Annotated in this window: 102 protein-coding genes, 1 tRNA gene and 1 pseudogene (2 of these 104 cut by a window edge); 62 read left to right on the top strand and 42 right to left on the bottom strand. The window is 71.4% G+C overall.

Annotation, left to right across the window (positions count from 1 at the left end; all coding sequences use genetic code 11):
• A protein-coding gene (locus OEIGOIKO_RS27540) for a mechanosensitive ion channel family protein (protein WP_125056249.1) crosses the window boundary here: on the top strand, window positions 1-947 show its 3' portion. It extends 121 nt beyond the left edge of the window; only the last 947 of its 1,068 coding nucleotides appear in the window; its start codon lies off the left edge, out of view; its stop codon occupies window positions 945-947.
• 70 nt (window positions 948-1,017) lie between these two features.
• Here OEIGOIKO_RS27540 and OEIGOIKO_RS27535 read toward each other — a convergent pair whose 3' ends face one another.
• Genes OEIGOIKO_RS27535 through OEIGOIKO_RS27520 form a run of 4 tightly spaced genes read right to left on the bottom strand, consistent with a single transcriptional unit; the run spans window position 1,018 to window position 4,316 of the window.
• Entirely contained in the window at window positions 1,018-1,632 is a 615-nt protein-coding gene (locus OEIGOIKO_RS27535; RefSeq protein ID WP_125056248.1) for an SUKH-3 domain-containing protein, read from the bottom strand.
• Window positions 1,633-1,636: 4 nt separating this feature from the next.
• Window positions 1,637-2,026: a YwqJ-related putative deaminase gene (locus OEIGOIKO_RS27530; protein WP_125056247.1), complete on the bottom strand. Its 390-nt coding sequence runs from the start codon at window positions 2,024-2,026 to the stop codon at window positions 1,637-1,639.
• The gene (locus OEIGOIKO_RS27525) at window positions 2,019-2,495 is read right to left on the bottom strand and encodes an SUKH-3 domain-containing protein (RefSeq protein ID WP_125056246.1); all 477 of its coding nucleotides are present in this window, start codon (window positions 2,493-2,495) and stop codon (window positions 2,019-2,021) included. Before OEIGOIKO_RS27525 ends, OEIGOIKO_RS27530 begins: the two co-directional genes overlap by 8 nt.
• Before the next feature lie 33 nt (window positions 2,496-2,528).
• Complete coding sequence (locus tag OEIGOIKO_RS27520) at window positions 2,529-4,316, bottom strand: YwqJ-related putative deaminase (RefSeq protein ID WP_125056245.1); 1,788 nt, start codon at window positions 4,314-4,316, stop codon at window positions 2,529-2,531.
• 222 nt (window positions 4,317-4,538) lie between these two features.
• Here OEIGOIKO_RS27520 and OEIGOIKO_RS27515 point away from each other — a divergent pair, with 222 nt between their 5' ends.
• Genes OEIGOIKO_RS27515 through OEIGOIKO_RS27505 form a run of 3 tightly spaced genes read left to right on the top strand, consistent with a single transcriptional unit; the run spans window position 4,539 to window position 8,259 of the window.
• Complete coding sequence (locus OEIGOIKO_RS27515) at window positions 4,539-5,078, top strand: (2Fe-2S)-binding protein (RefSeq protein WP_125056244.1); 540 nt, start codon at window positions 4,539-4,541, stop codon at window positions 5,076-5,078.
• Window positions 5,075-6,103: an FAD binding domain-containing protein gene (locus OEIGOIKO_RS27510; RefSeq protein WP_125056243.1), complete on the top strand. Its 1,029-nt coding sequence runs from the start codon at window positions 5,075-5,077 to the stop codon at window positions 6,101-6,103. Before OEIGOIKO_RS27515 ends, OEIGOIKO_RS27510 begins: the two co-directional genes overlap by 4 nt.
• Window positions 6,100-8,259, top strand: coding sequence for a xanthine dehydrogenase family protein molybdopterin-binding subunit (locus OEIGOIKO_RS27505; RefSeq protein WP_125056242.1), 2,160 nt, complete (start codon window positions 6,100-6,102; stop codon window positions 8,257-8,259). Before OEIGOIKO_RS27510 ends, OEIGOIKO_RS27505 begins: the two co-directional genes overlap by 4 nt.
• On the opposite strand, the gene OEIGOIKO_RS27500 is transcribed toward OEIGOIKO_RS27505, so the two are convergent.
• Both OEIGOIKO_RS27500 and OEIGOIKO_RS27495 read right to left on the bottom strand, forming a co-directional pair.
• Complete coding sequence (locus OEIGOIKO_RS27500) at window positions 8,231-8,428, bottom strand: DUF397 domain-containing protein (protein WP_125056241.1); 198 nt, start codon at window positions 8,426-8,428, stop codon at window positions 8,231-8,233. The two genes, OEIGOIKO_RS27505 and OEIGOIKO_RS27500, sit on opposite strands and share 29 nt — an antisense overlap.
• Window positions 8,425-9,309 carry a helix-turn-helix domain-containing protein gene (locus OEIGOIKO_RS27495; RefSeq protein ID WP_125056240.1) on the bottom strand — a complete coding sequence of 295 codons (885 nt, stop codon included), beginning with the start codon at window positions 9,307-9,309 and terminating at the stop codon, window positions 8,425-8,427. Before OEIGOIKO_RS27495 ends, OEIGOIKO_RS27500 begins: the two co-directional genes overlap by 4 nt.
• A 189-nt stretch (window positions 9,310-9,498) precedes the next feature.
• Between OEIGOIKO_RS27495 and OEIGOIKO_RS27490 the strand changes: the two genes are divergently transcribed.
• The 14 genes from OEIGOIKO_RS27490 (at window position 9,499) to OEIGOIKO_RS27425 (ending at window position 30,505) form a co-directional block, all read left to right on the top strand.
• Window positions 9,499-9,900 carry an ATP-binding protein gene (locus OEIGOIKO_RS27490; protein WP_170251875.1) on the top strand — a complete coding sequence of 134 codons (402 nt, stop codon included), beginning with the start codon at window positions 9,499-9,501 and terminating at the stop codon, window positions 9,898-9,900.
• Window positions 9,901-10,032: 132 nt separating this feature from the next.
• Entirely contained in the window at window positions 10,033-11,169 is a 1,137-nt protein-coding gene (locus OEIGOIKO_RS27485; protein WP_125059024.1) for an ROK family transcriptional regulator, read from the top strand.
• Between the two features lie 151 nt (window positions 11,170-11,320).
• On the top strand, window positions 11,321-12,658 hold the full coding sequence (locus OEIGOIKO_RS27480) for an ABC transporter substrate-binding protein (protein ID WP_174857226.1): 1,338 nt from the start codon (window positions 11,321-11,323) through the stop codon (window positions 12,656-12,658).
• A 12-nt stretch (window positions 12,659-12,670) separates the two neighbouring features.
• Entirely contained in the window at window positions 12,671-13,663 is a 993-nt protein-coding gene (locus tag OEIGOIKO_RS27475; protein WP_125056238.1) for a carbohydrate ABC transporter permease, read from the top strand.
• A 6-nt stretch (window positions 13,664-13,669) separates the two neighbouring features.
• On the top strand, window positions 13,670-14,578 hold the full coding sequence (locus tag OEIGOIKO_RS27470) for a carbohydrate ABC transporter permease (protein WP_125056237.1): 909 nt from the start codon (window positions 13,670-13,672) through the stop codon (window positions 14,576-14,578).
• A gap of 7 nt (window positions 14,579-14,585) precedes the next feature.
• Window positions 14,586-15,878, top strand: coding sequence for a 6-phospho-beta-glucosidase (locus OEIGOIKO_RS27465; protein WP_125056236.1), 1,293 nt, complete (start codon window positions 14,586-14,588; stop codon window positions 15,876-15,878).
• A 116-nt stretch (window positions 15,879-15,994) separates the two neighbouring features.
• Entirely contained in the window at window positions 15,995-16,960 is a 966-nt protein-coding gene (locus OEIGOIKO_RS27460; RefSeq protein WP_125059020.1) for an N-acetylglucosamine kinase, read from the top strand.
• Between the two features lie 414 nt (window positions 16,961-17,374).
• A complete protein-coding gene (locus tag OEIGOIKO_RS27455; RefSeq protein ID WP_125056235.1) occupies window positions 17,375-18,853 on the top strand; it encodes a hypothetical protein in 1,479 nt (492 codons plus the stop codon).
• Between the two features lie 20 nt (window positions 18,854-18,873).
• Complete coding sequence (locus tag OEIGOIKO_RS27450; protein ID WP_125056234.1) at window positions 18,874-19,863, top strand: glutamate ABC transporter substrate-binding protein; 990 nt, start codon at window positions 18,874-18,876, stop codon at window positions 19,861-19,863.
• 393 nt (window positions 19,864-20,256) lie between these two features.
• Window positions 20,257-21,606 carry a coiled-coil domain-containing protein gene (locus tag OEIGOIKO_RS27445; protein WP_125056233.1) on the top strand — a complete coding sequence of 450 codons (1,350 nt, stop codon included), beginning with the start codon at window positions 20,257-20,259 and terminating at the stop codon, window positions 21,604-21,606.
• Complete coding sequence (locus OEIGOIKO_RS27440) at window positions 21,603-24,800, top strand: serine/threonine-protein kinase (protein ID WP_125056232.1); 3,198 nt, start codon at window positions 21,603-21,605, stop codon at window positions 24,798-24,800. The genes OEIGOIKO_RS27445 and OEIGOIKO_RS27440 overlap by 4 nt, the downstream gene beginning before the upstream one ends.
• Window positions 24,801-25,437: 637 nt before the next feature.
• Window positions 25,438-26,856: a protein phosphatase 2C domain-containing protein gene (locus OEIGOIKO_RS44070; RefSeq protein ID WP_413790155.1), complete on the top strand. Its 1,419-nt coding sequence runs from the start codon at window positions 25,438-25,440 to the stop codon at window positions 26,854-26,856.
• A gap of 253 nt (window positions 26,857-27,109) precedes the next feature.
• Entirely contained in the window at window positions 27,110-28,528 is a 1,419-nt protein-coding gene (locus tag OEIGOIKO_RS27430) for a vWA domain-containing protein (protein ID WP_125056230.1), read from the top strand.
• Between the two features lie 765 nt (window positions 28,529-29,293).
• Window positions 29,294-30,505, top strand: a complete 1,212-nt coding sequence (locus OEIGOIKO_RS27425) for an FHA domain-containing protein (protein ID WP_413790154.1) — start codon at window positions 29,294-29,296, stop codon at window positions 30,503-30,505.
• A gap of 124 nt (window positions 30,506-30,629) precedes the next feature.
• Here OEIGOIKO_RS27425 and OEIGOIKO_RS27420 read toward each other — a convergent pair whose 3' ends face one another.
• Window positions 30,630-31,760 carry a methyltransferase domain-containing protein gene (locus tag OEIGOIKO_RS27420; protein ID WP_125056228.1) on the bottom strand — a complete coding sequence of 377 codons (1,131 nt, stop codon included), beginning with the start codon at window positions 31,758-31,760 and terminating at the stop codon, window positions 30,630-30,632.
• Between the two features lie 74 nt (window positions 31,761-31,834).
• Here OEIGOIKO_RS27420 and OEIGOIKO_RS27415 point away from each other — a divergent pair, with 74 nt between their 5' ends.
• On the top strand, window positions 31,835-32,239 hold the full coding sequence (locus OEIGOIKO_RS27415; RefSeq protein ID WP_030018984.1) for a globin: 405 nt from the start codon (window positions 31,835-31,837) through the stop codon (window positions 32,237-32,239).
• A 158-nt stretch (window positions 32,240-32,397) separates the two neighbouring features.
• Here the strand turns inward: OEIGOIKO_RS27415 and OEIGOIKO_RS27410 are convergent, their stop codons facing one another.
• The 3 genes from OEIGOIKO_RS27410 to ettA are packed head-to-tail and all read right to left on the bottom strand — an operon-like array spanning window position 32,398 to window position 35,347.
• Window positions 32,398-33,219: a hypothetical protein gene (locus OEIGOIKO_RS27410; RefSeq protein WP_125056227.1), complete on the bottom strand. Its 822-nt coding sequence runs from the start codon at window positions 33,217-33,219 to the stop codon at window positions 32,398-32,400.
• Complete coding sequence (locus tag OEIGOIKO_RS27405; RefSeq protein ID WP_246177561.1) at window positions 33,216-33,677, bottom strand: acyl-CoA thioesterase; 462 nt, start codon at window positions 33,675-33,677, stop codon at window positions 33,216-33,218. The genes OEIGOIKO_RS27410 and OEIGOIKO_RS27405 overlap by 4 nt, the downstream gene beginning before the upstream one ends.
• Before the next feature lie 5 nt (window positions 33,678-33,682).
• A complete protein-coding gene (gene ettA, locus OEIGOIKO_RS27400; RefSeq protein ID WP_125056226.1) occupies window positions 33,683-35,347 on the bottom strand; it encodes an energy-dependent translational throttle protein EttA in 1,665 nt (554 codons plus the stop codon).
• Window positions 35,348-35,736: 389 nt separating this feature from the next.
• On the opposite strand from ettA, the gene OEIGOIKO_RS27395 reads away from it, so the two are divergent.
• The gene (locus tag OEIGOIKO_RS27395) at window positions 35,737-36,183 is read left to right on the top strand and encodes a GntR family transcriptional regulator (RefSeq protein ID WP_125056225.1); all 447 of its coding nucleotides are present in this window, start codon (window positions 35,737-35,739) and stop codon (window positions 36,181-36,183) included.
• Window positions 36,184-36,194: 11 nt separating this feature from the next.
• Window positions 36,195-36,764 carry an HD domain-containing protein gene (locus tag OEIGOIKO_RS27390; protein WP_125059016.1) on the top strand — a complete coding sequence of 190 codons (570 nt, stop codon included), beginning with the start codon at window positions 36,195-36,197 and terminating at the stop codon, window positions 36,762-36,764.
• On the opposite strand, the gene OEIGOIKO_RS27385 is transcribed toward OEIGOIKO_RS27390, so the two are convergent.
• Together OEIGOIKO_RS27385 and OEIGOIKO_RS27380 are read right to left on the bottom strand one after the other, a co-directional pair.
• The gene (locus tag OEIGOIKO_RS27385) at window positions 36,752-37,225 is read right to left on the bottom strand and encodes an NUDIX hydrolase (protein ID WP_125056224.1); all 474 of its coding nucleotides are present in this window, start codon (window positions 37,223-37,225) and stop codon (window positions 36,752-36,754) included. The genes OEIGOIKO_RS27390 and OEIGOIKO_RS27385 overlap by 13 nt on opposite strands.
• Window positions 37,222-37,992 carry a helix-turn-helix domain-containing protein gene (locus tag OEIGOIKO_RS27380; RefSeq protein WP_125056223.1) on the bottom strand — a complete coding sequence of 257 codons (771 nt, stop codon included), beginning with the start codon at window positions 37,990-37,992 and terminating at the stop codon, window positions 37,222-37,224. Before OEIGOIKO_RS27380 ends, OEIGOIKO_RS27385 begins: the two co-directional genes overlap by 4 nt.
• Before the next feature lie 908 nt (window positions 37,993-38,900).
• On the opposite strand from OEIGOIKO_RS27380, the gene OEIGOIKO_RS41820 reads away from it, so the two are divergent.
• The 24 genes and pseudogenes from OEIGOIKO_RS41820 to OEIGOIKO_RS27275 all read left to right on the top strand — a co-directional run bounded on the left by OEIGOIKO_RS41820 (window position 38,901) and on the right by OEIGOIKO_RS27275 (window position 51,711).
• Entirely contained in the window at window positions 38,901-39,047 is a 147-nt protein-coding gene (locus tag OEIGOIKO_RS41820; protein WP_170251874.1) for a hypothetical protein, read from the top strand.
• Between the two features lie 85 nt (window positions 39,048-39,132).
• Window positions 39,133-39,330 carry a hypothetical protein gene (locus tag OEIGOIKO_RS27375; RefSeq protein WP_125056222.1) on the top strand — a complete coding sequence of 66 codons (198 nt, stop codon included), beginning with the start codon at window positions 39,133-39,135 and terminating at the stop codon, window positions 39,328-39,330.
• A 101-nt stretch (window positions 39,331-39,431) separates the two neighbouring features.
• A pseudogene (locus tag OEIGOIKO_RS43075) lies at window positions 39,432-39,635 on the top strand (HIT family protein); the annotation flags it as partial.
• Between the two features lie 151 nt (window positions 39,636-39,786).
• Window positions 39,787-39,954: a hypothetical protein gene (locus OEIGOIKO_RS41810; protein ID WP_170251872.1), complete on the top strand. Its 168-nt coding sequence runs from the start codon at window positions 39,787-39,789 to the stop codon at window positions 39,952-39,954.
• Window positions 39,951-40,349, top strand: coding sequence for a RapZ C-terminal domain-containing protein (locus OEIGOIKO_RS27365; protein WP_246177560.1), 399 nt, complete (start codon window positions 39,951-39,953; stop codon window positions 40,347-40,349). Before OEIGOIKO_RS41810 ends, OEIGOIKO_RS27365 begins: the two co-directional genes overlap by 4 nt.
• 85 nt (window positions 40,350-40,434) lie before the next feature.
• Entirely contained in the window at window positions 40,435-40,677 is a 243-nt protein-coding gene (locus OEIGOIKO_RS27360) for a hypothetical protein (RefSeq protein WP_125056221.1), read from the top strand.
• A 124-nt stretch (window positions 40,678-40,801) separates the two neighbouring features.
• A complete protein-coding gene (locus OEIGOIKO_RS41805) occupies window positions 40,802-40,975 on the top strand; it encodes a hypothetical protein (RefSeq protein ID WP_170251870.1) in 174 nt (57 codons plus the stop codon).
• A gap of 128 nt (window positions 40,976-41,103) precedes the next feature.
• Complete coding sequence (locus tag OEIGOIKO_RS43785; protein WP_125056220.1) at window positions 41,104-41,781, top strand: NUDIX domain-containing protein; 678 nt, start codon at window positions 41,104-41,106, stop codon at window positions 41,779-41,781.
• Between the two features lie 127 nt (window positions 41,782-41,908).
• Window positions 41,909-42,166, top strand: coding sequence for a DUF6284 family protein (locus OEIGOIKO_RS27350; protein ID WP_125056219.1), 258 nt, complete (start codon window positions 41,909-41,911; stop codon window positions 42,164-42,166).
• Window positions 42,163-42,618 (top strand): Pycsar system effector family protein, encoded by a 456-nt coding sequence (locus OEIGOIKO_RS27345; RefSeq protein WP_125056218.1) that lies wholly within the window; start codon window positions 42,163-42,165, stop codon window positions 42,616-42,618. Before OEIGOIKO_RS27350 ends, OEIGOIKO_RS27345 begins: the two co-directional genes overlap by 4 nt.
• Before the next feature lie 146 nt (window positions 42,619-42,764).
• Window positions 42,765-43,139: an RNA-binding protein gene (locus OEIGOIKO_RS27340; RefSeq protein WP_125059010.1), complete on the top strand. Its 375-nt coding sequence runs from the start codon at window positions 42,765-42,767 to the stop codon at window positions 43,137-43,139.
• Entirely contained in the window at window positions 43,136-43,840 is a 705-nt protein-coding gene (locus tag OEIGOIKO_RS27335; protein ID WP_125056217.1) for a hypothetical protein, read from the top strand. Before OEIGOIKO_RS27340 ends, OEIGOIKO_RS27335 begins: the two co-directional genes overlap by 4 nt.
• Window positions 43,841-43,869: 29 nt before the next feature.
• The gene (locus tag OEIGOIKO_RS27330) at window positions 43,870-45,582 is read left to right on the top strand and encodes a coiled-coil domain-containing protein (RefSeq protein WP_125056216.1); all 1,713 of its coding nucleotides are present in this window, start codon (window positions 43,870-43,872) and stop codon (window positions 45,580-45,582) included.
• A complete protein-coding gene (locus OEIGOIKO_RS27325; protein ID WP_125056215.1) occupies window positions 45,579-46,496 on the top strand; it encodes an adenine nucleotide alpha hydrolase family protein in 918 nt (305 codons plus the stop codon). The genes OEIGOIKO_RS27330 and OEIGOIKO_RS27325 overlap by 4 nt, the downstream gene beginning before the upstream one ends.
• The gene (locus OEIGOIKO_RS27320) at window positions 46,493-46,825 is read left to right on the top strand and encodes a hypothetical protein (protein ID WP_125055087.1); all 333 of its coding nucleotides are present in this window, start codon (window positions 46,493-46,495) and stop codon (window positions 46,823-46,825) included. The genes OEIGOIKO_RS27325 and OEIGOIKO_RS27320 overlap by 4 nt, the downstream gene beginning before the upstream one ends.
• 64 nt (window positions 46,826-46,889) lie before the next feature.
• Window positions 46,890-47,261, top strand: coding sequence for a DUF6251 family protein (locus OEIGOIKO_RS27315; protein ID WP_125056214.1), 372 nt, complete (start codon window positions 46,890-46,892; stop codon window positions 47,259-47,261).
• Window positions 47,262-47,345: 84 nt separating this feature from the next.
• Window positions 47,346-47,534: a hypothetical protein gene (locus OEIGOIKO_RS27310; protein ID WP_125056213.1), complete on the top strand. Its 189-nt coding sequence runs from the start codon at window positions 47,346-47,348 to the stop codon at window positions 47,532-47,534.
• Window positions 47,535-47,622: 88 nt separating this feature from the next.
• Window positions 47,623-47,844, top strand: coding sequence for a hypothetical protein (locus OEIGOIKO_RS27305; protein ID WP_125056212.1), 222 nt, complete (start codon window positions 47,623-47,625; stop codon window positions 47,842-47,844).
• On the top strand, window positions 47,841-48,044 hold the full coding sequence (locus tag OEIGOIKO_RS27300) for a hypothetical protein (RefSeq protein ID WP_125059008.1): 204 nt from the start codon (window positions 47,841-47,843) through the stop codon (window positions 48,042-48,044). Before OEIGOIKO_RS27305 ends, OEIGOIKO_RS27300 begins: the two co-directional genes overlap by 4 nt.
• Window positions 48,041-48,220 carry a DUF6257 family protein gene (locus OEIGOIKO_RS43065; protein ID WP_281288393.1) on the top strand — a complete coding sequence of 60 codons (180 nt, stop codon included), beginning with the start codon at window positions 48,041-48,043 and terminating at the stop codon, window positions 48,218-48,220. Before OEIGOIKO_RS27300 ends, OEIGOIKO_RS43065 begins: the two co-directional genes overlap by 4 nt.
• Window positions 48,221-48,296: 76 nt before the next feature.
• The gene (locus OEIGOIKO_RS27290) at window positions 48,297-50,519 is read left to right on the top strand and encodes a DUF3631 domain-containing protein (protein WP_174857225.1); all 2,223 of its coding nucleotides are present in this window, start codon (window positions 48,297-48,299) and stop codon (window positions 50,517-50,519) included.
• A gap of 141 nt (window positions 50,520-50,660) precedes the next feature.
• Complete coding sequence (locus tag OEIGOIKO_RS27285) at window positions 50,661-50,912, top strand: hypothetical protein (protein WP_125056210.1); 252 nt, start codon at window positions 50,661-50,663, stop codon at window positions 50,910-50,912.
• A 29-nt stretch (window positions 50,913-50,941) separates the two neighbouring features.
• On the top strand, window positions 50,942-51,130 hold the full coding sequence (locus tag OEIGOIKO_RS27280) for a hypothetical protein (protein ID WP_125056209.1): 189 nt from the start codon (window positions 50,942-50,944) through the stop codon (window positions 51,128-51,130).
• 11 nt (window positions 51,131-51,141) lie between these two features.
• A complete protein-coding gene (locus OEIGOIKO_RS27275; protein ID WP_125056208.1) occupies window positions 51,142-51,711 on the top strand; it encodes a hypothetical protein in 570 nt (189 codons plus the stop codon).
• Between the two features lie 271 nt (window positions 51,712-51,982).
• On the opposite strand, the gene OEIGOIKO_RS27270 is transcribed toward OEIGOIKO_RS27275, so the two are convergent.
• Window positions 51,983-52,990: a hypothetical protein gene (locus OEIGOIKO_RS27270; protein ID WP_125056207.1), complete on the bottom strand. Its 1,008-nt coding sequence runs from the start codon at window positions 52,988-52,990 to the stop codon at window positions 51,983-51,985.
• Window positions 52,991-53,114: 124 nt separating this feature from the next.
• Between OEIGOIKO_RS27270 and OEIGOIKO_RS27265 the strand changes: the two genes are divergently transcribed.
• The 5 genes from OEIGOIKO_RS27265 to OEIGOIKO_RS27245 all read left to right on the top strand — a co-directional run bounded on the left by OEIGOIKO_RS27265 (window position 53,115) and on the right by OEIGOIKO_RS27245 (window position 57,731).
• The gene (locus OEIGOIKO_RS27265) at window positions 53,115-53,411 is read left to right on the top strand and encodes a hypothetical protein (RefSeq protein WP_125056206.1); all 297 of its coding nucleotides are present in this window, start codon (window positions 53,115-53,117) and stop codon (window positions 53,409-53,411) included.
• Entirely contained in the window at window positions 53,408-54,259 is an 852-nt protein-coding gene (locus tag OEIGOIKO_RS27260; RefSeq protein WP_125056205.1) for a bifunctional DNA primase/polymerase, read from the top strand. The genes OEIGOIKO_RS27265 and OEIGOIKO_RS27260 overlap by 4 nt, the downstream gene beginning before the upstream one ends.
• A 2-nt stretch (window positions 54,260-54,261) precedes the next feature.
• On the top strand, window positions 54,262-55,737 hold the full coding sequence (locus OEIGOIKO_RS27255; protein WP_125056204.1) for an ATP-binding protein: 1,476 nt from the start codon (window positions 54,262-54,264) through the stop codon (window positions 55,735-55,737).
• Between the two features lie 433 nt (window positions 55,738-56,170).
• Window positions 56,171-56,401 (top strand): helix-turn-helix domain-containing protein, encoded by a 231-nt coding sequence (locus tag OEIGOIKO_RS27250; RefSeq protein WP_125056203.1) that lies wholly within the window; start codon window positions 56,171-56,173, stop codon window positions 56,399-56,401.
• A gap of 76 nt (window positions 56,402-56,477) precedes the next feature.
• Window positions 56,478-57,731, top strand: a complete 1,254-nt coding sequence (locus tag OEIGOIKO_RS27245) for a tyrosine-type recombinase/integrase (protein ID WP_125056202.1) — start codon at window positions 56,478-56,480, stop codon at window positions 57,729-57,731.
• 551 nt (window positions 57,732-58,282) lie between these two features.
• Here the strand turns inward: OEIGOIKO_RS27245 and OEIGOIKO_RS27240 are convergent.
• The 4 genes from OEIGOIKO_RS27240 to OEIGOIKO_RS27225 all read right to left on the bottom strand — a co-directional run bounded on the left by OEIGOIKO_RS27240 (window position 58,283) and on the right by OEIGOIKO_RS27225 (window position 65,081).
• On the bottom strand, window positions 58,283-59,695 hold the full coding sequence (locus OEIGOIKO_RS27240) for a thioester domain-containing protein (RefSeq protein WP_125056201.1): 1,413 nt from the start codon (window positions 59,693-59,695) through the stop codon (window positions 58,283-58,285).
• Window positions 59,696-59,984: 289 nt separating this feature from the next.
• Complete coding sequence (locus OEIGOIKO_RS27235) at window positions 59,985-60,623, bottom strand: single-stranded DNA-binding protein (protein ID WP_125056200.1); 639 nt, start codon at window positions 60,621-60,623, stop codon at window positions 59,985-59,987.
• Window positions 60,624-60,810: 187 nt separating this feature from the next.
• Window positions 60,811-62,550, bottom strand: a complete 1,740-nt coding sequence (locus tag OEIGOIKO_RS27230) for a YfjP family GTPase (RefSeq protein WP_125059004.1) — start codon at window positions 62,548-62,550, stop codon at window positions 60,811-60,813.
• A gap of 800 nt (window positions 62,551-63,350) precedes the next feature.
• Complete coding sequence (locus tag OEIGOIKO_RS27225; RefSeq protein WP_125059002.1) at window positions 63,351-65,081, bottom strand: dynamin family protein; 1,731 nt, start codon at window positions 65,079-65,081, stop codon at window positions 63,351-63,353.
• A 314-nt stretch (window positions 65,082-65,395) separates the two neighbouring features.
• On the opposite strand from OEIGOIKO_RS27225, the gene OEIGOIKO_RS27220 reads away from it, so the two are divergent.
• Window positions 65,396-65,471 (top strand) — tRNA-Arg (locus OEIGOIKO_RS27220).
• Between the two features lie 175 nt (window positions 65,472-65,646).
• Here OEIGOIKO_RS27220 and OEIGOIKO_RS27215 read toward each other — a convergent pair.
• Window positions 65,647-66,249 carry a DUF1707 SHOCT-like domain-containing protein gene (locus OEIGOIKO_RS27215; RefSeq protein WP_125056199.1) on the bottom strand — a complete coding sequence of 201 codons (603 nt, stop codon included), beginning with the start codon at window positions 66,247-66,249 and terminating at the stop codon, window positions 65,647-65,649.
• A 522-nt stretch (window positions 66,250-66,771) separates the two neighbouring features.
• On the opposite strand from OEIGOIKO_RS27215, the gene OEIGOIKO_RS27210 reads away from it, so the two are divergent.
• Window positions 66,772-68,022 carry an acyltransferase family protein gene (locus OEIGOIKO_RS27210; RefSeq protein ID WP_125056198.1) on the top strand — a complete coding sequence of 417 codons (1,251 nt, stop codon included), beginning with the start codon at window positions 66,772-66,774 and terminating at the stop codon, window positions 68,020-68,022.
• A 94-nt stretch (window positions 68,023-68,116) separates the two neighbouring features.
• On the opposite strand, the gene OEIGOIKO_RS27205 is transcribed toward OEIGOIKO_RS27210, so the two are convergent.
• The 10 genes from OEIGOIKO_RS27205 to OEIGOIKO_RS27160 all read right to left on the bottom strand — a co-directional run bounded on the left by OEIGOIKO_RS27205 (window position 68,117) and on the right by OEIGOIKO_RS27160 (window position 80,595).
• Window positions 68,117-68,326 (bottom strand): MbtH family protein, encoded by a 210-nt coding sequence (locus tag OEIGOIKO_RS27205; protein WP_030018958.1) that lies wholly within the window; start codon window positions 68,324-68,326, stop codon window positions 68,117-68,119.
• 290 nt (window positions 68,327-68,616) lie between these two features.
• Complete coding sequence (locus OEIGOIKO_RS27200) at window positions 68,617-71,325, bottom strand: ABC transporter permease (RefSeq protein WP_246177557.1); 2,709 nt, start codon at window positions 71,323-71,325, stop codon at window positions 68,617-68,619.
• 59 nt (window positions 71,326-71,384) lie between these two features.
• The gene (locus OEIGOIKO_RS27195; RefSeq protein ID WP_125056196.1) at window positions 71,385-72,206 is read right to left on the bottom strand and encodes an ABC transporter ATP-binding protein; all 822 of its coding nucleotides are present in this window, start codon (window positions 72,204-72,206) and stop codon (window positions 71,385-71,387) included.
• A gap of 264 nt (window positions 72,207-72,470) precedes the next feature.
• Complete coding sequence (locus tag OEIGOIKO_RS27190; protein WP_031004535.1) at window positions 72,471-73,094, bottom strand: GTP-binding protein; 624 nt, start codon at window positions 73,092-73,094, stop codon at window positions 72,471-72,473.
• Complete coding sequence (locus OEIGOIKO_RS27185; RefSeq protein WP_125056195.1) at window positions 73,075-73,437, bottom strand: DUF742 domain-containing protein; 363 nt, start codon at window positions 73,435-73,437, stop codon at window positions 73,075-73,077. Before OEIGOIKO_RS27185 ends, OEIGOIKO_RS27190 begins: the two co-directional genes overlap by 20 nt.
• Window positions 73,438-73,510: 73 nt before the next feature.
• On the bottom strand, window positions 73,511-73,918 hold the full coding sequence (locus OEIGOIKO_RS27180) for a roadblock/LC7 domain-containing protein (RefSeq protein WP_030018953.1): 408 nt from the start codon (window positions 73,916-73,918) through the stop codon (window positions 73,511-73,513).
• A 2-nt stretch (window positions 73,919-73,920) separates the two neighbouring features.
• Window positions 73,921-75,888, bottom strand: coding sequence for a sensor histidine kinase (locus OEIGOIKO_RS27175; protein WP_461791926.1), 1,968 nt, complete (start codon window positions 75,886-75,888; stop codon window positions 73,921-73,923).
• A gap of 391 nt (window positions 75,889-76,279) precedes the next feature.
• Window positions 76,280-76,687 (bottom strand): DUF4288 domain-containing protein, encoded by a 408-nt coding sequence (locus tag OEIGOIKO_RS41790; protein WP_170251868.1) that lies wholly within the window; start codon window positions 76,685-76,687, stop codon window positions 76,280-76,282.
• A gap of 327 nt (window positions 76,688-77,014) precedes the next feature.
• Window positions 77,015-78,094 (bottom strand): rod shape-determining protein, encoded by a 1,080-nt coding sequence (mreB, locus tag OEIGOIKO_RS27165; RefSeq protein WP_125056193.1) that lies wholly within the window; start codon window positions 78,092-78,094, stop codon window positions 77,015-77,017.
• Window positions 78,095-78,339: 245 nt separating this feature from the next.
• Complete coding sequence (locus OEIGOIKO_RS27160) at window positions 78,340-80,595, bottom strand: FUSC family protein (protein WP_246177556.1); 2,256 nt, start codon at window positions 80,593-80,595, stop codon at window positions 78,340-78,342.
• 485 nt (window positions 80,596-81,080) lie between these two features.
• On the opposite strand from OEIGOIKO_RS27160, the gene OEIGOIKO_RS27155 reads away from it, so the two are divergent.
• Window positions 81,081-82,100 (top strand): alpha/beta hydrolase, encoded by a 1,020-nt coding sequence (locus OEIGOIKO_RS27155; protein WP_125056192.1) that lies wholly within the window; start codon window positions 81,081-81,083, stop codon window positions 82,098-82,100.
• A gap of 111 nt (window positions 82,101-82,211) precedes the next feature.
• Here the strand turns inward: OEIGOIKO_RS27155 and OEIGOIKO_RS27150 are convergent, their stop codons facing one another.
• From OEIGOIKO_RS27150 to OEIGOIKO_RS27140, 3 genes are all read right to left on the bottom strand, one after another.
• Window positions 82,212-82,742: a hypothetical protein gene (locus OEIGOIKO_RS27150; protein WP_307721246.1), complete on the bottom strand. Its 531-nt coding sequence runs from the start codon at window positions 82,740-82,742 to the stop codon at window positions 82,212-82,214.
• Between the two features lie 152 nt (window positions 82,743-82,894).
• Entirely contained in the window at window positions 82,895-83,680 is a 786-nt protein-coding gene (locus tag OEIGOIKO_RS27145) for an ABC transporter permease (protein ID WP_246178116.1), read from the bottom strand.
• Window positions 83,681-83,883: 203 nt separating this feature from the next.
• Window positions 83,884-86,850, bottom strand: a complete 2,967-nt coding sequence (locus OEIGOIKO_RS27140; protein WP_125056191.1) for an alpha/beta fold hydrolase — start codon at window positions 86,848-86,850, stop codon at window positions 83,884-83,886.
• A 210-nt stretch (window positions 86,851-87,060) separates the two neighbouring features.
• On the opposite strand from OEIGOIKO_RS27140, the gene OEIGOIKO_RS27135 reads away from it, so the two are divergent.
• Window positions 87,061-88,302, top strand: a complete 1,242-nt coding sequence (locus OEIGOIKO_RS27135; protein ID WP_125056190.1) for a styrene monooxygenase/indole monooxygenase family protein — start codon at window positions 87,061-87,063, stop codon at window positions 88,300-88,302.
• 27 nt (window positions 88,303-88,329) lie between these two features.
• Here OEIGOIKO_RS27135 and OEIGOIKO_RS27130 read toward each other — a convergent pair whose 3' ends face one another.
• The 6 genes from OEIGOIKO_RS27130 to iolC form a co-directional block, all read right to left on the bottom strand.
• On the bottom strand, window positions 88,330-88,809 hold the full coding sequence (locus tag OEIGOIKO_RS27130) for a GNAT family N-acetyltransferase (protein WP_125056189.1): 480 nt from the start codon (window positions 88,807-88,809) through the stop codon (window positions 88,330-88,332).
• A 251-nt stretch (window positions 88,810-89,060) separates the two neighbouring features.
• Window positions 89,061-90,554 carry a CoA-acylating methylmalonate-semialdehyde dehydrogenase gene (locus OEIGOIKO_RS27125; protein ID WP_125056188.1) on the bottom strand — a complete coding sequence of 498 codons (1,494 nt, stop codon included), beginning with the start codon at window positions 90,552-90,554 and terminating at the stop codon, window positions 89,061-89,063.
• Between the two features lie 139 nt (window positions 90,555-90,693).
• A complete protein-coding gene (gene iolD, locus OEIGOIKO_RS27120) occupies window positions 90,694-92,604 on the bottom strand; it encodes a 3D-(3,5/4)-trihydroxycyclohexane-1,2-dione acylhydrolase (decyclizing) (protein WP_125056187.1) in 1,911 nt (636 codons plus the stop codon).
• Complete coding sequence (iolB, locus tag OEIGOIKO_RS27115; RefSeq protein ID WP_218040008.1) at window positions 92,601-93,746, bottom strand: 5-deoxy-glucuronate isomerase; 1,146 nt, start codon at window positions 93,744-93,746, stop codon at window positions 92,601-92,603. Before iolB ends, iolD begins: the two co-directional genes overlap by 4 nt.
• Before the next feature lie 140 nt (window positions 93,747-93,886).
• The gene (locus tag OEIGOIKO_RS27110) at window positions 93,887-94,780 is read right to left on the bottom strand and encodes a Cgl0159 family (beta/alpha)8-fold protein (protein WP_125056186.1); all 894 of its coding nucleotides are present in this window, start codon (window positions 94,778-94,780) and stop codon (window positions 93,887-93,889) included.
• A 391-nt stretch (window positions 94,781-95,171) separates the two neighbouring features.
• A complete protein-coding gene (gene iolC / locus OEIGOIKO_RS27105) occupies window positions 95,172-96,188 on the bottom strand; it encodes a 5-dehydro-2-deoxygluconokinase (protein ID WP_125056185.1) in 1,017 nt (338 codons plus the stop codon).
• A 256-nt stretch (window positions 96,189-96,444) separates the two neighbouring features.
• On the opposite strand from iolC, the gene OEIGOIKO_RS27100 reads away from it, so the two are divergent.
• From OEIGOIKO_RS27100 to OEIGOIKO_RS27075, 6 genes are all read left to right on the top strand, one after another.
• Window positions 96,445-97,365, top strand: coding sequence for a sugar phosphate isomerase/epimerase family protein (locus OEIGOIKO_RS27100; protein WP_125056184.1), 921 nt, complete (start codon window positions 96,445-96,447; stop codon window positions 97,363-97,365).
• A 33-nt stretch (window positions 97,366-97,398) separates the two neighbouring features.
• The gene (locus OEIGOIKO_RS27095; RefSeq protein ID WP_125056183.1) at window positions 97,399-98,421 is read left to right on the top strand and encodes a Gfo/Idh/MocA family protein; all 1,023 of its coding nucleotides are present in this window, start codon (window positions 97,399-97,401) and stop codon (window positions 98,419-98,421) included.
• Between the two features lie 516 nt (window positions 98,422-98,937).
• Window positions 98,938-100,479 (top strand): sugar porter family MFS transporter, encoded by a 1,542-nt coding sequence (locus OEIGOIKO_RS27090; protein ID WP_246177555.1) that lies wholly within the window; start codon window positions 98,938-98,940, stop codon window positions 100,477-100,479.
• Between the two features lie 289 nt (window positions 100,480-100,768).
• On the top strand, window positions 100,769-100,972 hold the full coding sequence (locus OEIGOIKO_RS27085) for a helix-turn-helix transcriptional regulator (protein WP_125056182.1): 204 nt from the start codon (window positions 100,769-100,771) through the stop codon (window positions 100,970-100,972).
• A 77-nt stretch (window positions 100,973-101,049) separates the two neighbouring features.
• A complete protein-coding gene (locus OEIGOIKO_RS27080; RefSeq protein WP_125056181.1) occupies window positions 101,050-102,000 on the top strand; it encodes a 2-dehydropantoate 2-reductase in 951 nt (316 codons plus the stop codon).
• 213 nt (window positions 102,001-102,213) lie between these two features.
• Window positions 102,214-103,224 (top strand): Gfo/Idh/MocA family protein, encoded by a 1,011-nt coding sequence (locus OEIGOIKO_RS27075; RefSeq protein WP_125056180.1) that lies wholly within the window; start codon window positions 102,214-102,216, stop codon window positions 103,222-103,224.
• Between the two features lie 63 nt (window positions 103,225-103,287).
• Here OEIGOIKO_RS27075 and OEIGOIKO_RS27070 read toward each other — a convergent pair whose 3' ends face one another.
• Window positions 103,288-104,508, bottom strand: a complete 1,221-nt coding sequence (locus OEIGOIKO_RS27070; RefSeq protein WP_125056179.1) for a cation:proton antiporter — start codon at window positions 104,506-104,508, stop codon at window positions 103,288-103,290.
• Between the two features lie 573 nt (window positions 104,509-105,081).
• On the opposite strand from OEIGOIKO_RS27070, the gene OEIGOIKO_RS27065 reads away from it, so the two are divergent.
• Window positions 105,082-105,378, top strand: a complete 297-nt coding sequence (locus OEIGOIKO_RS27065) for a heavy-metal-associated domain-containing protein (RefSeq protein ID WP_125056178.1) — start codon at window positions 105,082-105,084, stop codon at window positions 105,376-105,378.
• 5 nt (window positions 105,379-105,383) lie between these two features.
• Window positions 105,384-107,708, top strand: coding sequence for a heavy metal translocating P-type ATPase (locus OEIGOIKO_RS27060; protein WP_125056177.1), 2,325 nt, complete (start codon window positions 105,384-105,386; stop codon window positions 107,706-107,708).
• A 509-nt stretch (window positions 107,709-108,217) separates the two neighbouring features.
• On the opposite strand, the gene OEIGOIKO_RS27055 is transcribed toward OEIGOIKO_RS27060, so the two are convergent.
• The 4 genes from OEIGOIKO_RS27055 to OEIGOIKO_RS27040 form a co-directional block, all read right to left on the bottom strand.
• The gene (locus tag OEIGOIKO_RS27055; protein ID WP_030018929.1) at window positions 108,218-109,507 is read right to left on the bottom strand and encodes a citrate synthase; all 1,290 of its coding nucleotides are present in this window, start codon (window positions 109,505-109,507) and stop codon (window positions 108,218-108,220) included.
• A 115-nt stretch (window positions 109,508-109,622) separates the two neighbouring features.
• Window positions 109,623-111,890, bottom strand: a complete 2,268-nt coding sequence (recD2, locus tag OEIGOIKO_RS27050) for an SF1B family DNA helicase RecD2 (RefSeq protein WP_125056176.1) — start codon at window positions 111,888-111,890, stop codon at window positions 109,623-109,625.
• A gap of 323 nt (window positions 111,891-112,213) precedes the next feature.
• Window positions 112,214-113,092, bottom strand: a complete 879-nt coding sequence (locus tag OEIGOIKO_RS27045; protein WP_125056175.1) for a sugar phosphate isomerase/epimerase family protein — start codon at window positions 113,090-113,092, stop codon at window positions 112,214-112,216.
• Window positions 113,089-113,125: the 3' end of a dihydrodipicolinate synthase family protein gene (locus tag OEIGOIKO_RS27040; RefSeq protein WP_125056174.1), read on the bottom strand. It continues 1,091 nt past the right edge of the window; only the last 37 of its 1,128 coding nucleotides appear in the window; its start codon lies off the right edge, out of view; the stop codon is at window positions 113,089-113,091. Before OEIGOIKO_RS27040 ends, OEIGOIKO_RS27045 begins: the two co-directional genes overlap by 4 nt.

Raw genomic sequence — 113,125 nt, 5'->3', positions numbered from 1 at the left:
GGCTCACGTCCGCCCTGCAGATCGCGCTGATCATCATCATCGCCGTCATCCTGCGACATGTGATCCGGCGCACGATCACCAAGCTCATAGAACGGATGAACCGCACCGCGACGGCCGCCCAAGGCACCGCGCTGGGCGGGCTCCTGGTCAACGCCGAACGCCGCCGCCAGCGCTCCGAGGCCATCGGCTCGGTGCTGCGCAGCGTCGCGTCGTTCGTCATCATGGGCACCGCCGCCCTGACGGTACTGTCCGTCCTCAAGATCAACCTGGCCCCGCTGCTCGCCAGCGCCGGCGTCGCGGGCGTCGCCATCGGCTTCGGCGCCCGCAACCTCGTCACCGACTTCCTCTCCGGCGTCTTCATGATCCTGGAGGACCAGTACGGCGTCGGCGACGAGATCGACGCGGGCGTGGCCACCGGTACGGTCGTCGAGGTCGGCCTGCGCGTCACCAAGCTGCGCGGCCCCAACGGCGCCATCTGGTACATCCGCAACGGCGAGGTCAAGCGCATCGGCAACCTCAGCCAGGGCTGGTCCACCGCCACCGTCGACGTCATGATCGCCCCGGACCAGGACCTGGACCGCGCCCGGGAGATCATCACCGCCACCGGCGAGGAGATGTCCAAGGCCGAGCCCTGGAACGAACAGCTCTGGGAGGCCGTCGAGGTCCTCGGCCTCAGCGAGGTCCACCTCGACTCCGTCACCATCAGCGTCTCCGCCAAGACCATGCCCGGCAAGGCCCCCGGCATAGAACGCGAACTCCGCTGGCGCATCAAGAAGGCCCTCGACACCGAAGGCATCACCCTGGCCCCGCGCCCCCTCCCCGACACCCCCGAAGACCCCGCCCCCGACCCGTCCGCCGCGGTAGCGGCCCCGTCGGCCTTGGCCAGCCCTACGTCGCCGCAGTCCCTGGCGACTACGCCCATTCCGCCGCCGAATCTGGGGAAATAGGCGGGCCGTCCGGCCGCCCTACGAAACCGCCCTCACCCCACAGTCCAGGGTCGGGGGCGGCTCCCCACGCTCACCCGAAGACAGCGCGTACCTCGGCATCGGGGGCCACTTCCTCGGCCCGGGTGGCCTCCGCCGTCGCACCGCCGTCGGCCTCTTCCGGTTCCGACTCCACGGACTCCGGCTCCGCCGACTCCCATGTCCCGTCCTTCCGCACCCGCTTCGGCCGCCGCCCTTCGATCAGTACGGTCAGCCCGGCGAGCACCGAATCACCGAGGTGCCACCAGCCGCCGTGGTTGACCATGAAGAGGCGACTCTGTTCGTCCACGGCGAGCAGGGACGTGTCCCCATGCGATCCGAGCGGAAAGACACGGCTGCCGATCCGCTCCGCGAAACCGTGCAGGGTGGCCGACGCGAAGCGTCCCTCGCGCGGATCGAGCACGAAGGCCCGCAGGCCGCACTCCAGGCCGGGGCCGTGCAGGAAAACATTCAGCCCGTGAAATTGGCGCACTGCCCGCTCCGCCGCCGGGAAAAGCTCCCACGGAACACCATTTCCGGGCCCGACCGTGCTCACGGTCTCCAGCATGGCCGACAGTGCGGCAGGCCCCGCATCGCGCGTCGGCCACCACCCCGCGTCACTGAGCACCGTGAGCGCGCTGCGCACCACATGATCCGTCCGCTCGTCCATACCGTCAGGCTCCGACGAAATCGATGCCCAGCCGGTCGATCAGCGCCTGGCAGGCCGCGCACGGTGCCGTCGGCTGCCCGTGGTCCGGATCCCCTTCTTCACGGATCATCTTGGACACCATCGCGGCTCCCGCGAAGTGCGGAAGAGCCTCGTCCAGAGAGACCGGGGCCTGACCGGGACGCTCGGCATCGATCCCCCACAGCTGGTCGGAAACGAGGGCGGATTCGGCGCAGTACCCGGTGAACGAATCCTGGAATTCGACAGGCAGCACCTCAAGAAACTCACGCACAGCTGGGTGCAGGTTCGGTTCACCCGCACCGCTCAAATTGGTGTGACTGAAGATTCTCCCTTGCACAAGAAGCGACGAAGCAGTACCTGGCACAAGATCAGACATAGTATTCCTCAGCAGGCTCGGTACGTCCGTTCATCAACCTTATGACAGCTTCCCGCAGCTCTGCTCCCAGGTAGTAAAACCCGGTGTGATGCAGATAGAAGAACCGACCGGACGGGTCGATCACCGCCAACCCTCCTTCGATACTGTCCCAGCCGACCGGAAAGACCGGAACCTGCAGCCCTTCGCTGAGCTCACGGATCTCCTCGGCCCTGTCGTCACAGAACTTCGCGCAGGTATTGAAATGCTCCGTACGGCCTTCGTCGTAGGGAAACTCCACGTCGAGGAAGCCGTACGATTTCAGAAACTCTTCCGCCGCAGGGGAGAGCGCTACCGGGCATTCCTGAGCCGCCAGGTCCGCGACGACGAACCGCACCAGTTCCGGCACCCGATCCGATACGTCGCGTCCTGGATACCAGCCGGCGGAGGCCAGCAGCTCATCGGCCTCCCGGCGCTCGGCCTCGGTCAACATGTCACGCCATCCTTCCTGCCGTTCGAGAAAGCACTACCGGTGAGCCTTGACGCCCAGCCTGGGAAGCATCGAACTGCAGGAGCGGCACGGTTCCTTGTAATCACCATGGTCGATCTCGATCTCTCCGGTTTCCCGATTCCGCTGCTGGCCGATCTGACGGGTGTGCACCATGCTCCCGTCCAGGGCTTCGCGCGCTTCTTCCGGTGTGCGAATGCGGGTACCATCCGGGTCCATTTGATGCAGTCGGTCCGAAATCAACGCCACCTCGGCACAATTTCCGTGACCTACCCCAGGACGCTCCCCGCTGGCCAGCTTGTCCGCCTCGATCTCATCGAGGACCTGCCGGACGACCGGATGCGCCGACGCACGCGTCTGCGGTTCCGGCCTTTCCATCTTGCCTTCTTTGATCAGCTTTGCTTCCTGCGGGCTGAGGACCGGCTTCCGGCGAGTCGTGCTGGTGTGGGATGTGATGACGCCATTGTGCAGCAAACTGCCGGCGCATCCGCTGGTGCGCTGATCCTTGCCGGGCACGGTGTTGCTGCCGTCAGCCGCGCGAGCGTCGTCCGCCACTTTTCGTGATTCGTACTCCAGCCGCTCCATGCGGGCCGACTCGTCGAGGTGGCGCACATCGACCGGATCGTTCCGATGGTGCCTCATCTCGCCGGCGCTCCTGCCGTGCCAGTGAGGCTCGCCCTCGCTACCGGGGCGGCCTCCCCCTCGGCCGCCTCCTCCCCCACCAGCGCCCTTCGGGCCCTTCGGGTCCTGCTTGCCTCCCTTGCCGAGACCGGTGAAGTGATCGGCCAGCCCCTTGTCGTTCTCCTTGTGATTCTTGGCCATCTGTTTGACGCCGCGGGTCATGCTGTCGTCGAGGTGTCTGGCGGACTTCTTGACCGCGTCCTCGATGCCGTCGATGACCTTGTCGAGCATGGTGTTGGCCGCGTCCGCGATGGCGTCCTTGCCGCGGGTGCGGCCGTGGTGGCTCTTGGCGCGGCCGATCTTGCCGCCGGCGTTGTTGCGGAAGTGGCCGCCGGCGCTCTGCAGGCCGGTGACGGCCTTGTCGTGGGCGTCGTGGTCGAAGGTGAACCCGCCGCTGCCGGAACCGCCGCCCGCGCCGCCTCCCCCGCCGCCCGCGCTCAGCAGTTGCATCGAGCTGCCGGCGGCGTCCTTGGCGCCCTGGACGCCCTGGCCGAAGCCCTCCTTGCCCGCCTTGGCGGTCCGGCCCAGGTCGACGCCGTCCTTGACGCCCAGGGCGTTGGCGCCGAGCTGGACGACGAGGTCGCCGACCATCGCGCCCAACGCCTCCTCCACCGGAGTCAGGGCGATGCTGACGACCTGTTCGGCGACCTGCTGGCAGACCTCCTTGAAGAGGCGTTTGACGATGACGCGGGTGGTCTGCGTCGCCGCCAGGGCGCCGAGTTCGGACAGTCCGAAGGTGAAGGGGGCGGCGGCCTGGGCCGCGATGACCTCGGCGGCCAGGATGCCCAGCTGGACGATCGCGCCGAGCTTGGCGCCCTCGATCAGGACGGCCACGCCGTCCAGCGCGGTGGCGGCCAGTTCACCGCACTGGGCGAGTTTGGCCAGGTGGGTGCCGTTGATCTTGCTCCAGTGGGCGTTCAGCGCCTCCGCAGCCTGGCCGCCACCCGCCGAGGAGACCAGCGCCTGGACCGCCTCGTGCGCCTGGCCCGCGCCGTCGTTGATATCCCCGGCGAACTCGCGCATGGCCGTCGCCATCTCGCGGTAGTCGTCCTCGTCCACATTCGGCCAGGACACGCCGATGATGTCGAGGATTTCGTCGGCCCAACCCGGCAGTACGACACCCATGCGAAACACGCCCCCCGTTGAGCACACCCGGACACACTGATAACAGTCCGAAGGACGCTGCCACCTGCGCAAACGGTTCTTCAAGAACGGAACGAGCCGACTTCTCCGACATGTTTGGCAGGTCCATGACGCTACCTGGCGGCGGCACACGACGGCACATCGTTCACCCCGTCACCTGTATGCAGTCGTTTACCACCTCCACCCCGGGTGACTCGGCTGACCATGGAGACCGAGATCAGACTGCGCGTCGACGGGCAGAAGTACGAGGTGACGGTGGATACGCGTACCACCGTCCTCGACGCGTTGCGGGAGCGGCTGGGGATCACCAGTCCCAAGAAGGGGTGCGACCACGGGCAGTGCGGATCGTGCACCGTGCTGCTCGACGGGCGGCGGGCGACGACCTGTCTCGCGCTGGCCGTGTCGTACGACGGTGCGGAGATCACCACGGCCGAAGGGCTGGGTGAGGGCGGCGAGCTGCACCCCGTCCAGCAGGCGTTCGTCGACCATGACGCGCTCCAGTGCGGGTACTGCACCCCGGGGCAGGTGTGTTCCGCGGTCGGTGTGCTGCGCGAGGCGGCGCAGGGGTGGCCGAGTGCGGTCACCGAGGTGGGGGCGGAGGGGGACATCTCCCCGGAAGCGCTGGATCATGACGAGATCGCCGAGCGGATGAGCGGCAATCTGTGCCGCTGCGGGGCGTATGTGAACATCGTCCCCGCCGTCGCGGCTGCCGCCGAGGCCAAGGCGGAAGGAGCGGGCCGGTGAAGCCCTTCCGGTACGAGCGGGCCGCCGACGCCGCCGGGGCCGTGGCCACCGTGGCGGCGCATCCCGGGGCCGCGTTCCTGGGGGCCGGTACCAATCTCGTCGACCATCTGAAGCTCGGCATCACCGCCCCCGATCTGCTGGTCGACGTCACCCGGCTGCCCATGGACCAGGTGGAGGAGCGGGCCGACGGCAGTCTGCGGATCGGCGCGAACGTACGGAACGCCGATCTCGCCGCGCACCCCGACGTACGGTCGCGCTACCCGGTCCTCTCCCAGGCCCTCCTGTCCGGCGCCTCCGGGCAGCTCCGCAACCTCGCGACCACCGGCGGCAACCTCCTCCAGCGCACCCGCTGCGCCTACTTCCAGGACCCCGGCTCCCCCTGCAACAAGCGCGAGCCCGGTTCCGGCTGCGCGGCCCTGGAGGGCTGGACCCGCTATCACGCCATCCTGGGCGCCTCCTCGCACTGCGTGGCCGTGCACCCCTCCGACATGGCGGTGGCGATGACCGCCCTGGACGCGGTCGTCGTGACGCTCGGCCCGGAGGGCGAGCGCCGTGTCCCGCTCACCGAGTTCCACCGGCTGCCCGGTGACGCGCCGCACCGCGACACGGTCCTGCGGCACGGCGAGCTGATCACCGCCGTCGAGCTGCCCGCCCTGCCGTCGGCCGCCCGCTCCCGGTACCGCAAGGTCCGCGACCGTGCCTCGTACGCCTTCGCGCTGGTCTCCGTGGCAGTGGCGCTCGACCTGGAGGACGACGGCCGCACCGTACGGGAGGCCCGGATCGCGCTGGGCGGGATCGCGCACAAGCCGTGGCGGGCCGAGCGCGCCGAAGAGGCGTTGCGCGGGCTGCCGGCGACCGAGGAGAACTGCCGGGCAGCGGCCGAGGCGGAGACGGCGGACGCGCATCCGCTGCGGGACAACGCGTTCAAGGTTCCGCTCGTGCACAACACGCTGGTCGCCGTCGTACGCGATCTCGTGGGACAGGAGGCCCCGGAGGCTCCGGGCGGCCTGGAGGGATCGCGATGACGACACGTACGTCCGAGAGCCGGACCCCGGACCCGGCCGCCCGCCTCCGTACCGTCGGCGCCGACCAGGAACGCGCCGACGCCCGCGACAAGGTGCTCGGCCGGGCCCCGTACGCCTTCGAGCACCCGATGGAACGTCCCTGCTACGCGCACGCCGTGCTGTCCGCCGTCCCCCGCGGCCGCATCACGGCCGTCGACACGGAGGCCGCGCGCCAGGAGGACGGCGTCATCACCGTACTGACGTGCGAGAATGCCGAGCGGCTCGCGTCCACGGACGACGCGGAGCTGGCGATCCTCCAGGGACCCGAGGTGGCGTTCCGCGGGCAGATCGTGGCGGCGGTGGTGGCCGAGACCCCGGAGGCGGCCCGGGAGGCGGCGTCGCTCGTGCGCATCTCGTACGCCGAGGAAGCGCACGCATCCGAACTGAAACCGGGCGAGAGTGAGCTGTACCGGCCGGAGACGGCCAACGGCGGGGCGGGTACGGACAGCGAGCTGGGCGACCTGGACGCCGCCATGGAGGCGGCCCAGGCGGACCCGGGCGCGATCGCGCTGGACGAGACGTACCTGACCGCGATGACCCACTGCAACCCGATGGAGCCGCACGCGACGATCGCCGTGTGGCAGGGCGACGAGCTGACGCTGTACGACTCCAGCCAGAGTGTGCACGGGCACCGCGACACGCTGGCCGAGGTGTTCGGCCTAGACCGGGCGCGGGTACACATGGTCTGCCCGTACGTCGGCGGCGGCTTCGGTTCGAAGGGCGAGCCGCACGCCCACTCGGTGCTGGCGGCACTGGCCGCGCGGGCAGTACCCGGACGGCCGGTCAAGTTCGCGTTGACGCGGCAGCAGATGTTCACCCTCGTCGGCTACCGCACCCCCACGTACCAGCGGGTACGGCTCGCGGCCGGCGCGGACGGGCGGCTGACCGGCATCGGGATGGACGCGATCGAGCAGACCTCGCGCATCAAGGAGTTCGCCGAGCAGTCCGCCAACCCGACCCGGACCATGTACGCGGCGCCGCACCGGAGGACCACCCACCGCCTGGCCGCTCTCGACGTGCCCGTGCCGTCCTGGATGCGGGCGCCCGGCGAGTGCCCCGGCATGTTCGGGCCCGAGGTCGCGATGGACGAACTGGCCGAGCGCCTCGGCCTCGACCCGGTCGAGCTGCGCATCCGGAACGACGCCCCGTCCGACCCGGAGACCGGCAAACCCTTCTCCAGCCGCAACCTGGTCGCCTGCCTGCGCGAGGGCGCACGCCGCTTCGGCTGGCAGGACCGCGACCCGCGCCCGGGTGTGCGCAGGGAGGGCCGCTGGCTGATCGGTACGGGCGTCGCTTCCTCCGCCTACCCGGTCAACCGCCAGCCCGGTTCGGTCGCCGCGGTCCAATACCGGGACGACGGGTGCTACCGGGTCGACATCGCCGCCGCCGACCTCGGCACCGGCGCCTGGACCGTACTCGCCCAGATCGCCGCCGACGCGCTGGACGTCCCCTACGACCGCGTCGAACTGCGCATCGGCGACACCGCGCTCCCGAAGGCGACCGTCGCGGGCGGGTCCTCCGGTACGGCGATGTGGGGTTCCGCGATCGTGGCGGCGGCCGAGATGTTCCGCAAGCGCCACGGCCACGACCCGTCACCCGGCGACCACGCCCAGGCCGAGACGCCCGGCAACCCGCACGCCGAACGTTTCGCCATGCACGCCTTCGGGGCGCAGTTCGTCGAAGTACGGGTCGACGCCGACACCGGCGAGGTACGGGTCCCCCGCCTCCTCGGCGCCTTCGCGGCCGGCCGCATCATCAACCCGCGCACCGCCCGCTCCCAGTTGATCGGCGGCATGACGATGGGCCTGTCCATGGCCCTCCACGAGGAAACCGTGACGGACCCGCGCTACGGCCTCCTCGTCAACCACGACCTGGCGAACTACCACATCACGGCCAACGCGGACGTCCAGCGGATCGAGGCCCACTGGATCGACGAGGACGACCCGTACGTCAATCCCCTGGGCGCCAAGGGCATCGGCGAGATCGGCATCACGGGGACGGCGGCGGCCGTCGTCAACGCGGTCCGGCATGCGACGGGGGTGCGGGTGCGGGGGGTGCCGGTGACGTTGGACAAGGTGCTGGAGGGACTCAGTAACGGTCGCCCTTCAGGGCGGTGAGGAAGGCCGCCCAGGCCGGGGCGGAGAAGAGGAGGTGCGGCCCGTGCGGGCGCTTGCTGTCGCGTATGGGCACGGGTGAGCGGGCCGGGAGGTTGTCGGCTATTTCCAGGCATTCGTCCTGGCCTCCGCTGTACGTGCTTTTCCGCCACGTGACGTTCACGAGATTCACGCTCGATGCTCCTTGGCGACGCGCTTGATCCGGGCCACTGACTCCGCTGGTGAGAGTGCAGACGTACGGGCGTCGGCGAACAGCTCGCGATAGCGGGCAACCTCCGGCTCCCGTTCGAGCCACACCGCACCAGTGGGGTTCTCCGCTCGCACGACGTCCAGGGCCGACACCTGCGGGAAGCTCAGCAGCAGGTACGGTCCGAACATACCTGCGTGTGCGCCCCTGGAAAACGGCAGAACCTGAACCGTGACGTTCGGCTCCTCAGCGATGGCCGCAAGGTGTTCGAGTTGGGCTCGCATCACCGCGGGGCCGCCGACCTGCTGGAGCAGTACGCCTTCGGTCACCACGGCCCACATGGTGAGTCTCGGATCGTTCGTGAGGCGCTCCTGGCGAGCCAGCCTGACTTGGACGAACTGCTCGATCTCCTCCGGAGAGTGCCAAGCTCTGGACGCCACGGTTACGGCACGCACGTAGGCCGGCGTCTGCAGGAGGCCCGGTACGAGTTGGCATTGGAACGTCTTGATGGATTCGGAGACAGCCTCCAGCGCGATGTAATCGCGGTACGTATCCGCAAGGACCTGCCCGTACTGGTTCCACCAGCCGTCCCGACGGCGGCGGTTCGCGGTGCGCGCCAAGGTCGTAAGGCGTTGGAGCGTAGCCGCGTCCCGCACGCCGTACGTGTCCAACAGCGCCACGAGGTCCGGCGTACGCAGCGGCACCCTGCCGTTCTCGATACGACTGATCTTGCCCTTCGTGCAGTCCAGGGCTTCTGCAGCCACGGCAGTGGAGAGGCCCGCCGTCTCGCGGAAGGCGCGGAGTTCCTCGCCCAGTTGGCGGCCGAGCACGGTCGACGGGGGAACCGACGATTGCTGCGCTGTCATCGCAACCTCCTTGTGAAGTCGCCAAGTTTGGCTGGCCAGCGTCGCCAGGTTCAACACCGATTCACCCGTTCGTGGATGCGTTCAACGTTGCATGAGTCTCTGTCGCGGGTGCAGTCTGCTGGACATCCGTCCTCGCACCCTTCAAGGGGTTTCGCCATGAACGAGATGTCACTGCTTCGCCCTGCTCGCGTGACCCATCGACTCCCCCGGAACCGGCGCAGCCCCGGCCGAGCACGTGCAGCCTTCCGGAAGTGGGCTGCCGCCCAGACTCTCGGCCCCGCGACCGTCGAGACCGGCGAACTGATCCTCGGCGAGCTGACCGCGAACGCGGTGCTGGCCGCCACCGGGCCTGGGCGACGGATCGAGGTGCGTCTCACGCTCGACGCGGCGGTGCTGCGCATCGAGGTGTCGGATGCAGGGGACGGCACCCCGATCATCCGCTCCCCCAGGCCACTCGACGAGCACGGCCGGGGCATGGCCATCGTCGACGCACTTGCGGACGAGTGGGGCGTGACCCTGCGGCCGGGCCCGGGGAAGACCGTCTGGGCCGCGCTGAAAGTCAGTGGTCCAGACCCATTGACGGCATGCTGACGCGGCGCCTACGTTCCTGTGCATCGATTGGAAACTTTCTTAACAGATCGCACAGCGAGAGGTGGGGCGGGCGTCATGGCCGGAGGGCAGGGCGGGCAGGGGACTCCTGGGACGCCGCGGGTGTTGCGGGCCATGAACGACCGGGCCGCGCTCGACCTGCTCGTCTCGCAGGGGCCTTTGACACGGACCCAGATCGGTGAGCTGACCGGGCTGTCCAAGCCCACCGCCTCGCAGTTGCTGGGGCGGCTGGAGGCGGCCGGGCTGGTGCGGACGACGGGGAACGTGACCGGGCGGCCGGGGCCCAACGCCCAGCTGTACGAGGTCGCTCCGGGTGCCGCGTACGTAGCCGCGCTCGCCGTCGACCAGTGCGGGATCACCGCCGCGGTCGCCGACGTCACCGGGCGGGTGCTCGGTGAGGAGCGGGTCGGTACGGACGCCGTGGACGAGGGGACGCCGGACAGGACGGCACGGCTCGTGGCGGCCGCCGTGGACGGCGCGCTGGCCAAGGCCGGTCTGGAGCGGGAGCGCCTGCACGGGGCGGTGATCGGGACGCCGGGTGCACTCGATCCGCAGACCGGGGTGCTGCGGTACGCGCCGCACCTGCCCGGCTGGCAGTCGCGGACGCTCCGCGAAGAGCTGGCCGGGGTGCTGGGCGTGCCGATTGTCATCGAGAATGATGTGAATCTGGCGGCGGTCGCCGAGCAGCACGACGGTGCCGCCCAGGACTTCGACGATTTCGTACTGGTGTGGGCCGACGAGGGCGTCGGCGCGGCCATCGTGCTCGGCGGGCAGTTGCTGCGCGGGGCCACCGGTGGCGCGGGCGAGATCGGCTACATGCCGCTGCCGGACGCGCCGCTCGCGCGAGGCGGCGACCGCAGCGCGGCCCGGCCGGACGCCGGCGGGGGCTTCCAGCGTCTCGTCGGGGCGCCGAGTGTGGTGGAGCTGGCCCGGGAGTACGGGGTGCGGGACGCCCGTACGGTCGAGGAGGCGCTGGCCGACGACAGGGTGCGGGCCGAGGTCGCGCGGCGGCTCGCGACCGGGCTGGCCGCGGTGGTCGCCGTCGTGGACCCCCGGCTGGTGGTGCTCTCCGGCGAGGTCGCCCAGGCGGGCGGCGAGCCCCTGCGGGAGCTGGTCGAGGGGGAGTTCACCGGGCTGGCGTTGCCCCGGCCGGAACTCCGGCTCAGCAATGTCGTGGGAAATCCGATTCTCACGGGCGCGCTGCGCACGGCGCTCGCCGAGGCGCGTAACACCGTGTTCGACACGGCCTGATGAGACGGCACAGCGGTGACATGACGGGCCGATTATCCGCCGACCGCCGCGTCCTCACCGTCACCGGCGACAGCGACGGCGCCGAAACTCCCGCGCACCTCACCACCCGCAGCACCTTCTGTCATCACCCCTGCCGTAAAGGAAGTCCGCCATGCGTCCGCGTATGCGCATCTGCCTGTCGGCGGCGCTCGCCGGAGCCGGTCTGATTCTTTCGGGCTGTGCCAATCCGAGCGTCGGCAGCGATCGCGACGACCCCACCCAGCCCGTCACCCTGAAGTTCTGGCACGGCTGGTCCAACACAGCCGAGGTGAAGGCGATCGACGACAGCATCGCCCGTTTCGAGAAGCTGCATCCGAACATCACGGTGAAGACGGTCAACAACGTCAGCGACGCGACCGTGAACCAGGCGCTGCGCGCCGGCGGGGACGACGCCCCCGACGTGGTGTCGTCGTTCACCACCAACAACGTGGGGCAGTACTGCTCGTCCGGTATGTGGGTGAATCTCGACCCGTTCATGAAGAAGACGGGTGTGGAGAAGACGAAGGTCTTTCCCAAGACGTTCCTGGATTACACGAACTATCAAGGGAACCAGTGCGCCCTGCCGCTCCTCGCGGACTCCTACGGGCTGTACTACAACAAGGACGCCTTCCGGGAAGCCGGTATCGAGCGGCCCCCGCGCACCATGTCCGAGTTCAAGCGGGACGCGGCCAAGCTGACCAAACGGAAGCCGAACGGGTCGCTGGCGCGGGCCGGGTTCGTTCCCAACTTCCGCCTGTACCAGAACAGTCCGGACCGGCTGTTCGCGCAGTGGGGGCCGAAGTATTTCGACGGCGAGGGAAAGGCGCGGCTCTCGAAGGACCCGCGCAGCAAACAGTTCTTCGCCACCCAGCGGGAGCTGATCGCCGCGCAGGGCGGTTATGCCGCGCTGGAGAAGTTCCGTACGACGTTCGGTGACGAGATGTCGTCGCAGAGTTCCTTCATGACGCAGAAAGCGGCCATGCATCTGGACGGCGAATGGCGCGGTCTGATGCTGGAGGAGGGAAAGGCGAAGTTCGACTGGGGGACGGCACCGCTGCCGGTGCCGGACGACCAGGCGGACACGTACGGCCGGGGCTTTCTGACCGGCACGGTCGCGGGGATCGCGCACAGCAGCAAGCACCAGAACGCGGCGTGGGAGCTGGTGAAGTTCCTGACGACGGACACGGACCAGGTGGTGCGGTTCGCCAACGCCATCCACAATGTGCCGTCCACGTTCGCGGCGCTCAAGTCGCCGAAGCTGGACGCCGATCCGGCGTTCCGTACCTTCATCGACATCGCGCGGAATCCGCACAGTACGGCGCTGCCGCCGTCCGTCAACGGCGGGCAGTACGTGGTGTCGCTGCAGGACTTCTCGTACGACGTCGAGGCCGGGAAAGTGCCCGACCTCGACCGGGGCCTGCGTGAGCTCGACGCCCAGATAGACACCGACAATCTTCAGTCCGTGAACTGACGGAGCCCTGCCATGTCCCTCGTCGAATCCCCCGAGCGCCCGGCGGCCACCGCCGCGCCGCTCCGCAAAGCTCCCGCGCTGCGCCGCAAGCACACCCGGCAGCGGCTGCGGACGCTCGGTTTCCTCTCTCCCTGGCTGGTCGGTTTCAGCGTCTTCTTCGGCTATCCGCTCATCGCCACGGTCTATTTCTCGTTCATGCACTACAACCAGATCCAGGAGCCGTCGTTCGTCGGGCTGCGGAACTGGACATACGTCTTCACGCAGATGCCGCTGTTCGGTCCGGCGCTGTGGAACACACTGTGGCTGGTCGTGGTGATGGTCGCGCTGCGGGTGGTCTTCGGTCTAGGCATCGGGCTGCTCGTCACGAAGATCAAATCGGGTGTCGGGCTCTTCCGTACGGCGTTCTACCTGCCGTACCTCGCTCCGCCGGTCGCGGCGACGGTCGCCTTCGTCTTCCTGCTCAACCCCGGCACCGGCCCGGTCAACGGGCTGCTGGAGGCCGTCGGCATCCCGGCGCCCGGCTGGTTCAACGACGCGGCCTGGGCGAAGCCGTCGCTGGTCCTGCTCTCCCTGTGGGGCATCGGCGACCTGATGGTGATCTTCATGGCGGCGCTGCTGGACGTCCCGAAGGAGCAGTACGAGGCCGCCGAGCTGGACGGGGCCGGCGCCTGGGCCAAGTTCCGGTACGTGACCTGGCCGTCGATCACGCCGATCGTGATGTTCGCGGTGGTCACCGGTGTCGTGCAGACCATGCAGTACTACACGCAGGCGCTGGTCGCCGGGAAGCTGGCCTCCGGGGTGAACATCGGCCCCGGCTCGGTCATCCAGCCCGGCTACCCGGAGCACTCCACCCTCACCGTGCCGCAGCTCGTCTACTCGCTCGGCTTCCAGAGCTTCAACACGGGCGCCGCGTGCGTGCTCTCGCTCGTGCTCTTCGTGATCGCGATGGCCGTCACCACCCTGCTGATGCGCAAGCGCGCCGGCCTGCTCCCGGCGGAGGACTGAACCGACATGACCACGACGACCCTGAGGGCGGGCAGCGCCCCCGCCCGTACCGGCTCCGCCGACCGGGGGCCCGCCGCGGCCCGCGCCCGCCGCAAGCGGCTGCTGCACTGGATAGCCGTGCACGCCGTCGCGATCGCCGCGGCGCTGTTCTTCGTCCTGCCGTTCGTGTTCGTCTTCCTGACCTCCGTCATGAGCGACGACCAGGCGATGAGCGGCGAACTGTGGCCGCACGAGTGGAACTGGTCCAACTACGCGACGGTCTTCAGCACACCGGGCTTCCTGGACTGGTGGAAGAATTCGCTGATGTACGCGGGCCTGGGCACGCTGTTCACGGTCTGCTCGGCGATTCCGGTGGCCTACGCGCTCGCCAAGTTCCGTTTCCGCGGGCGGCGTACGGCGATGGTCCTGGTGATCTCGACGATGATGCTGCCGCCGCAGGTCATCGTGATCCCGATGTATCTGGTGTGGGCGCAGCAGCTGCACCTGTCCGGTTCACTGTGGCCGCTGCTGATCCCGATGGCGTTCGGTGACGCGTACTCCATCTTCCTGCTGCGGCAGTTCCTGCTGACGATTCCGCAGGAGTATCTGGAGTCGGCGAAGGTGGACGGCTGCGGTGAGGTCCGTACGCTGCTGCGCATCGTCGTGCCGATGGCGAAACCGGGGATCTCGGCCGTCGCCCTGTTCCAGTTCTTCTACTGCTGGAACGACTATTTCGGACCGCAGATCTACGCCGCACAGAATCCCGCCGCCTGGACGTTGAGTTACGGACTCGAATCGTTCAAGAGCGCGCACAGCGTCAACTGGAACCTGACCATGGCCGCGACCCTGCTCGTCATGGCTCCCGTCATCATCGTCTTCTTCTTCGCCCAGAAGGCTTTTGTCGAAGGCGTCACGCTCACCGGAGTGAAGGGCTGATCGATTCATGCTGTCGTCCGCCGGGGGAACGCCCCCGCACCCCCGTCTCAAGATCGCTGTGGTCGGTGGAGGATCGACCTACACCCCCGAACTCATCGACGGGTTCGCCCGGCTGCGGGACGCGCTGCCGCTGGCGGAACTGGTCCTGATCGACCCGGCCGCCGACCGGCTGGACCTGGTCGGCGGCCTGGCCAGGCGGATCTTCGCCCGCCAGGGACACCCGGGCCGGATCTCGTGGACGTCCGACGTCGACGCCGGTGTGGACGGCGCCGACGCGGTCCTGCTCCAGCTGCGCGTGGGCGGCCAGGCCGCCCGCAACCAGGACGAGACCTGGCCGCTGGAGTGCGGCTGCGTCGGGCAGGAGACCACCGGCGCGGGCGGCCTGGCCAAGGCGCTGCGCACCGTCCCGGTCGTCCTGGACATCGCGGAGCGCATCCGCCGCCGTAACCCCGACGCGTGGATCGTGGACTTCACCAACCCCGTCGGCATCGTCACCCGGGCCCTGCTGTCGCACGGCCACAAGGCCGTCGGCCTGTGCAACGTGGCCATCGGCTTCCAGCGGAAGTTCGCGCGGCTGCTGGGCATCGCGCCGGAGCGGGTCGAGCTGGAGCACGTCGGGCTGAACCACCTGACGTGGGAGCGGTCGGTGAAGGTGGACGGCGAGGACGTGCTGCCCCGGCTGATCGCCGAGCACGGCGCGGCCATCGCCGAGGACCTGCACATGCCGCGTTCCCTCGTGGACCGGCTCGGCGTCGTGCCGTCGTACTACCTGCGCTACTACTACCAGCACGACGAGGTCGTGGAGGAGCTGCGCAGCAAGCCGTCGCGCGCGGCGGAGGTCGCGGCCATCGAGAAGCAGCTGCTGGACATGTACGGCGACCCGTCGCTGGACGAGAAGCCGGAGCTCCTGGGCAAACGCGGCGGCGCGTTCTACTCGGAGGCGGCCGTGGCCCTGACCTCCGCGCTGCTCGGTGACACCGGGGACGTGCAGATCGTCAACACGTTCAACAACGGCACGCTGCCGTTCCTGCCCGACGACGCGGTGATCGAGGTACCGGCGACGGTGGACGCGGCCGGGGCGGAGCCGCTGCCCGTACGGCCGCTGGAACCCCTGTACTCCGGGCTGATCGCCAACGTCACGGCGTACGAGCACCTCGCGCTGGAAGCGGCTCTCAAGGGCGGCCGGGACCGGATCTTCGAGGCGCTGCTCGCCCACCCGCTCATCGGCCAGATCGCGTACGCGGACCGGCTGACCGACGAACTGATCGCGCACAACCGGGAGCACCTCACGTGGCTCTGAGCGAAGCCGAGGGGGGCGGGGCGGTGTCCGGGGAGGCGCTCACGTCGCCTTTTGCCGACCCGGGCGCCGACGCTCCGGCGCGGGCCGCCGATACTCCGGCGCGCGACGCCGACGGCCTGGCGCTCGCCGTCGACGCGGGCAACAGCAAGACCGACGTGGCGCTGGTCGGCACGGACGGCACGGTGCTGGCGACGGCCCGCGGCGGCGGCTTCCAGCCGCCGGTGGTCGGCGTGGCGCGGGCCGTCGGCGACCTGGCCGTCCTGGTGGACGCGGTACGGCACCGGGCCGGCGTGACCGGCCCGGTGGGCCAGGTGTCGGCCTACCTGGCCAACGCCGATCTCCCCGCCGAGGAGACCGAACTGGCCGCGGAGATCACCTCGTACGGCTGGGCGCGTACGGTCACGGTCGGCAACGACACCTTCGCGCTGCTGCGCGCCGGGCTCCCGGACCGCGTCGAACCCGTCGGCGTCGCCGTGGTGTGCGGCGCCGGCATCAACTGCGTGGGACTGGGGCACGGCGGCCGCACCGCACGGTTCCCGTCCATCGGGCGGATCTCCGGCGACTGGGGCGGCGGCGGGCACTTGGCCGAAGAGGCCCTGTGGTGGGCCGCGCGCGCCGACGACGGCCGCGGCGAACCGAGCGCGCTCGCCCGCGAGGTGCCCGCCTACTTCGGGCTGGCCACCATGCCGGAACTGATCGAGGCACTGCACCTGGGCCGCATTCCGCGCGAGCGCCGCTACGGGCTGACGCCGCTGCTGTTCGCGGTGGCCGCGTCCGGCGACGCTGTCGCGCAGGCCCTGGTGACGCGGCAGGCGGAGGAGGTCGCGCTGCTGGCGTCGGTCGCGCTGGGCCGGCTGGGCCTGCTGGACGAGCGGACGCCGGTGGTCCTGGGCGGCGGCGTCCTGGCCGCCCGGCATCCCCTTCTGCACGACCAGGTGACCCAACTCCTCGCGGAACGCGCCCCGAAGGCGGAGCCCCGAGTGGTGACGGCACCACCGGTCCTGGGGGCCGCCCTGCACGCGCTGGACCGGGCGGGGGCGGGGGCGGAAGCGTACGGGCGGGTGCGGGGGGAGTTCGTCTGAGGGGTGCGCTGTCGGGTTCGGACGAGGGGTGCGCCGACGGATTCGGCTGAGGGGCGCCTGCCGGCTCGGAGGGGTGCGCTACCGACCGTTCGTACGCGGGGGCCGTACGCCGGGGGCTCGTACGCGGGAGGCCGTACGCCGGGGCCTCGCACAGCAAAGGCTCGTACGCCGAAAACCCGTACAGGCGTGCTCATTTCGGGAACCGCGCCCGGCGGCCCGCGCGTGGTGGAGGACGAGGACGGGGGAAACGCCCACCGGACGGGAGGATTCGGAGGGGCCTGATCCGCACATGATCCAGGCATTGACGGTGTGGTTGTCAGTCCCTGCGGCCATACTGACTGCTGGCCGTGCATCTGTTCCCGTGCGCCCGTCGCGCGGGGCCGGGGCCGCCGTCCGCGACCAGGGGGAGGTTCCGTGTCCAACCCGCAGACCGGCACTGCGCCGCCGACGTCGCCGTCCGGCCGCCCCACCGGCTCCGCCGTCCCCTCCGTGGGTACGGGCTCCGGCCTCGGCGGCGCGTTCCGGGGCGGCGCGGGCCCCGCCCAGGCCGCCCGGCGGCGTACCGCCTGGGCCGACGGGGTGGACCAACTGCGGGCCACGGCCACGACCGAGCCCGGACGGCTGCGGATCATCGGCGCCGTACTGGCCTTCCTCGTCCTGGCGTTCGGCGCCGCCACGGCCTGGCAGGTCGCCGACCGGTCCGCCGCCGCGCGCGACGTCGTGGAACGCAGCCAGCCGCTGACCGCGGACGCCGCGGACATCTACCGCTCGCTCGCCGACGCCGACACCACCGCCGCCGCCGGTTTCCTGGCGGGCGGCAAGGAGACCCAGGCCACCCGCGACCGGTACGAGAACGACATCGCGACGGCCGCCCGGCTGCTGGCCAAGGCGTCGTCCAACACCAGCGGTTCGGACGCCGCGGCCCGCCAGATAGGGAAGCTCAACAGCCTCCTCCCCCGGTACACGGGCCTGGTCGAGACGGCCCGCACCAACAACCGGCAGGGCCTCCCCCTCGGCGGCGCCTACCTCCGCTACGCCAACGCGCAGATGCGCGACGAACTCCTCCCGGCGGCGCGCGGTCTGTACACGACCGAGACGGCGCGTCTGGGCGAGGACTACGACGCCGCGAAGGCGTGGCCCTGGCTCGCGCTCACCACCGGCGTACTGGCGCTCGGTGCCCTCACCTGGGCTCAGCGCCGCAACTACCTCCGGACGAACCGCGTGTTCAACCGCGGTCTGCTGGCCGCCACGACCGCCTCGGCCGTCGTGCTGCTGTGGCTGGTGGCCGGGCACTCCGTGGCCCGCTCGGGCCTGAACACGTCCTACGAGAGCGGCGCCAGGTCGCTGAAGGTCCTCAACGAGGCCCGCATCGACGCCCTTCAGGCCCGCGGCGACGAGAACCTCACCCTGGTCGCGCGCGGCGCCGTGGTGACCGAGGACCAGCAGGACTTCTACGAGGCCGGCTACCGCACCGGCATGCGGGACCTGGCGGGTCCCGGCCGGTCCGGCGCCGCCGCGGCGGACAGCAGGCTGGGCACGGCCCTGACGCTCGCGGACGACGACACGGGCCGGCGCCCCGTCCGGGAAGCCGTCGAGACCGTACGGCAGTGGCAGGCGCGCCACGCCGAGGCCCGTACCGCGGACGACCAGGGGGACTACGACCGGGCGCTGGCCAAGGTGATCGGCGGCGAGGCGGCGACCGGCCAGTCCTTCGACCGGGTGGACAGCCGGCTCGCCCAGGCCCTGGCCCATGAGCAGCAGCAGTTCCGGCGGGCCGCCGACGACGGGCGCGGAGCGCTGGACGGGCTGGTGGCCGGTGCCGTGGTGCTGGCCGTCCTGGGGGCGACGGGCGCGGTGCTGGGCATCGGGCGCAGGCTTTCGGAGTACCGGTGATGGGGCCTGGTGATGGGGACATGACGAAGCGCGCGAGGGGGCTGCGGAACCTGCGGGCCGCGCTGGCCCCGGTGACGGCGGGCGTGTGCGTGATGGCGGCGGCGGCCGCCGTCCTCGTCCCGGTGCTCGGCGGTGACACCCCGGCGCCCCGCCCCCTGCCGCACGGGACGAGTACCGCGCACGCCGACGCCACGGCCGCGGACTGCACCCCGGACAACGCCGCCGCGAGCCTGCGGCCCTCCCCGGACGACGGCCCCGCGGTGGACCGGATCAAAGCCCGGGGCCGGCTGATCGTCGGCGTCGACCAGAACACCTACCGCTGGGGTTACCGCAACCCGGCCACCGGCGACCTGGAGGGCTTCGACATCGACCTGGTGCGGGCGATCGCCGAGGACATCCTCGGTCCCGACCCGAAGATCACGTTCCGGGCGATCCCCACCAACCAGCGCATCCCCGCCCTCCAGGAGCGCACCGTCGACCTGGTCGTGCGGACCATGACCATCAACTGCGCCCGCAAACGCCAGGTCGCCTTCTCGACCGCGTACTTCCAGGGCGGACAGCAGGTCCTCGCGCCGAAGAACTCCTCGATCACCGCCTTCGACGACTCGCTGAAGGGCAAACGGGTCTGTACGGCGGCCGGTTCCACGGGCGAGGCCCGGCTCGCCGAGGAGCGGCACGGCGCCCGGGTCGTGACCGTACCGAACCAGCTCGACTGCCTGGTGCGCCTGCAGCTCGGCGAGGCCGACGCGGTGGTGACCGACAACGCGCTGGCCGCCGCGCAGGCCGCGCAGGACCCGACGGTGCAGCTGAAGGGAAAGCCGTTCACCGACGAGCCGTACGGGGTCGCGGTCAACCGCGCCGACGCCGACCTGGTGCGGCGGGTCAACAAGGTGCTGGAGGACTACCGCGACGGCGGCAGCGAAAGCCGGTGGATGGCCGCCTACAAGAAGTGGCTGCAGGCGGACCTGCCCGGCATAACGAAGGCGCCCGAGCCCCAGTACAGCGACTGATCCGTGCGGGGGACGGGCGCCGCGGCGCACATTGAGGACGGGCGGCCCGGGGCCGGGCGGCACGGCCGGGCCGGGCATGCGGCGGGCCGGTGGCACACCGCGGACCGGCGTCCGCCCGCCGGCCGCGTCACCATGGAAGGAGCACCGCGGGCGCGGGGCCGGATGGAGGGGAGGCAGCGGGGGCCTGCGGCAGGACCGCATACGGCTGGACCGTACGCGGTTGCCCGCAGGCGGCAGGGCCGAACGGAAGCGCCCGCTCCGTACCGGGGTGTACGCAACCGCCGTACGCGACCGCCGCATCGGCTGGACACACCGCGACCGCCGCAACCACCGCGACGACCGTCACGACTGTCACGGCCGCCGCGCACCGCACGCACTTTGGAGAGGTGATCGATGGGGGCCCCTGGACCCTTCCCCGGCTCTCCGGGGAAGTCCCAAGATCCGGTGCTGAGCCGGGAGGAGGTGGACCGCGCCCTGGGCCGGCTCGCTGCCGAGTACGAGGCGATCGAGACCTCGCTGCTCGCCCTGCAGGACCACGCGGGCCGCAGGCTCCTGGAGGGCGCCGAACTCACCGGCCTCACCAAAGAGCGCTGGGCCGCCACCGAACAGTCCATCACCGTCCTGTGGACGCTCTTCGACGCGTACACCGAAACGCTCACCACCGCCCGCGAACTGCGCGCCCGGCGCCGCTGGCCGTCCCCCGACGACCTCGCCGAACTGACCGAACTGCTGCGCGGCACCCGCGTCACCGTCTCCGGCGCGGCCGCGGGCAGCGGCGCACCGCAGGCCGGCGGCGGACCGGCCCGGCTGAGCGAACAGTTCAGCCTGGAGGAACTGGTCGAGCGGATGAACGGCCTGTACGCGTCGGCGCTGGACGTGATCGTCTCCGCCGACTCCGTATGGTCCGCGCTGCCCGCCCGGATAGACCTGCTCGCCGCCGAGCTGCGCCGCACCCTGTCCCTGGCGCGGTCCGTCGGCGTACGCCCCGGGGAGCACCCGGCCGGCGACGACCTGGAGCGCATCACGTACGAACTGACGCAACTGCGCGCCCAGGTGGTGTCCGACCCGCTGGCCTACTGGGTCCCGGACGCCGACCGCAGCGCCGCGCCCGGCGGCGGCCGCCCGGACACCGCCCGCTACGACCGCGCGGCGCTCGCCCTGGAGGACGCCCGGCGGGAGATCGAAGCGGTCCTGGACGTACGGCAGGACGCCGAGCGGCGGCTGATGCGGCTGCGCGACGTGCTCTCCCGCGCGGACCGGACGCTCACCGAGGCCCGGCAGGCCCGCGGCGAGGTGCTCGCGAAGATCGCCGCGTCCGAGGTGCCCGCCGTCAGCGGTCCGCCCACGGCGCTGCACGAACAGCTGTCCACCGCCGCCGAGTACCGCCGGCACGCCCAGTGGCACCGCCTCTCCCCCCTGCTCGACAGCCTCGAACAGCGCGCCGAGGACGAACTCCACCGCGCCCGCGAATCGTTGACAGCGGTCACCGCCCCGCTGGCCGTACGGGCCGAACTCCGCGGCCGCCTGGACGCGTACAAGGCGAAGGCCGCACGGCACGGCCTGGCCGAGGACCCGCTCCTGATCGAGCGCTACGACGCCGCGCGGCGGATGCTGTGGAGCGCCCCGTGCGACCTGCGGGTGGCCGAACAGGCGGTACTGCGCTACCAGCGGACGGTGGCCGAGGCGCTGCAGCCGCCGGGACCGGACCGCGGACCGGTGGACGGACCACAGGGGGAAACATGAGCGAGAGCGAGGAGCGGCCCGGCGGCGTCGCGTGCCAGCGGCGCGAGTGCCCGGGCACGTACGAGGACGTGGGCGGCGGCGAACGGTACTGCGACACCTGCGGCCTGGCGCCGGTGGTGTCACCGGAGGGGATGGTCGGCTCGCCCCCCACGGGGGTCACGGCGGGGCGACGGGGGGCGGCTGGGGCTGTGGGGTATGGCAGTTCGGGGGGCTCTGGTGGTTCCGGTGGGGCTGGTGGGGACGGTGGGGCTGGTGGGGTCGGTGGAGCTGGTGGGGTCGGTGGTTCCACCGGGGTCGGGGCGGCGGAGGGGCGCGGCTCCAGGTCCGGCTCCAGGTCCAGGTCCAGGTCCGGCTCCGGGTCCAGGTCCAGCTCCGGTTCCGGTTCCGGCTCCGGCTCCGGCGGTTCCGGCCCCGGCGGTTCCGGCCCCGGCGGTTCCGGCTCCGGCTCCGGTTCCGAGACGTCCGCCGGCGGGCGTACGTCCGCGTCCGCTTCCGCTCGCGCCTCCGCCCGTTCCTCGACCTCGCGGCGCTCCGTCTCCGGCCGCCTCTCCCGCGCCCTCCCGGGCGCCTCGACGCGCTCGATGTCCGTGTCGGTACGCAGCGCGGGCCGCAGCGCCGGTACCGGGTCCGGGCCGTCCCGCGGGCGGCTGGGCGCCGGGCTGGTGACGGTGCCGGAAGTACCGCGTCCGGACCCGCGTACGGCCGTCCTGGAGAACCCGGAGGTCCCCGAGCGGAAGCGGTTCTGCAGCCGCGGCGACTGCGGCGCCCCGGTGGGCCGGGCCCGTGGCGGCCGTCCGGGCCGTACGGAAGGTTTCTGCACCAAGTGCGGCCACCCGTACAGCTTCGTGCCCAAACTGCGCCCCGGTGACGTGGTGCACGGCAGCTACGAGGTCGTCGGCTGTCTGGCACACGGCGGCCTGGGCTGGATCTACCTGGCGATCGACCGCGCGGTCTCCGATCGATGGGTGGTGCTCAAGGGCCTGCTGGACACCGGCGACGAGGAAGCCCTCGCGGTGGCCGCGTCCGAACGCCGCTTCCTCGCCGAGATCGAGCACTCCAACATCGTCCGCATCTACAACTTCGTCGAGCACCTGGACCGTACGACCGGCAGCCTGGACGGCTACATCGTCATGGAGTACGTCGGCGGCAAGTCCCTCAAGGACATCGCCAACGAGCGGCGTACGGCGCGCGGACGCCGCGACCCGCTGCCGGTCGAACAGGCCTGCGCGTACGGCATCGAGGCCCTGGAGGCGCTCGGCCACCTGCACAGCCGCAACCTCCTGTACTGCGACTTCAAGGTGGACAACGCGATCCAGCAGAACGACCAGCTCAAGCTGATCGACATGGGCGCGGTCCGCCGGATGGACGACGACGAGAGCGCGATCTACGGCACGATCGGCTACCAGGCGCCCGAGGTCGCCGCCGCGGGCCCGTCCGTCGCCTCCGACCTCTACACGGTCGCCCGCACCCTCGCCGTGCTCACCTTCGACTTCCAGGGCTACACGAACGTCTTCGTGGACTCGCTGCCCGACCCCGACAACATCGAGGTCTTCCGTACGTACGAGTCCTTCTACCGGCTGCTGGTACGGGCGACCGACCCCGACCCGGCGCGGCGGTTCTCGTCGGCGGCGGAGATGGCCGAGCAGTTGACCGGGGTGCTGCGGGAGGTCATGGCGCTCCGGACGGGCGAGCAGCGGCCCGCGCTGTCCACGCTGTTCGGGCCGGAGCTGCGTGTCGTGGACACGGACGTGGTGGCGCGCGCGGAGGGGGACACGTCGCTGCTCGGTGCGCGTGCGGTTCCGGAGGGACGAAAGGGGTGGGCGGGGCGGAAGGGGAAAGTGGTGGTCGGTCCGGCCAGCGGGATCGGGGCACCTGGGGGTGTGGGGGTGAGAGCAGGTGTCCGTGCGGGTGAAGGCGGTGGTGCGGCGTCCGGCAGCTCCGCGCAGCCGGCCGGTGCCTCTCAGGCCGCTGTAGCCGCGCAGGCCGCTGTAGCCGCGCAGGCCGCTGTTCCCGCGCAGGTCGCGTACGAAGTCACGTCGGCCACCGGGCCGCGGACGATGAGCGGCGGCGCAGGATCGGTGGCCGGACCGGTGGCCGGGCCCGCCGTCACCACGTCCGCCGCCGGAAGCACCACCGGAAGCACCACCGGAAGCACCTCCGGGGTGGCGGCCGTGACGCCCGGCGGTGTGCGCGGCGCGCCCGCTCTCCGTCCGCTCGACACCGGCCTCGCCGTACTCGCCCTGCCCGTACCGCGCGTCGACCCCGCCGACCCGAACGCGGGTTTCCTGGCCGGTTTGCTGGCCGCCGCCCCCGCCGAGTTGCTCGGCGCCCTGCGCGCGGCCCCCGCCGACACCATGGAAACCCGGCTCCGCAGGCTGCGGGCCCAGCTGGAGCTGAGGGACGGCGCGGCGGCCCTGCGCGAGTTGCGCTCCGTCGAGACGGAGCCCGACCAGGGCTGGGACGAGGACTGGCGGGTGGTCTGGTACCGCGGTCTGGTGGCGCTGACGAACGACGACCGCGAGACGGCGGCCCTGTCGTTCGACGCGATGTACGACGCCTTCCCCGGCGAGCCGGCGCCGAAGCTGGCACTCGCCGTCTGCGCCGAGGTGCTGGGGCAGCTGGACAACGCGGCGGAGTACTACCGGCTGGTGTGGGCCACCGACCACAGTTACGTCAGCGCGGCGTTCGGGCTGGCCCGGGTACGGCTGGCGGCCGGTGACCGGGCCGGAGCCGTGGCCGCCCTGGAATCCGTACCGGAGTCCTCCATTCACTACACTGCGGCGCGCATCGCGGCCGTCCGGGCCCGGCTGCGGCAACGTCCGGCTCACGACGCACTCCTGGAGGATCTGCGGTCGGCGGCCGGGCAGGTCGAGCGGCTGGCGGACTCCGGGCTGGACGCGGAGCGCCGCGAACAACTGACGACCGAAGTGCTGGGCTGTGCCCTCGACTGGGTACTCTCCGGTAGCCGCGGTGCCGAGCAGCAGGGGCGTACATTGCCGTCCGGGGCCCCCGGCCCCGGTTCCGGCGGCGCCGCCGCCCGGCCCGGTCTGCTCGGCAGCGCACTGGACGAACGCGGCCTGCGGTTCGGCCTGGAGCGGTCGTTCAGACTGCTCGCCCGGCTGGCGCAGCGCGGCGAGGAAAGGATCGAGCTGGTGGAACGGGCCAACCGCTTCCGCCCCAGGACGTGGGTGTGACATGGGTGTGACAGGGCCGTTCCGGTGTGCGAGCTGCAGCGAGCCGCTCGAACCGGGGGACAACTACTGCGGATTCTGCGGCGCCGACGTCGTGGCACCCGACGGGCCGGGCGGGTCCGGTGACCGCCCCACGGTCCCGCTGGGCGGCACGGCAGATCCCGCGTCCGGGACGGGGTCCGCCCCGCCGGGGCCCGTCGCCCTGCCCGCGTCGTTCTTGATGCCGGGGGCGGGAGGGGCGGTGGTGGGGCAAGAGGGGCCGGGGGTGCCCGGGACGCCAGGTGGGCCGGGGGCTCCGGGGGCTCCGGGGGCTCCGGGGGCTCCGGGGGCTCCGGGGCAGGTTCCGGGGCAGGTTCCGGCGTCGCCGGCCGTGCCGCCCTCGTCGTCCGTACCGCCGTCGGCGCCGTCCGTCTCGGCGCCGTCCGTCTCGCCGCCGGCAGCCGTCCCGCCACCGGTGGCCGCACCGGTCCCGGCCCCGTCGTACGGCGGACCGGCCCCGTCGTACAGCACGGAAGCCCGGCACGACAGCGGCTCCGCGTACGCGTCGGGCGCCACCCACGCGAACGGATCGGCGCAGGCCCCCCACGGTCCGCGCACTCCACACCCCCCGCGCATCCCGAGCACCCCACACCCCCCGCACATCCCGAACACCTCACACTCCCCGCACGCCCCCGTACCTCCGCCGGCCTCGCCGGGCTACGGGCCAGGAGGGCAGCAGGCCCACGCGCCGGCCGGGGTCGGCGTGCAAGTCCACGCACAGGGCGACGCTCAGTCCCGGGCGCCCCATGCGGAGGCGAGCGTTCCGCCGTCGGCCGGTAGTCCGTACGAGGGTCATGCGCACCGGGCCGCCGCCTCCCACGGTGGCGCGCCGGACCCCCGTATCGCCGGTTACGATCTCGCCGCCGAGGCAGCGGACCGCTCCGCGGACGCAAACGGCTCCGGCCCGGGAACCGGCCCGGCAGGCCCGACCGACCCGGCAGGCCCGCCCCACCCGCAGGCCCCCGCCGGACCGGCAGAACCACCAGCCCACCCCCCCACCTCTCCCACCTCTCCCACCTCTCCCACCTCTCCCGCAACTCCCACTCATCCCGCCACTCCCACCCCCTCCTCCCCCGAACACCAAACCCCCGCCCAAGGCACCCGTATCTGCGCGCTCTGCCACGCGGGTACGGTCGCCGGCGACGGTTACTGCGAGAACTGCGGTCACGCCCAGCCGCGCGAACGCGATCACATGGAGCGGGAACTGCCGGGCGTGGCGGCGGTCACCGACCGGGGCCACCGCCACCACCGCAACGAGGACTTCTTCGCGGTCGCCGAAGGAGCGCTGCCGGACGGCTCGCCCGCCGTACTCGCCATCGTCTGCGACGGCGTCTCCTCCGCCTCGCGGCCCGACGACGCGTCCGCCGCCGCGTCCGGGGTCGCCGCGCGGTCGCTGCTGGCCGCCCTGCCCGGCGGTACGCACCCGCAGCGGGCCATGCACGACGCGATCCTCGCCGCCGCCAAGTCCGTCAACGCCCTGGCCGCCGCGCCCAACCAGGCCCAGCAGCACGACCCCTACCGCCAGCAGAACGCTCCCGCCTGCACCTTCGTCGGCGCGGTGGTCGGCGGCGGGCTGCTCGTCATCGGCTGGGTCGGCGACAGCCGCGCGTACTGGGTCCCCGACGACCGCAGCGCGCCCGCCGTCCGCCTCACCGAGGACGACTCCTGGGCGGCGCAGATGGTCGCCAACAACCTGATGTCGGAGGCGGAGGCGTACGCGGACGACCGGGCGCACGCCATCACGGGCTGGCTCGGCGCCGACGCGTACGAACTCGAACCGCACACCGCTTCCTTCAAGCCCGACGGACCGGGTGTAGTGGTGGTGTGCACCGACGGGCTGTGGAACTACGCCGAGGCCGCGGAGCAACTGGCCGCGGTGCTGCCGGGGGACGCGCACGACCGGCCGCTGCACAGCGCACGGACCCTGGTCGCCCACGCCCTCGCCGGCGGGGGCCACGACAACGTAACAGTGGCGGTGGTGCCGTTCCCGGCGCCACCGGGACGGGCAGGATCGGCCTGAGCGTCCACCCGGGGCGCGCCGCCCGCCCTCGTCGGCCACGGTGGCCGGAAGCCGTGCTGCTTCCGGCCCCGCCCGGCTGACCCGTACCAGCAGCCGACCACCGCACCACCGGAACCGTCCGGACCGTAGTCACCAGCAGGAGCAAGGCGCCAACGGGGGGATGATCACGGGGACTTCCGCCCGCCCATGTGTCTCTTCACCGCCGCGACGACTGCGCTGCGGAGTCTCACGGCGGCACAAAGGAGCGGAACAGATGGCCAATTTCTTCAAGTCCGGCGTGCCGCGGTTCGCCGCCGAGGTGTACCAGAACGCGTACCTGCCCGAGGGCGGGCGCGAGGTGAACGCCATCGTCACCGTCACCGCCACCGGGGGCGGCACCAGCGGCGGGCTGCCGCTCTTCGCGGCCGGCACGGACCCCGCCGGAACCGGAACCGGAACCGGGACAGGGGCCAGGGTCGGAACCGGGACCGGCGCCGGAACCGCCCGCGGCCGCAGCGGCGTGCCGCACGCGGCCGTCGTGATCATGGTGGACTGCTCCGGCTCGATGGACTACCCGCCCACCAAGATGCGCAACGCGCGCGACGCGACGGCCGCCGCGATCGACACCGTACGGGACGGCGTCGCCTTCGCCGTGGTGGCCGGTACGCACCAGGCCGCCGAGGTCTACCCGGGCGGCGGGCGGCTCGCCACCGCCGGTCCGACGACCCGCGCGCAGGCCAAGGAGGCGCTGCGCAAGCTGAGCGCCGGCGGTGGCACCGCCATCGGCACCTGGCTGCGGCTGGCCGACCGGCTGCTGGCCGACGCGGACGTCGCCGTCCGGCACGGCATCCTGCTCACCGACGGCCGCAACGAGCACGAGTCGCCCCAGGAACTGCGCGCCACCCTGGACGCCTGCGCCGGCCGCTTCACCTGCGACGCCCGCGGCGTCGGTACGGACTGGGAGGTCAAGGAGGTCACCGGCGTCGCCTCGGCGCTGCTCGGCACGGCCGACATCGTCGCCGACCCGGCCGGGCTGGCCGCCGACTTCACCCGGATGATGGAGGCCGCGATGGGCAAGGAGGTGGCGGACGTCACCCTGCGGCTGTGGACCCCGCAGGGCGCGCAGGTCGCCTTCGTGAAGCAGGTGGCGCCGGCCGTCGAGGACCTGACCGGCCGCCGTACCGAATCCGGCCCGCGGACCGGCGACTATCCGACAGGTTCCTGGGGCGACGAGTCCCGCGACTACCACGTGTGCGTACGTGTCCGGGCCGCCGAGGTGGGCCAGGAGATGCTGGCCGCGCGGATCTCGCTCGTCCTTCCCGCACCCGACGGCGGCACGCGGACCCTGGCCCAGGGGCTCGTACGCGCGGTCTGGACGGACGACATGACCGCTTCGACCAGTATCAACCCCCACGTCGCCCACTACACGGGACAGGCCGAACTGGCCCAGGTCATCCAGCAGGGACTGGATGCCCGCAAGTCGGGCGATGCGGACGGCGCCACGGCGAAGCTGGGCCGGGCCGTGCAACTGGCGAGCGCGTCCGGGAACGAGGACACTGCGAAACTGCTTGCGAAGGTGGTGGACGTCGTCGATGCGGCGACCGGTACTGTGCGACTGAAGGCGAAGGTCACAGAGGCGGACGAGATGACGCTCGAAACGCGCTCGACCAAGACAGTTCGCGTCAAGAAATAACAAACTAGACGTACTACCGAACACAATCGGTACTGAGGGGGAAGATCCGACATGCCGACCTGCCCGAACGGCCATCAGTCGGTGGCCGAAGACTGGTGCGAGGTGTGCGGCCACCGGATGGCGGGCGCTGTTCCCCCGCCGCCCTCCCTGCCCGCGGGATTCCTCAACACCCCTCCGGCCGGCCAGCCGACTCCGCCGCCGCCCGCCCCGCAGGGCGGCCCGGGTCCCCAGGGCGGCCCCGGAGCCCCCGGTGACACCGGCACTCCCGGCACTCCCGGCGCTTCCCAGGGCGGGCAGGGCTTCCCCGGCCAGACCCCGCCGCCTCAGCAGCCCCTTTCGCCTCAGCAGACCCCGCCGCCGCACCAGGCCACTTCACCGCAGCAGACCCCGCCACCGCACCAGGCCCCGGCCCACCAGCCCCCGCTTCAGCAGGCTCCGCCCGCTCAGGCCCCGCCCGCGCCCGCACCGCAGGGCCCGATGGGCCAGGGCCCCGGCCCGGCTCCCGCCCCCGGCCCGCACGGCAGCCAGAGCTCCCACGGCGGTCAGGGCGGTCAGGGCAACCCTGGCTCCCAAGGCGGCTACGGCTTCCCGCCCCCGGTCCAGGCACCGACCCCGGCAACCCCTCCTCCCGGCCCGAACACCCCCGGCCCCCCTCCCCAGCAAGGCTTCGGCCCCGGCCAGCAGCCTCAGCCGGGCGGCCAGCCAGGTGGTCAGCCGGGCGGCCAGCCGGAACTGTGCCCCCAGTGCCGTACGCCACGCGAGGCGATGGCCCCGTTCTGCGAGGAGTGCCGCTACAACTTCCTGACGCACTCGGCCACCTCGTACGCCCCGCCGCCCCCCGCCCCGCAGGGCGGCCCGGGCTCCCAGGGCGGCTACGGCTTCCCGCCGCCGCACCAGGGCCCGCCCACTCCGCCGCAGCAGTACGAGTACCAGGGCTCCCGCCCGTCGCAGATCAACCGCCCCGCCGAACCGCTCTCCCCGGACCAGTCCGGCCAGTTCGGCTCGCCCGAGCAGCCCGCCCCCTTCGGCGGGCCCGGCCAGTCGGGCCAGTTCGGTTCGCCGGACCAGCCCGCCCCGTTCGGCGCCCCCGCACCCACCGGCCAGCCGGGCCCTCAGGGAGCCCCCACCGGCCAGCCCGGCCCGACGCGCCCGCCCCGGGCAGCCGACGACGACTGGCCGCTGCCTCCCCCCAACTCCCAGTCCTCTCCCCAGTCCCCGCCCCCGCCGCCCGCGCAGCCGGGCCCGCAGGGCAGCCCGGACCACGGCCAAGGCAGCCAGGGCAGCCAGGGCGGCCAGAGCAGTCAGGGCGGCGGCTACGGCTTCCCGCCCCCGCACCAGGGCCCGTACGAGCCCCAGCAGCCTCCGCAGCAACAGCCGTCGCAGGCCCCCTACGACCCGCAGGCCGCCCAACAGGCGCCGCCGCAGGCCCCGTTCGAACCGCAGCAGCAGCCCGGCCCCTTCGGCCGGCCGCCGCAGCAGCCGGACGCGCACCAGCAACCGCAGCCCGACCAGCAGTGGAACCAGCCCGCACCGGGGCCCGCCGCCCCGCCCGGGCCGCCGCCGGTCGTCGGTGACGGCTGGGTCGTGGCGATCGCCCCCGACCGCGAGTACTTCATGGCGATGATGGGCCGCAGCGGCCCGGAGGCGGCCGGCCTGAACCTGCCCGCCTACTCCCCCGAGCAGCAGGTCCCGCTCACCGGCACCCAGATCGCCATCGGCCGCCGCCGGCACAGCACGGGCGAGTCCCCGGACATCGACCTGGGCCGCCCCCCGGAGGACCCGGGCGTCTCGCACCAGCACGCTCTCCTGGTCCAGCAGCCCGACGGCAGCTGGGCCGTGGTCGACCAGAACTCCACCAACGGCACCACCGTCAACCTCGCCGAAGACCCGATCCAGCCCTACGTACCGACCCCCCTCCATGAGGGCGACCGCATCCACGTGGGCGCCTGGACCACCATCACCGTCCGCCGGGCCTGACGCGCGACGGCCCCCACAGGCGGCCCCGGAGAGCGGCAGGAAGCGCCGGCCACAGTGCACCCACTGTGGCCGGCGCTTCCTGCTGTCGGACACCGTTCTCGCGAGACACGGGGCGGCGTCCCCGCTAGCTCCCGGGCAGCGCCCACCGGTGCGGGCCCTCCGGGGAATCGAGCCACGCGTACTGACAGGCGCCGTGCACGGTGACGCCGAAGCGTTCACGGTGGGGGCGGTTCTGTCGGCGCCAGAGGGTGTGGGCTTCGTCGGGTGTGAGGGTGTTGGCGGTGAGGGCGCGGAGGAATTGGAAGCGGTCGTCGCGCAGGGCTTCGCGGGGAAGGTGGTGGCGCAGACTTCGCTGGTGTCCGTCGGATTCGGCGGGTGGGCCGGGCTGCTCGGGGGCTTCCGGGCGGGGCGGCTGCGCGGTGGGGGCGGGGCCGGTTCGCAGGGGGACAAAGTAGGCGGGGGTGGGCAGGAAGCGGCCCTCCGCCCGTACGGCCTCGGGGTCCGTCACGCGGAGCGCGATCAGGCCGGTCGCCAGCGGGGCCAGGATCAGGGCTCCGGGGGCGGACTGTGCGATCCAGGCCGACGGGACGGCGGGCAGGGCGCAGGTGGCGATGATCCGGTCGTACGGTGCGCGTTCCGGGCAGCCCCGGGCGCCGTCGCCGGTCACCACGGTGGGACGGTGCCCCGCGGCGGCCAGCCGGTCGCGCGCCGGGCCGGTGATCTCCTCGTCCAGGTCGACGGTGGTCACGTGCCCCGCGCCCAGCCGGTGGGAGAGCAGGGCGGCGTTGTAGCCGGTGCCCGTACCGATCTCCAGGACGCGGCAGCCGGTGTCCGGGGGCTGCCCCCCGGTCTCCTTGGCCTCCTTGGCCTCCTTCGCCTCCTTGGCCTCCTTCGCCTCCTCTGCCTCCTCGACGTGCAGTTCTTCCAGCATCATCGCCATCAGCGACGGCTGGCTGCTGGTGGACACCAGTTCGCCGTCCCGCATGTACGTCGCCAGCGCCCCGTCGGTGTAGACACCTTCCAGCCAACGTTCCCGCCGCTCGGGGTCGGGGTCGGAGCCCGAGAGCCGTTGGTAGCCGCGGGGTGTGGCCACGAAGTAGTACGGGACGAAGAGGTGCCGCGGGACCTCTTGGAAGGCGGCCCGCCAGCGCGGGTCTCCGAGGTGGCCATCCGCTCTGATCTGCCGGACCAGCTCGGCGCGGGCCGCGGCCGTCGGCTCGTGGTCCGGCTCCGGACCGGACGGTGTACCGCTCATGTCTCCACTGTCCTACGTCGCGGGTCCTCGGCCGAGCAGCCCGGCACCGCCGAGTCGTCTGACACCATGGACGGGTGAACAAGATTCCGCGCGGCACGCTTCAGGAACAGACTTTTTACGAGCAGGTCGGTGGCGAGCCGACGTTCCGCCGCCTGGTGCACCGTTTCTACCAGGGGGTGGCCGAGGACCCGCTGCTGCGGCCGATGTACCCGGAGGAGGACCTGGGACCGGCCGAGGAGCGGCTTGCGCTCTTCCTCATGCAGTACTGGGGCGGGCCCCGTACGTACAGCGACGGCCGTGGCCACCCGCGGCTGCGGATGCGGCACGCGCCCTTCACCGTGGACCGCGCCGCCCACGACGCCTGGCTCAAGCACATGCGGGACGCGGTGGACTCCCTGGAGCTGTCCCCCGAGCACGAGACGCAGCTGTGGAACTACATGACGTATGCGGCGGCGTCGATGATCAATACGGCCGAGTGAGGCCGTAGCGGCTCAGGCCGGCGCGGGTAGGGCGTCGGGGCCGGGCGTGGGGCCGGGCACAGGGCGGGCCCCGCCGCCCCGACGTTCGCCCGCCCGCTCGGTCCCTGCTCAGTCGGTCCCTGTCCGCCCCGCGCTGACGTGGCCTCCCGGCGGACGCCTCAGGCGGGTGTCACCGAGAGCGCCGACGGCCCGCTCGTGCGGACCGCGACCGATCCGTACGGCGTCCGCAGCCGCAGCCAGCCGCCCGCGGCCAGCAGGGTCAGCGTCGGCGGTTCCGCCAATGCGGCGCCGGATCCCGCAGAGCCGGTGCCGGAAACGGAACCGTGGCCACCGCTCGCGGGCCCGTAGACGCCGGCCTGTGCTTCGGCCCGTACAGGGCGCAGAAAGCCCAGGGACTGCGCGGCGTGCGCGGCGCGCAGCGGCAGGTGGGTGTCGCCCAGGGTGCGGGACCAGATCTCGCGGCCGATGCGGTCGCGCTCGGCGCGCGTACGGCGTTCCGGTGGCAGTGCCTCGTCCCGGGCGCGGAACTCGGCGACGGCGAGTGCGACGGTCCTGCCCAGCGCCTGCGGTGCGGGCAGCCCCGGGACCTGCTGCCAGCCGCCGCGCGGCGGCAGGACGCCGGCCCACGGCGGGCCGGTGACGGCGGCGGGCAGCGTCAGGCTGTCCGTCGACTCGTCGATGCCTTCGAGCAGGTCTCCGGCGGAGACGGTGCGGTCGAGGCCGGCGGCGGGAGCGGCTCCCGTTCCGGTGTGCGGGCCGTGGGCCGCGGTCGCCGGCTGCGGGCCGGGGGACGCGGCCGGTGCCAGGCGCGCCGTACGGATCGCCAGTACCTCGAACGACGGCGGGCGTCCGAACACGGCGAGCACCCCGCCGCCCGCCTGCAACCGCACCGCGGCGGCACGGTCGTAGTGGATCAGCCGGGCCAGGAAGGCGGCGAGATCCGCCGCCTCCCCGGCATCGGCCAGGCGCAACGCCGTCATGCGGCGACGGCCCCCTCCTGCTGCTGGGCGCCGTCCGCGCCGTCCGCGTCGTCCGCGCCGTCCATGTACTCCTTGAGGAAGGACTTCTCCTCGGCGGTGATACGGCGGGGCCGCTCCGCGCCGAAGTCGTACGGGACGACGACGGTCGAGGCACGGACGTACACCGTCTCCTCGTCCTTGATCTCATAGGCGATCGTCATCGACGCGGCGCCTATCTTCGTCACCCAGGACTCCACGGTCACCGGCGTGTGCCGGTGCACCAGCGGCCGTACGTAGTCGATCTCGTGGCGGGCCACGACGGACCCGCCGGAGAAGGACGTGCTGCCCTCGCCCGGCGCCAGCCGCCACATGAAGTCGATCCGCGCCTCTTCCAGGTAGCGGATGAACACCGCGTTGTTGACATGGCCGAAAGCATCCATGTCGGACCAGCGCAGCGGGCAGGAGTACAGGTGTCGCACGCGGCTCAGCCCCGGGTGAGCTTCTTGTACGTGGCGCGGTGCGGACGGGCCGCGTCCGGGCCCAGCCGCTCGACCTTGTTCTTCTCGTACGACTCGAAGTTGCCCTCGAACCAGAACCACTTGGACTCGCCCTCGTACGCCAGGATGTGCGTGGCGACGCGGTCCAGGAACCAGCGGTCGTGGGAGACGACCACGGCACAGCCGGGGAACTCCAGCAGCGCGTTCTCCAGCGAGGACAGGGTCTCGACGTCGAGGTCGTTGGTCGGCTCGTCGAGGAGCAGCAGGTTGCCGCCCTGCTTGAGGGTGAGCGCCAGGTTCAGGCGGTTGCGCTCACCGCCGGAGAGCACCCCGGCCGGCTTCTGCTGGTCCGGGCCCTTGAAGCCGAACGCCGACACATAGGCGCGGGACGGCATTTCGACCTGGCCGACGTTGATGTAGTCCAGCTCGTCGGAGACGACGGCCCACAGCGTCTTCTTGGGGTCGATGTTGGCGCGGTTCTGGTCGACGTAGGAGATCTTGACCGTGTCGCCGACCTTGATGCTGCCGGAGTCCGGCTCCTCCAGGCCCTGGATCATCTTGAACAGGGTGGTCTTGCCGGCGCCGTTCGGGCCGATGACGCCGACGATGCCGTTGCGCGGGAGGGTGAACGACAGGTCGTCGATGAGGACCTTGTCGCCGAACGCCTTGTTGAGGTGCTCGACCTCGACGACGATGTTGCCCAGACGCGGGCCCGGCGGGATCTGGATCTCCTCGAAGTCCAGCTTCCGGGTCTTCTCCGCCTCGGCCGCCATCTCCTCGTAACGGGTCAGACGGGACTTGGACTTGGCCTGGCGGCCCTTGGCGTTGGAGCGGACCCACTCCAGCTCTTCCTTCAGACGCTTCGCGCGCTTGGCGTCCTTCTGGCCCTCGACCTTCAGGCGGGTCTGCTTCTTGTCGAGGTAGGTGGAGTAGTTGCCCTCGTACGGGTGCGCACGGCCGCGGTCGAGCTCCAGGATCCACTCGGCGACGTTGTCGAGGAAGTACCGGTCGTGGGTGACGGCGACGACGGTGCCGGCGTACTTGGCGAGGTGCTGCTCCAGCCACTGCACGGACTCGGCGTCCAGGTGGTTGGTGGGCTCGTCGAGGAGCAGCAGGTCGGGCGCCTCCAGGAGGAGCTTGCACAGCGCGACGCGGCGCTTCTCACCACCGGAGAGGTTGGTGACCGGCCAGTCGCCGGGCGGGCAGCCCAGCGCGTCCATGGCCTGCTCCAGCTGGGTGTCCAGGTCCCACGCGTTGGCGTGGTCCAGGTCCTCCTGGAGCTTGCCCATCTCCTCCATCAGCGCGTCGGAGTAGTCGGTCGCCATCAGCTCGGCGACCTCGTTGAAGCGCTTGAGCTTGTCCATGATCTCGCGGGCGCCGTCCTGGACGTTCTCCAGGACCGTCTTGGACTCGTCCAGCGGCGGCTCCTGGAGGAGCATCCCGACGGAGAAGCCCGGGGAGAGGAACGCGTCGCCGTTCGACGGCTGCTCAAGACCGGCCATGATCTTCAGCACCGTCGACTTGCCGGCGCCGTTGGGGCCCACGACACCGATCTTCGCGCCCGGCAGGAAGTTCAGCGTCACGTCGTCAAGGATGACCTTGTCGCCGTGCGCCTTACGCGCCTTGCGCATCGTGTAGATGTACTCAGCCAAGAGAAACCGTCCGGCAGTCTGGATCTGTCATGGTCAATGCGGCTCCGCCGCGTGGGCCGATGAGCGGCTCCGCCGCGCGAGGGCAGATACACCCCATCTTGCCGTACGGCCAGCCCGCGATGGAAACGAGTACCCCAGAAGGCCGTGACCTGGGCCGCCGCCCCGCCGGTCAGGGCCCGGGGTGGTGACCACTGGTTGCCACTGGTGACCAGCGGCGACCGTCTGACGGCCCACAGACGGCCCGACGCCGACGTGGAGAGGGCCAGGTCAGCCCGCCGTTGCCCTGCGGCAGAGCGGCCAGCGAAGAGGGCGCCCTCCTCCGTCTCCACGCGTTGGGGCATGGGACCCTGGGAAGGGTCACAACATGTCGCCGGCGAAGGGAACGTCACGTGCCGCAGGCCACGCCGCGAGGTACGTACTTGCAGATCGCTGCGTCACTACGCCAAAAGATCGATAGGGGCAAGATCACTGAGGCGCTGCCATCTGAGGCCGACCTCATGCGCACATACGGCGTAGGACGGACTACCGTCGGTCGCGCACTTAACGCGCTGAAAAGCGAAGGTCTGATCGAATCCGTTCAGGGTGCCGGCTGGTTCGTGGCAGGGACAGGTGACCGCCGCCCCTTGGCCGAACGCATGACTGACCTTCTTCGCACCAAGGAAGCCGTACCTGGCTCCCCCTTCCCTTCCGAGAAAGAGCTGTGCGACCAGTTCAGGATGTCCCGCACCGCCGTCCGGGCTGCTGTCGCACAACTGGAGGGAGCGGGACTTATCGAGAAAGGACCGGGGCGCGGACGGATTGTGCGCGCCCTCCCCGACGCCCAGGAGGCGCCGTAGCCTTGAACAGCATGGACCCCACAGAGCGGGCGTACAGCCTCGCCGAAGCGCTGCTAGCCGACTCCCTCCCCCGACGCTGGCGACACTCCCTCGGAGTAGCCGAGCGAGCACGCTCTCTCCGGCCCATCCTCGGAGAGGACTCTTCCTTGATGGAGTCTGCGGCCGTATTGCATGACATCGGCTATTCGCCCCAAGTCGCTTCCACCGGGTTTCACCCCCTGGACGGTGCTCGCTACCTGCGAGACCACACGGGAATGGATGAGCGAGTGATCCGCTTGGTTGCGCATCACTCCTGCGCCCTCCTTGAGGCCGAGGAAAGAGGACTGCGCCAGGACTTGGCGCGCGAGTTCGAGAAGGAGAACTCCGCGCTCGTGGATGCCATGATCTTTTGCGACATGACAACCACCCCTGACGGCAGTCCAACCACCTCCGAGAACCGAGTGGCCGAAATCGTCGGACGGTACGGACCGGACACGATCGTCGGCCGCTTCATCCAACGCGCCGCACCTCAGATCCATGCCGCTGTCCAACGCGTCAGCGAGCGAATTAGCGCGGTTCAGGAAACCTATCAGCCTATGTAGGGCGCCTTACGTGATGCATCTAGCCCGTGAGAGATACGAAGTCGCATCGACGGGTGAATGTCTAGCTTTTCGAGGTCCGTTGGCGAGACCCAACGGACCTCTTTAGATTCCGTGCTGGTCCGAAGACGCCCGCCAACTGGCCGGGCATGGAAACAGATGGAAAATTGCTGACGAACTTCACCGTCGTCGTACTTCATAACGTGCCGGGGGTCGGTGTAGGTGCCTACAATACCTTCTACGACCACCATGATTCCGGTCTCTTCTTCGACTTCCCGCACGACCGTTTGCGAGATGTCTTCGCCTACCTCGTGACCACCACCAGGCAGGGCCCACAGATCGTTATCAGTCTTGTGGATAAGTAGGAGGTTCCCGCTCCCGTCCCTGACCACGGCGGTCACGGACGGGACGACCGAGTTAGCTTTCGGCGCGGCAGGGTCGCGGTAGTAGTCGACTCGACTCATTTGTAGGCACCTTCACAATCAGTGGGTGACGCGATCCTGCGGGCACCGTCCCAGACACGTTCCAGGCTTTCCGCGTACGTATCGAAGATCTCGCCACCAGGGACGCGTTGAATGTGCAGCACGGGCGCCATGTAGGCACCCACACCATAAACGTGCCCGTTCGCCAACATCTCGTCATCGGATCGATAAATCGAGTTGTAGAGCGTCGTGGCATGGACCCTGAACTCCACTCCTTGGAGTTGAAATAAGGGACCATAATTCAGTAGCGCATTGCGCACCTTCCCCGCCATCGCCAGTCCGATACCTTCATCTTGACCCCGCACGGCGACGGCTTCACTGGCCGGATCGCCAAGCATGAAGCGAACTGGCACACCAGCGGCCGACTTTTCGCGCACTAGGCGGTGAAATCGAGGGTCCTCCGTAAGCCAAAACCCGGAGTACACCAGCACGTCGAAGTGCGTCGTCGCGCCGGCGTACAGCTTCAGCCATGCGTCTTGAGGGACGACGTTTCGGTGAGGGTAGAGCTTCACCAGTTCTGAGTCGCTGGACGCTGTGACCTCTTCGGAAGTTCGTTCGTCCGGCCACAGATACGAGACCTCGCGGTGGAGCATTGAGGCCACGGCGTACTGAAACCGCCGATACGGCTTGCGTTTGGGATCGGAAATCCAGCGCTCAACGGTCTTCGGCGAGACCCCCAGACGCTCTGCCACCTGCTCCAACTTGAGGCCGGCCGCCGTGATCGCCCCACGAAGCCTCTCGTTCGCCATGCGACTACTCCCGTCTGGGACGTCCTGGGACGACTTCGACCCTAGCGAGTTGCGGGCAAGTCGTACATGCACGGGGTCCAACGTCCTCCGCTTCGCGGCCAAGCTGAGACATGCCGCCGAGCCGAGGCGGCGCCCGCCCACCGAGAACCCCTCGAACGCTCCCCCTTGACGAGGAAGCGAGACAGGTATTACATGTATCTCATGACCCGGACGCCCCGGTAGCAGGGGGCGGAAGGGTGCTGCTTGACCTGCGCAAACTCCGCCCGGAGGACCCCGTGAAACGGGTCTGAAGGAAGTGGTCGTTGCTTGAGAACTGAACAGTGATCGTGCGGGACTGACGCGGGAGCGGCGGTCGCGGTAGGTGTCTAGGGCGAGGGCCCGGGGGCAAACCGCTGCGATGAACGTCGTTCCTCTCCGACGCGCTTGGCAGGCGCTGGCCGGTGACAGCTACGGAGAAGGACAGCGGGGCCCCAACGCACGTGGCGGGATGAGAAGACCGCCCCCGAGTCGGCCGGGTGATGCCGTCGGCGGCACGACATGCCACCTGCACCAGCTCTGCATGATCGCGGAGCGCACGTGCAGCCGCCCTGCTGGCGTCAGAGCAGTGACGATGACGCACCGACTCAGGCTCGGGACCGGGCCGCCGTGGCAACGGCGCTCCGGTGAAGCCTGCCCCTTACCCCTCCGAGCAGGAGGTTTCCGATGCAACGACCGCTTGGGGCGCCGCCCGTGCTGGACCGGCACGGCGCCGGCTACGCCCACCGCGTCACCACCGCGCACTCCAACTTTCCGCGCGGTTGAGCACCAGTGCTCACGGTCCCCGCTGTCCGGCCGCCACGCAGGCGACGCCGGGCGGCGGGGGTCGTGATCGCTCGTACTCCACTGACCTGGACCTTGTGAGGACCCTGATGGAATCCACGATCACCAGCATCATCGCTGTGCTGGGCACCCTTGGCGGTGCCCTGGTCGCTGGCGTGCTGCACAGCCGCAGCGCCGCCCGCACCGCGCACGCCGCGTTCGTGGCCGCCGCGGCGCGGTGCATCAACGGCGTCTGAGCGGCCCGCCCGCCGTGCTCCGCACCTGCGCCGGGTGCGGGGTGCGGCGGCCGGACCGCCCGGCCGCCACCACGAAGGAGCCGTCATGGCGACGAACCGCGACAACCGCAACGAGGCCGCCGACGTTGAGGCCGACACGCTGACGCAGGTCGGGGCCGTCACCGGTGCGACGCACCTCGGTGACGGCGGCCGGGCCACGAGCACGGAGGTGCACGGCGACGGCACCACCGTCATCAACGGTGACCACACGCACACCAACGTCAGCCACACCTTCAACCGCTAGGCCGGACCTGGCGCTGCCCGGTTGCCTCCTCCGCCCGTCGCGTACGGGCGGAGCGAGGGGAGCCGCCCCGGTGTCGCTCCTGGCTTCACGGGAGATTCCGCATGTCGAAGTGCTCCACCTGCGTGTTCTGCCGCATCGTCGCCGGTGCGGCGCCGGCCACGGTAGTGGCCCGCTGGAACGACGCGCTGGCGATCGTGCCGCTGGGCCCGGTCACCCCCGGGCACGTCCTGGTGATCCCGGCCGTGCACGTGGCCGACGCCACCGAGGACCCGGCGGTGACCGGCGCGACGATGACCCGCGCCGCCGAGTACGCCGCGAGTGTCGGCGGCTCCCTGAACCTCATCACCTCGAAAGGTCGAGAGGCGACGACGAGCTGTCGCTGCCCTGGACGCCGCAGCAGGCCGCGGCCCGGCCTTCCGGCTGTCCCCGCGCCGACCTCTCTGAAGAGGAGTGATCATGTCCCCTCAGCTTTCTCTGCCGCGCGAACTGCCCGCGGGCAGCACCCGTTCCCTTCCCGTCCTGGACGCCGCGGCGGAAGTCCTGCGTGCCGCGGGTGAGGACGTGCACGTCGTGTACTCCGCGCACGGCGACACCTTCAAGATCGTGCCCCGGGAGGCGTCGTGAGCGACCGCGCCGTGCTGCCCGCCGTTGAGATCACCTCGTTCGGCTACCTGCACGCAGAGCCGCCGTCGGCACACCTGACGCTGGACCTGCGCCACCACTTCCGTGACCCGCACGTCTCGCCGCAGCTGCGCTACATGACCGCTCATGACGAGCCGGTCCGTCGCGCCGTGGCCGCCACGGCGGGCATCAGCGCCCTGGTGGAGGCGGCGGCCCGTACGGTCGGCGCGTTCGCCTCCGGGCCCAGCGCCGGGACGGTGCTGGTCGCCACCGGCTGCGCGGGAGGCCGGCACCGGGCGCCTGCTGTGGCCATGGCGCTGGCCGACCGGCTGGGCCAGGACGGCTACAGCGTCCTCGTCCGTCACCGCGACATCGGCGCCCCGGTCGTACGCCGCTGACCTCCCGCCACCGTGCTCCGCATCCGTTCCGGGTGCGGGGTGCGGTGGCCGGATGGTCAGGCTGCGACGAACCGCAGGAGTCTTCATGGGCAAGCGCGTACGCAACGAGATCAACGGTGGTGCCGAGAACCGCGGCACGGTGTTCCAGGCCGGGGAGATCGGCACCTTCACCGACGGCGGCGCCGGAGCGGTGCACACCGGCGACGGCGACACGCACGAGAACACCCGCACCGGCGCCACCTACACCGACACCAGCGTCCGAGAGGACGGGGTGGACGGCGTGCACATCACCGGCGGCAACCGCGGCGGGCTCACCTTCAACGCCTGATGCGGTGCGGCGGCCCTGGCCTCTTCGGCCGGGACCGTCGGCTGCCCGATCCGCCCGTCCCGTGCGGGCGGTGAGGGGAGCTTTCCGTGCTCCGCCAGATCAGGACTCTCGACAGGAGACAGTAATGGCGATCAACTTCCGCCCCGGCAGCACGTTCGGGTTTTCCGACGGTGAGGTCTCGACGCCCGAGCCTGAGAACGCCGATCAGGTGAAGGTCACCACCACGACCAGCACACAGGACGGCGTGACGGTCACGACCACCACGTACGAGGACCGGGACGACGACAGCCGTCGCTGACCAGCCCCAGCCTTCATGAACGGCCGTGGCCCCGGGGTGTCTGCCCGGGGCCGTCGGCTGCCCGATCCGCCGGTCGCATACCGGCGGTGAGGGGAGCCGGGACGCGCCCGGCTCCGGAGGGAGCCGTCATGACCCAGACCGTGCACTACACCGCCGACGTGGTGGCCGTGACGCAGGACCACCACGTTCTCCTGATCGAGCGTGACTGGCCACCGTTTGAGGGTCAGTGGGCCCTGCCCGGCGGTCACGTCGATGCGGGGGAGCACAGCCGCGAGGCCGCCGCGCGGGAGCTGGAAGAAGAAACCGGCGTCCGCGTGGCCTCCGGGGACTTGAGCCCGGTGGGAACGTGGGCCGGGCGGGACCGCGACCCGCGCGGCTGGTACGCCACGGACGTGTACCTGACCCGGGTGCCCGCGAGGACGCCCGTCACGGCCGGGGACGACGCCCGCGACGCCCGGTGGTGGCCGCTCGACGGCCTGCCGCAGCTTGCGTTCGACCACGCCGACATCATCGCGGTCGCCCGCCTGGCCCCTTCCGGCACCGGCCGCCCGGCTGGTGCCGCCGGCTGGCCTGAGGGCGTCTTCGCCCGGTACCTCACCGTCGCCGGGGCCACCGTGGACCTGATCAAGCGGTACGACACCTGGTCCGTCCCTGACCCGGCCGATGTCCTTGGTCGTTGCTCGGGCTGCTGGCGGGACGAGATCCACGCCACCGACCCCACGGACGATTTCGAGCGGGAGTCGCGCACGTGGGCCCAGCAGCACGCCGAGCAGTGCCGGGCCCTGCCCCGGCCGGCGCAGTCCTGACCGGCTGCTCTTGTCCCGCACCGGCGCCGGCCGTCCGGCCGCGCCCTTCACGAACGGCCGCAGCCCCGGGGGACGCACCCCCCGGGGCTGCTCTCTGGGCCGTTCCGTCTGAGAGGACACACGACCCATGGCCACTGTACGAATGCTGGCCGCCGTCGGGGACCCGATGCAGGGACCGACGGCGGCGGACCTGGACGCCATCGAGCAGGAGATGCCCGTCATCCTCGCGGAACGGGACCTGCTGGACGCGGAGATTGCCGTCCTGGACCGCACCCCGACCCTGCTGGACGAACAGCGCCTGCGCCGCGCCCGGCGCCGGCTGCTGGCCGCCCGCCGGGACCTGGCCAACCGCACCACCGAGACCGTGCCGGAGGTGGGGGCATGACCACCCTGCCTGAGGCACTGAGCGCCGCGCACGCCGAAGTGAAGGCCGAGATCGCGCGCACCGACACCAAAGTTGCCCTGCTGATCGCCTTTGAGGGCGCGGTCCTGGCCGGCACGGCTACGGCCGCGACGGCCCTGCGGGTGCCGCTGGCGGCGCGTCTGATCGCCGCACTGGGCATCGCGGCCCTGCTGGCCGCCGTCGCCCTGCTGCTGATGACGGCCCGCCCCAACCTCGGCGGCGCCCGCCCGTGCGGATTTCCGCGCTGGGCCACGATGACCGGCGCCGAGATCCGCGACGACCTGCTGATCGGCGACCGGGCGCAGCACGTCCGGGTCCTGTCGCGCATCGCGGTGACCAAGTACGGCCGCTTGAGGCGCGCCATCGACCTGACCCTCGTCGGCGGTCTGCTGCTGGTTGTGGCCGCCGCCCTCACCGCGGGGGGCGTGTCATGAAGCGCCGTCCGCACGCCCGGCTGCGGCACCGCCTCTACCGCCGCCTGCACCCGCGCGTCTACCGCGCCGGCGCTCTTGCCGAACAGCGGCACCCGCTGGACGGCCCGCTGGACTACACCCGCACCGACGTGAGCGCCGCGCCGTCGATGGCCGCCGCGAAGGAGCGTCTGGGGATTCCGCCGGTCGTCGTGCTCTGCGGCAGCACCCGCTTCTGGGAGCGGATGGCCGCCGCGGCGTGGTCGGAGACCTTGCGCGGCCGGATCGTCGTGCGCCCGGATGTGGACATGAAGCGTCCGCGTCAGGGCTACGCGGACGCCGTCGCGGTCAAAACCGACCTGGACGCGCTGCACCGCGCGAAGATCCGCCTTGCGGACGAGGTGCTGGTGGTCGGCGACTACATCGGCGACAGCACCCGCGCCGAAATTGCCTATGCCCGTGAGCTGGGCATGCCGGTCCGTTTCACTCATCCCGAGGTGGACGCCCCGGCGCCCGCCTCAGCCCTGGAAGGGGCCGCATCATGATCCGTATCGTGGGGGCGGCCCGTCTCGCCGCGCTGCATACCGACCTCGACGCCGCTCGCAGCCGCGTCCAGGAGTTGCTGAAAGCGCTGGACGTGCAGTGGGCCGACCATATCCAGTGCGTGCTGGAGATGGCCGAACAGCGCGAGGGCGCCGAACGGGCTGCGCTCGCGGCCACCGAGGAGACCGAGCGGCTGAGGCGGGCGGCGGTGGCCGCGCTGCTGGTCATCGCCCGTCAGCAGCAGCGCATCGGTGAGCTGGAAGAGGAGGCCGGCCGCCTGGCACAGGACCGGCACCGGTGGATGCACCGGTACCACAAGGAGGCACGCACCTACTGGGACGGGGAGCCTCCCGCCGGGGAGTGCTGCGCCGACTGCGACCGGCCGGCGGACGACGGCCCCTGTCCGGAGCACCATCCGGGCACGGTCGCCGGGCGTCTGCGGGCCTGTGTCGCCGAGCTGGAACAGCGGCTCACCGCCGCCCGCCCGGCGCCGGCGTGGCTGTACCTGCTGCGCCACTTCGGGGAGCCGCACAGCTTGCACCCCACGCAGGAGGCCGCCAAGGCGCACGCGGTCGTCTGCGGCGCGCCGCGTACTGGGTGGGGCCCTTCGGGCCTGCCGCCCGCCGAGATCGCCTGGCGGGTGGAGGCCGTGGCCGTGGTCCACGAGCAGGAGCAGGGCGCGGCGCGCCGTGATGCCGCGTGATTCCCGACGTGTTTGCGTCCTGGCCGGGCATGACCGGCGGTTCCCCGTGGCTACTGCTGCCGCTGGCCGTGGCCGCGCTCGCCGCGGTCGCGCTGGTGGCGTGGCGGCTGCACCGGTCGGTGTGGCTGGCCGGCATCGGCCCTCAGGCCGTCGTGGCCCTCGGGGGCGTTGCGGTGAGCGTGTATGGCCTGTGGGGTTTCGCCATCGAGACCGTGCACCTGCCGGAACTGCTGGCCGCGGCGTTCATCTGCGTCTTCGACGCGGCGGAGATGGTGCTGCTGGTGATGCTCTACCGCGCCGCCGACCCGGAGGTCGGGTGGACGCGGGAGCTGCGACTGATGCACCGCACCGCCTGGACCCTGGTGGGCTTCTCCGGCGCGATGAACGCCGTGCACGCTGCGTCCTGGTGGGCCAAGCCGGTGCTGGCGGCGGTACCGGCCCTGGCCGCGTGGCTGATCGAGCTGCAACTGCGCAGCAAGCTGCACGCCGTCCACGCCGATGAGGACGACGACGCGCGTCCGGGTCCGGCCCGGCTGCTGGCCCTGTTGTGGCAGCACGCCTGGGCGGCGGTTTTCGCTCTGCTCGGGCTGGACGCCCGCTCGTCGTCGTCGGCCATCACCCGCGCCGCGCAGGCCCAGCGGGCCGCACAGCGCGTCTACCGCCTGCGCCTGGCCCTGGAGAACCCGGCGCCGGCGGTGACCAGCAGTCCGCGGGCACTGCGGCGGTCCGGCCGGCGCACCGAGCGGCTGCGCCGCCGGGCCCAGACCGCGCTGGATAGGGCGGACGTGGGCACCGACACCCGTCAGAGCCTGGCCCTGGCCCAGCGAATGACCACCTTGACCCGCGCGGCGGAGGTGGCGCTGCTCGACTACACCGACACCCCGAAGGTGGTGGCGACGTTCGAGGGCCTGGCCGTCACACCGGCCGCCGACCGCATCACCGCATCGGCGGCCGCGCGGGAAGCCGAGGACGCGCGGCAGCGCGCGGATGCCGCGCGGGTGCGCGCGGAAAGCGAGCGGCAGGAGGCCGACGCCGCGCGGCAGCGCGCGGAAGAGGAACTGTCCGCCGCGCGCCAGGAGCTGGCGCGCGTGGAAGACGCGCGGCGCAAGCTGCTTAAGGAACAGGAGGACATCAGCGAGCAGACCGAGGACGCGCGGCAGCGCGCGGCAGACGCGCGGCAGGACATCGACGCCGCGCGGCAGCGCGCGGCGGCCCTCGTGGACGCCGCGCGCACGGAGGCCGACCGCACCCGCCGCGACGCCGACCAGGCGCTGGCGGAGGTCCGGGCGGCAGCCGGTGAGCAGCAGCGCGCCCTGGACGAACTGACCGGCCGCACCGACAAGGAGCGCGGCCGGCTTCAGCAGTACGAGGGGGCGTTGCAGCAGCTCAAGGCGCAAGTGCAGGAGGCCACGCTGGTGCGTGACCGACTGCGCGGCGACCTGGCCGCCCTCGACCCGCAGGCGCCCGACGCGGCACTGACGGGCGAGGGACCGGCGTACCGCTCGGAGGCCAAGGAAGCCGGTTGGCGCTACTACTTGCACACCCTGGAGGTCTCCCAGGGGCAGCAGGAGCCGGCCGCCGGAGAACTGGCGGAGCGGTTCGGCGTGGACGTGGGCAACGCCCGCAACTGGCTGCGCGACTTCCGTGCCGCGCGCGCCGCGCAGCTTGCCGCGCGCCCGCCGCGCGCCGCCGCGCACACCGACCACCAGCGACCCGAGGGCACAAGGCGGGCAGCAGCATGACGCCGCCGGCTTTGCGTGTCCTGTCCCTGGGCGCCGGAGTGCAGTCCACCACTCTGCTGCTGCTGTCCGTCCAGGGACGCTTGCCGCGCCTGGACGCGGCGGTGTTCGCCGATACTCGCTGGGAGCCGGCTGCGGTCTATGCCCATCTCGATCGGCTGGAGCGCGAGGTGGCCGCCCCGGCGGGCATCCCGATCCTGCGGACCGGCGGCGGCAGCATCCGCGCCGACGCGCTCGATCCGGCGCACCGGTTCGCCTCCATGCCGCTGTTCGTCCGCAACCCGGACGGCACGGTCGGCATGATCCGTCGCCAGTGCACCGACGAGTACAAACTCAAAAGAATCAAGAAGAAGGTCCGGGACCTGCTTGGCTGTCCCGGCCGGCAGCGCGTGCCGGCCGGGGTCTTCGCCGAGCAGTGGATCGGCATCAGTCGTGATGAGTTCACCCGGGCCAAGGATTCGGGTATCCGCTATGCCGTCAACCGGCATCCGCTGCTCGAACTCGACTGGACACGGGCCGACTGCCTGCGCTTTCTGGCCCGCCACGGCTGGACGCACACCCCGAAGTCGGCGTGCATCGGGTGTCCGTTCCACTCCGATGCCCAGTGGCGCCACATGCGCGACCACCAGCCGGAGGAGTGGGCGGACGCGGTCGCCTTCGACCACGCCATCCGCCAGGGCAACCGGCGCGGCACCGCGGCCGGCTCCCCACTGCTCGGTCAGGCGTATCTGCACCGCTCGTGCCTGCCGCTGGACCGCGCGCCGATCGACCGGGTCAGCGCGCACGAGTGGAAGCAGCGCCAGGGCTCGCTGCTGGATCTGCTCGCCGACCAGGCCGACGAAGACGGGCCGGTGGGGTGTTCGCCGTGGACCTGCCGCAGCGAAGACCCCGATGCCCTGGCGGGGGTGGCGGTGTGAGTGAGCCGATCGTCTACGCCGCGCTGTGGCGCCCGGCCATGGAAGCGGCGGGTTTTCGCTGCCAGTGCACCGGCCAGTGCGGTAGTCGGCACGTCAAGGCCGGGGGCCGCTGCCCGCGCGAGCACGACCAGTACGCCAGCAAGCACCGCGGGCCCGTCCACCTGCTGGCCGTGCCCGCCGACCTGACCGCCAGCGACACCCTGGCATGCCGGGCCGCGGTCACGGAGCTGCGGGCCTGGTGCCCCGACTGCTACACCGCCGCCCGCGCCGCGGCCCGCAAGGCCGCCCGCACGGCCGCCGCCGCGCAGGACGGGCTGTTCGACCTGTAACCGGCCGGGCGGTGCGCCGCCCGGCCGACGGGTCTTCCCCCTCCCCCTTGTTGTAAGGAGCTTCATGTCTCCGCCCCGCCGTTTCCAGTTCGACAACCAGCTCCCTGTGCCCCGGGCCGGGCACGGGGAGGTCGTCTACCGGCCCGAACCCCTGCCGACCGCCGATACGGGCGGGCCCCGGGTCATCGTCCAGCACATCCATCAGGCGCCGCCGGACCGCACTGTTCAGCGCGTCGCGCTCGGTGCGGGGGCCGGGGCCGGGGCGGTGGCCGCGGGGGTGTGCTTCGGGCCGCTGCTGGCCACCGCCGCCGTCTCGGTCGCCACGATCCTCGTCATCGGCGGGCTGATCGTCGCGGTCGGCGTGTGGGGCGTGGTCAGCGTCGTGCGCGCCGTCTCCCCGCCCGCCCCGGACGGCAAGCCCGCGGCCCGCCGCTGACGGCGGACGGCTGCCCGCGTCGCCCCGGCCCGGCCGGGGCGGCAAGGGGAGCCGGGACCGCCCCGGACGCCGCAGGAGGACGACATGTTCGCACGCAAGAGCAGCGACAACACCGAAGCAGTGTCCCGCCACAAGGCCGCGAAGGCGGCCCTGCGCGAGAACCAGCGGGCCGAGAAGGCGGCCGGTGTCCACGAGGAGACCGACACCTTCCGTGAGCTGAACGCCGAAGCCGCCGACGCCGCCCGGGGCGTCTCGTGGTGGCGCCGCGGCTGACCGGCTGCCCCCGATCCGTCCGTCTCGTACGGGCGGTGAGGAGGACGCCGGTCAGCCGACCGGCGCCGACTCGAAGGAGCGGCCGACCATGCGCGTCAACAAATACGCGGTGACCTTGGACAACGGCGACGTGATCCGCACATCCGGCACACGGAACGAGGCACAGGCGCGAGAGGTCATCGAGCAGCACATCGAGAACGGCACCAGCGCACAGCGCGACGGCCGGCCGATCGAGGACAGCACCGACGAGCGGTGCGCCGGCCGGGCGATCGAAAGCGTCCAGCTCGTAGAGCGCGGCCGGTGGGGATGACGAGCGTCACGCCGAACACCCACTTCCAGGCCGTGGTGAACCTCGAAACGGCCGACGGTGAACTCGTCACGTACTACGGCGTCGGGTACGGCCCGGACGACGAGAGCGGCCAGCAGGTGCTGGACGGCGCCGAGCGGGCCGCGCTCGCCGAGGAGCCCGGCGGCAGCCGCGTCACCAGCTCCCGGGTCTGGCGCGCGTGAGCGGCACCCTGCCGCTGACTGCGGCTGAAAAGGCCCACCTGGCCTGGTTGGGGGCCCGCATGTGCAAGCGGGAGCTGGCCGGACCGGACGTGGACCAGAGCGACTTGCAGCGCAAGTTCGACCGCGTCCTGGACGGCGCCCGCAAGCGCGCAGAACAGAACGCCCGATCCAAGTAGCGCCCCGGGACGGCCGCCTGCCGGCAAGCACACCGGCCGTCCCGGGTCCCATCCCCCGCAGGAGAAGGGACTCTCAGTGAAGCACCCCGACGACGACTCCGAGCTGTTCAACCGGCTCGAAGCCGAAATGAGCACCGAACCGGGCGCCGATGTGGTCGACCTGGACAAGGCCCGGTCCGCCCGCATCACACCCGAACCGGGCGCCCCCGCTCCGGAGCCCCGGCCGGAGGGGCCGCAGGACCCCGCGGCGCCCCCGGTCCAGGTCGACCAGCCGACACTGGCCGCGGCCGGGCCCGGCTACCTCGGGCGCCTGGCCGCGGCCCGGCGCCGCTCGGTCATCCCGGAATGGCTGCGGTCAGTGGCGGAGCTGAAGACCGCCGCCGCCTGGGTGGCCCGGCACTACACGCACGCCACCGGGTACCACGCGCTGCGCGCCCCGGTCTACGCCGCCCGCCTGGCCTTGCAGGCCCCGGTCGGTACGGCCCGCTTCGTCGGCGGCACGCTGCGGTGGATGGCCGACCGCGAGGGCGAGCCCGTACGGCTGGCCGCGGTGCGCCGCGAGGATGCCGCCGAATACCTCAAGCTCTCCCGCCAGCGCGACGGCCGGGTACGGCTGCGCACCCTGGCCGCCGTACTGGGACTGTTCACCGGGCTGGGGGCGGCCCTGGCCCTGTACGTGCTCGCCCCGGGCTGGCTGCTGGCCCTGACCATCGGCGCGGTGACGATGGCGCTGGGAGCGGCCGGCAGCCGGGCCGACGACCCGGTCATCCACCGGGCGGTGGAGCTGCCCAAGACCACCAAACTCACCAGTGACATCGTCCTGCGGGCGTTGGGGGCGCTGGGCATCCCGGCCATCAGTCAGGCGCAGGCCAAGGGCCGCGACGGGTTCGAGTTCACTGCCCCGATCACCAGGGACGGGCCCGGCTGGCGCGCGGAGGGCAACCTCCCGTACGGCGTGACCGTGACCGACGTGATCGAGCGCCGTGAACGCCTCGCGTCCGGCCTGCGCCGGCCGCTGGGCTGCGTGTGGCCGGAGGCCGTCGCCGACGAGCACACCGGGCGGCTGGTGCTGTGGGTCGGCGACCAGGACATGTCCACGGCCAAGAAGCCCGCCTGGCCGCTGCTCAAGACCGGTTCGGTGGACCTGTTCAAGCCGGTCGCGTTCGGCACCGACCAGCGCGGACGCTGGGTGGAGATCACGCTTATGTACATCGCGGCCGTCATCGGCGCCATCCCCCGCATGGGTAAGACTTTCCTTTTGCGCCTGCTGCTGCTCATCGCGGCCCTGGACCCGCGGGCGGAGCTGCACACCTACGACCTCAAGGGCACCGGCGACCTGGACCCGGTCGGCAACGCGGTGAGCCACCGGCACCGCGCCGGGGATGAGGAAGAGGACATCGAGTACGCGGTGCGGGACCTGCGTGCGCTGCGCGAGGAACTGCGCCGGCGCGCGAAGATGATCCGTTCGCTGCCCCGGGACATCTGCCCCGAGTCCAAAGTCACGTCGGATCTGGCGAACATGAAGTCGCTCGGTCTGCACCCGATCGTGATCGGGGCGGACGAGTGTCAGGTCTGGTTCGAGCACGACAAGTACGGCAAGGAACTCGAAGAGATCTGCACCGACCTCGTCAAGCGGGGGCCTGCGACCGGGATTGTGCTGCTGCTGGCCACGCAGCGCCCCGACGCCAAGGCACTACCCACGGGCATCAGCGCGAACGCCTCGGCACGGTTCTGTCTGAAGGTCATGGGCCAGCTGGAGAACGACATGGTGCTGGGCACGTCCGCCTACAAGCGCGGCGTGCGGGCCACGATGTTCTCCTGGGCCGACAAAGGCATCCACTACTTCGTCGGTGAAGGCGCGGACGCTCGCATCGCCGGCGCGGTGTATGTGGACGCCCCGGCCGCCGAAGCCATCGGTGCCCGCGCCCGCAAAGCCCGCGAACGGGCGGGAACGCTGTCCGGGTACGCGCTGGGGGAAGAACCGCAGGCGGACGCGCGCGCAGCCTATGACCTGCTCGCCGACATCCTGGCCGTGGTGCACGAGAAGACACCCCGGCCGTGGAACGACACCACGGTCGATCTGCTCGCCGAACTACGCCCCGAGGTCTACGGGCCATGGGCCGACCTGGAACCGGCGGAGAAGGCCGCACAGCTCACCACCGCGCTCAAGCCGTACGGCATCAGCACCGGACAGGTGGGCCGCCGCGTCAACGGCAAGACCGTCAACCGCACCGGCTTCACCCGGGCGCACATCATCCAGGCCATCACGCAGCGCGACCAGAAACGGGCCGCAGGCTGACCCCGGAATGCGTCTAGCGCTAGACGGTCGCACCTCTAGCGCTAGACCCTCCGCTAGCGCCCTGAACCGGACTTGATCAGGCCGCTAGCCGTTAGCGGCCCACCTGCGCAAACCTCGGAATTCCCCCTGGAAGGGCTTCTGATGCCCCCTGCCCTGCTCGCTATCGCCCTCTGGCTCACCGTCACGCTCGGTTACGCCGCGCTGTGTGCGGGCAGCCCGTTCGGCCGCTGCCGACGCTGCTCCGGTCTCGGCTTCCAGCTCACCACCGACCGCAAGGGAAGGCCCCGGCGCGGCAAGCACTGCCGCCGCTGCGACGGCCACGGCATCCGCATCCGCACCGGCCGCCGCCTGTACAACCTGGCCGCCCGCATCCACCGCGACGGCACCCGCTGACCGTCCCGCACCGCGAAGGAGGTACCGCCGTGGCGGTCACCGTCTCGTTCGTCGCCCTGTTCGGCCTGGTCCTGTTCTTCCTGCTGCGCTCCAAGTCGCTGAGCTGGGGAGCCGCCTTCATCGCCGTGATGTTCGGCTTCTACCTCGCCTCTACCGGCGCCGCCAAGCCCGTGACCCAGCTCAGCGAAGCCGTGGTCAACGCCATCGGCAACCTCTAAGGAGCATCACCGTGTTCGAAATCCGCGTCGTCTGCAACGCCGCCGACACCGGGCCGGTCACCGCCGCGCTCGAAGCCGCCTTCCGCACCGGCGCCGTGCGCCGCTACCCCTCGCGCAGCGCCCCGGGCCAGGAGCGGCTGTACGTCACCGCCGACCACCAGCCCGACCCCGCCGGACAGCCAGCCCGCACGTGGCCGTCGCCGGACGCCGCCTACGCCGGCGCGCCGGTCCTGACCGACGAACTGGCCTGGGTCGCCGAAACCGTCGCAGCGGCGGCGGACCGCAGCGGCCCGGCCGATCGTACGTTCTGCCTGCGCCGGGCCGCCGCCCTGGACCGCATCGCGCTCCTGGACGACACCCTCCACGTCTCCAGCGACACCCCCGAAGTGGCCACCGAAGCCGCCCGACACCTGCTCGCTCTGGACCGCAACGCCGGCGACGACAGCCGCAGCGCCGGCACCGTCCCGCCGCACACCTTGGACGCCGCCCGCGACCCGCGCGGCTACGTCCGCCAGGAGTACGCCGTCTGGCACCGCCGGAACCTGGCCGCCGCCGACCGGCCCGTGCGGGGGGCGAAGTGAACCGGCTCCTGCGCGGCCCGGACGGCCGTCACTGGGACGAAGAGGAATTCGACCACTTCGACCAGGAGGCCAAGCAGCGGGTGGTCATGCTGACGGCAGCGCCAGCACCGCCACTGCACTTCGCCGGCCCCGGGACCGAAGAACAGCCCCCGCCTGGACCGTCCACAGCCCTCGCAGTCGTACATAACCTCGCTCCTTTGCCTCTCGTCGGCGCCGAAACGCTGGGCATCGCCATTGTCGCCGTGCTCGTTGCTCGCCCGCTGCGGGCCGTTCAGGGGAGGGGCCAGCCTACGAACCCGTGTTCGTCCTGGTAGACCAGTCCGATTCCCTCTTCAACCAGCAGTTGCTGTACGTCGGGCGTGGGTGCACTGGGCAGCAGCACGGCGACGCGCAGCGTCTCACGCCCGGGGACATGCCGGCGGTAGTCGAGTAGCTGCCCGATGGCCATACGCACAGCGCTGCGGGTCGCGTTGCCCTTGGCCTCGTACAGCACGTTGTCGGTGATGTCGTACAGGTCAGGAATGAGGGAACCCGCTTCGCCCTCGATGGTGATCTGGAAGCTCTTGAACTGATGGCCGGCAGCGGTCAGATGCTCTTCGAAGGCCGTGACCAACGTCCCTTCTCGACGCACTACTTCGCGTTCGCCGGCGGCGATCCGGGCGACGGTGGTTGCGGTCGCGTGCTTCTCGGTGGCCTTGTCCTTGGCCCCCGTCTTCTTGACCTTGGGGGCGGGGGTACTCGGCTTGGGGCTGGAGGGCAGGTCTACGACCTGGTTGACCGTGGCTGGAGGCTGAGCGTCATTAGGCTTGAGTACCCACGTAACTCCCTCCATAGGGCGCAAGCGGAAGACGAACACACGGCGCATGTCGCCGTTATGGTCGGGCGCCCATCGCTCTACATACGGGAGCACCGGGTCCACAAAGGCCTGTCCGACGAACCGCTGCTTCACCCCACCAGGTGTGCCCTTCTTGCTGGCCGCTACGAAGAGCATGACTACCCGACCGTCGTCGACACTGTCCAAGAGCGCCTTGTTGCCGTCGGTCATCTTCTGATCGCCGTAGACGCCTTCACCGGTGTAGTGGAACACCAGCCCGTGCTCATCGTCGACGTAGCCATCGAAGGTGTAGCCGTACTTCACTCCCTGTGAGGGGTCGGAGTAGGCAAGCACCGTCTCGCCGTTCGCGGGGGTCTGGATGCCCCCTTGAATGCCTCCGCCGAAGCGGCTCTTCATCTCGGTGCGGTTGGTGATCGTCCCTGGAGCAAGGTCAAGCATCGTCATACGGCGAATCTATCCGCCCCCACTGACAACCCCCGATCGCGCCCACAGGCGCACCGAGGACGGCCCCTCACGCCAATGAAACGGGCCGCCCTCGCACCCCCAGAGAGCACTGGAGGCATCCAGCATGACCCAACTTGCCCCCTCCCCGCGAGCGGCCAACGAGACGACGTTGAAGCCGGCCGCGCTCCGACTTCTACGCGAGATCGCCCGACGTGACGCCGGCGACGGCGTGATGTTCGTGCCCGCGCCATGCGGCCGCTGGCGTCTGGACGGCACCACGTACGTGGTGGCCGATCGCAGCTTTCACCCGCTCGACGCCGCCGGCTACGTGGACGTAGGCAACGGCCGCACCGATCCTGCGCACATCACCCGCGCCGGCCACGCTTACTTGGCCACGATGGACGGCAGGGCTGCGGCATGACCGCGCCGTACCGTACGGCTTTGGACCTTGCCGCGGCCGGCGTGCCGGTGCTACCGCTGCGGGCCGGGAAGCTGCCCATGGGCAACTGCCCGGCATGCGCCAACAACGCGTGCGGTGGGCGCCCGAACATGAAGACCCCCGGCCCCTGCACCTGCCCGGCTCCCTGTCACGGCTGGGCTGCCGCCACCGCCGACACCGGCGTCATCGCCTCGCCTACGTGGGCGACCGCATGGCAGGGCGCCAGGGCGGTCGCCTACCACCCCGGCGGCGCCGGACTGACCGTGGTGGACCTCGACGACGACGCGGCCATTAGCTGGGCACGGGCCAGCCTGCCGCGCACCGTGGTCGTGGCGACCACCCGCGGCCAGCACTGGCTCTACCGCGGCACGATGCCGTCCGCCAACGGGGTCCGGCCCGGAGTGGACATCAAGTCCCGCATGGCCTACGCCCGCTGGCCCAGCCCCGGTCCCGGCACGCCGCCCGGCCTGCTGGCCCGCACGGCCGGCCTGCCCGACGCCGTGCGCGCCCTGGCCGCGAAGAAGCCGGCCGCGGCCCGGCCGGTCATCGCCGCGCCCGTGCCCGCCGGCGGCGGGCCGTGCCCGCACCGCACGCCCGCGTACCTGGAACGGGGCGTCACCATGGCGGAGCAGCGCATCACCGAGGCCACCTGTGTGATCCACACGACCGTGTACCGCACGTTCTTGGCGGTGCTGTCGGTGCACGGCCGGTGCGGCTGCCTCACCGACACCCACGTGGCGCGGCTGTTCGCCGCCGCGCAGGCCAAGGGCGAATCGGCGCGGCACTGCGCTGACGCGTGGGCCAACGCCCGCGCCCGGCTGGGGGTGTAGCCGTGTCCGAGGACGACAAGCCCCCGGCACGGGAGGTCATCACCGACTACGCGCAGGCCCACTTCCGCTACTTCCGCACCGCGGACGGGACCGTGTACGCGCAGCGGAACGGCCACCCCGTGGCCCGCCCGATCCGCTCGCAGGGCACCACCGGCAGCCACCGCCAGGAACTCATGGTCGGCCTGTTCAAGGACGGGCGCGGCGTGTTCAACGGCACCGCCCTCAAGGAGGCACTGGACTTGATCGAAGCACTCGCACTGACCGAGCACGTCCAGCCCGTGCACATCCGCGTCGCCCCCGGCTTCGACGGCGCCACCTGGCTCGACCTGGGCCGCGCCGACGGACAGTCCGTGCGCATCCACCCCACCGGCTGGGACATCACCGTCCCCGACCCGCGCGAGGTGTGCTGGCGCCGCACCCAGCTCACCGGGGAACTGCCGCTGCCCGCGAAGGACACCGACGGCAAGGGCATCGACCTGCTGATGCGGCTGTGCAACTTCGCCACCGCGCAGACCGAGGGCCTGGCTATCGCCTGGCTGATCGGCTGCCTCGGGCCCGGCGTGCCCGTCCCCGCCCCGTTCCTCACCGGCCCCCAGGGCGCGGGCAAGTCCACCGGCGGCCGGATGCTCGTACGGATCGTCGAAGGCATGAGCGGAGACCTGCGCCGCGCCCCGAAGGATGAAGAAAGCCTCATCACGGCAGTGGCGGCCGGATGGATCACCGCCCTGGACAACCTCTCCCACATGACCCCGGACCTGTCGGACGCGATGTGCTGCATCGTCACCGGCGCCGAAAGCGTCAAACGCGCCCTGTTCACCGACGGGGACGTGCACCGCGCCCGCTACCGCCGCCCCCTACTGCTGACCGGGATCGATGTGGGGGTCATCCGGCCCGACCTCGCCGAACGCCTCCTGCCCCTGCGCCTGGACCGCCCCCGCGTGCGGCGCACCGAAGCGGAACTGTGGTCGGAGTACGCCGAAGTGCTGCCGACCGTCCTCGGGTCCCTGCTGGATCTGACAGTCAAGGTGCGAGCGGCGCAGGCGGAAACCCCCACCGACCTGCGGATGGCGGACTTCGCGCACCTGTGCGCGCAGCTCGACGCGGCCACCGGCTGGGCCACCCTGGACGCCTATCGGGCCAGCCTGGACGACCTCAACGACGACGTGATCGAAGGCGACCTGCTGGCGCAGACCGTCCTGCGGCACGCCGGCACCATCGCGGCCGGCCAGCAGCAGCGGAAGACCTCCACCGAGTGGCTGCACTGCCTCAGCGCCCTCTACACCGGCGACGACTTCCGCCCCCTGCCCAAAGGCTGGCCGACCACGGGCAAGGTCCTCTCAGACCGACTCAAGCGCCTCCACCCCACCCTGGCCGCCCGGGGCGTCCTCATCGACTCGGGCCGCACCATGGCGGGCCGCTACCTCGAAATGGCCCGCGTGGAAGCACCGCCGCGGCACGAGCAGCAGCAGGCGTTCTGAGCGGCGTACGCCACTGAACAAGCAAGAGGAGCACCACGCGCCACGCGCCGGGTGCTCCTCTTGCTGTTCGGCGCCCTGGCGCCCTGCAAAGGTCGTGCCGCGAAGCGGCCCCTTCTCCACGCTTGAGCGTGCCCCCGCACTACAAGAGACGCCCCTTTTTTTCCTAAGTAGGGACGGCTGCGTCATGTGCGTCATGCGCGCGCGAAAACGGCCCCTGACCAGCGGCTATAGGCATGACGCAGACGGCGCCGCCTGCGTCATGCTGCGTCATCTGCGTCATGTGCTGACGCAGACCATGACGCGCCGATGACGCAGCCCCGGACCGCTGCGTCATGCAAAGCCGCAGGTCACAGAACCGAATGACGCAGATGACGCAATGACGCAGAAATCCGCACCTCGGACAGACAGCCTCCGACTGCTGAGGAGTTGCCGAATGGCCTCACCCTCCGTCACGACCGCGCTCCAAAGCGGACTGCCGGACCGCTACCTCACCCCCGAGGACGTAGCCGCGATCTTCAAAGTGCCACTGGAGACCGTCCGCTACTGGCGCAAGCAGCGCACCGGCCCGCCCGGCTTCCGGGTCGGCGTCCACGTCCGCTACGACCCGACCGCCGTTCAACGCTGGGCCGAGCAACAGATGGCCATCGACGCCGAAGCTGCCTAGACACCCACGCAGAAGCTCCCACAGGGCACGGTCACGAACCGTGCCCTGTGGCTTTGGACGAGAGGATCGCCCGAGCATGGCTGGCCACGTGCAGGACCGCTGGTATAAGACCGAGATCGACTCTGACGGCAGGTCCGTCCGGGTCAAGTCCGACCGTTACGGCATCGGGCTTCGCTACCGTGCCCGCTACGTCGGCCCGGACGGGACGGAGCAGTCCAAAAGTTTCCCGGACCGCGAGAAGAAGCGTGCTGAGAAGTGGTTGGACCGCATCAAGGCGGACATGGACACGGGACAGTTCATCGACCCGAAGGCCGAGCGGGTCACGTTCCGGGAGTACGCCGCCAAGTGGCTGACGGGTCTGACGACGGACCTGGGAAGCCAAGAAGTCGTGGACCGCCGCATCCGGCTTCACGCCGTCCCATACCTGGGCCTTCGCCCCATGGGGTCGTTCAAGCCCGAGCACATGCGAACCTGGCTGAGCACTCTTCAAACCGTCCTGCCGAACGCGACCTACCGGCGCGGCATCTACGACTCGGTGTCGTCGTTGTTCAACGCCGCGGTTGACGACGGAGTCATCAAGGCGAACCCCTGCCATGCGCGGTCAGTGAAGGCACCGGAGCCTGACCCCCGGTTGATCCAGCCGTGGCCCGAGGATCGCGTTTTCGCGGTCCGCGCCGGCTTGCCCGACCGGTACGCCGCTACCGTGGACGCCGCCGGCGGGGGCGGCCTGCGCCAGGGAGAGGTGTTCGGCCTAGCCGCAGAAAACATCGACTTCGACACGGGATGGCTGCACGTGCGTCAGCAGGTCAAGCGTGTGCGGGGAGCCCTCGTGTTCGCTCCGCCCAAGCGCGGCAAGCTCCGGTCCACGCCGCTCAGTCCGGTGGTGGGCGGAAATCTGCGAGAGCACATGAACCGGTTCTCGCCGGTCGAGGTCAAGCTGCCGTGGCGGACCCCGGACGGGCCATTGGTCACACGCAACCTGGTTTTCACCAGTGGTGTGGGCAACGCCATCTGGCGCAGCTACTTCGACGACTACGTGTGGAAGCCTGCTCTGGCATTCGCGGGAGTCATCCCGCCCAAGCAGCCGGGAGAGCGCTACGCCGCCGCCCCGGACGACGGGATGCACGCGCTGCGGCACTTCTACGCCTCCGTGCTCCTGGACGGCGGGGAGAGCATCAAGGCGTTGAGCGTCTACCTGGGACACTCGGACCCCGGATTCACGTTGCGGATCTACACGCATCTGCTGCCGAGCAGCGAGGAGCGGACACGGGCAGCAGTGTCCGCGGTCTTCCATCGCGGCACGTCTGGGCCCCTCCCGCAGGCGGCCTGACGGCCCACAGACGGCCCGCGGCCCACCGTGGGTACCTCTTCGGCGCCTGCGTGGCTGGTCAGAGTCGGTGCGAGGGCGCGGGACCGCCAAAAACACCCCATCTTGCCGTACGGCCAGCCCGCGATGGAAACGAGTACCTCGGGGGCACCGGGAATCGGGGTGGTGGGCGGGGTGGCCGGCCGGGGGAGGCGGGCCTCGCCTGCCAGGCCCTGGGCCCTTGATACCGGCCGGGCCGACCCGGAACGCCGCCGCCCTCCGTGGCCGAGGAGCGGTTTCGCTCGGGCACGGAGGGCGGTGGGTGGTGCGCGTACGGTCATGGGCGGCCGGGGCGGGGCCGGGGTGCGCCGTGCGGGGCCAGGGCGTGACGTGCGGGGCCAGGGCGTGACGTGCGGGGCCAGGGCGTGACGTATGACGCCGGAGCCGGGCGCGCCTCGTCAGACCGGGGTCGGGGCCACGGCGCGCCTCGTCATGCCGGGCGCCGGGGAGCTTGCGCGCCCCGGCGCCCGGGTGGCGTCCGTACCTCGGTCACGGGAGTGACGCCCGTACCTCGGTTACGAGGTGACGCCCGCCTTCTTCTTGCGGAGGAAGAAGACCGCGCCGCCGCCGACGACGACCAGTGCGACCGCGACGCCCGCGATCACCGGGGTGGCGTTGCTGGAGCCGGTCTCGGCGAGGTCGCCGCCCGCGCCGCCGCCGGTGCTGCCGGAGCCGGTGCCGGTGCCGCCGGCCGAGGCCGGGCTGGGCTGCGCGGAGGGCTTGCCGGGAGTGGTGCCCGCGGTCTTGCAGTCGAGGACGCCGGTGAAGGTCTTCTTGAAGCCGCCCGCACCCGCGACCGTGATCTCGTACGCCTGGTCCTCGCCGACCGGGACGGTGATCGTCTCGGACTTGCCCGGGGCGATCACGTGCTCCTTGCCGGAGAGCTGGAACGTGAACGGCGCGTCGCCCTTGTTGGTGGCGGTGACGTCCACGCCGCTCTTGGAGCAGTTCTTCTCCGCGGTGACGGCCGGGGCCGCGCCCTCCTTCTTCCAGGAGGCGGTGGCGGACGCGGTGGCGGTGGACTCGCTGGAGCCGGCCAGGATCATGGTCTGGCTCTTGACGCGGCCGACGCTGCCGGTGAAGGCGCGGCCGACCGAGACCTTGGTGGCGGCCTGCGCGGTCAGCGAGGTGGCGCCGTCCTTCGCGCCGGCGGGCACGTCGAAGAAGAGCTGGGTGCCGTTGGCCGCCTTGGTGACGGGCTTGCCGTCGGCGCCGACCACCTTGACGCCGGCGGGGGTACCGGCGGCCGGGGAGACGGTGACGCTGTTGGCGTTGGTGTGGACCGTGACCGGGCCGAGCTTGCTGCCGGACTTGCCGGAGACGGCCGGCGAGTCCAGCTTCAGCGACGCCTCGGGCTCGGTGAGGGTCTTCGCGTTCTGCTCCAGGTAGTCGGCGAGCTTCTCGGCGGCGGGGTCGACGGCGTCGACCTTCACGTGGTCGGAGAAGCGCCAGATCGCGACCTGGGTACCGGCGGCAGCGGTCTTCTCGGTCAGGCTCCCGGCACCGGCCTTCTGGGCCAGCGAGGCCAGGTCGTTGACCTGCGGGTAGGAGTTCTGCAGGATCCAGCGGATCTTGCCGGCGTCCGGGTTGTTGTGCAGCGACGAGGCGCTCCAGGGCACCTCCTTGTACTTCGCCATCTGCTGCGTCGGCGTGCCGATGTCGATGCAGTACGTCTGGAGGGTGCCGCCGTTGTCGACCTTCATCTCGAAGAGTCCGGCGCCGATCCGCTGGTCGCGGCCGTCGGCGTGCAGGACTGCCTGACCGTAGGTCTTCAGGCCGTCGAGCGTCGCGCTGGCGCCGCCGTGGACCGGCGCCGCGTCGTCAGCCGCGGCGGGACCCGCGGTGGCTATCGTGCCCGCCGCGACCAGGCCCGACGCCAGGACCGCGGCGGCAAGGCGGGCTGCGCCCCGCCTCTTCACTGAAATCATGAATTTCCCCTCTGGGCGAGGCAGGATCGATAGGGGAGTTGCCTCGCCGGAATGAACCCAAAGAACTCAACAGCCGAAAACATCAGCCCCCGTGAGTACTCGTGAGTACCCGACGGATCCTAGAGAGCGGGCGCAACACGATCCCCCGCAATACCGTCCTATAAGCGATCCGAATCGCAATCGTTACCGACCACACCCCACTTGACCTGGCAATATCGACAAATCACCAGGACTTTCCGGGCACTGATCGCTTCTCCGGCGTACTGCGCATCGGGGGTGCGGGAGAGGCTCAGGCCGAGGTAATACCGCCCTCCTCACGAGGGGGTGCCGGGGGCGGCGACGACCAGTCAGGTTCGGTGTCGGCTACGGCGTCCGAGGGCGTCGGGGAGGGCGAGAACTCTGGATGGGGCGGAAAGGACGGAAGGGGTGGAGCAGGTGGAGCGGATGGACCGGGTGGGAGGGGTGCGAGGGGCGGCAGGGACGGCGGGGGCGCGGCCTCGGCGGGCTCTTCCCCGCCGCCCGGCCGGCCGTTCGGGGACGTCCCGTCCGTACTCGTCCGGTTGATCCGCCGGAAGGCGGAGGTGCCGCGCGACAGGTCGTGTCCGACGGCCACGGCGTCCACCTCGACCGACACCCGCCGCTGTCCGCCCTTCTCCTCGGGCAGTTCCCGGTCCCACACCCGCATACGGCCGTGCACGACGAGAGGTTCGCCGCGCGAGACCGAAGCGGCGACGTGGTCCGCCAGCGACCGCCACGCGCGGACGGTGTAGAAGCTCGTGTCCCCGTCGACCCAGCATCGGCGCTCCTTGTCCCAGCGCCGCGCCGACGTCGCCAGGCGGAAGCGCGCCGCCGAAGCGCCTGTCGTGGTCAGCCGGTGCTCCACCGCTGTCGCGGCGTTCCCCACCAGCGTCACCATCGTTTCGTACATGGCCGTCCCCTCCCCCGTCGTGGGCCCCGGCGGGCCCGGCGGCCCGGTCCCGGGCCTGCGTGGAACCCATGCTGCACGGATTCGCCCGAGCCCGCCGGAACCTGTGCGCTACCGCGGAGTTGTGGACAACTCCGTCACTCCGGCGAGGGACCGGCCACGCTCTGCGCGCTCCGCACGCTCCGCCGCCTCACAACCCCGCCGCCACCGCGTACTGCTCCCGTACCTCCCGGTAGCGGAGCAGTTCGGCGGCGACCGGTTCCAGCACCGCCGCGCGGCCGCAGCCCGCCGCCGCCGTACGCAGCCGGCGTTCCGCTTCCTGGCCGTACCGGCGGGCCGCGCCGCGTCCCGACACCCCGCACACCCACGACAGGACCGGGCCGCCCGTCGTCCCGACGGCCGTCACCAGCAGTGCGGACAGCCACTCCCCCGCCTCCGCCGCGCCCACCGCCACGGCCAGCAGCCACAGCACCCCGACCACCTGCAACATCGTCAGCAGCCCCTGCGCCACGGCGGCCGCCGACCACCACCGCGGCCGCACCAGCGGCCCGGCGCGCAAGTCACCTTCCGAGACCGCCGCCGCCCGGTCCAGCGCCTCCGGCAGCCCCTCGGCACCCCGGAACGCCGCCTCGCGCACCGCCTGCGCCCAGGGCGCCGGCAGGCCTTCCGACGCCTCCCCCGCCACGGCCCGTACGGCCTGCTCGACCAGCGGGCGCGCCGTCGCCCGCCCGTCCACCGGCACCCAGCCGCTCACGGTGCCGTACGCGTCGTCGCCGCCCGCTTCGCCGACTGCGTCCGCCTCCGTGTACGCGTCCCGGTGCCACAGTCTGGACCGCCCCGTACGCCCCGGACTCGTCCGTCCGGACCGGCCCCGCACCGCCCCCGACCGCCGTCTGCGCAGCCTCAGGCGCAACCACGGCGTGCCGCAGGCCCGCTGCCCGTGGCGCAGCCAGTCGCGTTCCGCCGCGCTGCCCATCGCCCCGGCGCCGACCGCCTCGGCGAGCCAGTCCTCGAACTCCTCCCGGGCCGGTTCCGTCAACCCGTACCTTCCGTCGGACACATACACCGGCCACAGCCGCCCTGCCGCCGCGTCCACGTCGGCGGTCAGCCGCCGGTCCGCCGCGCCGCGCTCCGCGACGAACTGGCGGAGCGCCTCCCGCAGGTCCCCGACGCCCTCCCCGGTGGCCGCCGACAGCGCCAGTACGGCGGCACCCGGTTCGCCGTGCTCCCCGAGGGCCAGGCCGTCCTCGTCGAGCAGCCGCCGCAGATCGTCGATCACCTGTACGGCGGCGTCCCCCGGCAGCCGGTCCACCTGGTTGAGGACGACGAACATGACCTCGGCGTGGCCCGCCAGCGGCCGCAGATACCTTTCGTGCAGCACCGCGTCCGCGTACTTCTCCGGATCGACCACCCAGATCACCGCGTCCACCAGCGCCAACATCCGGTCGACCTGCTCACGGTGCCCGGCCGCGGCCGAGTCGTGGTCGGGCAGGTCCAGGAGGACGAGACCGGGCAGCGTGGCCGAGCCGGCGGCCGGCGCGTGTCTGCGGCGTACCGGCACTCCGAGCCGGTCCAGCAGGCCGTGCGCGCCCGGCTGCCCGCCGGACCACACACAGGCCACCGGCTCCGAGGTCGTCGGCCGGCGCGCCCCCACGTCCGAGTGGTCCGCCCCCACCAGCGCGTTGAACAGGGACGATTTTCCACTGCCGGTGGCTCCCGCGACGGCGATGACGGTGTGCTCCCCGGACAGCCGGTAGCGCTCGTCCGCCGCGCCGAGCACCCGTCCCGCCTCGGCCAGCGTCGCCCCGTCCAGGCGCGTCCGGGACAGTCCGACGAGCTCCCGGAGAGCGTCCAGGCGGGGGCGCAGCCGTTGTCCGGGGGTGGGCCGGGCTCCAGGGGTTCCCGGGGCTCCAGGGACTCTGGTGGCCATGGAGGCTTTGGGGTCTCTGGAGGCTCTGGGGGCTCTGGAGGACGTGGCCCCGCCTGGGGCCACAGGGTCCTCGCGGTCCTCGCGATCCTCGGGGCCTTCGGGGCCCTTGCGCCCCCTGGTGCCTCTGATGCCTCTGAGCCCCTTGGCAGTCCGTGGGTCAGGGGCGCACTCCTTCGTCTCCTGTGCACGGCCACGCCGGCCCCGTGGCTCCCGTACGGGCTCCGCGGGGTCCTGGAGCACGGCCAGTACGGCTTCGAGTTCGCTGTCGCCCTCGTCCTCCCACTCCTGCCAGTCGCGCTGCTGGTGCCATTCGTCCCCGTCCCCGTCCGAGTGGGAGCTTCGGTCCCGGTCCTCCCACTCCAGCCACTCGGGCCACTCACGCCACTCGGGCTGTCTGCCTTCGCGGTGCTCCGCCGTTTCCCGGGCGCGGGCGTGGCGTCGCTCGGCAGCGGGCTTCGCATCGGTACCGTCCTTCGCGCGGCGGGCGATCAGCCCGTCGTTCCAGGAGGTGAGCGCTTCGGCCGGGCCCGGGGCCGGCCGGGTCGCTGCCGTCTCCGGAGCTTCCGGGGTATCCGGGGCACCCGGGGTATCCGAAGCCTCCGGGACTGTCTTCGGGGCCGTCGCGGAGGAAGCGCCTGCGGCCTCCGCCGTGTCGGCGGACATCACCGTGTCAGCGGCCATCGGCATGTCGGCAGCCGTCACCGGCTCCCCCGCCTCCGCCAATGGCCGCGCACCACCACCCCCGTAAGCCCCACCCGCATTCCCGCACGCATCCCCGTCCGTACGCCCCGTACGAGCAGTCACCGCGTCACCTTCTCCTTCTGCAGTAGCGACAGCGCGGCGATCAGCGCGGCCTGATGGTCCGGCCGTACGCCCAGCGACTCCAGCGGCGTCAGGCGCCGCTCCCGTTCGCCATCCAGCGCGCGCTGGAGGTATGTGTCGAGCAGTCGGCCGCCCCGGTCCCGCAGCCGTACCGCGACTTGAGCACCCAGCAGGTCGGCGAGGGCCTCGCCTGCTGTACGGGCCCGGCGTCCGCCCAGCAGGGTGGTGGCCAGCAGAGCCGCGGCCTCCTCCGGGTCGGCGGCGGACTTCGCGCGCTCCCCGGCCCGTGCCCCGCGCGCCGCGCGTCCGCCTCGTGGCGCGCGCGCTTCCCGTACGCCTTCCTCCGCCAGTTCCTCCAGGCAGCGCCGCCACCGCCTTACGACGACGCCCAGGCGGGCGGCCGAGGCCGCGTTGTCCGCCACCTCCGTAAGGACCGCGTCCGCCGCCGCGGGATCCCGGCGCCACGCCTCGGCAGCGCGCTCGTCGGCTTCTTCCACCGCGCAGCGCAGCAGGGAGGTCAGCCCGTGGGTCAGGGCGTCCAGCAGTTCGTCGGGGCGGCCGCCGAGTTCGTGGTCCCGCCAGTGGGCGCGGGCGTCGCCGGACAGCACCTCGCCCTGCTCGACCTCGCGCCGTACCCGGGCCGCGGCCTCCTCGTACGCCTGCTCCACCTGGTCGGCCAGCCGCAGCGTGGCGGCGTGCTGGGAGGCGGAGGCCCCGGCCAGGGCCGGCATCCGGGAATGCAGCGAGGCCAGGACCCCGGCGGTGGTACGGGCGGCCGCCGCGTTCCGGACCGCGGGGTCCTGTGCGTGCCGCTCCAGCCAGCGCCGCAGTGCCGCCACCGCCGTGGCGGGCAGCAGCCCGCTGCCGCCGCCGGCCGACTCGGGCAGCTCGGGGATGGTGAAGCGGGGTACGTCGCCGAGCCCGGCGCGGGTCAGCAGGGCGGCGTACCGCGCCGAGATGTCGGTGGCGATCTGGTGCGGCACCCGGTCCAGTACGGTGACGAGGGTGACGTCGTACTCCTTGGCCGTACGGAGCAGATGCCACGGCACCGCGTCCGCGTACCGGGCGGCGGTGGTGACCAGTACCCATACGTCGGCTGCGCAGATCAGCTCGGCGGCCAGCTCCCGGTTGCGCGCGACGAGCGAGTCGATGTCGGGGGCGTCCAGGAGGGCCAGTCCGCTGGGGAGGGCCGGTTCCGTCTCGATACGCAGGGGCGCCACGCCCGCCGCGCTCACCGGCGCGCCGCCGCCCTCCTCCTCGTCCTCACCTTCGTAGGTGTACTCGCACTCGCGTTCACACGCGTCGTCGTACCCGTCGAGTTCCTCGGGGCCGTCCTGCTCGGGCACCCAGACGCGGGTGAACTGCGGCAGAACCCGGCGCCCCGCGAACCAGTGGTGATCGTCGGGATGGCACACGAGCACCGGCGTACGTGTCGTGGGCCGCAGTACGCCGGCCTCGCTGACGCGCCGGCCCACCAGAGAATTGACGAGCGTGGACTTGCCGGCCCCGGTGGAACCGCCGACGACCGCGAGCAGCGGGGCCTGAGGAGCGCGCAGCCGGGGCATCACATAGTCGTCGAGCTGGTCCAGCAACTCGGACCGGGTACGACGGGCGCGGGCGGCGCCGGGCAGTGGCAGCGGGAAGCGCGCGGCGTCGACGCGGTCGCGCAGCGCGGACAGGACGTCAAGGAGCCGGGGTTGTACATCCAAGGTTGCCACTCGTGCAGAATGCCCAATTTTGGCAGGTTTTTGAAGCGTATAGCCCTCTGTGCGCGCCGCGTAAACCCGTACAGATCGGGATCAGCGACGCATGGGGCAGTCGCGATCAGAGGGGCTCAGGCATAACGAGTGCACAACACCCGACACGTGAGGCGCCAAAAACGGTGCAGAATTCGTACCTGCCTGCGATTATCGGGACCGCTTCACCGAACCTCCACAACGTGCCACGGAGGTGAAGCAACCGGGACGAGGCACGCGGAGCCCTATCCTTGTCGGCGGCCCGTGTGATCCACGCCCACCACCTGGCCCCCGTAGCTCAGTGGATAGAGCAGGTGCCTTCTAAGCACTTGGCCGCAGGTTCGAGTCCTGCCGGGGGCGCCACTTCGTCCGCCGCCGAGGCCGCCTGGTTCCGCCGTCGCGGCCGCTCGGGCGTCGCAGCCGCTCGGGCGTCGCGGTTGCCGTACGGGCGTGACGGCCATCGGCGAGGGCGTGAACGGCCGCCGTACAGGCGTGACGGCCACTGGCGAAGGCGTGACGGCTGCCGTACGGGCGCCCGCTACTTCGCCCGTTCGCGCTTCAGCTGGCGGCGCTCGCGGCCGTTGGGATGGCGGACGACCACGCCGGCCATGCCGACGGACCCGGTGAGCCGGATGAGCGGCGTGTCCGGGAGGCGCTCGGGGGTGGTCTTGTCCCTGAGGGCGCCGAGGCCCGTCGCGACGCCGTCGGAGTTCGCGGCCCAGCCCTCCGGGATGACGACCGTGACGCCCGCCATCTCTCCGTACACCTCCACCTCCACTTCGGGGAGTCGGCACTCGGTACGGGTGAAATCGAGCCGGACGCCGCCCATGCCGCCGTGCGCGGTGATGTGCGCGGGCACCTCCCAGCGCCCCTTACGGGACGCGCCGTGGATGCCGCCCTTGAGGACCAGCGACTCGCCCGGATCCACCGCGGAGACGGCCTGCGGCAGGTCGGCGGTGAGCGGCGCGAGGTCGGCGAACGTCTTGGCGGTCAGCGCCCGTTCCAGCCGGTCGTCCAGCTCCGCGAGGTCGATCCGGCCCTCGGCCGCCGCCTCCCTCAGCCGTTCCACCACGGCCTCCCGGTCGGCGTGGGAGGCGCGCAGTTCGCCCCAGGAGGCGGATTCCGGAGTCTTGGCGGTCATGAGCTGATGATACGAACAGTACGAACAACGGCGGGCCCTGTAGGGGGAGTACGGGGAGTACGGGGAGCACTGGCAGTACGGGGCACGAGGGGTGGGCCAGCCGTCGGGCCCGCTCCGCAGGGTGCTGTCCCCCTGGGCCGCGGTGAGGTTTGCCCCACCCTGATACGGGTTCTGGCCTGACTGCTTCCGCCTGCTTCTCGCACCAGCATGGATGGCGATCGCCCCATCACCTTCATGACGGACCCCGGCAGGCCCGTGGCACGCCCATGCGCCGACCGTGTGCCAGGAGAGGACAGCTGTCATGCGGAAAGCCCCCGTACGGAAAGCCGCCACGCGAGAAGCCCCCATACGGATATCCGCCACGCGAGAAGCGCCCAGACGGAAAGCCGCCAGGCTGAACGCCTCCATACGGAAAGCCGCCAGGCGAAACGCCCCCGTACGGAATGCCGCCGCGCCGCGCCCCACGGACAGCGCCACGGACAGCGCCACGGACAGCGCCACGGTCAGCGCGGGTCCCGGCGCATGAGCCTGGACGAGCGGTCCCGTCCGCACCTACCGCTGCACATACCACCGCCGGGCACGGTCGGCCGCCTCCCGGTGGTCCAGCGCGACCGGGCCGTCGACGGGCTGCGGGCACTGGCCCTGTTGGCCGTGCCGACCGGCCACTGGCTCGTCGGCGGCTTCGTCCGCGACCCCGACAGCTCGCTGCACAACGCCAGTCCGCTCTCCGCCTTCGCACCGCTCGCGCCGATCACCTGGGTGCTCCAGATGCTGGGCATCTTCTTCCTCGTCGGCGGCTACGCCTCCGTACTGTCCTTCCGGCGCGCCACCGGGCGGGGCACGACGCCGGGCGACTGGCTGCGCGGCCGGCTGGCCCGGCTGCTACGGCCCGCCGTCGGCGTCACCGCCGTATGGGCCGTGCTGGCCGCCGTCCTGTACGCGGCCGGAGTTCCCCTCACGACGCTGCACACGGCCGCCACTCTGGTCGTCCAGCCCCTGTGGTTCGTGGGCGTGTACGCGGTGGTGACGGCGCTGACGCCGTACTGCATGGCGGCCTCGCGGCGGCTCGGGGGCTGGGCGGCGGCGCCCCTGGCGGCGGTCGTCGCGGTCGTGGACTTCCTGCGCTACGGCCCGTACGCCGACTCGGTCCCGTACTGGGCCACGCTGATCAGCCTGGTCCCGGGCTGGCTCTTCGGCTACCAACTGGGCGTCTCCTGGGGCGAGAAACGGCTCGGCGGGCGCGGCGCCCGGCTGCTGCTCGCCGGTGGTGTCGTCCTTTTCGCGGCGCTGCTCCTCGTCTTCCACTACCCGGCGAGCATGGTCGGCGTCCCCGGCCAGGACCGTACGAACTCCCACCCGCCGTCCCTGCTGGTGATCGCCCTCGCCGCGGCTCAGTCGGGCGCGGCGATCCTGCTGCGCGACCGGATCGCGGCCCTGCTGCGGCGGCCCGCGCTGTGGGCTCCGGTGACGGCCGTCAACCGGTCCGCGATGACGATCCTGTGCTGGCACCAGACCGCGATGCTGGCCGTCGCCGTACCGGCCTCGTTCGCCGGTACGACGGTGGAGGGCCTGACCACCGCGCCGGACTTCGCCGCCTGGATGGCGACCCGGCTGCCGTGGCTGCCGCTCTTCGCCGTCGTACTCGTCCTCGTCGCCCGGGTGGCGCGGCGGCTGGAGATGCCGTGGACGGGGATTTCCCGGGGGCAGCAGGTGTGTGCCGGGGTGCTGGCGGTGGGGTTCGCGGCGTTCGCGCTGCGGCTGACGGTGGTGTGACGCAGAGCGGCCCAAGGGCCGCCGGAAAACGAAGAGCACCCGTTCCGGGACCGGAGCGGGTGCTTTCGCATGGGCAGTGCGGGGGCCGGGAGGCTCAGTCGGCCATGGCCTCCGCCAGGCTGCGCGGCCGCATGTCGGTCCAGTGCTCCTCGACGTAGTCCAGGCACGCCTGCCGGCCCTCCGGGCCGAACACGCTCTGCCAGCCGGCCGGGATCTCCGCGAACGAGGGCCACAGCGAGTGCTGGTTCTCGTCGTTCGTCAGGACGTGGTACTGCGCCTCCGGGTCTTCGAAGGGGTTCGTCATGCGAGTGGCCTCTCGGTGAGGGAGTTACCAGTGGAGAATTGGATTATGCGTGAGGTTGCGCTGCCGCCGAAGCCCGGGGAAGGAAATGGGACAGTTTGTGGCTGTTATGCGCGATTCGGGCGGTCCGTCATGGTGGGGCGGGACAGGTTCGGGGCAGCTTCGGGGCACGACGCCGGCCGGTGTACGGCACGGAAAGGCGCGAGGGCCGCGGAACCAGTGAGGCTCCGCGGCCCTCGCGCTCGCGATCTCGATAATCGATTTTCGACCCCAGAGTCGATTCTCGTGGGCGCTCAGCGCCTCGCGAGACCCGCCGAATGACGCTTGCTCAGCGCGGGCCGCATCGGCAGCAGCACGCCCGCCGCGACCGTCACCGCCACCACCCCCACGATCACCCCGGCCTGCGCGGGCGGCAGATACGGCAGCGCCCCGGTCAGCGGCAGGCTGAGCGCGACCAGCGGCACCAGCGCGACCACCACGCCGACCACCAGGCCCGCCAGTCCCACGACGGCCGCCTCGATGCGCAGCATCCGCCGGATCTGGCGCCGACCCGCGCCCACGAGGCGCAGCAGCTGAATCTCCTGCCGGCGGCCGATCATGATGAGGGTGAGGGTGCTGAGTACGGCGATGACGGTGAAGCCGCCGATCACGCTCACCGCGACCATGGTGATCACTTCGCCGACGCCCCGGTCCTCGGACTGCCGCTGCTCCCCCGCAGGGGCCGGCGAGACGCGCGCGCCCGGCGCGGAGTCCGCCAGTACCCGCTGCACGGCGGCCTGCACCTGGCCCGCCGGGACGTCGAGGCCGAGCAGGACGCGGGAGTGCAGAGGCGCGGACATGTGGGGCGCCAGTTCCTCGGTGGCGAAGAGGAAGTCGCCGAGGGCGAGCGAGCGTTCGTAGACGGCCGCCACCCGCAGCGAAACGTTCGCCCCGTCGCCGTACCGCAGCGTGACGACGGACCCGATGCCGAGCCCCAGCGACCGCGCACGGTCCTTGCCCACCGCGACCGTGCCACGGCCCAGCTTCGCCGTATCGCCCTCGACCACGCCCGGGTCCAGTACGCGCGGCAGCGCCGCGGGGTCGACCGCCAGGACCGGCAGCCGTTCCAGCCGCGGATCGCCGAGTTCCTTGCGCGCCAGGACGACCGTGCTGTGCAGCACGCCCGAAGCGGCGGCCACTCCCGGTACCCGCCCGATCCGGTCGACCGATTGCTGCGTGATGCCCGGTCCGCCCGTGGTGACCGCCAGGTCGGCGCGTACCGCGTCCACGCCCTGCCGGCCGCCCTGCCGGTCCAGCGTCGCGCCGCCGGACAACTGGACCGTGACGAAAGCCACCATCAGCACGATCGGCGTGATCGCGGCACCCAGCCGGCGCGCGTTGGCCTGTGCGGCGGCGGCAGCCAGGTAGCCGCCCGCACCACCGAACCGCCGTACGGGCGCGCCGAGCACCTGTAGGGCGCCACGGGCGATCCAGGGGCCGAGCAGCGCGCACCCGATCACCAGGGTCATCGCCGCGGTGCTCGCGGCCATCGCGGCCACTTCGCCGAACTGGAGCACCGCCGTACCGGCCGACGCCACGCCGAGGAACAGCATCACCAGACCGGCCACGGTACGGCCGCGGCCCGGCCGCTCCGGCTCGCTCTGCGCCTCGCCCATCGCCTGCGCGGGACGCACCGTGGCGGTCCGCCGGCAGGCCAGCGTGCCGGCGAGCCACGCCACGAGGACGGTCAGTCCGGCGGTCAGCAGCGGTACCGCGTACAGCCACCAGGGAGACGGCAGTTCGAGGCCTGCCGGTACGGCGTCGCGGCTGCGCAGCAGGCGGAGCAGAAGCCCGAAGACCGGTACCGCGCCGATCGCGCCGATCACTGCGGCGACGACGGCGACCGTACGGACCTCCCGGCTCACCGTCGCGCGCAGCTGCTTCGGCGTGGCACCGACAGCACGCAGCAACGCCATCTCGCGGGCACGCTGGTGCACGGCCTGCGCGACCGTGCCGGCCACCACGAGTACGGCGATCATCACGACGAGGGTGCAGACCGACACCAGCAGTTGCAGCAGCCCCCAGCGGCTGGGCGCCGCGTCGAGGAACTCCGGTTCCCCGCGGCTGTCGCCGGTCAGCACCCGCAGTCCGGTGTCGTCCTCCTCGTAACGCTGCCCGGCGGTGACACTACGGGCCGGGTCGGTACCGCCCAGCGCCGCGCGTACCCCGGCATGGATCTGTTCGTCGCTCACTCCGGGTTCGGCGAGGACACCGATGGCGTCGGCGCTCCCGGGATGTCCCGCCAGCTGCCGCGCGTGCTGGTCGGTGAAGAAGACAGCGCCCTGGTGGCCCAGGCCCGTGCGGTCGCCCTGCCCCTTGGGGGCCGCGATACCGCTGACCTCGTACATCGCGGGGGCGCCGAGCGACTGCACCGTGATCTTGTCGCCCACGTGCACGCCCGCGTGGGCAGCCAGATCGCCGTCGAGGACCACCTGCCGGGGGCCGGCGGGGGCACGCCCTTCGCGCAGCGTGAACGGGGCGAGAGCGGCGGCTTGCCAGGGGTGGCCGTATACGGGGGCCGGGGTGGCAGTCGGGGTCGAGGTCGAAGTGGGAGTACTGGTCCGTGTGCCGGTCGGCCGCACGGATACGGCGACCGGGAAGGCATCGTCCGCGACGGCGGCGCGTACGCCCGGCACGGCGGCGATTCTGGGCAGCACCGAACGCGGCACCCGCACCCGTTCCGTCAGTTCCGCCGAAGTCGACTGGGCCTCGTCGCCCAGCATCTTCGCCGTGTAGCGGGTGGTCTGGTCGCCGGTGACGACCGCGGCGGCGCCCGCGTAACGCTCCACCCGCGCGTGGCCGGCCACCGTGGACAGCGTGGCCAGGGCGAAACCGCCGAGCACCAGAGAGGTGAGCACCAGTACCGCGAACACCGCGGCCCACGCCCTGCGGTGCAGCTTCAGCGAACGGGCGGCGAGGAAACGGGCGGTACGGCGGGAGCGTACGGGGTGCACAGGGCGCACGGGGTGTACAGAGCGCACGGGGTCTACGGGGCGCACGGGGCTGTCGTGGGGCGCGTACGTCATGGCCTCGCGCTCCCGCCCAGTCGCTTCATCGCCTGCGCGACGCCGTCGGGTTGCGGCTGGTCCAGTACGCCGACGACGCGCCCGGCGTCGATGAAGAGCGCCCGGTCCGTCCAGGAGGCGGCGACCGGGTCGTGGGTGACCATCACCACCGTGTGTCCGGCGCGGTCCACCGCGCCGCGCAGCAGAGTGAGTACGTCAGCGGCGGTGACCGGGTCGAGGGCGCCGGTCGGCTCGTCCGCGAAGATCACCGCGGGGTCGGTGACCAGCGCGCGGGCGATGGCCACCCGCTGCTGCTGCCCACCGGAGAGCAGCAGCGGGGAGTCGTCGGCCCGGTCCGCCAGACCCACCGCCTCCAGGACGCGCAGCGCTCGCGCCCGTACGTCCGCACTGCCCGGCGCCTCGCCGCCCAGCAGCAGGGGCAGCGCGGCGTTCTCGACGACCGAGAGCGAGGGCACCAGGTTGAGCGACTGGAAGACGAAGCCGACGCGTTCGCGGCGGAGCCGGGTGAGGGCGGCTTCGCCGATCCGGGACAGGTCCGTGCCGTCGATGCGTACGGTTCCCGAGGTCGGCCGGTCCAGGCCGGCGGCGCACTGGAGGAACGTCGTCTTGCCGGAGCCGGAACGTCCCATCACGGCCACGAAGCTGCCCCGGGGGACCGTGACGCTGACGTCGTCCAGGGCGGCCACGGTCCTGGCGCCGCGCCGGTAGCTGCGGGTCACGGATTCCAGCGACAACGCGGCGCCGTCGTCACCGGGTGTGCGGAGCGGCTCCGCTTCCCTCGTCGCTCTGCCGCTTTCCCGCGGGCGAAGCCTGATCATTCCGTAACCCCTCCGGCCTTGCGCTTGCTCGCCGATGTTTCGGCTGCTCAGACGCTATGTGCGGAGCGTGGCGGTAACGAGGGCGTCCGCACCCCACTTGAGGGGGCACTCAGCTACACCATGGGGGTGGGGGCGACGGTACCGGGCGGCGAGTGACGGACGCCCTGGCCCCTCCCCCGCATACGAACGCTGGCCGCTCAGGAATCACCCCTGAACGGCCAGCGTACGAGCATCGGCGATCGATCAGCCGACGGCTTCGGTCGATCAGTTACCGGCGAGCGAGTGCAGGTACCGCATCAGCGTCATCAGTACGTCCCGGCTGGAGGTACGCAGCCGGGCGTCGCAGTCGATGATCGGCACCTCGGCGGGCAGGTCGAGGGCGCCCCGGATCTCCTCGATGGCGTGGACGGGGGCGTCCGGGAAGGAGTTGATGGCGACCACGAAGGGGACGCCGCGCTCCTCCAGGCGGCCGATGACGTCGAAGCTGACCTCCAGGCGACGGGTGTCGATGAGCACCACCGCGCCCAGCGCGCCGTCGAACAACCCGTTCCACAGGAACCAGAAGCGCTGCTGGCCCGGTGTACCGAACAGGTACAGCACCAGTTCGTCGTTGAGGCTGATGCGGCCGAAGTCCATCGCCACGGTCGTCGAGGTCTTGCGCTCGACACCGACGATGTCGTCCACGCCGACACCGGCCTGGGTCATCGTTTCTTCAGTGGTCAGCGGGCGGATCTCGCTCACCGATCCCACCAGGGTCGTCTTGCCGACCCCGAAACCGCCCACGATCACGACCTTGACCGCGGCGGCGGCCGTCTCGGGCAGTTCGTCCTCGCTCCGCGGCCCCTGAGCGGGGCGCTCGACGAGCGTTTCAGAGCTTTTGAAGTCCATGGATCACCGCCTCAATAAGGGCACGGTCGGGAAGTTGGGCGGGCGGCACGGGCGCGCGTGCCACCACCCGCCCGTCGGCCAGCAGGTCACCGAGCAGGACGGTGACCACGCTGATGGGCAACTGCAGGTAGGCGGAGAGTTCCGCCACGGACAGCGGGGAATGGCACAGCCGCATGATCGACGCCTGCTCCGGCTGCATCCCCGGCTTCGGTCCGGCCTTCGACACGATCAGCGTGACCAGGTCGAGGGAGGTGGTGTGGCCGGAGGCGCCGCTGCGCCCACCGGTGATCACATAGAGCCGCTCGGGGCTCTGTTCCTCCCAGTCCTGGTCCGCTCCGCTCATGCCGTGTCCCCGCTTCGCCCCGCCGTACCCGCGCGCGGCTCACGCCGCCGGCCGATCCGCTCGCTGCGCCCGCTCATGCGTCCTGTCCGTCGTGGCGCGGTGGGCTGCTGAGGTGCTCGCCGATACGGGCCACCAGGTCCCGCATCCGCTGACCTATCAGCCCGGCGTCCACACCCTCATCGGCCAGGACGGCGAGGTACGCGCCGGCGCCCGCCGCCATCAAGTAGAAGAAGCCACCGTCCAGTTCGATCACGACCATGCGCATCCGGCCGTCGCTGTGCGGGAACTCCGCGGACACCGCGCCCGCCAGACTCTGCAGTCCGGCACAGGCCGCCGCCAGACGGTCGGCGGTATCGGTCTCCGTACCGTACTGGGCCATGCGCAGGCCGTCCGAGGACAGCACGACCACGTGACGGGTCTGCGGAACGCTCTCCGCGAGATCCTTGAGCATCCAGTCCATGTTGGGCCGGTGCTGAATCATGGCTACTCACTCTTTTCCGACGACTCGTCACTCTTCTCACTGGCTGCACTTGCGGCACTGACTGAAGTCCCCGTACCGGCGGCCGGGCCCGGGTGGCCCGCCCAGCCGGCATCCGGCCCGGGACGCTCGGCGGCCCCGCCCCACTGGTCCGGCCGGCCTTGCCGGCCGTTGACCGACTGACCGTACTGGTCATGGTCCGGCCGGCCGTACTGGTCGTGGTTCGGCTGAGGCTGGGCCTGGGCGTGCGGCTGAGGCTGGGCCTGGGCGTGCGGCTGAGCCTGGGCCTGGGCAGGCGCGGGGGCCTGCTGTCCTCGGGGCGACTGCGGCTGCGACTGCCCCGACGCACCCGACCCGCTCTCGCCGGACAGGCCGCTCTGGAACGCGGCGAGCCACATACCGGGCTGTACCGGCGCGGCCTCCTCCGTCCCGGCGGCGGGAGACGTGGGCGCGGGCGCCGCGTGGGCACCGGGAGCCGCCGGGGGGACGGGCGCGGTGACACGGGACTTGCGGCGCCGCTGCGGCAGTCCGTTGGCGGTCCGCTCGGTCACGAGAGGGAGGTCATCCTGGGTCTCCTCCCGGACATCGTCCCGGAACTGCGGAGGCACCGCCGCGGCGGCGGGCGCGGACACTGCGGGTACGGACGGCGCGGCCGGAGCCGCATTCCGGGACGTGGCCGGAGCGGGGGCCGGCGGCACGGCCGGCGTCGCGGCGGCGTGCCGGGGGCCGGCGGCCTGCGGGGCCGCGTTCACCTCGCGGCGCTCCGTACGGGCCGTACGCGGACCCGAGGACGCGCCGATGCCGTGCGCCCGGCCGGTCGCCGCGGCGGTGGTGATCAGGTCCTGCGGAACGATCAGCACCGCACGGACACCGCCGTACGCGGAAGGCCGCAGCGACACATGGAAGTTGTACGCCTGCGCCAGCCGGCCGACCACGGCGAGACCCAGCCGCGGGGTCTCCCCCAGGTCGTTGACGTCGATGCCCTGCTGCGCCTGCTGGAGCATCCGCTCGGCCCGCGCGCGGGCCTCCTCGCTCATGCTGACGCCGCCGTCCTCGATCTCCACGGCGATGCCGGACTGCACCTCCACGGCGGTCAGGTGCACCCGGGTCTGCGGCGGGGAGTAGCGGGTGGCGTTGTCGAGCAGCTCGGCGAGCGCGTGGATCAGCGGCTCGACGGCGGTGCCGACGACCGCGACCTCCGAAACGGAGTGCAACTCGACGCGCTGATAATCGATTATTCGCGACATCGCGCCACGCAGCACACTGAACAGCGGGACCGCGCGGCTCCACTGGCGGCCCGGGCGCGCGCCACCGAGAACGGCGATGGAGTCGGCGAGACGGCCGATCAGCGCCGTACCGTGGTCCAGGCGCAGCAGGTCGCCGAAGACCTCCGGGGACTGGCCGTGCCGGTCCTCCATGTCTCGGAGTTCCTGTGCCTGTTGGTGGACGATCGCCTGCACGCGGCGGGCGATGTTCACGAACGCGCGCTGCGCGGACTCGCGCAGGTCCTCCTCGGCGACGACGGCGTCGAGGACGGAGCGCAGCACCGCCTGGTGCGCCGCGGTGAACTCGGGCGTCAGTCCCGACTCCCGCCCCTGCCGCGTCACCTCCTCGGTGATCGCCGCGTGCACGTCCTCGGGGAACTCGCCGCGGCCGAGCCGGGCCACCACCTCGGGCAGCAGCTCCTCGGCCAGCCGTACGGTCTCGGCCTCCTGCCGGCCCAGCGCCGCCTGCTGCGCCGCGGCCTGCGCGCGGAGCGCGGCGAGCGCCTGGCCGCGGCGGGCGACCTCGCCGGTGACCAGCGCGACCGCCACGGTGGCGACCGCACCGATCCACACCACCGGCGTGGTCGCCTGCGGGGGAACCGTCACTGCGGCGACCGCCGCGGCCACGGCGGTCGCCGCGGCGGGCAGTATCCACGCGAGAACCGAGGCAGGACGCGGCCCCTCGGGCGACGATCCTTCTCGAACCATCTGCACCCTAAAACCCTCAAAACATCGACAGATCACAGGACGTCTAGCGGGCCCCAGCTCCCCGTTCGGCGCCGCCACAGAGGTACCTGCGGTAACTGCCTTCATACACTGGGCCGGTAGTAGCATAACCGCCTTTGATCAAGGACTGACGCCAGGTCACTCCTCGCCCTCCGCAGGCGGATCCGCGCACTCCGCCGGAGTGGTCGGCGCCGAAGTGCGGGCCGTGACCAGCGGATGAAGAACCGGTGGCCTTGAGCCGTATCGCCTTTGGATTCAAGGTGAATGAGCTCCGGCCGTCACCGATTACCCGTTACCCGTTAACCGTTACCCGTGCGGCATCGGCACCGGCCGTCAGGCATCCGCCTCCGGTCCGTCCGGCATCCGCGTCCGGTCAGAGTTCTTCGCCCGACAGCAGCGGTTCGAAGCGTTCGTAGGCCGCGTAGTCGCGGAAGTGCCGTGCGTACAGGTCGGCGTCCTGTGTCAGATCCTCGTCCAGCGCCGCGCTCACGTCCACCACACACTTGAAGCACCAGGACACGGTCTCGCCCCGGTCATTGAGGTAGCTCGTCTCCCGGGAGCGGGCTCGCCGCTCGGCCCGGCGCCGCGCGTCCGCCTCGTCCGTCGCGTACACGAGCAGCACGCTCTCCTCGTACAACGGATCGCCGCCACGCTCGCCCGGCGATCCGCCACTCTCGCCCAGCGATCCGCCGTCCCCCTTACCCGGCGACTCCATGAGGACCACCGCGATGTACGGCCTGGGCCCGCTGTCCCGGGGCTCGTGCTGTCCGCCGGTCGCCACGGCGCATTCACCGTCCTCGGCTGTGAATCGGGCATGTGCCACGGCCCAGCGGCGTTGCGGGACCGCGCCCGTCCGCACGCGTTCAGCCGGATGGAAGACCTTCGCGTTCAGCATGGGAGCCGGCTTCCCGCAACCGGCCCTGTATCGATCATGAACGCCAACCGGTTCGGCATGATCGTTCCTCCAGGGTGAACGGTGACTCACCGCGACCGGCCTCGCAGCCGGCGCAATCATCTTCACCCGTTCCGGGAGTTACCGCACGTCGGCGGCTTCCGGCGGGGGACGGACGGGCAGCGGGCCCGCCGGCTCGGCACGGCGCCGCGCGCCTCAGAGCCGTACGGCCTTGCGCGGCTGCTCCATGGCTCCGGCCAGCAGCCCCCGCAGCGTGGCGAATTCGTCGACGCACCGGCCCGTACCGTTGACCACACAGTCCAGCGGGTCGTCGGCGACCACCACCGGTACGCCCATCTCCTGGCGCAGCCGCTGGCTGAGGCCGCGCAGCAGCGCGCCGCCGCCGGTCAGCGCGATGCCGCGCTCGATGATGTCCCCGGAGAGCTCGGGCGGACACTCGTCGAGGGTGCGGTGCACGGCCCGGACGATCGCGTCGACCGGTTCGGCGAGCGCCGAACGGATCTCCTCCTCGGTGATCTCCTGGATCCGCGGCAGCCCGCTGACGTGGTCCCGGCCGCGTACGGTGTAGGACGTACGGCGCTCGGGCTCGCCCTCCTCGTCCACGTCGACCGGGGTCCAGGCCGCCGAGCCGATCGCGATCTTGATGTCTTCGGCGGTGCGCTCGCCGATCGCCAGCGAGTGCTTCTTCTTCACGTACGACATGATCGCCGCGTCCAGCGCGTCACCCGCGACCCGCACCGACTGGGCGGTGACGATGCCGCCCATCGAGACGACGGCCACCTCGGTCGTGCCGCCGCCGATGTCCACCACCATGCAGCCGACCGGCTCGGCCACCGGCAGACCGGCGCCGATCGCCGCCGCCATCGGCTCCTCGATCAGATGCACCTCACGGGCGCCCGCGCTGCGCGCCGAGTCGATGACGGCCCGCCGCTCGACGCCGGTGATGCCGGACGGCACGCAGATCACGACCCGCGGCTTGGAGAAGCGGCGGGTGGGCAGCGCCTTCTTCATCAGGGCGCGCAGCATCTGTTCGGCCGCGTCGAAGTCGGCGATCACCCCCTCCTGGAGCGGGCGCATCGCGGTGATGCCGGACGGGGTGCGGCCGATGGTGCGTTTGGCCTCCGACCCGACGGCGATCACCTCGCCGGACGCGTTCACGGCGACGACGGACGGCTCGTTCAGGACGACACCCTTGCCGCGTGAGTAGACCAGGGTGTTGGCGGTGCCCAGGTCGATGCCTATGTCGTACGTACCGGACGAAGTGCTGGACGCCATGGGAGGTTCGCTTGCTCTCTCTCGACTGGACGACAGGGCCCCGCGCGCAGGGTCCTCGAACATCGCGCCCCGGGCGGCACGGATGGCTCGCTGAGCCGCTCGGGCGGTGAGGTCCGCCGAACTCGTCAAGCTCAGCAAGCTCGCCAATGGCGCCATTTGCGGGCAATTATCAAGACTACAGGCGGTGCCGAATGGTTCCGGGTGGCGCCGAGCGGTTCGACGCCACCGAGTGGTGCTCGGCGTGTTCAGCCCGGCGCGGACGTCCGCGAGACGCCCGGTCCGCCGTTCTCCCGCACCGCCCTCGTGCCTCCCGTGTCCCCCACTTCCCGTGTCCCTCCGGCGTCCCGCGCTTTCCGCGTCCCTCCCGTGTCCCCCACTTTCCGCAGCCCTCCTGTGTCCCCTGCTCCCCGCGTCGCCCGGTTCCTGCCGCCGGGGCCGCGGGACAGGGCCTCGGCCAGGCCGTCCAGCGCGTCCAGGAGCAGATCGGCGCCGCGCAGCGCGACACCGCGGGTCTCGGACTGCGCGGCCCACTCCTCCCATACGGCGCGCAGCGCGCTCCAGTCCAGGTCGCGCCGCTCCCGTACGGCGTCGACCGCGCGCGGCAGGGACTCGCGCAGCTCTTCGGTGAACGTCTGGGCACCGGGTGAAGGTTCCGCGTCCTTGTCCGGAAGGTGCGCTTCCAGAATCATCGTCACCCGGCCCATCGTGGACAGGGCGGACTGTGCCGACGCCGCCGCGCTCAGCGACAGTCCACGGTGGCGCACCGGCTCCTTCTCGGCGCGCGCCTCGCTCTCCTCCCAGGCGGCGCGGGCCGCGCGGGCGTCCAGGAGGGCTTCGCGGACCTGGCGGGGACGGCGTTCGGCGGGCCGCGCGTAGCTGTCGAAGACGGCGACGGCGTACCGGCCGTTGGCCTCCAGCCACTGGGCCAGCCGTTCGCGCAGCCGCGGTGTCTCCCAGGCGGGGAAGAGCGCGTAGGACAGCATGGCCAGCAGTCCGCCCAGGAGGGTGAGGACGACCCGTTCCTGGACGGTCTGTTCCCAGCCGGCGCCCGCGATGCCGAGCAGGAAGACGACGTACGCGGCGACGCACGCCGAGGTCACCGACACGCCCGTACGCATCAGCAGGTACATCGCCAGGACGCACACGACCGCCAGCGCCGCGCTGACGTACAGGTTCGGGTGGGTGAGGCCCATGATCGCGCCGCCCACCGCGACGCCGACCAGAGTGCCGATGAACCGTGCGACACCGCGTGAGTACGTCTGCCCGAAGTCGGGGCGCATCACCATCACCGAGGCCAGCGGCGCCCAGTACCCGTGGCCGAAGGGCAGCGCCTGGCCGATGAGGTACCCCGCGGCGGCCACCGCGCTGACGCGCAGCGCGTGCCGGAAGATGTGCGAGGACCAGCGGATCTCACGGCGTACGGCACGCAGCGCCACCGGCACCAGCTTCGGCACACTCGGGCGCAGCAGATGCCCGCGCTCCGCCTCGGTGGTGGGCCGGGTGGCCTGCACGGGCTCGTCGGTGAACTCCACGGCGTCGGCGAGCAGTGAGATCAGCCGCAGCGCGGAGCGGCGGGCGGCGCCGGTCAGCCGCGGCCCGTCGCCGTCCTGCGGCATTTCGAGGGTGGCCATCGCCTCGGGCGGCAGGCGTACCGGCCTGCCGTGCCGGATGGCGGTCGCGACGGCGTCCAGTACGGTGGCGGCCGCGCCGAGCAGTTCGCGCGCCCGGTCCCGTTCGGGCCCTTCCACGGGCGCGCCGACGACCGGGTCGGCGAGCGACGCCAGCACCGGCCTGACCTGTTCGGCCAGCGCCCGGGGCCCGTGCAGCTGGACGGGGCGGCGCTTGGCCTGACGTGGGGTCACGGCGGAGGCGAGGCGCGCGTTCATCAGGGGCTGCGGGTCGAAGGGGGCGACGGGGTCGTGCCGCAGCCGGCGCGCGTAGTCCGCCTCGGCGGCCAGCGCGTCGGCGAGCGCGTCGCGCTGTACACCCCATGGCCGTACGGGAAAGAGCACGATGAGCGCGGCCTGGACGAATCCGCCGAACGCGATGATGGCCGCGTGCTCCAGGGCGCCGAGGACCGAGGTCGGCAGCGTGACGGTGACCAGCATGACCGAGACGGTCTGGGTGCCGACCAGCCCGGACACCGGCCCGACCGACCAGGCCAGGCCGGCCAGGAAGGTCCACAGGGAGAGCAGGACCAGGAAGCCGACGATGTGCGCGGCGGCCAGGTAGCCGAGGAAGGTGGAGACGGAGAGGCCGCCCGCGACCGCGAGCGCCAGCACGGGCCGGGGCCGCCAGCTGCGCTGGAAGGTGGCGATGCCGGCGGCGAACGCGCCGAAGGCCGACGAGACCGCGAGGGCGGGGCTGCCGAGATACAGGCACAGTCCGATGACGATGGCGACACCGACCGAGCCGCGGATCGCGATCAGCGGGGTGAGCTTGGCCTTCTCGATGGTCAGCCCGGAGCGGGCGGTCTTCTTCAGCGCTCGCGACCAGGTCATGCCCCCGAGAATACGTACTCGGAAGCGCCGAAACGGATTGATCAGCGCCGGTTTGTCGACGGGTTGCGACGGGAACTCGGACGGGTTCGCGCAGGGTGCGGGGAGGGGCGCGGGGAGAGGTGCGGGAGGGGCGCGGGGAGAGGTTCGCGGAGGGGTGCACGGGTGGGTTGCCGACGGCCGTACGGACGGGGGTGGCACCGCCCCCGCCGACACGTACGCCGATACGGGCAGCGCTACGGGCAGCGCTACGGACAGCCGTCGAGCCGGCCGGCCGCACCAGCTCCCCCGCTCGACGATTCGCCGAGAAAATCACCGTAAAGGCGGTTTCTGCGACAGGTAAACCGCGCAGGTCACAGACGTGTCTCGCCGACGGCCCCGATCCGCGAGGGCAACACGACCACCGGGAAGGGAAACCCCGGCACCGGCCGCACCCTCTTGCTCGTCAGCCGGACGCCCTCCGGCCCGCTCAGCAAGGAGAAGTCCCCGTGCGCAAGACCCTGCTCCCCCCAGTGGTCGCCCTGACCACCCTGGCCGCCCTCGCCGCCACCGCCGGCTGCGGCTCGGGCGGATCCGACGACACCCCGGTGCGCTTCGGTGACGCCCAGGGGTCCGGCTCGCACGGCGCCGAGCGGCCGGGCCGGGCGTCGCTCGCCCAGATGCCGACCCACCCGATCAGCTTCAAGGAACAGCGCAAGGTCGGCGGCGCCGGGGACGACACCCCGATCGGCGTGACCACGTATCACGGCCCGAAGTCCGGGTTCACCGGGAAGGTGTGGGTATGGGCGCCGCCGGAGTACTACGAGAAGAAGAACGCGGACAAGGGGTTCCCGGTCCTGATGGCACTGCCCGGCGCCGAGGGCTACCCGGTGAATTACTGGATCGGCGGCGACCTGAAGCTGGAAGAGAATCTGGCGCAGTGGTCGAAGGAGGGCAAGAGCCTGCCCTTCATCGTCGTGATGCCGGTGCTCAACCCCAACGCCAAGCAGTACTACGACGCCAGCGACATACCCGGCCAGCCGAAGATGGGCACCTGGCTGAACGAGGACGTGCCCGACTTCGTCCGGCAGAACTTCCGTACGCTCAAGGGCCGGGACGGCTGGGCGATCATGGGTTCCTCGTCCGGCGGTTTCGCCGCGCTGAAGAACGTCCTGCAGCACCCGGAGACCTTCAAGGCCGCGATACCGAGCGGCCCGGACATCGTGCCGGACTCACCGCTGTGGCGCGGACACGCCAGGGAGGAGCGGGAGAACAACCCCGAGGTCCTGGCCCAGCGGCTGATCACCAAGGGCGGACCCGACGTCTATCTGGCCTTCCAGGACGGTTCCAAGGAAGCCACGGTCGTGCCGAAGGTCAGGAAATTCATCGCGCGCTACGGACGCGGCCCGGTCAAGACGCGGCTGCAGACGGTGGCCGGCGGTACGCACGGCGCCGACACCTATGTGAAGGGCATGGGCGAAGGCACGATGCAGTGGATCAGCGCCCACATGCAGGGACCGGCGGAGTAACTTCCGTAACTTCCGCCCCTTCCCGCACGCAAGCCCCGCTCGACCCACCGCATCGTGTCCCCTCCTCCTCGCCCGGCCCTCGGGCCCCCGAGGCCACGCCTCATCCGCGCCTCACGCCGAGCAGGCCACGTCCAGCAAGGCGATGGGCCGCTTCGCGTCCAGGTCCACGTACGCGGTGAAGTGTTCCTTGCGGTTCCCGCTCCAGTAGGTGGTGATGGTCGCCCAGCCGACGCGGGCGGACTGGGCGGTGGTGACCTTGCCGACGGAGATGTTGCGCGGTGTGTTCTGAGCGCACAGCAGCAGGTCGTAGTCGGGCGTCTCGGCTGCCTTCTTCTTGAGCTCGGCGGCGACCTGGTGTTCGCGCTTCCAGGCACTGGGGCCGTGCTTTCCGTAGAAGGAGACCAGGAAGCGGCGGATCTCCTCGGCGGTGTAGCGGCCGTTCGGGTCGGTACGCAGGTCCGCACGGGACTGCTGCTGTACGGAAGCGGCCGGGGTGGCGGCCGCAGAAGCGGCGGAGGCGGCGGGCGCCGCGGTCAGGGTGACGGCCACGGCGGTCGCGATGGCGATCACAGTGGCGGTAGCGGCAGGGGCGGTACCGGTGGCAGTGCCGATGGCGGTGGTGCGCGAAGCGTGACGGGGCATGAGATGTCCTCGACTTCCGACTTCTGTCCTATGTGCGCATTGCCGGTCTTCACCGACTGAGACCACCGGGAGCCCTGGATGGTTGCGGGCCTTCGCACCCACCACCCGACTGGAGCAACGAGCCGGCCACCGCGCCCTCGCCGAGACCCTCGCTACGACACGATGTCCTTCTTCCCGAACCCCCGGAACGCCAGCGCGAACAGCACCAGCGCGTACGCCACGGAGACCGACGCCCCCTGGAGCATGCCCGTACCGTCGAGTTGCGGCTGCAGCGCGTCGGCCCAGGCGAACTGCCAGTGCGCCGGCAGGAAGTCACGCCACTGCTCCAGAGCGGTGACCTGGTCCAGCACATTGCCGACGATGGTCAGGCCGACCGCGCCGCCGACCGCGCCCAGCGGCGCGTCCGTCACCGTGGAGAGCCAGAAGGCGAGGGCCGCCGTGACCAGCTGGCTGACGAAGATGTACGCGACGGCGAGCGCGAGGCGGGGCAGTGCGTCACCGGCGGCGAGCGCGCCTCCGGTCGGCAGTTGCAGCGGTCCCCATCCGTACGCGGCGGTTCCCACGCCGAGGGCGACCAGCGGCAGCAGCACCATCGCCGCCGCGCTGAACAGCAGGGCGACGGTGAGTTTGCTCAGCAGCAGCCGGGTGCGCGGGACGGGCGCCGCGAGCAGGTAGCGCAGCGAGGACCAGCTCGCCTCGGAGGCGACCGTGTCCCCGCAGAACAGCGCCACGGGGACGACCAGCAGGAAGCCCGCCGAGACGAACAGGACGGTCGCGGTGAAGTTGGCGCCGGAGGCGGTCGCGGTGTCCATCAGGGTGATCCGGTTGTTGCGGCCGCCCGGATCGCCGCCGATCGCGAAGGCCGCGACCAGGACGAACGGCAGTACCGCCAGGATCGCGCCGATGACCAGCGTGCGGCGCCGTCTGAGCTGCCGCATCGCCTCGACGCGCAGCGGCAGGGTCCGGCGCGGGCGGTAACCGGGAGCGTGCGGCGCGCCGGACACGGACGAGCCCGCGGGCCCGCCGGAGAGCGTGGAACCACCGGCGCGCACGGGCTCATCGGCGAGCGCGGGCCCGCCGGAAGGCGCGGTTCCACCGGAGCGCGCGGGGTGCCCGTCGTTGCCGGGCTCGGTGACGGGGGTCACCGGTCACCTCCGATCATGGTGAGGAAGGCGTCTTCCAGGCGCCGGTGGGGGCCGACGCGGGCCACCGGAATCTCCAGCCGGAGCAGTTCGGGCAGCAGGCGCGAGGTGCTCGTCGTGCCGTCGAGCGTGACGAGCATCCCCTCGTCGGCCCGGACGGCCGCCGCGATCCCGGGCAGCGCGGCCACCTTCTCCAGGAGGACGTCGGACAGCGGTTCGCCGCCCTCCACTCCGACGAGCAGGGTGTCGCCGGTACCGACGATGTCGGCTACCGGCCCCGCCTGGACGAGTTGGCCACGGTCCATGACGACCAGATGCGTACAGGTCTGTTCGACCTCGGCCAGCAAGTGACTGGAGACGATCACGGTGCGGCCGCCGGCCGCGTAGCGGATCATCACGTCCCGCATCTCGCGGATCTGCGGCGGGTCGAGCCCGTTGGTCGGTTCGTCCAGGATGAGCAGATCCGGAAGGCCCAGCATGGCCTGGGCGATGGCCAGGCGCTGCCGCATCCCCTGGGAGTACGTGCGCACCGCGCGCTGCAACGCGTCGCCGAGCCCGGCGATCTCCAGTGCCTCGTCGATGTGCGCGTCCTCGGCCGGGCGCCCGGTGGCCTGCCAGTACAGGTCCAGATTGGCGCGCCCGGACAGATGCGGCAGGAAACCGGCGCCCTCGACGAACGCGCCGACCCGCGACAGCACCGGCGCGCCGGGCCGGATCGCGTGCCCGAAGACCCGGATCTCCCCGGCGTCCGGCCCGATCAGTCCCATGAGCATCCGCAAGGTGGTGGTCTTGCCCGCGCCGTTCGGCCCGAGCAGCCCGAGCACCTGGCCCTTCTCGACGCGGAAGGAGAGGTCCCGTACGGCGTAGCGGTCGGCGGACTTGGCGTACCGCTTGCTCAGGCCGGTGATCTGCAGCGGTACGTCCGCCAGGTCCGGGTCGGGTGCGCCGGCCGCGGCCCGTCGCCGCCCGACGAGCAGGAGCAGTACGGCGACGACCGCGCCCGCGGCGGGCAGCGCCCAGGTCCATGCGGGCAGCGGGGCCGCCGCGCTCTTGACGGCGGGCGCGGTCGGCACCTTCAGGACGCCGCCGCCTTCGCCGCTTCCGCCTTCGCCGCTTCCGCCTTGGAGCGAGGCGGTGTACGTGGCGGGCTCGGCGGGCGAGGCGTACGCGAGGTCCGTCGAGGAGAGCACCAGGCGCAGCCGGTGACCGGCCGCGAACTCGTGGTCGATGGCGGGCATCCGCAGTTCGACGCTCTTGCCGGCCTTGGCGCCGGTGATGCGGTACGGCTCGGCGAGCCCGGCGGGCAGCACCGGCCGGCTGCTGCCGTTCGGTCCGATGTCGTAGACCTTGGCGAAGAGCACCGCGTCGTCGCTGGTGGAACCGATGCGTACGCGGGCGGTCGGCGCGCCGGTGACGCGCAGCGGGTCGCGGAGCGGCTGCGACTCGAAACGGGCGTACTGGCCCGGGGAGTCGAGGGAGAGACCGGCGCCGACACTGGAGAGGCTGTTGAGCGCGCCGACGCCGGGCACCGTGGAGATGGACGGCGGGCTCGCCCCGGCCGGATTGGCGAACCGCTGTTCGCGGCCGGTCAGGCGGACCGGCCGCGGATCGTTGTCCAGGCCGGGGTAGCGGTCACCGCTCGCGCCGCGCAGCCGGGCGGCGCCGTTGGTGGAGTCCACGGCCCCGCCGCGGCTGACGCGGAACGCCGGCCCGGTGTCCGTGTTTGCCTCGTCCCTCTCGTCCTTGAGGTAGCGGTCGAACCATGCCTTCGTACGGTCGGCGAGACGGCCGGTCTCGCGGTCGCCGCCGTCGTGTCCGCCGGCGAGCCAGTCGACGGAGACGGGGGCGCCGTTCTTGCGGAGCGCCTTGTACGTCGCGTCGGCCTGGCCGAGCGGGAACAGCGAATCGGTTCTGCCCTGCATGAGGAGCGTCGGAACCTTGATCCGGTCCGCGACGGCGGAGGGGCTGCGCGCTTCGAGGAGTTCGCGGGCGGCGGCGTCGGGCTTGCCGGAGACGGCGACCCGTTCGTACATCTCGCACAACTGCCGCTCGAACCGGCCGCATCCGTCGGTGCTGTTCTGGGGAGGGGGCGCGGTCTGCGCGGCGGACTTCCCACTGCCACCGGCGCCCGATCCGGCACCGCGACCTGAGCCGGCACCGGTACCCGCATCGCTACCGGCACCGGAATCGCTACCGGCACCAGCGCCGCTGCCACCTCCCGAGCCCCCTGTCGTCCCGGCCGCCGCAGCCCCCTCACTCCCCTCGGCCGCACCGACCGACCCCGTCGAGAAGAACATTCCGGCCCACAGCTTCTTGAAGACGCCGTTGGGAAAGAGCGCGTCGGCCAGGTTCCAGTACGTGATCTGCGGGGCGATCGCGTCGACGCGCTTGTCGTAGCCGGCCGCCAGCAGCGCGATCGCTCCTCCGTACGAGCCTCCGGCCACGCCGACCCGTGGGTCGCCCGCGCCGTCGAGCCGTACCTCGGGACGCTTCGCCAGCCAGTCGATCAGCCGGCGGACGTCGGCCACCTCCCGGTCCGGGTCGTTCAGCCCGATCTTCCCGGTGGACTTGCCGAAACCGCGCGCCGACCAGGTCAGCACGGCGTACCCGTCCCGCGCGAGCTGTTCGGCCTGGCCGCGCACCGACTCCTTGCTGCCGCCGAAGCCGTGCCCGAGGAGGACGGCGGGACGGCGGCCGGTACCGCCCGCGGTGAAGAAGGACGCGTCGATACGGACCTTGCCCTCCCCGGAACCGCCCGTCTCGCCCCCGCCGGCCCCTTCGCCGGCCTCCCCGCCACTGCTGCCGTCGGCGCCCCCGGCGCTCTCGGGCATGGCGAACGTCCGGTCCTCCCGGTGCACGGCGGGCGGGTCGTCCGCGGCCACGGCAGCCCACGTGCCTGAGCCGGCGAGTACGGCCAGCACGGCCGCCGTCGCGTACAGCCGTCGTCCGCGGAGTCGGAAAGTCATACGGTGAATCCTAAGGACGTTCCGCCGCGGGCCACCGAGCCGCCGGGGCGAACCCGTACACCTCCTCCGGCAGTACGGCCGCCGCCGCACGTACCGCGCCCGTAGTACGCGCCACGCGCCCGTGCGCCCCGTGGCCCTCTGTACACCGCACAACCCCGCCGCTACAAAAGACGATGTGGGGCGGGCCGGGTCGGCCCAGGGGAGGCGGCAATGCGCAGGATCGCCATCGTCGGCGCTGGGCAGGCGGGGCTGCATCTCGCCCTGGCTCTCCTCGCCGCGGACTACGACGTCACGCTGGTCACCGACCGTACGGCGCAGGAAGTGCGCGCCGGGCGGGTGATGTCGACACAGCTCATGTTCGGTCCGGCGCGGCGCCTGGAGCGCGCCGCCGGGCTCAATCTCTGGGACGCGTCCGCGCCCGGCGCGAGCACGCTGCGCGTGACGGTGTGGGACCCGCCCGGGAAGTCCGCGCTGACCTTCACCGGGCAGTTCGACGAGCCGCCGCACTCCGTCGACCAGCGGGTGAAGACGGCCGGCTGGCTCGGTCTGTACGAGGCCAGGGGCGGCCGGGTCCGGTACGGCTCCGTCACCCCCGCCCTGCTGCCCGCGCTCGCCGCCGAACACGACCTGACGATCGTCGCCTCCGGGCGCGGCGACCTCACCCGGATCTTCGCCCGCAATCCGCTGTACTGCCCCTTCGACCGGCCGCAGCGCACGCTGGCCTGCGTGTACGTGCGCGGCATCGCGGCACCGGCCGGCGAACCGGAGCCGCAGACGCGGATCAACGCGGTGGCCGGGGCCGGCGAGGTCTTCGTGCTGCCGGCGCTCACGACGGGCGGGCCCTGCGGCATCATGCTGTTCGAGGCGCTGCCGGGCGGACCGTTCGACTGCTGGCACGACCAGCCGTCGCCGGACAGCTGTGTGTCCCGCGCGCTGGGGCTGCTGCGTACGTATACGCCCGGGGAGTACGAACTGTGCAAGGACGCCGTGCCCACGGACGCGGGCGCGACGCTGTACGGCGCGGTCACCCCCGTCGTCCGGCATCCGGTGGCCGAGGTCGCGCCGGACACGTACGTGCTGGGCATGGCGGACGCGGTCGTCACCAACGACCCGATCACCGGCCAGGGCTCGAACACCGCGGCCCGCGGTGCGGCCGTCTACCTGGACATGATTGTGGAGCGCGGCGACGCGCCCTTCGACCCGGAGTGGATGCGGTCGGCCTTCGCCGCGTTCTGGCAGCACGCCCAGCAGGTCACGGAGTTCACGAACCTGATGCTGGAGCCGCTGCCGCAGCATGTGCAGCGCCTGCTGGTGGCCGCCGCCGAACACCCCGCCGTGGCGCACCGTTTCGTCAACGGGTACGCCGACCCGGCGGACTACCACGACTGGCTGATGACGGCGGCGCTCGCCGAGACCTACCTGGCCAGCACCACGGCGGGCACCAAGCGGTGAGAGCCGGCAGCCCGCCGGCCCCCGCTCTCAGCTTCTGCCGCCCGTCTCCAGCGCCAGCGTGAAACGTTTCTTGTCCTTGCGGGTGGCGCCGAACCGGTCGTAGAAGCGGATCGCTCCCGCGTTCCAGTCGGGCGTGTTCCACTGCATCTCCGCGACGCCCAGCGCCTTGCCCTCGCCGATGACCGCCTCGACCAGCAGCGCGCCCAGCCCGAGCCCGCGGTGCTCGGCGCGCAGGTAGAGGCAGTCCAGGTTCAGGTACTCGCGGCCCTGCCAGGTGTCGAAGGCCGTCGAGCAGGTGGCGTACCCGGCGAGTTCGCCGCCGGACAGTTCGGCGACCAGGCAGCGCAGCCACTGCGGCCGCGGCCCGAAGAGCGCGTCCGCGAGCCGGTCCACCAGGTCGGGGGCGGGCGGCACGGACCGTTCGTACGCTGCGTGTTCCGCGGCCAGCGCGACCACGTCCGCCAGATCCGTACGGACCGCGTGGCGGATCACCGGGGCCCTCGTCATGGAGCACCTGCCGCGGCACGCTGCATCTCCACGGCTCCTGTGGGCTGTTGTTCGTCATTCATACGCAGCATCATGCGTCATCCGGCCAGAACGGTTCCCCGGTATTACGGCGGGTTTTCCGCGACAGCGGGGAACGGCGGGACGCCACGGGCCCTTCCGGCCCCTGGCGCCCCGGCCGTCCGCGTCGGGCGCGCCCGCGGACCTGTCACGCGCCGCCCGCGCCACGCGCCGCCCGCGGGTGTCCGCCGATGTCAGTGGTTGCTGGGGAAGCCCAGGTTGATGCCGCCGTCGGACGGGTCCGGCCAGCGGGTGGTGACGACCTTGCCGCGGGTGTAGAAGTGCACGCCGTCGTTGCCGTAGATGTGGTGGTCGCCGAAGAGGGAGTCCTTCCAGCCGCCGAAGGAGTGGTAACCGACCGGCACCGGGATCGGCACGTTGACGCCGACCATGCCGGCCTCGACCTCCAGCTGGAAGCGGCGGGCCGCGCCGCCGTCCCGGGTGAAGATGGCGGTGCCGTTGCCCCACGGCGAGGAGTTCATCAGCGAGATCGCCGCGTCGTAGGTGTCCACCCGGACGACGGACAGCACCGGGCCGAAGATCTCGTCGCGGTACGCGTCCATCTCGGGCGTGACGTGGTCGAGCAGCGAGACGCCGATCCAGTGGCCGCTCTCGTGGCCGGCGACCGTGAAGTCCGTACCGTCGACGACGACGTCCGCGCCCTGGGCCGCGGCACCGGAGACGTACGAGGCGACCTTGTCGCGGTGCGCCTTGGTGATGAGCGGGCCCATCTCGGAGGCCGGGTCGTCACCGGGGCCGATGGTCAGCGCGGCGGCCCGCTCCTTGATCTTCTCGATCAGCGGGTCGGCAGTGTCCCCGACGGCCACCACGACGGAGACCGCCATGCAGCGCTCGCCGGCCGAACCGTACGCGGCGTTGATCGCGGAGTCCGCGGCGAGGTCCAGGTCGGCGTCCGGCAGGACCAGCATGTGGTTCTTGGCGCCGCCGAGGGCCTGGACGCGCTTGCCGTTGGCCGTACCCGTGGTGTGGATGTAGCGGGCGACGGGGGTGGAGCCGACGAAGGAGACGGCGGCGATGTCCGGGTGCTCAAGGATGCGGTCCACCGCGGCCTTGTCGCCGTTGACGACGTTCAGCACGCCGTCCGGCAGGCCCGCCTCGGCGGCCAGCTCGGCCAGCTTGAGGGCCGCGGACGGCACCTTCTCGCTGGGCTTGAGGACGAAGGTGTTGCCGCAGGCGACGGCGAGCGGGAACATCCACATCGGCACCATCGCCGGGAAGTTGAACGGCGTGATGCCGGCGACGACGCCGAGGGACTGACGGATCGCGGCCACGTCCACGCGGGTGGAGACCTGGGTGGACAGCTCGCCCTTGAGCTGCTGCGGGATGCCGCAGGCCAGTTCGACGATCTCCAGACCGCGGGCGACCTCGCCCAGCGCGTCGCTGTGCACCTTGCCGTGCTCGGCGGTGATCAGCGCGGCCAGCTCCTCGCGGTGCGCGTCGATCAGCTCCCGGTAGGCGAACAGCACGGCCGTGCGCTTGGCCAGCGAGCTGGTGCCCCAGGTGCGGAACGCCTCCTTGGCGGCGGCGACGGCCGCGTCCACCTCGTCCACGGAGGCGAAGGCGACCTGCTTCTCCTGGGCGCCGGTCGCGGGGTTGTAGACCGGGCCGAACGAGCCGGACACGCCCTCGGCGGGCTTGCCGCCGATCCAGTGGTTGACGGTCTTCATGCGGGAGCCTTTCTGGGTGACGGCGGGGAGCGGGTGCCGTGACGGGGGCGGTCGGGAGCGGTGGTCGACCGATGGGCGGTCGGCGGCGGGGGCAGTCGGTGGTTCGGGGAGGTCTGTTCAGGTCTGCGGGGAGCGTGGTTCAAAGATGGCGGCGGCGCCCGGTGACGTGCCGGTCGTAGTCCTTACGGGCCTCGACCGCCGCCGGACGCGTCGCGATCTCGGCCACAGGTACATCCCACCAGGCTTGGGCCGCGGGCGCGCCCGGCACAGTGTCGGCCGTTGCGGTCTCGACATAGACACATGTGGGGCGCTCGTCGGCGCGGGCCGCGGCGAGCGCGGCGCGCAGGTCACCGACGGTCGCGGCGCGGATGACGTGCATCCCCAGGGAGGCGGCGTTGGCGGCGAGGTCCACGGGCAGCGGGTCGCCCGTGTAGGAGGCGTCGGCGGCGCGGTAGCGGTACGCGGTGCCGAAGCGCTCGCCGCCGGTCTGCTCGGACAGGCCGCCGATGGAGGCGTACCCGTGGTTCTGGACGAGCACGATGTTGATGTTGATGCCTTCCTGGACCGCGGTGACGATCTCGGTGGGCATCATCAGATACGTACCGTCGCCGACCAGCGCCCACACGGGCCGGTCGGGCGCGGCCAGCCGCACCCCGACGGCGGCGGGGATCTCGTAGCCCATGCAGGAGTAGCCGTACTCCAGGTGGTACTGGCGGCGGGAGCGGGCCCGCCACAGTTTGTGCAGGTCGCCGGGGAGTGAACCGGCCGCGTTGATGATCACGTCCAGGTCGCCGACGGTGGCGTCCAGCGCGCCGAGCACCTGGGTCTGGGAGGGGCGCGCGGAGTCGTCGGGCGCGGCGTAAGCGGCGTCGACGAGGGATTCCCAGCGGGCCTTGGCCGCGCCGTACTCCTCCTCGTACGCCGGCGCGACGCGGTGTCCGGACAGGGCCTCGGTGAGCGCTTCGAGGCCGGCGCGGGCGTCGGCGACGACGGAGGTCGCGGCGAGCTTGTGGGCGTCGAAGGACGCGACGTTCAGATTGACGAAGCGGACACCGGGGGCGGCGAAGAGGGTGGCGGAGGCGGTGGTGAAGTCCGTGTAGCGGGTGCCGACGCCGAGGACGAGATCGGCGCGGGCGGCCAGCGCGTCCGCCGTGGCGGTGCCGGTGTGGCCGATGCCGCCCACGTCGGCCGGGTGGTCGTGGCGCAGGGAGCCCTTGCCGGCCTGGGTGGAGGCGACGGGGATGCCGGTGGCGTCGGCGAGGGCGCGCAGGGCGTCCTCGGCCTCGCTGTGGTGGACGCCGCCGCCCGCGATGATCAGCGGCCGTTCGGCGGCGCGGATTGCCCGTACGGCTTCGGCCAGCGCGGCGGCGTCGGGCGCGGGCCGGGGCACCCGCCACACCCGGTCGGCGAAGAACTCCTCGGGCCAGTCGTACGCCTCGGCCTGCACGTCCTGCGGCAGCGCGAGCGTGACGGCGCCGGTCTCCACGGGGTCGGCGAGCACCCGCATCGCCTGGAGGGCGGCCGGGATCAGCGCTTCGGGGCGGGTGACGCGGTCGAAGTAACGAGAGACCGGGCGCAGGGCGTCGTTGACGGACACATCGCCCGCGTACGGGACTTCGAGCTGCTGGAGGACGGGATCGGCGGGGCGGGCGGCGAAGATGTCGCCGGGCAGCAGAAGCACCGGGAGGCGGTTGACCGTGGCGAGGGCCGCGCCGGTGACGAGGTTGGTGGCGCCGGGGCCGATGGAGGTCGTGACGGCGTGCGCGGAGAGGCGGTCGCGCTGGCGGGCGTAGCCGACCGCGGCGTGCACCATGGCCTGCTCGTTGCGGCCCTGGAGGTAGGGCATGTGCTCCGGGCCGGCCTCCAGGAGGGCCTGGCCCACCCCGGCCACGTTGCCGTGTCCGAAAATGCCCCAGCAGGCGCTGATCAGGCGGTGCCTGGTGGGCGCGCCGGCCTGGCCACCGGGGGCCGCGGGGGCGTCCCGCTCCGTGTACTGGTGGGCCAGAAAGGTGACCAGGGCCTGCGCCACCGTCAGGCGTCGAGTGGTCATCGTGCGTCTCCCTCGGGGTCCTCGGGGTGGGCTTCCGGGCGGGCGTCCGGGGCGTCGTGCAGGGGCGGGCGGGGGCTTGCTTCGACGGCCTCGTTCGGGGACCGACGGGGGTCGGCGTCCGGGGCTTCGTACAGGGACGGACGGGGGCCTGCTTCGACGGTCTCGTTCAGGGACGGACGGAGGTCGGCGTCCGGGGCTTCGTACAGCGGCAGGCGGGGGTCGACGGGCTGGTCGGGCCAAGTGTCGCGGATCCAGCCGTGGTCCGGGTGGTCGCAGATCAGCCAGGCGCGCTCCTCCCCCGGGCCCGCCATGACGTTGAGGTAGTACATGGTGTGCCCGGGTGCGGCGATGGACGGGCCGTGCCAGCCGTCGGGGATCAGCACGGCGTCGCCGCTGCGGACCTCGGCGAGTACGTCCGTACCGCGCCCGGTCCGGGAAGAAGCGCCGGAAGGGGTGACGCGCTGATAGCCGAGTCCCGCGGAGCCGTGGGCTGGAGCGATCTCGAAGTAGTAGATCTCCTCCAGCTCGCTCTCCTCCCCCGGCCGGCACTCGTCGTGCTTGTGGGGCGGGTACGAGGACCAGTTGCCGCCGGGCGTGAGCACCTCCACGGCGATGAGCTTGTCGCACGCGAAGACACCGGCCGCGCCGAAATTGTTGACCTGACGCGAGCAGTTGCCCGTACCGCGCAGCTCCACGGGCACGCCGCTCGCGGGACCGTGACGCGCGGGCAGGCGGCGCGAGCAGCGGGCGCCGGTCAGCGCGAACCGGCCGCCGGCGGCACTGCTGATCCGCACCTCGGCGTCCCGCGGTACGTACGCGAAGTCGGTGACCCCGCTGAACACGTCCTTACGGCCGGACAGTTCGAAAGGCGTGTCGCTGTCGCCGCCGACCGCGACCGTACAGCCGCCGTTCAGGGGCAGCACGATCCACTCGCTGTCGCCGGTGGCGAACGTGTGGCTCCCGCCGGGCGGCAGCCGGAGGATGCGCAGGGACGCGTGGCGCAGAGACGCGTACCGCGGGGCCGCATCCCCGTCAGCCGTCCGGCCCGGGTCGATGTCCAGCTCGTACGGCCCGTGCTCCTCGGCCCCGGCCCCGTCGCGAGCCCTGATGTGAAACTCGGTGTTGCGCAGCTCGGTCGTCATGGCTGCAAGTCTCCTCCTCACCACTGACAGTTACCGCGGTCGCTGCCGGACCACGGTCATCGCTGGGTCGCGGTCATCACCCGCCACGGTCATCGCGGGCACACGGTCATCGCTGGGTCGCGGTCATCGCTGGGTCGCGGTCATCCGTGAAGCAGGGAAACGGCGGTGTCCACCGCCGCCGTCACGTCCCCGTCCGCCGGGTAGAGCAGCGAACGGCCCGCCACCAGCCCCTGCACGCTCGGCAGGCGCAGCGCCTTGCGCCACTTCTCGTACGCCGCTTCCTGGCCCCCGGCACTGTCCTTGATGTCGCCACCGAGCAGCACCGTCGGGAGCGTCGATGTCTCGCAGACCTGCGCCATGTCGTCCGGGTCGTCGGTGACCGGCAGCTTCAGCCATGTGTACGCGGAGGTGCCGCCCAGGCCGGAGGCGATGGCGACGGCCTTCGTCACAGCCTCCGCGCTCAGGTCGTTGCGGACGATTCCGTCCACCCGCCGGGAGAGAAACGGTTCGACGAAGGTGGGCAACTCCCGTTCGGCCATGGCGTCTATGGCGCGGGCCGAGGACTCCAGAGTGGCCAGCGAGCCGGGGTCGCCGTAGTCGATGCGCAGCAGCAGCTTGCCGGCGTCGAACCGGAGCCGGGCGATGTCCTGCGGGCGGTGGCCGGTGAACCGGTCGTCCATCTCGAAGGAGGCCCCGGCGATGCCGCCGCGGTTCATGGAGCCCATCACGACCTTGCCTTCGAGGGCGCCGAGCAGGAGCAGGTCCTCCAGGATGTCGGCGGTGGCGAGCACACCGTCCACACCGGGGCGGGACAGTGCGAGGCACAGGCGCTCCAGGAGGTCGAGGCGGTTGGCCATGGCCAGCTTGCGGTCGCCGACGGCTAGTGCGCCCCGCGCCGGGTGATCGGCCGCGACGATCATCAACCGGCCGCTGTCGCCGATCAGGGGGCGGCGGGTCCGGCGCGCCGCGGCCTGGGCGACGGCTTTCGGGTTCCGGGCCCGCAGCGTCACGATGTCGCAGATCCGAGTGGTCAAGGCGGTTCTCACCTTCTGGTGGGACGGGTTCGTACGGGGGCCACCGGGCGGGGGGGGGGTGTCTGGTCGAGGCTTTGTCTGGTCGGAACTCGGGGCGTCCGGTCGGACCTTCGGGACGGCCCCGGGCCTTCGGTCCGGACTCGGGTCTTCGGTCCGGACTCGGGTCTTCGGTCCGGACTCGGGTCTTCGGTCCGGACTCGGGGCCTTCGGTCCGGCCTCGGGGCCTTCGGTCCGGCCTCGGGGCCTTCGGTCCAGCCTCGGGGCCTTCGGTCCGGCCTCGGGGCCTTCGGCCGGGCCTTCTGCGGGGCGGGGTCCGGTGACACCGGGAGCGGGCCGGGGCCGGGGCCGGCCGGATCAAAGCGGCCGACCGCTCGACGACCGCCCGCAGCGCTCACCGAGCGCCGAGGAACTCCTCCACCTCGGCACACGTCGGCATGGCGGACGAACAAGCCAGCCGGGACGCGACGATCGCCCCGGCGGCGTTGGCGTACCGCATCATCGGCTCCAGCTCCCACCCGGACAGCAGCCCGTGACACAACGCTCCCCCGAAGGAGTCACCGGCTCCCAGGCCGTTGACGACTTCGACGGGCGTGGGCGGCACCTCGGCGGTACGGCCGTCGCGGTGCACGGCCAGCACGCCCTTGGGCCCCTGTTTAACGACGGCCAGTTCGACGCCCATGTCCAGCAACACCTGCGCGCATCGCTTCGGTTCGCGGACACCGGTGGCGACCTCGGCCTCGTCGACGTTGCCGACCGCGACCGTCGCGTGGGCGAGCGCGGCCTCGTAGTACGGGCGCGCCCGGCTCATCGCCTCCGTGCCGGCGACTCCGCCGGCGCCGGACGCACCCCCCTCACCGCCCCAGAACATCGGCCGCCAGTCCAGGTCGAAGACGGTGGTCCCCGCCTTGGCGCGCGCTTCCAGTGCGGCGAGGGTGGCCGTACGGCTCGGCTCCTCGCACAAGCCGGTGCCGGTCATCCAGAAGATGCGGGCGGCCCGTACGGCGTCCCGGTCCAGCTCTTCGGGATGGATGACCAGGTCGGGCGCCTTGGGGCGGCGGTAGAAGTAGAGCGGGAAGTCGTCCGGCGGGAAGATCTCGCAGAAGGTGACGGGCGTCGGGTGCTCCGCGACAGGTGTCACCCAGCGGTCGTCCACGCCGAATTCGCGGAGCGCCTGGTGGACGTATTCGCCGAAGGGGTCACGGCCGGTGCGGCTGATGACCGCCGTACGCCGCCCCAGACGGGCGGCGGCGACCGCGACGTTGGTGGCCGAACCGCCGAGGAACTTTCCGAACGTCTCGACCTGGGGAAGCGGGACCCCCGTCTGCAACGGGTAAAGGTCCACTCCGGTGCGGCCCATGGTGATCAGGTCGTACGGGCCGGTCTCTGCGGTCTGCCGCGGCTCGGTCATGTGCGCCCCTCCGGTTCGTCGCTGAGCACAGGTCTAACCGGGCGCCCGAGACCCTGTCAATACTTTGTCCTTACATTCTGACGTCGACCGGAGGCGGGTAGGTGGCGCCGTTCTGCCGTACCGCCTGGCACAAAGTCCTTAAGTCCGTATGTCATGACGAAGTCTTGACACTCCCCGAACCGGGATGGAGGCTGTGCCCCACAACCCAGCCCCGCGCCTCCCGGTCACCGGCGACCGGCGAGAGGAGAGCCGCAGCATGTCCGTTCCCCCTGCCGTCCCGCGCGTTCTGGACCGTCTGCGCATCGGATCGGCCCCCGACTCGTGGGGCGTCTGGTTCCCCGACGACGAGCAGCAGGTCCCGTGGCAGCGATTTCTCGACGAGGTCGCCGAGGCCCGATACGAATGGATCGAACTCGGCCCTTACGGCTACCTGCCCACCGACCCCGCCGTCCTCCACGCGGAACTCGCCCGGCGCGACTTGAAGGTGTCCGCCGGCACGATCTTCACCTCGCTGCACCACGGCCCGGACGTATGGGACAAGACCTGGGAACACGTCAGCGAAGTCGCCACCCTCACCCGGGCGATGGACGCCCGGCACCTGGTGGTCATCCCGTCCTTCTGGCGCGACGACAAGACCGCGGAAGAACTGGAGCCGCGCGAACTGACCACCGAGCAGTGGCACCACCTGAACAGCGGCATGGAACGGCTGGGCAGGCGCGTACGGGAGGAGTTCGGCCTGGACATCGTCGTGCACCCGCACGCCGACACCCACATCGACACCGAGGAACACGTCGAACGCTTCCTCGACGGAACCGACTCCTCCCTGGTCAGCCTGTGCCTGGACACCGGGCACTACGCGTACTGCGGCGGCGACAACGTCAAGCTCATCAAGACCTACGGCGAGCGGATCGGCTACCTCCACCTCAAGCAGGTCGACCCGGAGATCCTCGCGGACGTCGTCGCGAAGGGCACGCCCTTCGGGCCCGCGGTCCGGCAGGGCGTGATGTGCGAACCGCCGCTGGGCGTCCCGGCGCTGCCGCCCGTCCTGGAGGCCGCCCAGGACCTGGACGTCGACCTCTTCGCCATCGTCGAACAGGACATGTACCCCTGTCCCGCCGACCAGCCCCTGCCCATCGCGCAGCGCACCCGCCGCTTCCTGCGCTCCTGCGGCGCCTGAGTCCCGTCCGTACGGAGCGAGGAGTACCACGAGATGAGCCAGCAGCACGGAACGCTGGGCGTGGCCGTCATCGGCACCGGCCGCATGGGCGCCGACCACGTACGCCGTATCAGCGATGTCATCAGCGGGGCACGGGTGGCGGCGGTCGTCGACATCGACGCGGACCGGGTGAAGCGCGTCGCCGACGCCGTCGAGGGCTGCACGCCCTACACCGAACCGGCGGCCGCCATGGCGGACCCGGACGTCGACGCCGTACTGATCGCCTCGCCTGGTGCGGCCCACGAGGACGCGCTGCTCGCCGCGTTCGCGCGTGACCTGCCGGTGCTGTGCGAGAAGCCGCTCACCCCGGACCCGGCCTCCGCGCTGCGCGTCCTGGAGGCCGAACAGCGGCTGGGCCACCGGCGGGTACAGGTCGGCTTCATGCGCCGGTACGACGCCGACTACCTCAAACTCAAGTCGCTGCTCGACCAGGGCGCGTACGGCCGTCCCCTGATGCTGCACAACAAGCACCGCAACGCCGGCACACCGCCCGGCTTCACCAACGCCATGATGATCCACGACTCGGCCGTCCACGAGATCGACGTGACGCGCTGGCTGCTGGACGAGGAGATCACCGCCGTCCGCGTACTCCGCCCGACGCCCCTCGGCAGCGCGCCCGACGGCCTCAGCGACCCGCAGCTCATCCTCTTCGAGACCGCCGCCGGGCAGCTCGTCGACACCGAACTGTTCGTCAATTGCGGCTTCGGCTACCAGGTCAGCTGCGAGGCGGTCTGCGAAGGCGGCACGGCGCGGATCGGCGACGACCACGGCGTGTTCGTCAACGCGGCCGGCAAATGGGGCGGCTCGATCACCCCGGGCTTCGTGGAACGCTTCGAGGAGGCATACGACCGGCAGGTGCAGCGCTGGGTGAACACCACGCGGCGCGGCGCGGTCGAGGGCCCGAGCTGCTGGGACGGCTACGCGGCGGCCGCGGTGTGCGCAGCGGGCGTACGCGCCCAGGCCACCGGCGAACGCGTCGAGGTCGAGCTGGGCGAGCGGCCCGCGCTGTATCGCTGAGTCACGGTCGGATTCTGCCCCGCCCGTGTCGCCGTTCTCGGCACAGCGGCGCGCCGTCGCGTCTTGCCGCGGCCGGCGCGCCGTCTGTCGCCGCGGCGCATCATTTCGCGCCGCGGCTGGCGCATCGGCTCGCGTCACGGCCGACGCATCATTTCGCGTCGCGGCCTGCACATCACTTCGCGTAGCGGCCCGCACATCACTTCGCGTCACGACCGGAGCGGCGCTTCGCTTCACGATCTGCGCATCGCCTCGCGTCACGGCCGGCGCATCGCTTCGTGTCACGGCCGACGCATCACTTCGTGTTACGGCTTGATCGGCGCCGGACACCGCAGTTCGCGCCCCACACACGCCCCACCCGCACGCCCCTTCACGTCCCGGCCGTCTCGCCACCCACCGCACGCTCCGCGTGCCGCCGTCCCACGTCACAGCGCACGTACCGACCTCCCCGAACAGCGACGCGGCCCGCATCACCGGCCGAAAGGTCTACGTCAAGAAGAAGAACTGGAGCCGCTGCCCATGGCCGCACCCAGCCGTCATCCCACGCCCCCCACACCCCCCACGCCCTCTCCCCCCTCCGCATCGTCCACAACTCCCGCACCCAACACACCCTCCGAACCTCATACCTCTCACTCATCACTCCCCTCCCACACATCCCTCCCCTCTCCCACCCTTCGCAACGCCAAGCGCTTCATCATCGGTATCGCTGCCATCGCCGCTCTCGGCGGCGCCCTCTTCGGTTACGACACCGGCGTCGTCTCCGGCGCGCTCCCCTTCATGGAGACACACTTCGGCCTCACCTCACTCGGTGAAGGCATCATCACCAGCGCACTGCTGATCGGTGCGGCGTTCGGGTCGCTGGCCGGCGGGCGTATGGCGGACCAGCTGGGGCGGCGTGCCGCGCTGCTGTGGGCGGGCGCGGTGTTCATCGGCGGTGCCGTGGCCGTGGCGCTCGCCCCCACCGTTCCCTTCATGGTCGTGGCGCGCTTCGCACTCGGTCTCGCGGTGGGCAGCGCCTCGGTGATCACACCGCTGTACCTCTCGGAGATCGCACCGCCGCACATCCGCGGCCGGCTGGTCTCCTTCAACTCCCTCATGATCGTCAGCGGGCAGCTGCTGGCGTACCTGATCAACGCGGCGCTCGCCCGGTGGGAAGCGTGGCGCTGGATGCTGGGCCTGGCGGCGCTACCGGCCGTCGCCCTGTTCATCGGGCTGTTCTTCCTGCCGGACACGCCCCGCTGGTACATCAGCAAGGGACGTACCGAGCAGGCCGCGAAAGTCCTGCGGCGCACCCTGCCCGCCGAGGAGGCCGACGGGGAACTGGCCCGCATCGGCCAGGCCCGTGCGCTGGAGGCCGACGCGCGGCGCGGCGCCTGGCAGGAGCTGCGTACGCCGTGGGTACGGCGCATCCTGCTCATCGGCGTCGGGCTGGCGATCGTCCAGCAGATCACCGGCGTCAACGCGGTCATCTACTTCGCGCCGAAGATCCTGGAAACCACGGGTCTGGGCACCAACGCCGCGATCACGGCCACCATCGCGGTCGGCGCCGTCTCCGTCGTCGCCACCACGATCGGCATGTCGCTGATCGACAAGGTCGGACGACGACCGATGCTGCTCACCGGCCTTTCAGGTATGACCGTCTCACTGGTCCTGCTGGGGGCTTCCTTCCACCTCCCGAAGTCCACCGGGGTCAGCTTCCTCGTCCTCGGCCTCATGGTTCTCTACATGGGCTTCATGCAGGCGACCTTGAACACCGGTGTCTGGCTCCTGCTCGCTGAAATGTTTCCGCTCACGGTGCGCGGACTGGCCATGGGCGCGGCGGTGTTCGTGATGTGGCTGGCCAACTTCACGGTGGCGCTGGTGTTCCCCGTACTCCTCGACGCGGCGGGCGCGAGCACCACCTTCTGGCTCTTCGGCCTGATGTGTGTACTGTCCCTGCTCTTCTGCAAGCGGTACGCCCCGGAGACCAAGGGCATGGCCCTGGAGGACCTGGAGCACGAACTGCGCAGGTCGAGTCGCGGGGGCGGGGGCAAGGAGATGAGCAACGGCACGGAGAAATGAGGATCAGCAGCGCCCCACCTCTCCACCTCTCCCCCACCTCTCCCCCCTCTCCGCCTCCGACTTCCTGTCCCTCGCCCCACCCCTTCTCCGGCCCATGACAGCGATGCCCCGTTCGTCACAGCTGTCACCATTACGCAGGTCTTCCGTCACAGCCGATCAACAGGCCCTCGCCCCTGCTCACCTGGTGTCGTTCACCGGGCACAGGCTGAGTGATCACCAAACCGCGCGCAGTTCTTTCGCCGGCTCCCCCGGGCCGTCGCTGCGCGCGGCTGAGGGAGGTGCGAGACAGATGACCGACCGCAGACTCTGGTCGTACAAGGAGATCGCCGCACACATCCGAGTCCAACCCGACACCGTGCGGTCCTACCGGAAACACGGGCTACTCCCGCCACCGGACCTCGTGGAAGGCGGCAGACCGTACTGGTTCGCCGACACCATCCGCACCTGGGTCGCCCAGCGCCCCGGACACGGCGGGCGCCGCGAAAAGGGCTGACATCGCCCTCCCCAGGCCCCGCGTAATCATCGCGCGGGGCCTCCGCAACCCGCCCGCGGCGGCGTTACGCTCGGCGCATGCCGCCCACTCCCGTACCGGCCGAGCCTGTTCGCATCGCTGTGATCGGTGGCGGCGCGATCGGCGGATTCGTGGCAGCACTGACCCACCTGACCGGGCACGATGTCACTCTGTGCCTGCGCACACCGGTGGACCGGCTCGCCCTCGAAACCGACGGCGAAGTCATCGACGCCCCCGTACGCTTCGCCGTCGATCCGCAGACGGCCGAGCCCGCGGACTGGGTCTTCCTGGCCACCAAGGCCCAGGACACCGCCGGCGCCGCCGGCTGGCTGCGCCGGCTCTGCCGCTCCGGCACGGTCGTCGCCGTACTCCAGAACGGCATCAACCACACCGAACGCGTGGCCCCGCACACCCCCGACGGTACGGACATCCTGCCCGCGGTCGTATACGCATCGGTCGAATGCACCGCTCCCGGCCGGGTCAGGCACTACGCGGGCAACGAAATCCACGTGCCCGAAGGGGCGTTGGCCACCCGCCTCGCCGGCCTGCTGACCGCCGGCCGCCTCAAAGTCGTACCCGTCCCGGACTTCACGACGGTCTCCTGGCAGAAGCTCCTCGCCAACCTCGCGGCCAACCCGCTCACCGCCCTTCTCCAGCAGCGCATGGGCATCTTCACCGACCCCGGCATGGCCGCCCTCGCCCGGGACATCCTGAGCGAAGCGGCCGCGGTCGCGCGGGCCGAGGGCGCGGACGTGCACGACGCCGACATCGACCGCGTACTGATGATGTACGGCATGGTCCCGCCGGACGGCGGCTCGTCGATGCTCTACGACCGCCTGGCCGGCCGCCCCTTGGAGCATGAACACATCACGGGCGCGGTGGTACGCGCCGGGGAACGCCACGGCATCCGCACTCCGCTCAACGGGATGCTGCTCACTCTTCTGCGCGCAGTCGACCGTGAAATCACCACCGCCGGGAAGAACGCCGGCGAACGTCACGCGAAGCCGTAAGAACCGCCTCGCCACTCAGCCGCCTGAGCACCCGCACGCCTATCGCCAGGGGTTGACATCAGTATGTCATTACATGCACGCTGCGGCGAGGCTTCGGTGCGCCCAGATGACCCATGCCTCAGGTCCCGCGGCTCACTCACGGAGCCCCCCGAGCGCCGCGAAGAAACGATCCCTCAATCGACCGCCGTCCACCCCGACGACAGGAGCAGGCACATGAAGATCGGCCTGATCGGCACCGGACGCATCGGAGCGTTCCACGCCGAGACCCTGAGGTCCGCCCCCGGCGTGGACCGCATCGTCGTCGCCGATGCCGACACGGCCCGCGCACATGTGCTCGCGGACACCCTCGGTACCGAGGCAGCCGAATCTCTCCCCCGGATGTACGCGGACGGCCTGGACGGCGTGGTGATCACCGCCGCGACGAGCGCGCACGCCGAACTGATTCACCAGGCCCTCGACGCCGAGGTGCCGGTCTTCTGCGAGAAGCCGGTGGCACTGGATGTCGCGGGCACACTTGACGTAGTCAAACGTTCCAACGCCGGCACCGTACCCGTACAGATCGGTTTCCAGCGGCGTTTCGACCGCGGCTACCGGGCCGCCCGCGAGGCTCTGCGGTCCGGCGAACTCGGCTGGATCCACACACTGCGCGCCTGCACCAGCGACCAGGCGCCGCCGCCCGCGGCGTTCATCCCCTCTTCCGGCGGGCTCTTTCGCGACTGCAGCATCCACGACTTCGACATCCTGCGCTGGCTCACCGGCCGCGAGATCGTCTCCGTGTACGCGCAAGGCGCCAATCGCGGCGACCCCTGCTTCACCGACGGCGACGACGTGGACACCTGCGCCGCCCTGCTGCGTTTCGACGACGACATGCTGGCCACGGTCACCGCAACCCGTTACAACGGCGCGGGCCACGACGTCCGCTTGGAAGTGTGCGGCTCCAAGGGCGCGCGCATCGTCGGGCTCGACGACCGGGCTCCGCTGCCGAGCGCCGAACCGCATGTCTCCTGGCGGCAGTCCGCCCCGTACACGACATTCATGGAACGCTTCCGCGACGCGTACATCACCGAGTTGGGCACCTTCGTGGACGTGGCCGCCGGCCGCACGGAAAGCCCGTGTTCGCCTGCCGAGGCGCTGGAAGCGCTGTACGTCGCCGAAGCGTGCGACCGCTCCCGCCGCACGGGCGAACCGGTGAGAGTCTCAGACGTGCGCACCGCCGCAAAATAGGCGGGTACATGCGGACCTGCTGCCGCGCGCCTCTCGGAAAGCACGGACTGAACGGCCTCCCGCTCACCAGGACTCCGACGCTCCCTTCCGCGGCCCTTCCGGGATCGGCGCCAGCCCTTCCGCGCCCGCGCGCAGCCGCATGGCCACCAGCGGGAAGACCAGCACGGAGATCATCGCCGCCCCCACCATGGCCGCCGCCTCACCGGCGTCGAGTACACCGCTGTCCTGGCCGATCGTGGTGATCGCGACCACCAGGGGCAGCGCCGTCGACCCGTACAGCATCAGCGCGGCACGGTCCTTGCGGCCCAGGTCGCGCGGCGCGAGCAGGACGAGCGGCAGACCGCGTACGACGAGCAGCAGTACGAGGAAAAGAGGGAGCAGCAGGAGTGAGCGTCCGTTCTCGAAGAGGGACGACAGGTCGAATTCGATGCCGGTGACGATGAAGAACAGCGGCACCAGGAAGCCGAAGCCCATCGCCTCCAGCCGCCCGAGAATTTCCTGGCTGCTGTCCGGCGCGGCCTCGTGCAGGACGAGCCGCATGATGATCCCGGCTGCGAACGCGCCCAGCAGGACGTCGAGTCCGAACACCTGCGAAATGCCGAGCATCACGGCCAGCAGCAGGACGAACAGCCGGATGGCGAACTGGCCGCTGCTGTGCAGCGTGCGGGCGATGATCCGGTAGAACCACAGGGGGCTGGGCTTCAGGGCCCAGTAGACGGCACCGGCGGTCAGCAGGGCGAAGGCGAAGAGCAGGATGGTCGATTCGCCGGGGTCACGCCCGCTGAGCAGCAGCGCCATCGCGATGATCGGTCCGAATTCGCCGACCGCGCCGGTGGCCATCATCACCGATCCGAAGCGGGTCCCCAGGTCGCCGGAGTCGCGCAGTACGGGCAGGACGGTACCGAGCGCCGTACTGGTGAGCGCGGTACCGACCACGATCGCCTTGGAGAAGTCGCCGACGGCGAACCCGAGCGCGACGGCCAGGCCGAGCACGAGCGCGACGAGCCATGCGTACCCGGCGCGCTTGAGGGTGTCGCCGCGGACCTTGGCGAACTCGATCTCGTATCCGGCGATGAACATCAGGGTGGCCAGCCCGAGGTCGGAGAGGGCGTTGACGACCTCGCCGGGGTGCGCCCAGCCCAGAACGTCCGGGCCGATCAGGATGCCCAGCACGATCTCGAAGATGACCAGGGGTACGGGCAGCCAGCGGCCGAGGCCGTATGCGAGGAGCGGAGCGGCCACGGCGATCGCCATGATCAATACGAGCGTTGCGGACTGCGACATAAGCCGCTTTTCTACCACAACGGGCAGAAGGGCCTCGCCCCGCAGGCCGACCGACCGAGCACCTCTTCCGGCTCGCCGGTCAACGCGCCGGCCCGCGCACCGCCGCGCACACGCAGACACAGCGAACGCAGCAAACGCGGCCGACACGACGGGTTCGTCAGATACGGCGAATGCGGCGAATACCGGGACACGCCGACGCCTCGCTCCCCTTTTCTCCGCTACCGCCCCCGGACGGCGCAACGAGCGACACGCCGCAGCACCCATCCGCAGGAAGTCCACCCAGAACCCACTCCAGGAGCACCCGCCTGTCGCACCCGCGGAGCATCCCGGACCGTACGGGACCGCCGGAGCGCCACGCAACCAGGCACCTCGGCAGGTCACCGAAGATCGCGCCGCCCCCTCCCCCTCGCCCCCTCAGTCCGGATACACGCCTGGCATTCATACCCCCCAGGGGTATAGAGTTGTGGTCGCCGGGAAACACCGGGGGCTCCCGGGACTCCGTAATTCCCGCGCCACTCGTGCATGTCAGTGAAAACTTCGAGCACGGCGACCACACGCACCAAGGAGAAACCCATGACTGCCGAACAGACCAGCGGTTCCTGCTGCTCCCCCGAGGGCTCCTGCAACTCCGGGGCCACCGACGTCCAGGTGGGCGATGTCACCACCACTTACAAGGTGAGCGGCATGACCTGCGGTCACTGCGAGGGCGCCGTCTCCGCCGAGATCTCCGAGATCCCGGGCGTCCACTCGGTGCAGGCGTCCGCCGCCACCGGCCTGGTGACCGTCGCCTCCAAGGCGCCGCTCGACGAGGCGGCCGTGCGCGCGGCGGTCGACGAGGCCGGCTACGAACTCGAGGGTCTGGCGGCCTGAGCCCCATGACCGGTACGTCCGCGCAGGCGCGGGTCGAGCTCGCCATCGGCGGCATGACCTGCGCCTCGTGCGCGGCTCGCGTGGAGAAGAAGCTCAACCGGATGCCGGGCGTGAGCGCCACCGTCAACTTCGCCACCGAAAAGGCGCGGGTCGAGTACGGCGACGAAGTCTCGGTCGACGACCTGATCGCGACAGTCGAGAAGACGGGCTACACCGCGCAGCGGCCCGCGCCCGCCACACCCGCGAATCCGCCGGAGCCCTCCCCGGCCGGCGCTTCCGGCCGAGGCGCCGCCGCCCGGTCCACCACGGAGGACGGCTCCGACTCTTACAAGCGCTCTCACGACCGGGAACTGGCCGGGCTGCGCCAGCGGCTCATCGTCTCCGCCGCGCTGGCCGTTCCCGTCGTCCTGCTGTCGATGCTTCCCCCGCTCCAGTTCGAGAACTGGCAGTGGCTGTGCCTGACGCTGGCCGCGCCCGTCGTGGCCTGGGGTGCGTACCCCTTCCACCGGGCCGCCTGGACGAACCTGCGGCACGGGGCCGCCACGATGGACACCCTGGTGTCCCTCGGGACGCTCGCCGCCTTCGGCTGGTCCGTATGGGCGCTGTTCTTCGGCGACGCGGGGATGCCCGGCATGCGGCACGGATTCGACTTCACAGCGGCCCGCACGGAGGGCTCCTCGGCCATCTACCTGGAGGCCGCGGCCGGAGTGACGGCGTTTCTGCTGCTCGGCCGCTATCTGGAAGCGCGTTCCAAGCGGAAGGCGGGCGCTGCGCTGCGTGCGCTGATGGAACTCGGCGCGAAGGACGTGGTGGCGCTGCGGGACGGGCGCGAGGTGCGCGTCCCGGTGGAGCAGCTGGCCGTCGGTGACCGGTTCGTCGTACGCCCCGGAGAGAAGGTCGCCACGGACGGCACGGTCGTGGAGGGCTCTTCCGCCGTGGACGCTTCGATGCTGACCGGCGAATCGGTGCCCGACGATGTGACCCCTGGTGACAGCGTGACGGGTGCGACGGTGAACACCAGCGGCCGACTGGTGGTCGAAGCCACCCGGGTCGGCGGTGACACGCGACTGGCGCGTATGGCGGCCCTGGTCGAGGACGCGCAGAGCGGCAAGGCCGAGGTGCAGCGGCTCGCCGACCGTGTCTCCGCTGTCTTCGTCCCTGTCGTGCTGCTGGTGGCGCTCGGCACTCTGGCCGGGTGGCTGTTGGCGACCGGTGACGCGACCGCGTCGTTCATGGCGGCCGTCGCCGTACTGATCATCGCCTGCCCCTGCGCTCTCGGCCTCGCGACACCCACCGCCCTGATGGTCGGCACGGGCCGAGGCGCCCAGCTCGGCATCCTCATCAAGGGGCCCGAGGTTCTGGAGTCCACCCGCCGCATCGACACCGTCGTGCTGGACAAGACGGGCACGGTGACCACGGGACGGATGAGCCTGTACGAGGCCGTGCCGGCGCCGGGCGTCATGAAGGACGAGCTGCTGCGCCTGGCCGGGGCGCTGGAACACTCCTCTGAACATCCGATCGCGCGCGCTGTCGCCGAGGGGGCGCGTGAACGCCTGGGTGCACTCCCGGAGCCGGAACACTTCGAGAACGTGGCGGGCCTCGGGGTACGCGGCGTGGTGGAAAACCATCGCGTCCTCGTCGGGCGCGAGCGGCTGCTGCGCGAGGACGCGGACGGCGGGACGGCGTCCGGTGCCCTTCCGGAGGCGCTGAGTGCCGCCAGGGACGCCTCCGAGGCCGTGGGACGGACGGCCGTACTCGTCGCCTGGGACGGACAGCCACGCGGCCTGCTGTCCGTTGCCGACACCGTCAAGGAGGGCAGCGCCGAGGCGGTGCGCCGACTGCGCGGGCTGGGGTTGTCGCCGGTACTGCTGACGGGGGACAACCAGGCGGTGGCCGACGCCGTGGCGGCCGAGATCGGCATCGCCGAGGTGATCGCGGAGGTGCTGCCCGAGGACAAGGTCGCGGTGGTCGAGCGGCTCCGCGGCGAGGGCCGCAGCGTGGCGATGGTCGGCGACGGCGTCAACGACGCGGCCGCCCTGGCCGCCGCCGATCTGGGCCTGGCGATGGGAACCGGTACGGACGCGGCCATCGAGGCGGGGGACCTGACCCTCGTACGCGGCGATCTGCGGGTCGCGCCGGACGCCATCCGGCTGGCCCGCCGGACACTCGCCACGATCAGGGGAAATCTCTTCTGGGCCTTCGGCTACAACGTCGCGGCCGTTCCGCTGGCGGCGGCCGGCCTGCTCAATCCGATGATCGCGGGGGCGGCGATGGCTTTCTCGTCGATCTTCGTGGTCAGCAACAGCCTCCGGTTGCGGCACTTCCGCTGACGGATGCGCGCGGCGCGGACTTTTTTCGCCTTCACAACTCCCCTACAACTGACACAACACCCATACGGAAGGGCCTCGATCTGCAGATCGAGGCCCTTGACCGTATTCGCCCAGTTATGGCAAGAGACCCAGATCACACCGCTTGGAACGTAACCATTGTGGGGGGTCGCGAGTCTAACCGTGCGGTGCAGGCACCTCGGCGGGGCCTGTACCGCAACGGCCAGGCTGGTCTTGGGGGACTTCGCCCGGCAACGCGTGGCCGGGGCGACGTGCCCGGGGAGCTTTGAGCGGCCCTCCCGTACGTGCGCGTCCCGGCAGATCGCGGGCACCACCCTGAAGCGCCCGGACGGATCCCGTGGGGGGAATCCGACCCGGGGAACAAGGGAAGCGCCCCGCGCTCCGGACCCGTGGGGGGATCTGGAGGCGGGGCGCTTTCTGCTGGACGGACCGGCCCGGGCCGCCACGCGGGCGGCCGGCCGGTCAGCAGCTGTCCCGGCGGACGGAGTCGCTCAGCGCTCCTCGACCGGGACGAAGTCGCGCTCGACGACTCCGGTGTAGATCTGGCGCGGGCGACCGATGCGGGAACCCGGCTCCTTGATCATCTCGTGCCACTGGGCGATCCAGCCGGGCAGCCGGCCGAGCGCGAACAGCACGGTGAACATCTCGGTCGGGAAGCCCATGGCCCGGTAGATCAGACCGGTGTAGAAGTCCACGTTCGGGTAGAGCTTGCGCGAGACGAAGTAGTCGTCGGAGAGCGCGTGCTCCTCCAGCTTGAGCGCGATGTCCAGCAGCTCGTCGGACTTGCCGAGCGCCGAGAGGACGTCGTGCGCCGCCGCCTTGATGATCTTCGCCCGGGGGTCGAAGTTCTTGTAGACGCGGTGCCCGAAGCCCATGAGCTTCACGCCGTCTTCCTTGTTCTTCACCTTGCGGATGAAGGCGTCGACGTCACCGCCGTCGCGCTGGATACCCTCCAGCATCTCCAGCACCGACTGGTTGGCGCCGCCGTGCAGCGGGCCCCACAGCGCGTTGATGCCGGCCGAGATCGAGGCGAACAGGTTCGCCTGCGAGGAGCCGACCAGGCGCACGGTGGAGGTCGAGCAGTTCTGCTCGTGGTCCGCGTGCAGGATGAGCAGCTTGTCCAGAGCGCTGACCACGACCGGGTCGAGGTCGTACTCGGCAGCCGGCACCGAGAAGGTCATGCGCAGGAAGTTCTCGACGTAGCCGAGGTCGTTGCGCGGGTAGACCACCGGGTGGCCGACCGACTTCTTGTACGCGTACGCAGCGATCGTCGGGAGCTTGGCCAGCAGCCGGATCGTCGAGATGTGGCGCTGCCGCTCGTCGAACGGGTTGTGGCTGTCCTGGTAGAACGTCGACAGCGCGCTGACCACGGAGGACAGCATCGCCATCGGGTGGGCGTCCCGCGGGAAGCCGTCGAAGAACCGCTTGACGTCCTCGTGCAGCAGGGTGTGGTAGGTGATGTCCTGCTTGAAGGTCGCCAGCTGGTCGACGGTGGGCAGCTCACCGTTGATCAGCAGGTAGGCGGTCTCGACGAACGTGCTGCGCTCTGCGAGCTGCTCGATCGGGTAGCCGCGGTACCGAAGAACCCCGTTCTCACCGTCCAGATAGGTGATCGCGGATTTGTACGCGGCAGTGTTGCCGTAACCGGAATCCAGGGTCACCAGACCGGTCTGGGCGCGCAGCTTCGAGATGTCGAAGCCCTTGTCGCCGACGCTGCTGTCGACGACCGGGTAGCTGTATTCGCCGTCCCCGTAACGCAGTACTACAGAGTTGTCGCTCACGTCATCCCTCACCGACGTTGTGCCTCTTCTTCGAGGTGCCCTGACTGCCTATACCTTCCCCCATTTGGACCTTGGCTGTGCACTCGGGGTCGGCCATAGGGCCTGTAGGCGGCACTCAGTGCCGCTCCAGCTGCCCATCCTGCTCCCCTTCGCCCCGATTGGGGAAGAGGTGACCACGCACCGCACCGACGAGTCGGTGACGCAGCGCGGTCCACCTCCGACCCGCGGATACGGTGCGTACAGCCTGCCCCAAAGCCTTGCGCGAGCCGACCAGCACCACCAGCTGTTTCGCCCGTGTGACGGCCGTGTAGAGCAGGTTCCGCTGGAGCATCATCCACGCGCCGGTGGTGACCGGAATCACCACCGCCGGATACTCACTGCCCTGGGAACGGTGGATGGTCACCGCGTAGGCGTGCGCCAGCTCGTCCAGCTCGTCGAAATCGTACGAGATCTCCTCGTCCTCGTCCGTGAGCACCGTCAGCCACTGCTCGTCCCGGTTGATCTTGAGGACGACGCCGACCGTGCCGTTGAAGACGCCGCTGTGCCCTTTCTCGTAGTTGTTGCGGATCTGCGTCACCTTGTCACCCACCCGGAACACCCGGCCTCCGGAGCGCCGCTCCGGCGCATCGGGCCGCGCCGGGGTGAGGGCCTGCTGGAGGAGACCGTTCAGCGTGCCGGCACCGGCCGGACCGCGGTGCATGGGGGTGAGCACCTGGACGTCCCGCCGCGGGTCCAGGCCGAACTTCGCGGGGATCCGGCGCGCGACCACGTCGACCGTGACCCGTCCGGCCTCCTCGGAGTCCTCCTCGACGAAGAGGTAGAAATCGTTCACCCCCTCGACGATCGGCAGGACGCCCTCGTTGATGCGGTGAGCGTTGGTGACCACGCCGGAGTGCTGGGCCTGGCGGAAGATCCGGGTCAGCCGTACGGCCGGGACCGGGCAGTTCTCGGCGAGCAGATCCCGCAGCACCTCACCCGCCCCCACCGAAGGAAGCTGGTCCACGTCACCCACCAGGAGGAGGTGGGCGCCCGGCGGCACCGCCTTGATGAGCTTGTTGGCCAGCAGCAGGTCGAGCATGGACGCCTCGTCGACCACCACCAGATCGGCGTCGAGCGGCCGGTCCCGGTCGTACGCGGCGTCCCCGCCCGGTTTGAGCTCCAGTAGCCGGTGCACCGTCGACGCCTCGGCGCCGGTGAGCTCCGCCAGCCGCTTGGCGGCCCGGCCCGTCGGGGCCGCGAGCACGACCTTGGCCTTCTTCGCGCGGGCCAGTTCGACGATCGAGCGGACCGTGAAGGACTTGCCGCAGCCGGGCCCGCCGGTGAGCACGGAGACCTTCTCGGTCAGCGCCAGCCGTACGGCGGCCTCCTGCTCGGGCGCCAGCGAGGCTCCCGTACGGTTTGCCAGCCAGGGCAGCGCCCTGTCCCACGCCACGGTCCGGAACGACGGCATCCTGTCCTCCTGCGTCCGCAACAGCCGGAGGAGCTGTGCCGCAAGAGAGGTCTCGGCCCGGTGGAACGGGACGAGATAGATGGCCTTTATGGGGTTGCCGCCCTCCGGCGACGGCACGGTCTCGCGGATCACTCCCTCCGGGTCGCCCGCCAGCTCCCCCAGGCAGTCGATGACCAGTCCCGTGTCGACCTGGAGCAGCTTGACCGCAGCGGCGATCAGCTCTTCTTCCGGGAGGTAGCAGTGCCCTTGGTCGGTGGACTGCGAGAGCGCGTACTGCAGGCCCGACTTCACCCGGTCCGGGCTGTCGTGCGGGATGCCGACGGCCTGCGCGATGCGGTCGGCGGTCAGGAAGCCGATGCCCCAGACGTCGGCGGCGAGGCGGTAGGGCTGGTTCTTGACGACGGAGATCGATGAGTCGCCGAACTTCTTGTAGATGCGCACCGCGATGGAGGTCGAGACACCCACCCCCTGCAGGAAGATCATGACCTCCTTGATGGCCTTCTGTTCTTCCCAGGCGTCGCCGATCATCTTTGTGCGTTTGGGACCGAGTCCGGGCACCTCGACGAGGCGCTTCGGTTCCTTCTCGATGATGTCGAGGGTGTCCAGGCCGAAGTGTCCGGTGATGCGATCGGCCATGACGGGGCCGATGCCCTTGATGAGGCCGGAGCCGAGGTAGCGGCGTATGCCCTGGATCGTCGCGGGCAGGACCGTCGTGTAGTTCTCGACGGTGAACTGCCGTCCGTACTGCGGGTGGGAGGACCAACGGCCTTCCAGCCGCAGCGACTCCCCCGGCTGCGCGCCCAGCAGCGAACCGACGACAGTGAGGAGATCGCCGGAGCCGCCCGTGTCGACACGCGCGACCGTGTAACCGGTCTCCTCATTGGCGTAGGTGATCCGCTCCAGGACCCCTTCGACCACGGCTGGAATGAACATGGACCGACGGTACCGCCGAGGTCCGACATCGCGTTCGGGCCTGTGGATAACTTCGCCGGAAGGCTCTGTGACGGGGCCCGACGGCTACTGCTCGGCGGCTCCCACAGCTGCCACGGGACGGCTTCGCCGCGCCGGACCGCCACCCGTGCCGCAGACGCTTCGAGGGGCCCGGTCCCAAGACCGGGCCCCTCGATTCCCCCTCCGTTCGGCCCCCAGATCCCCCCTCGGATCCCCCCGGTTCCCTCTCCCCTCGGGAGCCTGACGACAAGTACGACCCACCCGGACCGGGAACGGTTGCACGGATTCGGTGAGTTATTCCATCGTTACCTGGCGTGCATGACGTGGCGGGCGAATCGCTCGGCGACTTCGGCCAGCACCTCCGCCCCCGGCCGCTCCCACAGCTCCGGATTGAAGATCTCCACTTCGACGGGCCCCCGGTAGCCGGCGGCATCCACCTGCTCCCGGAACCAGCGCAGGTTCACCGCGCCGTCCCCGAGTTGACCCCGTCCGAGCAGTACGCCGGCGGGCAGTGGTGTCACCCAGTCGGCGAGCTGAAATGCCGCGATACGGCCTCCGGCGCCCGCGCGACCGATCTGCGAGCCGATCGTGTCGTCCCACCACAAGTGGTAGGTGTCCACGACCACGCCCACCTGCTCGGCCGGGAACCGTTCGGCCAGCGCCAAGGCTTGAGCGAGAGTGGACACGACACAGCGGTCCGCCGCGTACATGGGGTGGAGCGGTTCGAGCGCGAGGCGTACCCCCGCATCAGCTGCGTACGGCGCGAGTTCGCCCAGCGCGTCGGCGACCCGCTCACGGGCACCGTGCAGATCACGGCTCCCCGCCGGCAGCCCACCGGAGACGAGGACGAGGGTTTCGGTCCCGAGTGCGGCGGCTTCCTCGATGGCGGCCCGGTTGTCGACCAGCGCGTCCGCGCGGTCCTTCGAGTCCAAGGCGGTGAAGAAACCGCCGCGGCAGAGGCTGGTGACGGTCAGCCCCGCGTCCCGTACGAGCCGGGCGGCGGCGGCCACTCCGTATTCCTGCACGGGAGCACGCCAGAGACCGACGCCTCGCACTCCCGCTTTTGCGCAGCCGTCGACGAGTTCGGGCAGTGACCATTGCTTGATGGTCTGCTGGTTGATGCTGAAGCGAGAGAACAGAGCTTCGTTCGCTTCTTCGGGACCAGTCGGGAGATCGCTGCTCATTCCGCACCTCCGTACACCGAGGCGAGTCGACGC

Origin of the sequence: Streptomyces paromomycinus (assembly GCF_003865155.1) — a bacterium.
Classification (GTDB): Bacteria; Actinomycetota; Actinomycetes; order Streptomycetales; family Streptomycetaceae; genus Streptomyces; species Streptomyces chrestomyceticus.
The sequence above is the reverse complement of the archived record's forward strand: the minus strand, read 5'-3'. Positions and strand labels throughout refer to the sequence as shown.

Bases quoted from the DNA above. Each gene is read 5' to 3' on its own strand.
- OEIGOIKO_RS27425 (WP_413790154.1), top strand. From the start codon at position 29,294: ATGGCCCCGTTCTGCGAGGAGTGCCGCTACAACTTCCTGACGCACTCG.
- OEIGOIKO_RS27350 (WP_125056219.1), top strand. From the start codon at position 41,909: ATGGCCACTGTACGAATGCTGGCCGCCGTCGGGGACCCGATGCAGGGA.
- OEIGOIKO_RS27140 (WP_125056191.1), bottom strand. From the start codon at position 86,850: ATGACTTTCCGACTCCGCGGACGACGGCTGTACGCGACGGCGGCCGTG.
- mreB (WP_125056193.1), bottom strand. From the start codon at position 78,094: ATGGCGTCCAGCACTTCGTCCGGTACGTACGACATAGGCATCGACCTG.
- OEIGOIKO_RS27485 (WP_125059024.1), top strand. From the start codon at position 10,033: ATGAACGACCGGGCCGCGCTCGACCTGCTCGTCTCGCAGGGGCCTTTG.
- OEIGOIKO_RS27180 (WP_030018953.1), bottom strand. From the start codon at position 73,918: ATGATTCAGCACCGGCCCAACATGGACTGGATGCTCAAGGATCTCGCG.
- OEIGOIKO_RS27305 (WP_125056212.1), top strand. From the start codon at position 47,623: ATGCGCGTCAACAAATACGCGGTGACCTTGGACAACGGCGACGTGATC.
- OEIGOIKO_RS27075 (WP_125056180.1), top strand. From the start codon at position 102,214: ATGAAGATCGGCCTGATCGGCACCGGACGCATCGGAGCGTTCCACGCC.
- OEIGOIKO_RS27210 (WP_125056198.1), top strand. From the start codon at position 66,772: ATGAGCCTGGACGAGCGGTCCCGTCCGCACCTACCGCTGCACATACCA.
- OEIGOIKO_RS27315 (WP_125056214.1), top strand. From the start codon at position 46,890: ATGTCTCCGCCCCGCCGTTTCCAGTTCGACAACCAGCTCCCTGTGCCC.
- OEIGOIKO_RS27520 (WP_125056245.1), bottom strand. From the start codon at position 4,316: ATGGGTGTCGTACTGCCGGGTTGGGCCGACGAAATCCTCGACATCATC.
- OEIGOIKO_RS27265 (WP_125056206.1), top strand. From the start codon at position 53,115: ATGACCCAACTTGCCCCCTCCCCGCGAGCGGCCAACGAGACGACGTTG.
- OEIGOIKO_RS27495 (WP_125056240.1), bottom strand. From the start codon at position 9,309: ATGACAGCGCAGCAATCGTCGGTTCCCCCGTCGACCGTGCTCGGCCGC.
- OEIGOIKO_RS27145 (WP_246178116.1), bottom strand. From the start codon at position 83,680: ATGCGGCAGCTCAGACGGCGCCGCACGCTGGTCATCGGCGCGATCCTG.
- OEIGOIKO_RS27080 (WP_125056181.1), top strand. From the start codon at position 101,050: ATGCCGCCCACTCCCGTACCGGCCGAGCCTGTTCGCATCGCTGTGATC.
- OEIGOIKO_RS27390 (WP_125059016.1), top strand. From the start codon at position 36,195: ATGGACCCCACAGAGCGGGCGTACAGCCTCGCCGAAGCGCTGCTAGCC.
- OEIGOIKO_RS43785 (WP_125056220.1), top strand. From the start codon at position 41,104: ATGACCCAGACCGTGCACTACACCGCCGACGTGGTGGCCGTGACGCAG.
- OEIGOIKO_RS27525 (WP_125056246.1), bottom strand. From the start codon at position 2,495: ATGTTGACCGAGGCCGAGCGCCGGGAGGCCGATGAGCTGCTGGCCTCC.
- OEIGOIKO_RS27530 (WP_125056247.1), bottom strand. From the start codon at position 2,026: ATGTCTGATCTTGTGCCAGGTACTGCTTCGTCGCTTCTTGTGCAAGGG.
- OEIGOIKO_RS27070 (WP_125056179.1), bottom strand. From the start codon at position 104,508: ATGTCGCAGTCCGCAACGCTCGTATTGATCATGGCGATCGCCGTGGCC.
- OEIGOIKO_RS41805 (WP_170251870.1), top strand. From the start codon at position 40,802: ATGGCGATCAACTTCCGCCCCGGCAGCACGTTCGGGTTTTCCGACGGT.
- OEIGOIKO_RS27085 (WP_125056182.1), top strand. From the start codon at position 100,769: ATGACCGACCGCAGACTCTGGTCGTACAAGGAGATCGCCGCACACATC.
- iolB (WP_218040008.1), bottom strand. From the start codon at position 93,746: ATGACGACCGAGCTGCGCAACACCGAGTTTCACATCAGGGCTCGCGAC.
- OEIGOIKO_RS27330 (WP_125056216.1), top strand. From the start codon at position 43,870: ATGACCGGCGGTTCCCCGTGGCTACTGCTGCCGCTGGCCGTGGCCGCG.
- OEIGOIKO_RS27230 (WP_125059004.1), bottom strand. From the start codon at position 62,550: ATGGCCACCAGAGTCCCTGGAGCCCCGGGAACCCCTGGAGCCCGGCCC.
- OEIGOIKO_RS27385 (WP_125056224.1), bottom strand. From the start codon at position 37,225: ATGAGTCGAGTCGACTACTACCGCGACCCTGCCGCGCCGAAAGCTAAC.
- iolC (WP_125056185.1), bottom strand. From the start codon at position 96,188: ATGACCGAGCCGCGGCAGACCGCAGAGACCGGCCCGTACGACCTGATC.
- OEIGOIKO_RS27420 (WP_125056228.1), bottom strand. From the start codon at position 31,760: ATGAGCGGTACACCGTCCGGTCCGGAGCCGGACCACGAGCCGACGGCC.
- OEIGOIKO_RS27345 (WP_125056218.1), top strand. From the start codon at position 42,163: ATGACCACCCTGCCTGAGGCACTGAGCGCCGCGCACGCCGAAGTGAAG.
- OEIGOIKO_RS27195 (WP_125056196.1), bottom strand. From the start codon at position 72,206: ATGATCAGGCTTCGCCCGCGGGAAAGCGGCAGAGCGACGAGGGAAGCG.
- recD2 (WP_125056176.1), bottom strand. From the start codon at position 111,890: ATGTTCATTCCAGCCGTGGTCGAAGGGGTCCTGGAGCGGATCACCTAC.
- OEIGOIKO_RS27185 (WP_125056195.1), bottom strand. From the start codon at position 73,437: ATGAGCGGAGCGGACCAGGACTGGGAGGAACAGAGCCCCGAGCGGCTC.
- OEIGOIKO_RS27190 (WP_031004535.1), bottom strand. From the start codon at position 73,094: ATGGACTTCAAAAGCTCTGAAACGCTCGTCGAGCGCCCCGCTCAGGGG.
- OEIGOIKO_RS27125 (WP_125056188.1), bottom strand. From the start codon at position 90,554: ATGAAGACCGTCAACCACTGGATCGGCGGCAAGCCCGCCGAGGGCGTG.
- OEIGOIKO_RS27175 (WP_461791926.1), bottom strand. From the start codon at position 75,888: ATGGTTCGAGAAGGATCGTCGCCCGAGGGGCCGCGTCCTGCCTCGGTT.
- OEIGOIKO_RS27465 (WP_125056236.1), top strand. From the start codon at position 14,586: ATGCTGTCGTCCGCCGGGGGAACGCCCCCGCACCCCCGTCTCAAGATC.
- OEIGOIKO_RS27245 (WP_125056202.1), top strand. From the start codon at position 56,478: ATGGCTGGCCACGTGCAGGACCGCTGGTATAAGACCGAGATCGACTCT.
- OEIGOIKO_RS27150 (WP_307721246.1), bottom strand. From the start codon at position 82,742: ATGCCCCGTCACGCTTCGCGCACCACCGCCATCGGCACTGCCACCGGT.
- OEIGOIKO_RS27090 (WP_246177555.1), top strand. From the start codon at position 98,938: ATGGCCGCACCCAGCCGTCATCCCACGCCCCCCACACCCCCCACGCCC.
- OEIGOIKO_RS27535 (WP_125056248.1), bottom strand. From the start codon at position 1,632: ATGGACGAGCGGACGGATCATGTGGTGCGCAGCGCGCTCACGGTGCTC.
- OEIGOIKO_RS27300 (WP_125059008.1), top strand. From the start codon at position 47,841: ATGACGAGCGTCACGCCGAACACCCACTTCCAGGCCGTGGTGAACCTC.
- OEIGOIKO_RS27445 (WP_125056233.1), top strand. From the start codon at position 20,257: ATGGGGGCCCCTGGACCCTTCCCCGGCTCTCCGGGGAAGTCCCAAGAT.
- OEIGOIKO_RS27430 (WP_125056230.1), top strand. From the start codon at position 27,110: ATGGCCAATTTCTTCAAGTCCGGCGTGCCGCGGTTCGCCGCCGAGGTG.
- OEIGOIKO_RS27515 (WP_125056244.1), top strand. From the start codon at position 4,539: ATGGAGACCGAGATCAGACTGCGCGTCGACGGGCAGAAGTACGAGGTG.
- OEIGOIKO_RS27310 (WP_125056213.1), top strand. From the start codon at position 47,346: ATGTTCGCACGCAAGAGCAGCGACAACACCGAAGCAGTGTCCCGCCAC.
- OEIGOIKO_RS27235 (WP_125056200.1), bottom strand. From the start codon at position 60,623: ATGTACGAAACGATGGTGACGCTGGTGGGGAACGCCGCGACAGCGGTG.
- OEIGOIKO_RS27260 (WP_125056205.1), top strand. From the start codon at position 53,408: ATGACCGCGCCGTACCGTACGGCTTTGGACCTTGCCGCGGCCGGCGTG.
- OEIGOIKO_RS27450 (WP_125056234.1), top strand. From the start codon at position 18,874: ATGACGAAGCGCGCGAGGGGGCTGCGGAACCTGCGGGCCGCGCTGGCC.
- iolD (WP_125056187.1), bottom strand. From the start codon at position 92,604: ATGACCACTCGACGCCTGACGGTGGCGCAGGCCCTGGTCACCTTTCTG.
- OEIGOIKO_RS27375 (WP_125056222.1), top strand. From the start codon at position 39,133: ATGGCGACGAACCGCGACAACCGCAACGAGGCCGCCGACGTTGAGGCC.
- OEIGOIKO_RS27410 (WP_125056227.1), bottom strand. From the start codon at position 33,219: ATGACGGCGTTGCGCCTGGCCGATGCCGGGGAGGCGGCGGATCTCGCC.
- OEIGOIKO_RS27470 (WP_125056237.1), top strand. From the start codon at position 13,670: ATGACCACGACGACCCTGAGGGCGGGCAGCGCCCCCGCCCGTACCGGC.
- OEIGOIKO_RS27240 (WP_125056201.1), bottom strand. From the start codon at position 59,695: ATGATTTCAGTGAAGAGGCGGGGCGCAGCCCGCCTTGCCGCCGCGGTC.
- OEIGOIKO_RS41820 (WP_170251874.1), top strand. From the start codon at position 38,901: ATGGAATCCACGATCACCAGCATCATCGCTGTGCTGGGCACCCTTGGC.
- OEIGOIKO_RS27135 (WP_125056190.1), top strand. From the start codon at position 87,061: ATGCGCAGGATCGCCATCGTCGGCGCTGGGCAGGCGGGGCTGCATCTC.
- OEIGOIKO_RS27285 (WP_125056210.1), top strand. From the start codon at position 50,661: ATGCCCCCTGCCCTGCTCGCTATCGCCCTCTGGCTCACCGTCACGCTC.
- OEIGOIKO_RS27440 (WP_125056232.1), top strand. From the start codon at position 21,603: ATGAGCGAGAGCGAGGAGCGGCCCGGCGGCGTCGCGTGCCAGCGGCGC.
- OEIGOIKO_RS27335 (WP_125056217.1), top strand. From the start codon at position 43,136: ATGATCCGTATCGTGGGGGCGGCCCGTCTCGCCGCGCTGCATACCGAC.
- OEIGOIKO_RS27340 (WP_125059010.1), top strand. From the start codon at position 42,765: ATGGCCGCCGCGAAGGAGCGTCTGGGGATTCCGCCGGTCGTCGTGCTC.
- OEIGOIKO_RS27480 (WP_174857226.1), top strand. From the start codon at position 11,321: ATGCGTCCGCGTATGCGCATCTGCCTGTCGGCGGCGCTCGCCGGAGCC.
- OEIGOIKO_RS27380 (WP_125056223.1), bottom strand. From the start codon at position 37,992: ATGGCGAACGAGAGGCTTCGTGGGGCGATCACGGCGGCCGGCCTCAAG.
- OEIGOIKO_RS27065 (WP_125056178.1), top strand. From the start codon at position 105,082: ATGACTGCCGAACAGACCAGCGGTTCCTGCTGCTCCCCCGAGGGCTCC.
- OEIGOIKO_RS27205 (WP_030018958.1), bottom strand. From the start codon at position 68,326: ATGACGAACCCCTTCGAAGACCCGGAGGCGCAGTACCACGTCCTGACG.
- OEIGOIKO_RS27270 (WP_125056207.1), bottom strand. From the start codon at position 52,990: ATGACGATGCTTGACCTTGCTCCAGGGACGATCACCAACCGCACCGAG.
- OEIGOIKO_RS27100 (WP_125056184.1), top strand. From the start codon at position 96,445: ATGTCCGTTCCCCCTGCCGTCCCGCGCGTTCTGGACCGTCTGCGCATC.
- OEIGOIKO_RS27130 (WP_125056189.1), bottom strand. From the start codon at position 88,809: ATGACGAGGGCCCCGGTGATCCGCCACGCGGTCCGTACGGATCTGGCG.
- OEIGOIKO_RS27250 (WP_125056203.1), top strand. From the start codon at position 56,171: ATGGCCTCACCCTCCGTCACGACCGCGCTCCAAAGCGGACTGCCGGAC.
- OEIGOIKO_RS27095 (WP_125056183.1), top strand. From the start codon at position 97,399: ATGAGCCAGCAGCACGGAACGCTGGGCGTGGCCGTCATCGGCACCGGC.
- OEIGOIKO_RS27325 (WP_125056215.1), top strand. From the start codon at position 45,579: ATGACGCCGCCGGCTTTGCGTGTCCTGTCCCTGGGCGCCGGAGTGCAG.
- OEIGOIKO_RS27360 (WP_125056221.1), top strand. From the start codon at position 40,435: ATGGGCAAGCGCGTACGCAACGAGATCAACGGTGGTGCCGAGAACCGC.
- OEIGOIKO_RS27215 (WP_125056199.1), bottom strand. From the start codon at position 66,249: ATGACCGCCAAGACTCCGGAATCCGCCTCCTGGGGCGAACTGCGCGCC.
- OEIGOIKO_RS27160 (WP_246177556.1), bottom strand. From the start codon at position 80,595: ATGACCTGGTCGCGAGCGCTGAAGAAGACCGCCCGCTCCGGGCTGACC.
- OEIGOIKO_RS27045 (WP_125056175.1), bottom strand. From the start codon at position 113,092: ATGAGCAGCGATCTCCCGACTGGTCCCGAAGAAGCGAACGAAGCTCTG.
- OEIGOIKO_RS27060 (WP_125056177.1), top strand. From the start codon at position 105,384: ATGACCGGTACGTCCGCGCAGGCGCGGGTCGAGCTCGCCATCGGCGGC.
- OEIGOIKO_RS41810 (WP_170251872.1), top strand. From the start codon at position 39,787: ATGTCCCCTCAGCTTTCTCTGCCGCGCGAACTGCCCGCGGGCAGCACC.
- OEIGOIKO_RS27475 (WP_125056238.1), top strand. From the start codon at position 12,671: ATGTCCCTCGTCGAATCCCCCGAGCGCCCGGCGGCCACCGCCGCGCCG.
- OEIGOIKO_RS27505 (WP_125056242.1), top strand. From the start codon at position 6,100: ATGACGACACGTACGTCCGAGAGCCGGACCCCGGACCCGGCCGCCCGC.